Here is a 113237-nt window from a genome sequence, read left to right on the forward strand (position 1 = left end):
TCCGAACAGAGCAGTTAAGCCCGGGCGCGCCGATGGTACTGGGGTCACACCCGGGAGAGTAGGTGGCCGCCAACCCCAACAAGAAGGGCCCCTTCCCACGCGGAAAGGGGCCCTTTCTTTTTTACACCCTTTAGCGCGCATCTTTTGGAGCAGGCACGGATCTGCGTTACATCCAGGTACTGCTAGGCCATCGGTCCAGCAAGACCATGGAGATCTACACCCACATCACCTCCCACGTATTGGATAAAATCGTCAGCCTGTTGAATAATATATAGCAATCACCTATATTAGCTTAAATATATAAACACCTGCGCACTTCAATCCCAGGAACCAAGTCCAGGCTGCAAAGAAGAGCGAAAGCACGCCGCAGCAACTACGACCATAGTGCAGATAAACGTATGTTGTCTTATATACTATAGTTGGGGTAAACTTAAAGTATGGAAATCGCTTCAATAATTGCAGTGTTAATAATGGCTGTTTGCCTTTTACTCACTGTTGTCTTTTTAGTGGGCTATTTGATAAAAAGAAGAAAAGCACGATTAAGAAATGCAGCTATCTCTTTTGCTACAGCAGTCTTATCATTAGGCTTACTGTTAGTAGTTGAAGAACTATTCTTCTCTTACAATTTTAGAAATAAAGAAGAAGTTTTAGTTGCTTCCAGAGAAGCGCCAATCGGTGGAATCCTATTGAAGCTTTATGAAGACAATACTTTTGAAATAGGTGGATTCAGAGAAGTGAAATCATCTGGTACTTACGAACTGAAATCAGATACTCTCTTTATAATTGCCACCGACAGTCCAAAGCAGAGTGGATACATAACCCAAACCTCTTTCATTATCAGAAAAGGGTATTTGGAAGAAGTGGAAGATACTGGCATTGGGTTTTTAGAAGTTCACGTGAATAAACTAAAATAAGAAAAGCTCTCCCCAACACGGCACATAAGGTATACTTCGGCTGGTGCCTCTGTCGGCTCCCCAGCTTTAGAACCGTTTGGAAGTTGAGTTTTCAACAAAATGAGCCCCTCCCAATTTTAGGACAGCGCTAAAGTAGAGGATTCGGGTTTCTCTATATTCTCTTTTATCCACTCTTCCGGCGTTTTGTCACCCAATGAACTGTGGGGGCGGAAACAGTTATACTCCTGCCGCCAAGCCTCGATTTTCCCCCTTGCGTCTTCCAGTGAGAGGAACCAGTTCACGTTCAGGCACTCATCCCGAAAGCTGCCATTGAAGGACTCGATAAAGGCGTTATCCGTCGGTTTGCCGGGCCTGGAGAAGTCCAAAGTTACTTTGTTGTCATAAGCCCACCGGTCCAGTGCCTTGGAGATAAACTCGCTGCCGTTATCCACTTTGATACGCTCCGGCACCCTGCCGTGTTGTTGCTTCAGCCGCTCCATCACGGCCACCACCTGCTCCCCTTTGATGCCCTGGTCCACCTCGATGGCCAGGCATTGGCGGCTATAATTATCGACTACAGTTAAGCCGCGGAATTTGCGGCCGTCGAAGAGCTGGTCAGCCACGAAGTCCATGCTCCAGCAGGCAGATTCGTGGCGGGGACTTGTTCCAACCGGTGGGCAGCGGCCCGGCAGCGTCGGGGCCGCAGGCTTCTCAGGTTTAGCCCTTCCAGCTTATAGAGCCGGTGGACGCGCTTGTGGTTGTCCGGCCAGCCTTCCCGGCGCAGCAGCGTGTAAATCCGCCACATGCCGTAGCGCACCCTCGTCTGGGCGATCTGGCGCATGCGCGCCCGCAACACCAAGTCCCTTTCTTTCCCTTGTGCCTTATAGTACCAGCCTGAGCGGTGGAACATCACCACACGGCAAGCCCGGTGGATGGAAACCCGGTAATCAGTCAGCAACGTCACGGCCAGCGCCTTGAGCTGGGCTGGCCTCAGAACTCATATCTTAGAATCATTCAGAAAGAATACAAGTAAAACAGGTAAGGAACCACAGGCAGGATGGCAAAAATACCTCAGAGCAAGTACACCATGGGTGATACTGAAAAAAAGGGAGTTCCACCTGCCTGCTGCTTCCCTGAAGCTGAACAGTACTTACAGACATCTCGCCTCAAGGGATGATCTTGCATAAGACCATGAGAAAAGTTTTGGGAAGAGCATCGGTTTCAAGTCTTTTTTACATCTCTTAACATCACAGGCCATGAAGATCATCAAGCAATCAGTAAGCGCCGACATCGCCAAAGACAAGTTTGACGCCTGCTTCTCGGTGCTCACCTCCGAGCACCGGGTGGTGGTGAAAGCCACTCGCAAGTTCGCTAACACCTCAAAAGGCTTTGCTGAGTTTGGCAGGTGGGTGAGCAAGTGGGAGAATCTCCAAGTGGAGTTGGCCGTGGTCATGGAGGCTACCGGGGTATACTATGAGAACCTGGCTTGGAGTCTGTATCAGGCGGGCCGGAAAGTGGTGGTAGTGCTGCCAAACAGAGCCAAGCAGTATACCCAGAGCCTGGGCCACAAGTCCAAGAACGATAAGCTAGACGCCAGAGCCCTGGCCCATATGGGCGCTGAAAGACAACTGGAGCCCTGGCAGCCCATGAGCCGGCAGCTCTTTTTGTTGCGTAAGCTCACGCGGGAACATGAGCAGGTCCAGCAGATGCGCACCGAGGCTAACAACCGCCTCCATGCCGAGTCGCATTCCATGCTGGAGAGCAAGAGTACCGTAAAAAGGCTCCGGAAGACACTCCAGCTGTATGAGGCACAGCTACAGGTTATCCAGCAGGAAATAAGGGCCACCATTGAGAGTGATGCTTTGCTCAAGGCCAAAGTAGGGAAGGTCACCACCATCAAGGGAGTGGGGCTGCTGACGGCGGCCACCGTCATCGCCGAGACCAATGGCTTTGCCCTCTTCACCAGCCAGAAGCAGCTCACCAGCTACGCCGGATATGACGTGGTGGAGAACCAGTCGGGGAAACGGAGCGGCAAGACCAAGATCTCCAAGCAGGGCAACAGCCATATCAGGAGGATACTGCACATGCCCGCCTTCAATGCGGTGAGCCGAAACGTGCCGGTTTGCCGTGCGCTTTATGAGCGCCTGACGGGGAAGGGGAAAAAGAAGATGGTGGCTTACGTGGCCGTGCAGAAAAAGCTGTTGGCTCTCATCTATACTTTGTGGAAGAGAGATGAGGCTTGGCAGGAGGACAGATACCAGCAGCAAACAGAAGAGGGCATCCAAAGCCTGGAGGCCGGAGCCTCTCTTTCAGGTGTCAGCGCAGCTGACAGAAGCACAGTAGCCCCGGCAGTGGCCAGGGCTACACAAGATAAGCATCCAGTACCTGTCGGCCCGGGAGCTCTCTTTCAGGTAAGGGAAAGATAAGAAAAAATCAACTAAAATGCTTGACTTTTAAGACAGTACCTTTTTTTTCAGTACGTCCTGCAGCATTTGCTTGTCCAGGCTCAGGTCTGCCACCAGCTGCTTTAGGTGCCGGTTTTCCTCCTCCAGTTGCCGCAGTTTCCTGAGCTCTGACACTCCTAAACCACCGTATTTCTTCTTCCAGTTGTAGAAGGTGGCCTCTGATACGCCCATCTTGCGGCACACTTCTGCGACAGAAACACCTGTCTCTGACTGCTTGATGGCGAAGATGATCTGCGCCTCCGTAAATTTTGATCTTTTCATGGCAATTCGTTTTGTTTTAATACGACAAATTGCCCGTTTTCTCTACTTTATAACGGTTCGGTTTTCCGGGGGGAGGTCAAAAATGAAAATCACTTCTACTACCACCACTACTCCTCTTCTTCCGGCAGCCATTTGACCTATACCTGGAGGTCAGGCCCGGGAGCGAGCTCCTATCGTTTCCTTACCTTACCAACAATTGACAGTGCTGGCTGAGCAACAGCCCGCCCTAGAAACCCTGCTGCGGTGGCTGGTACTCCAATATTGCGCCTTTTTCATAAGGACCTGTTCACGCGCTCAGCCTGGGAGCGCTACCTGGACCTGCTGCAGACACATCCGCGCATTGAACAGAAAGTATCCAAGGAGGTGATCGCCTCGTGCCTGGGCGTGACGCCCCAGTCGCTGAGCAGGCTCCTCCGCTAAAATGGTCACCCATAAGCTGCTGCAAGGCACATCCTAGGTTCAGTCTTTTCCTATCCTTTCATCATTCATTTCCTAACATAAGGTAAAGTATTTAGCCCACCTTACCCGCTACCTTTATATAAAGCTTTCAACTAGTCGGCGTTGTAGCAAGGGATGCACCAATGCTGCTATAGCGCCTTGGGAGCTGTCAAAAAAAAACTCTTAGCAGGTAACTTATGAAGCGAACGAAATCTTACCTGAGGTGGATCAGGCTGGCTTTGCTGCTGCTGTGGGTATACGCGGCCGTGAGCAAGCTGCAGGAAGTAGAGGTGTTCTACATGCAGTTACTACGCCAGCCTCTGCCTGTCTGGCTCGCACCCTACCTGGTATGGGCACTACCCGCCATGGAACTTATTGCTGCGGGCCTGCTGGTTTTCCGGCCATCGCAGGCAGCAGGCCTTTGGCTTTCGCTGGGGCTGCTGCTTCTGTTTTCGTGCTATGTGGGCCTGGCCGTGCTGGGCGTATGGCAGGAGCTGCCTTGCGCCTGCGGGGGAGTGCTCAGCCAGCTGGGGTGGGGAGAGCACCTGGTGTTCAACCTGCTGTTCACCGCGTTGGCGGTTTGTGGACTGTACCTGTGCAAGAAGCAAAGAAGAAGGGGGGGGATCGGGAGAGCTGCCTCTTCAGGTGCGGCGGCCTACCAAAGTGGCGGCCAATAAATTAATTTCTCAATTTTAATTTTTCGCATTATGAAAAAGCTAAAAGTAAATTTCCTGGCGCTGGCCGCTGTCTTGATGGCCGCCGGCACAATGGCCTTCAGTGCACCAGCCACGCTTCAGTCCGGATGGTACCTGGTAGAAGGGGACGCCATTGGCAGCCCGACTTCAGGCCCTGGCGGGGATTGCAGCACGCTCTACACCAACAGGCTGTGCATGGTGCAGCTGCAGCTGGATGAAAATGAGCCAATCCCGCAGACGGTCTCCGAGGCAGAGGCCAATGATCAGGTGATAGCCAAAGCCCATCGACAGTTCTAAGGGCTAAACCGGTCAACAGGCAGGTACTTTGGGCAGTAGACGCTACTCTCTGGAGTACCTGTTTTGCTTTGGAGACAAAGCTTATCAGAAGCGTGGGCATGGAAAAGGCGCCCCGGCAAAACCAGGACGCCTTAACAACCAAACTCACCTTAAACTTTCTTACAGGGCTGGTGAAGGGGAAAGCAGGGAGGCCAGTACCAGACCAGCCTCCGCAGCCAACACAAACACCAACACATTTTTATTTCATGGGAACAGGGCAGCGGGCGCCGGTTCCTCATCATGTTGTTGCAGGCTGGTCTCAGCGGCCTGCCTGTCCAGGGCGGACAAGCCGCAGCGCAGCCAGTCGGCATACGCATCCTCCTCAGGGGTATACCCGATAGGCTGGTTGAGCAGCTGCATGTCCGGGCTTAGAAGCACGTAGAGGGGCTGGGTCACCTGCCCGAAATTAATAGCCTGGAAGGTAGCCCACTTGTCTCCCACGGTGCGAATTTCCTTCGTGCTCCCATCGGGGCCTGTATAGGGGAAGCGCTCCGTGAGCGGCAGTGACTGGCGGTCGTCTACATAGAGGGACACAAGGATCACCTCCTCCCGGAGCAGCCGTGCTACGGCGGGCGCTGTCCACACCTGCTCCTCCATCTTGCGGCAGTTCACGCAGGCATAGCCGGTGAAGTCGAGCAGCAGCGGCTTGTGCTGCTCCCTGGCCAATTGGAGGGCCCCGTAGAGGTCGTTCACTACCTGCGTTTGAACAGTCCCATGCATGTTCGCCTGGAAACCTCCACGACTATAGAGGCTGTAACTCCAGGGCGGGAGAAACCCACTCAGCAGGTGCAGGCTGCCTTGGGGTATATTGCCCAGGCCCGGGGCCAGGTAGAGCGCGAAGAGCAGGGCCAGCACTCCGACGAACCGTCGCATCCGCTCAATCCCCTGCCCGCGCGGCTCACCGGGAATGCGCAGGATTCCTAGCAGGTAAAGACCAAGTCCCACCGCCAGCAGAAGCCATAGCCCGAGAAAAACTTCGCGCTTAAGCAGTCCCCATTGGGCTACCAGGTCTGCATTGCTCAGGAACTTGAGTGCCAGGGCTAGCTCCACAAAGGCCAGCGATTTCTTCATTGTGCTGAGCCAACCCCCGCTGCGGGGCAGGCGCTGCAGCCATCCGGGAAAGAGGGCCAGCAAGGCAAAGGGCAAAGCGAGCGCCAGCCCGAATCCGGCCATGCCCGCGGTCAGCTGCCAGGCGCCACTGTCCGAGGAAAGGGAGCCTACCAGCAGGGTGCCCAGGATCGGTCCGGTGCAGGAGAAGGAGACCATCACGAGGGTGAGCGCCAGGAAAAAGATGCCGCCCAGGCTGCCCAGACCTGCTTGGGCGTCTGCCCTGTTTGTCAGCCTGCCTGGAAGCGTGAGCTCAAATGCGCCGAAAAACGACAGGGCAAATCCCACAAAGACGGCAAAGAAAAGCAGGTTCACCCACACATTGGTCGAGAGGCTGTTGAGGATGCCCGGCTCCACGCTATTAAGCACGTGAAAGGGGAGGCTGCAGGCCAGGTAGATCACCAGGATGCAGAGGCCAAAGAGCATACCGTGACGGAGTGCCTGCCGGCTGCCTTCGGAACGGCTGGTAAAGAAAGTCACGGTCAGCGGCACCATGGGAAAGACACAAGGTGTGAGCAGGGCCAGCAGTCCTCCCAGGAAGCCTAGCAAAAAAACGGTAGGGACTGAGCCGTCGCTGCTAGCCGTTTCCCCGCAGGCCGAAGCCCGCGACAGGTCCAGGGAAGCCAGCTGCAGACTGCCCGAGAGGACTGCGCTATGCTCCTGCCCATCCGGAAGTGTCACGCGCAGCTCCTCCCGCAGCGGCAGGAAGCTACCCTTCGTGGCAGCAAAGCCGATGAGGGTCAGGGAAAGGGAAGTCGGTACGGGCCCCTGTATGCAAAGGCGCTGCTCCAGCGCCAAGGTATCGCGGTACACCTTCACCCATTTGTTTTCCAGGAGCGGGTCCTGCAGGCGCACGGGCGGCACCAAGGAGATCGGGGTTTCCAGAGTAAGAAGCGGGTCCTCAGTCGTGAGGCGCGGGCCCTCCAGGCCCAGAGCTGCATCCCTTTCAGCGTACAGATGCCAGCCCGGCTGGATCGTGCCGCGCAGGGTCAGGAGGTAACTATTGTCTGGCTGCTTTGCTGCTGATACCTGCCACTGCACCGGGCTTTGGGCCGAGGCAGTCACCAGGCTGAGGCTAAAGAGCAGGAGGAGCAGTCCCTTTTTCCGGAAGAGGGGGAGCATTGGTTTAGAGATCCAGGTCAGCATCTTAGTCCAGTGGTATGGTGAACGCTATGGTTTGGGGCGGAAGGCAGCGCGTCGTATCACATGCCATAAATTCCACCGTGCCCGAAAGGGCTGTCGTGACAGGGCTGCGTAGCCGGACTTTTTGCTCGAACGTGACCGTGTGGCGGTAGTAGTGTACCTCCACGCCGAAGGTCTTGTCCTGCTTCAGTTGGCCCATTCCCTTTTCCACAGCGCTGCCCAGCGGCAGCACCATGGGGTTGGGATGAAACGTGATGGTGGTAGGCAGGAGGCCTCCCTTCGCGGTATACTGTGAGTAGATCGCCCAGGGGCTGTCCATCGTTGCTGTGAGCAGGACCTGATAAGTTTGGGGCGCTACGCGTTCAGCCTGAAATGTCCACTGCACCGGCTGGAGGCCTTGCGCCTGGATGCTTCCGGAAAGAAGCAGCCAGCACAGAAGGGGAAAAACAATTTTTAAAGTAGGCATAGGCTAAAAGTGAAAGGTTAACGGGGGTTCTGAGGCAGACCGCTGGCCTGCACGACATTGTCCGGGATGGGCCACACATAGCGCGGGTCGTTGGGCGGCAATTCATAACGCTTGCCGTCTATGTGACGCACCAGGGTTTTGGCAAAGCGGGGGTCTTTGTTGAGGCGGCGCAGGTCCTGCCAGCGCACTCCCCGGAAAAGCAGCTCTTTCCTGCGCTCCTCCAGGATGCGGCCCAGCACGTCCGGGGTGTTATCCGTAGTGAGAGGCTCGAAAGCACCCGCCTCATAGCGGCGTGCAAGCAGCTGGTTGAGCGTATGCAGGGCCTCTTCGGGCTGGCCGAGCCGGGCCAGGCACTCAGCTTTGGTCAGATACAGTTCCCCGGTGGTAAGGGCCGTGGATAAACTATAAAAGCCCTCATAGGATCCCTTGAAGGTGAGTTTATCCCCTTCGTAGTAGAAGAAAGCCTGCCGGCGCAGGTCCAGCGTGTCGTAGGATTGGTACAGCACCGAGTCTACCTGCACGCGTCCGGCAAAGAGGATCTCTAGCGCATACTGGTTGCTGTAAAAGACAATCTCCGGATTCCCAACTCCCTGAGTGGGGAAGGGGAAGGCGGCGCTGGTGTCCAGGGTGTTGTAATCGAGCAGGGTGCTGCTTAGCTGTAGGGCACCTTCCGTGGAGGTCAGCGCCTGCTGGTAATCTCCCAGCTGCAGGTAGGTGCGGGCAAGCACCTGGCGGGCGGCTGCCTTGCCCGGGCGCTGTGGCACGATGGCGTGTTCCGGCAGCAGGGCCTCGGCTGCTTGCAGGTCCTCCAGGATCTGGCGGTAGGTCTCGGCCACAGACTGACGTGTCGGCACGGCTCCTACGTCGGCAGAGAGACGGAGCGGGATGCCCGGATCCTGCGCTGCGGTAGCTGCATCGTAGGGTTTGGCAAAGAGCTGCGCCAGCTGGAAAAATGCCCAGCCACGGTGGAAGAGGGCCATGCCTTTCGCCTGACTCCAGGCCGCCTGCTGCGCGGGCGAGGGCTGGAGCTTCTCCAATCCCTCCAGCACGGTGTTGGCGTAGAGAATGCGGCGGTAGGCATAGTCCCAGTCATTCACCGGCTGGCCTTCATATACCTCCTTAGCCCAGATGTAACCGTTCTTCTCCTCGGGCCGGGGCAGCAGCTGCCAGGTAGCCGTAGAGACGTAGTAGTCATCGGAGCCGAACTCAGCGAGCGCATGCGAGGTGCCGGTGTTCATCACAGCGCCGTGGTCCAGCAAGGCCTGCAGGTCTTCCAGGGTGGTAGGCACCACCAGGGTCTTATCGGGCTTGAGCTCGAGGAACTCCTTTTCGCAGGAGGGTAGTGCAGCCAAGGTCAGCAGGCATAAGACCCAGGTACATAAATTTCTATTTTTCATTTTTTTGATCTAAAAGGTTAACTGTAGGCCGGCAGACAGGCTGCGTGCCGGCGGATAGGTAGTATTCACATAATCCGGGTCCAGGCCATAGCCGTTGGCCCGCCAGAGGATGCCCAGGTCCCGGGCATAGAGAAACAGTTTCAGCTGCTGGAAGGGCAGGGCTTTTTGCTGCCGTGCAGCAAAGGTGTAGGCGAGGTTCACGTCCTGCAGCCGCACATGGTCTCCCTTCTCCACGAGCATCTCGCTGTAGGTATGGTAGCTCTCCCGGCTATAGTTAAGGGAGACTGGCAGGGAGGGTACCTGAGTGCGGGCCTCGTCCCCGAGCTGCTGCCAGCGATCCCGATAGTCCACATGGGCTACTCCACTATTAATCAGCTGGCTGTAGTCGATGCTGCTGCGGCGGAAAAAATAACCTGCCTTCCATGTCAGGTTGGCGCTCAGCGAGAAGCCTTTCCAGGTAAAGGTGTTGCGCAGGCTGCCAAACCAGGTAGGCATAGCGCTGCCATGGTAGACAAGGTCCCCTGGCGTCAGGCTCTGCTGGTAGGCGCTGTAATTGGTGCCCAGCTGCCCGTCAACAGGTACAAGGGGGTCGCCTGACTCGGGGGAAAGACCATGCCAGGGGTAGCTGTATACGGCTGCAATAGGTTTGCCCACGATAGGGGGCGGGCTGGCAAAGAAATAGGTGTTGGTGCTGACGGCAGGGAGCTGTCTTTCCTCATAGCCGGTGACTTGGCTCTGCACGTGGCTTGCCAGCACGTGCGTTTGCCAGCCGAAGGCACCGCTGAGGTTGTCGGAGCGGAGCGCCAGGTCCCAGCCGGTGGTTAGCACGTCGGCATAATTGATCCGGTTCCGCACAAAGCCGTTAGGCCCGGAGATAATGCCTGAGGTCGGGTCGATAAACACGTCTCCGAGCAGGTCTGTGCCCTGCTTGCGGTAGTATTCCAGGCTGCCTGTAATGCGGTCGCGAAAGAACCCAAAGTCAATGCCCGTATTGAGCGTGGCGGTCTTCTCCCAGCGCAGCTGCGGGTTGCCCGCGCTGCGCAGGATGGCGAAAGGCAGGCGACTTAGCGGATCTGCCGATACGTAGGAAATCGTGGGATAGGCTGTCACGCTTTTATTGGTGTTGCCGGCCAGGCCGTAGGTGGCGCGCAGCTTGAGTTGGGAGAGCCAGTCCTGCTGCAGGAAGTTCTCTTCGCTCATGAGCCAGCTCAGGCCCGCTGACCACAGCGGCACGCCTTTCTGGTTGGTCTTCACCCCATAGAGGTTGGAAGCGTCCCAGCGGCTGCTGGCTGAAAGGGTATAGCGGTCACGGAAGACATAAGAGGCGTTGGCATAGTAGGAAAGAAAACGGTCGGTTAATTCCTTGCGCTGGGTACTGGGAGCGGGAATGCGGGCCCCGGAGCTGGGAAGGGTCTTATGAAAGGAGCGAAAGTCCAGCATGGTCTGCCCCTGCGCCACCTCCGGGTTATAGCCATAGAGGATAGCGCCCGGGTAGCTGATCTGGCGTGTCTGCCGTACTTCGGCGCCGCCCAAAGCGCTTAGGTAGCCCTGCCTGCCCACTTCATGCGTATAATCGAGCTGCAAGCGCCCGGAATGAGCTGCCTGACTGCCGGACCACTCGGAAAGAATGCCGCCTAGGGGAATGATGCGGGTACCATCGGGTTGCGTAAAACGGTTGATCAGGTTGCGGGCGTAATAGGTCTCGACAGTATTCAAATCAGTGGTGCTGTTGCTCTGGTGCTGGTATTGGTAGAGGGCGCGGGCTTTCAGGCCCGGTAATAGCGCATAGGCAAGGCTTCCGTTCAGGCGTGTTTCCGTCGCTGTATTGGTTTTGTCCCGCAGCCGGATCTCCTCCAGGGGGCGGAACTGCCAGTCCAACAGGCCTATTTCCGCTGCGCGGCTAATGTAGGCGTTGCGGTAGTCCCGCACAATGGGCAGGGCATTGCCTTCGGCGTCGGCCAGTTGGGCATAGGGGTAAATGTTGGTCCAGCCGGCGGTGCTCAGCCCGCTGATGCCCAATCCGTTCTCTTCTGCCTCACGGCCGGTGTAGGTCAGGCCGGCAGTCAGTTCCAGTCTGGGCAGGGGACGTATGGTGTTTTGGCTTGTGAGCGTCACACGGCGGTCTTCGTTGCCAATCAGGCTGGAGAGCCCGCGGTCATAGCCGGCGGAGAGGTAATAGCGATATGTGTCGCTTCCGCCGTTCAGGTTGAGGGCATACTGCTGGTGCAGGGCCGGACGGTAGAGGTGCTCGAGCGCCTCATCGCGTACGTCTACCTGGCGCATGGCGTTGATGCGGGCGCTGGCTTCCGCTGCCGAGAGCTGCCCATCCCGCTCCTGTATCCAGGTTTCAACAGCTGGAGAGAGCGTCTTGCGATCATTCTCCGGGTAGAAGCCCCGCTCAAAGAGTATGCGCTCAATGTCTATGAAGTCGGTGGCGGGCAGGAAGCTGCGGTTGTAGTGCAGGTCTGGCTTCTCCGTAAGTTGCACATTGGTTTGGAAGGATACCTGCGGCGTCTGGTGATAGCGTCCCCGTTTGGTGGTGATGACGATCACCCCGTTTCCGGCACGTGCCCCCCAGATAGAGGCGGCCGCGGCATCTTTTAAAATGGTCACACTTTCCACATCATTAGGGTTGATGTTGGCGATGTCCCCTTCGTAGGGGAAGTTGTCCACGACAAGCAGCGGCGCAGTATTGGCGTAGAGGGTGCTCAGGCCCCGCACGCGCAGCTCGGGCTTGCTGTCGGTGCGTTCGCTGTATAGGCCGCGGCGGTCAAAGGCCAGACTATTAGCCACCCCTTCGAGGCGGCTGATGACGTCCTGGCCGGTGCTTCGGGTGAGCAGCTCCCGATCCACCTGGGTAAAGGAGCCGGTGGCCCTTTCCTGCGGGATATCCTGGTAGCCGGTGGAGACCACGGTCACTTCCCGCAAGTTGGTGTTGCGCTCGGCGAGGGTCAGCTGTAGGGGCGAGGCCGGAAGCCGCTGCAGTGGCATCTCCCGCGGTTCAAATCCCAGGAGAGTTACCAGCAGCGTGTCGGGCAGGCTGGTGATAGGCAGCGAGAAATTGCCGCCCACATCCGTGGTGGTACCGGCACGCCCGCTTTTAAGCAGGACGGTGACTCCTTCGAGAGGGATGCCGTCTTTGTCTGCGCGCACCGTGCCCTCCAGGCGCTGCTGCGCATACAGGCAGGCTGGCGCCAGCAGCAACAATGGTAAACTTCGTTTCATCAGATTTTATAGTTTATAAAGGTTAGAAATGGTATTGCTTCATTCAGCCATCGACCTAGCCTGGCCTTAGGGTAAGGCTATTTTGAATGGAACTTCTGTTCCACCTCCGAGATCACCAGCATGTCGAGCTTGCGACGCGCCGGGCGAAGGTCCAGGCCATAGTCTTGCAGGGCCTCCCGTACCTGGTCCAGGTCGCTGAGGGGCTGGGGCAGGCGGATGTCGATGTTGCCGGTGTAGCCGGTCTCGTCCACGATAGGCAGGGGCTGCAGCTTGTTCTCGTACTGCAGGGCGCTCACCAGGTGGCGGAAGGGTTTGTTTAATAGCTCAAACTTTTGCGCATCAACGCTACGCTGTTCGCTGCCTCCTTTGCTGGCGAGAAAGTCTTTGCGGGAAGTGCGCACGAGCACCAGGCAGTCCACCTTGCGGCGCTGCAGGGAGCCCCGGATGCCCAGGTACTGGCTGAACAGGCGGTTAAGGTCCTCCAGCATGATGGCGTTAAGCGTTTCCCGTGGCTGTTCCTGCGGAAGGACCAGGCTATAGCAGTACATGTTCTCATCCATCCAGTTCAAGAAAGGGGCATCGGTAGCATAATCCCCTGTTAAGGTAGGGGAGCCCTCCCATACGATGCGCTGGCGGATGGAGTCGGATACTTCCAGCAGCAGGCGGTTGTGTTGGTCGTGAAAGCGGAAGACCTCGCTGAAGGCTTCGAAGTACAGGTCCGGCAGCGCAACGTTGTAAGCCAAAATGCGGTCCTTTCGGCGGGAGGTGCCGCCAATGTCAGCCGGCAGGCGGGAAGAGAGGGCCGATTGGTAGAGAAGTTGCTCGCCCGGGCCACCGTTGCCGTTGACAAAAAGCGGCTTGTCCTTCTCCAGCCGGACTTCCTGTTTTGTTTTGAACTGAAAGCCGGTGCCGGCAAGGGCAGCGCGGATGTTCCCGGCTGTGGCATATTCTCCTCCCGTAATCGCCAGTACGCGGCCGTCCCGGATCCATACCTGGTGGGGGATGGCCTGGTGTGGAAAGAGGCGGCGCAGCACGGTATCTGAGGTAACGGTGGGCAGGCGCCAACCACGCTTCTGCCAGAAGGGAGCGACTTTGCTCAGCGGCTCGTCCGTGACAGGTAACACCACCAGGTCCTCCCCAAATTGCTGCTGCAGGGAGTCAAGCTTATGGAGAGACTTGACGCAGGGGGCGCACCAGGTAGCCCAGAAATCTAATAGGAGCAGCTTTCCTTTATAATCTGAAAGGCTGGCCTCTGTGAAGGAGGCGTTGTGGATGTTCGTTAGGCTCACATCCGGCACCGGATCGCCTACGGCAAGTCCGGAAGGGGTGGGAAGAGCCTGGGCAATGGCCTTGCCCGGCTCGAGGAAAAGCTGCACGAGCCAGAGCAGGGACAGGCAAAGTATGGTCTTTGGAGGATGGAATGATCCTACGGAATGTTTCATGATCAGTGGTTTAAAAGTGAGTGATGGAATTGATGTGTAAGCGTCATGAGTCTGGATATGGCTTATTCAGGAGGCGCCACGAGCAGCGTCCAGTTGGGCGTCAGGTATAGGCTCAGCTCCTCGAGTGCCAGGGCCAGGGAGGGAGGCGTGGCGGTATCATCTTCCAGCCGGTACAGCGCTGAGATTACGGTACGTAGCTGCTCGTAGAACGAGATGAGCCTAGTGGTGCGGACGGTGGAGAGGCCGTCGTAGTTTGCCTTCAGGGCCAGGATAAACCAGCGCCTGATCTCCAGCTGCACCTCCTCTTCCGGGTGGCGGGCGCAGAAGGCCTGTAGGATGTCCAAAGGTGCCAGCGTGTTGGGGCTTTCAAATGCGTTTGCCATAGGTAATCTGAGTTTTAGTTGAGCAATAGGGTTCCTGTCAACCCTTGGTAGGGGCTGAGGGAAGGTCAGGGAGTCAAAGCGGTTGCCCGCCTGAAATACTTCGTATAGCTGGTGTTAGGGCGACACGTGGAGAAGGGGTGAGGCTTACTCCGGAGGGGAGATGAGGAGCATCCAGGATCGGCAAAGTACCAGGGTACTATGGGTGGTTAGGGCCTGTTCCGATAGTGGGAGCGGCTGCTTCTTTCTGGGTAGGTCAGGTAGCGTGTGTAGAGCCGGAAGAGCTTTTGAAGCGTTTTCATAGAGGGTAAGCGGTTTAGTGGTTCGGAAATAAAAGATGTCATAGAGGGCGAGGAGTAGGGCAGCAGCACCTTTTTTCCTTCCTTTGCGGATCAGACGCTGCGCATCAGGCACATAAGTATTCCCTGACCTTCTGGTCCATGCCGGGCGTACTGGCCAGGAAGAATGCGATGTGATTGCGTCCATTTTTTTAAGTTCCGCCTCCTGGGAGGCTGGTTTCAGGTTTGGCTTTTTTTCTGTACTCTGTTAGCTGCGCGAGCAGGAGAAATGCAACAGGTGTAAATATTCAGAAAGTATTATGTGTGAAAGCTGTATATTAGCATCGGGTACAGCCTTACTCTAGCACGAAGATGCAGGAATGGGCACTTGTATGAAATGTGGTACGCTTGTATTAAACAACTGGCAACGTGTGAAATACAAGTAAATAAAAATTGGATTTATTAAATATTATTCCTAACTTATTTCTATGGAAACAGCAGCCAGAAGACGACCACTTCACCTGGGCGACCACGTGAGAAGAATGCGGACCGCTTTGGGAGTGAAGCAATCCGCCTTAGCCAGCGAACTGGGCACTACCCAGCAGAACATCTCCCGCATCGAGCAGGAAGAGGAGGTGGATGATGTGACCTTGGAAAAGATTGGTAAGGCTCTTGGTGTCTCTGCTGAGGCAATTAAAAATTTTGATGAGGAAGCTGCTATTAATATTGTTTCTACTACTTTTAATAGTCATGACAATTCTACCTCTGTAGCTTTTAAGTCTACATTTAACTTTAATCCTATTGATAGCTTGATGGAAGCAATTGAAGAGAATAAGAAATTATATGAACGCCTTTTACAAATCGAGCGGGAGAAAGTGGAGCTACTGGAAAGGCTGCTAAAGGAACAGAAATAATTAAGTTAGTTTAGTATGTGTAAGAGAGCCACTGAGCATAGTTCAGCGGCTCTTTTTGATTTTGGACGCGTCAGCTTCATGAACACTAGATTCCAGTCACCTTAGATCCCGGGGATGGGGCAACAGGCAAAATGGCCTAAAAATTTACTTATGAACGGCGCCGCAGCACAGTTGATAAAAAAACGGCTTATTCATCACAAACTTTAGGCGCTTCATCACTTTTTTTGGGCATCGATAAGGCTTTCTGTTATCATTGATCCATGAATGACCTGGCAATAAAAAACATCGTGGCCGAACCTATCCAACGGAACAAGGTAGAGTTCTGGGCCGCTTCCACTATTTTCGTGTTTGCGCTGTTTTCACTTTCCATCGACTACAGCCCGAACGAGTTCTATTTCAGGAATGCGAACGTGGTTTACCACTACTATGAGCATTTCTTCTGGCCGCAGTTGGTGCGCTTCACGATCATTTACCTGGCCTTCCTGCTTCTTAACTTTAAGGTGGCGCCCAGGCTGATGCGGAAAGAAGCCATCTGGCAGGACATTCTGCTCATGATAGCCGTCTTTGTAGCTGTCGGAGTGGTCACTGGTATCGCAGACACGTACTTCAAAGCTTACCTGCAGACCCGGTTCGACACCTTGCAAGGCTTCTGGAATTACACCTTCCAAAGAAGCTTCCAGGATACCCTGCGGCTGTTGCTCCTGTTCGGTTTCTACACGTTTATCAAATATTTGGGCCTTTACCTGCTCTCCAACTCCTCTGCCATTCAGTCCAAGTACCGTATGGTGACACAGGACGTGATCACCGTCTTTATGGCATGGCTGGTGAGCGTGTTCATCCTGGCTGTATTTGATGTCGGAGAGGAATTAACCGCGATCTGGACTATTGTCTCGCTCAGTGCGATCCTACTATACTTCTTTTCCTTTTACGCGCTCATCCCTAAATCGCTAGCTGCACGGCGCCCTTTCCTGTATTATGAGGTAAGGGTCCTGTTGGTGCTTGCGCTTTCCTTTTTGCCGGTAGCCTTACTGTTACTGCCCATGCTGCATGATGGGGACACGGCGTTTGGGATCAGCTTCTTCAATGCCTTGTTTCAGCTGGTTGTTACAGCGCCAGCTACCTGGGTGTTGCATAGGCGCCAGCAAAAAGGAAGGGAGGAAGTGTACGTGCTGCAGAGAGAGCTGGGCAATTCTGCCGCTAACCTGGATTTCCTGCGCTCGCAGATCAACCCTCACTTTCTCTTCAACGCCCTGAACACGCTGTACGGCACGGCCCTGCAAGAGAACAGCGAGCGTACAGCTCAAGGTATCCAGATGCTGGGCGATATGATGCGCTTTATGCTTCATGAGAACCTGCAGCAAAAAATCTTGCTCTCACGCGAAACAGAATACCTTGAAAACTACGTGAAGCTGCAGATGCTCCGTACCTCTGCCTCACCGGGCATCCTGATTGAAACAAACATTGAGGAGGTCCTGGACCAGAAGTATATAGCGCCCATGCTGCTGATACCCTTTGTGGAGAATGCCTTCAAGCATGGCATCAGCCTGCAGCATAAGTCCTGGGTCAGGATATCCCTACACTGCGACGCGCACAGGCTGTACTTCGATGTATACAACAGCACCCATAAAAAGCAGGAGCAGGACCCGGAGAAGCATGCATCCGGCATCGGGTTACAGAACGTGAAACAGCGCTTGGAGCTGCTCTATCCGCAAAGGCACGAGCTGATCACCCGACAGACGCCTGAGGAGTTCTTTGTCCACCTTACGCTGGAGCTGTAAGTAAAATGTGCGTATATTCATGGGTAAAGTAGAGAATCAAATATGAAGGCTATAGCGATTGATGACGAACCGATGGCGCTGGAGGTGGTACGGTCTCATGCTGCCAAAGTGCCTTTTCTGGAACTGGTCAGCTGCTATACCGATGCCTTCAAAGCGCTGGAGCACCTGCAGGAGGAGCCTATAGACCTGCTGTTTTTGGACATCAAAATGCCCGATATCTCGGGCCTTGATTTCTTTGCAAGCTTGCAGGTAAAGCCCATGGTCATTTTCACTACAGCTTATTCTGAGCACGCTGTGACCAGTTTTGAACTTGACGCCATAGACTACCTGCTGAAGCCCTTTTCACTGCCCCGGTTCATGAAAGCCTGCAACAAAGCACAGGAACTGCTGCAGCTTCGTAGCGCTGCGCCGGCACCTGTCAAAGACTATGTGTTCCTGAAAACGGGCTATGAGCAGGTAAGGGTTTACTATGAAGAGATTCTGTTCCTGGAGGCAGCGGGCAACTACGTGACCTTTGTGCTGGAGGAAAAAAAACTGCTCACCCGCATGACCATCAGCGAAGCCACCGACAGCTTGCCAGCCGATAAGTTTGTACGCGTACACCGCTCTTACATTGTGGCCAAGGACAAGGTAGAGAAGATCGAGCGCCACCAGCTAACGATCAGAGGCAATGAGGTACCTGTGGGGAGCTCATATATGCAGCAACTACAGTTGGTTTGATTGTTAGAAGAATAGGGCTGTTAAAAAAACAATCTTGGCAAAGCCGCTTGCAAAGCTAAATCATGAAAAGCGCACCTGCAGCCCACCTTGCTCCAGGGAGATGTCCATACTTTCCAGCACAGAGCGGTAGTTCGGTTGGGAGGGAGCCGCCAGGTGATGCTCCAGGTCACCGATAGAAGTAGCGCCCGTGTCGCCCTCGAAGAAGCGAAGCCAACGCTCTCCCTCTCCGGCAGCCTCCTCCAACTGCCGGAGCCCGTCGATTAGCTCCTGCGCCTCGTGCGTCTGCTGAAACTCCTGAAGTAGGGCCGTTACGGCCTCCTTGTATGCAGTAGCTCTTGCCATGCCCTATGATGGCTTATTTCTATCTTTATGTGAATCTACTCCAGTGGGAAACTTGAAGCCAGAGCTAAACCCGCGTTCAGACTTGCAGCAGGGGCTTGGTTTTTCTATCTTTTGAACCTTTAAGAAATCTATTTTATGCTATTCTTAGGGAATATGCTTATTGACAGCATTCGGGAGAGGTTCATGAGGATGGGAAACCTAGAGGGTGGAGCATTAAAGACTATTTAATACGAAGACACATGATAGAAAAATTGCAGGAAGAAGACGCGTCAAACAGGCCAGAGAAACTCCAGGCAGCTTATGAGAAGCTGCGGTCCCTGCTTAGTGAGCTCAGCGCCAGGAATATCCCAGCCGACACAGAAGCTGGCGTAAATGCGTTAGTCCGTGAGGTAAATACCAGTGCTGAAAGTGGGGATGCGCTGGCTAAGCAAGTAGAGGAAGCCTATAAAGGGGTTCTGAAACTTGTGGAAAAGGAGCTGCAGCTGGTACCCCGCAATTATCACCGCAATCTATGGATGGCCTTGGGCATGGCAGCTTTCGGTTTGCCGCTGGGGATGCTGTTTGCTACAGCGCTTGGGAATTATGGCCTCATGGGTATAGGGCTGCCCATTGGGCTGGCTATGGGCCTTGGGGTAGGCACAAGCCTGGACAAGAAGGCTGCCGCTGAAGGAAGGCAGCTGTCGGTGGAATAAACAAGGGTTTGTCACAAAAGACCAACAACTAAACCTATTGTTTGGGCTGGGTCCCAGCCCCCAGTCCCATCTACATGCTCTGAGCGTAGATGGCTAAACTTTTAAGTAAAAAGTTATTATGGTATGACCCAGGAGGAATTCTTGATCCAGCACCTGATCGAAGATAAAAGCTATCCTCTCCTTCTACAGGAAAACAGGGAATTGAGTCTTTCTATACTACAGGCATGGTGGGCTACCGGTACTGAATTCAGAACAAAGATCAGAAGGGCAAATACACTGTATACAAGCAGGAAGGGTAACCCGGCGTTTGCTGCCTTTGAACGCGCAGGCAAAAGGGCTTTTTTTGAATGGTACCAAAGACAGCCAAGAATCTGTGCCTGCTGCAACATCGAGGAATATAAGTTGGAGGAGTTGTTTGATACGGGCGCGCTCGAAACGAAAAGGGGGCGGGGCAGGTCATTGGAATTGGAGCGAAGAGACACGCGCTTAAACTTATATACAGAAGATAATTGCGTGCTGGCCTGCTACTTCTGCAACAACCATAAAGGCGACACCATTTCAGAGAAAGACCATCTGCATTACTTTTCGGTTCCCACCAGGCAATACCTGGAAGATAAATACAGCCAGTTTAAAGGGAAAAGACGCCGCATCAAAGTTACGACGGACCATTAGCGCGGTCTTATACTTGATGAAAGGTCCGATAGCTTGAAAACCAGCATCTACTTTGATTGAAAAGGTAACCCCCATTGGTGTCTATTCAAGTTGATGAAAAGGTGGGCGAGGTGCATGCGTACTACATGAGTTATTTTGAAGTCTTTGCTGCTCCTGGGGAAGAAGCTGGACATACTGTCTCACTTTACCACACTAAAGGAAAGTTTCTAATTCGGATTAAAGTAAATGGGCACCTTCTTGGTTTGGTTGGTTGTCTCATCCTTAAGGCTGTAGGTGAGGTGGTTTTCCTTTAGCTCAATGGAGATGTCATTCTTATTCCGGCGGAACACCATGGAAATGGTCTATATAGAAGGTTAGTAAAGCCTCAGTATGATATTCAAAACCCGCAGATAATCCAAAAAAAATCACCATGATAAGATTCAAAAGTTGAATCCGCAAGAATGAATATGGCATAGTGCATCTTCAGCATGGCGCTTGAGTGCTTCCGGTTGATTCTTATAGGACGAGGTGCGACTGGCCTTTTTATTTAATGGGGCGGTGTTAATCAGGTCCAAGAGGGCTGGGAGGTTAAGGTTTACTAGTTGTTTTCCTCACTCAATGATAGCCCGGAAGTAACCGGCTGCGTAACGGTCACCCTTCAGCCTTGTGAACAGCTCTCCCGCAACAGTGTCACCTTGCTCGTAGGTGCCTTTGCTCAGCGTCAGCCTGCTGTACTCCTCAGCGACAGTTGCCCCGTAAGGGGCAATGTCAGACCATTCGTAGTAGTGAGAGCTTGCCTTGTCGCCTACCACGGTGACGGCTATGCCCCAGCCCCCGAATGTCTCCGAGAGCGAGGAGGCGGGTTTGATGTAGAGGAAGAGGGTGTCCCCGCCAAGCCGTGCCTCGGCAAACCGAAGTTCATCGGTGGATAAGCTTGTGTCCCCGACCACGGCATAAGTGACCTTGGAGCCAGCGTAAGCGGCACGCGCAACCTCCGGCCCGGAGAAGCCAGCGTTCAACAGCATCTCATAGGTGACGGAGTCCAAGGTTGGATTATCGGTCACCAGCTCCCGGTGCAGCTCAGGGACTATCCGAACCGTAGCCGGTGTCCGCTCCTGGTTATCAGCTGAGATAGCTTTCCGGTCCCGGCACGACGGGGGCATTAGGGGTAGCAGAAGGAGAGAAGGGAGCAAGATTTTGTTCATCATCCGTACTGAGTAAGGAGTCTGGTAGGTCCCATGTACGCTCTGGCACTGGGAATGTTGGCTTATACTTGCATCACTCAATCCACGTGGAGAGCATCTTGTATTCCCAGCCGCCCCTCCCTTTCCTGATGAGGTACTCGGTGCCACCTAGACCGAATGAGACACGAAGCCGGTAGGTGTCCGGCATGCCATCTACCTTGAACAGGGGGCTGAGGTAGTATTGTTTTAGGGTACTTGGGTAGGTTGCCCTGTGCTGCTTATACGCTTTATCTGTCAGGATAATAACTCTTTCGTCTGATAAGGTAATGCTCTGCACATGCCTGCTGTCACTGACAATGAGCCTAGTAGCCTTGGGCTCTATGAGGAGCATCTTGTAGTTGGCCATATAAGGCACCCTGCTGTACCCATTTGTAGGAGGAATATAGGTATCGGATAGTAAGGCCTGGTATATGACTGAGAAATCTGTTCTAGGCAGGTTAAACCTTGGGTTGGGGTCAAGGCTGTCGATGATACCGTCTCGGTCCGTATCCCTTAGGGAAGGGTCAAGCCCCAGTTTCGCCTCTGTGACATCCGAGAGCCCGTCCCCGTCAGTGTCAGCGATGATAGCTTTTAAGTCAATTTCAACCGTTACACCGTCCTTTACCGCATCGTGGATTGGAAAAAAGTGCTTGGGTGAATAAAACTCCCGCAGGAAAGCCGCCTCGATCTGCAGGCGGCCGCTGTCCTTTAGTAATGGGAGTCTAGAGTCCCACTTGAGGAAGAGTGGCTTACCCTGGGCCAGTCCAGTATAGTAGCACTTCCACTGTTTCGACTCATCATAGAGAGCCACCCATATGCCTTCTCGGGATTCATCGAACCTATCATCTGTAAACAAAATAGCTTGCCCGCCATTCAGGCTGCCTTTCTTGATGATATGTAGTTTGCTTACTCCACTCGTACCCTCCTGCGGCAGGATGCCGTTCTGGACCATGTTTGGAACTTGCTGAGCTTCATAAAACTCTTTGAGTTCCTGCTTTTGCTCCGGACTCATGCTGTAGATATCCTTAAAGGGGGTAAAAGACCTTAACTCCTTTATGTGTATGTGCGGCAGGCGAAACGATAGTATCTCCTCCCTGCTGGCAGGCTCCAGAGACGGGTGATGCAGCGAGTCGTAGTAGGCCTCCTGCTCGCTGCTGAAGTACTTGTCCTCTTCATGGCTCTGGGCGTGCAGGGGCTGAGTGGCCAATATAGCGATACTTAGTAAAGCCACGGCTCTTATGTATAGGAAGGTCTTTAATATCGTCATAGCATACTTAGTATGGCACCCGTGCGTGAGTGTAGTCGCTCTGGTTGAAAGTTATACTGACTGGTCCAGCGCGAGGCCTGAACATTGCGGATATTACATAGCTGCATCAGGTCAGCTGCAAGGAGCATCACTGGCTGCGCCAAAGCTTCTGCCACCATTTCTGCTTGGTCCTGGGAGAGGTGCTGCCCCACACCTGACTGACCAGCTCGTTATCATAGATGTAGTGTATGGTCGTTTCCCCTCCCTCTATGATAAGCCCCTGCTCATTGCCAAGGATGGTCGCCAGCACCCTGTCCTGCTTTGCGCTCAGCAGGAACCTCTCCTCATCGAGTTCAAGCTCCGCTTCGTCTTCTGCCCCGGTGGCTGGATAAACCGCTACGGCTCGTTTTGCCCTCAACTCCCGCAGGAATGCAAAGGACTGGCCGATGACGGTGCGGGGGCTGAGGATGGAGAACCGGAGGAAGAGGCGAGGCACTTCCCGCTCACCCGGAGCCAAGTCGGCACGCAGCTCAGTCAAGCCAAGCTCACTCCTAATTTCAAAGCGATAGCTTCCCCAACCTGTACTTGAGCTAGGGCTAGGACCGCCAGCCATGTATGTGGCTCCGCAGCTCTCCAGCATGCTGATTAGCTCCGCTTGTGGGATGGGGTGCTTAAACTTCACTTCCATCAGGTATGATTCTGCTCCCATTGTCTTAGGTTTCTTTTTACATCTTTTCATACGAGGTGTAGTCCATAAAACATAGGAAGGAAAAGACTACTCTTTTTCAAGCCACGCTCTCCAATCCGCGGCCACCATGTCCCAGCCGAAGTCATCATAGTTCACCTCGTCGTTACGGCCCATGCCGAAGAAGTTGTGCTCTCGGCCCACGTAGGGGGTGAAGGTGAAGTTATCCTTTTTCTCGCGCATAACCTCCAGGCGCAGGTAGTCGAAGAAGGGCGCAGCGGTGTCCTCGGTGCCGTAGGCCACCAGCACAGGTATGCTCAGCTTCAGCAGAGAGGCCATGGGCGGCTGTGAGAAGCTGTAGATGGATTTGTAGGTGACCTCGCCCTTCACTTCGTTGTTCCCGTGGTCGCGCACCAACTCTTCCCAAAACCGGAACTGCTCCTCTGCTGCCGTCCCCAGCGAGTCGTCCTGTTGCCTTATCTGGGAGAGGGTGGTGGCCATCCTGCCCAGCGGATTGGTACTGGAAAATATCAGGTGCGTCACGTCTTTGGACACCTCTGCAAGCTTGGCGGCCACGGCAGCCCCCTCGGAGTGACCGGCAACGACCACTTTATCCCCAACCCAATCCTGCCGCTTCAGGTACTTTACCGCAGCCTTGTTTCTATGGGCGTAGTAGCTTAGGTTGTCCCGCTGTATGTACTCCTGTGGGAAAGTGCCCGTCTGCGGGTCTAGGTAGGCCATGTCCCTGCGCAGCGTGCTGGCCGCGCGGATGAGCGGCACGTATGGCTTGCCGATGATGGCAAGATGGTAGTCTTCCAGCAGGATGTCCGCATTAAAGGGGAAAACCATGTATGGCTTCCCGTTCTCATTGATAAGGATAAGGGGCTTGGGCAGCGAGCCTTGTATAAAAAGGAACAGCGGCTTTTTTACCTTTTCCTCCCCTTGCCTGGAGAGCACCAGAATGTCGACGGTGTCCTTTTGGAAGCGCGTCTGCAGGTGCCTGAAACCGAAGTCCTCCGGCTGGCGGGCCTGTGGCCTGGCCTGAAACATAACTAGCCAAGAAAGGTGGAAGAGTATAAGGGCCTTTCTCATCCTTTTAGCTTTTGGGTAAAGTGCATCAGGGCTTTGACATACAAGTCCCCGAAACTTTTCTTGGTCAGGGTCATGAAGCCCTCGGTGTGGTTGCCGCTGTGCCTGAGGACCTCCCTGTTGCCCCGTTGCCGGGCGATCTGCTCGCTGTCCGCGACCGTGGTGAACTTGTCCTGCTCGCCAGCCACCAGCAGCATGGGGCACTTTAGCTTCCTGAGCTTGGAGGCATAGGTGTCGGCACCCGCAGGCAGGGCAATGTCCCGGCCCTTGATTTCCTTTATCCTTGCCACGTAGGCGCTGGGGGCGTGCACGAAACCTTCGCCAATCAGGAAGTCCGCTTTCTCCAGCTGCAGGGCGATCGTGGCCACGATGGTGCCCATAGAGAAGGCCAGCACGCCTGTTCTGTTCCCCCGCGCGTTCTGCTTCGTCCACCTGAGCACGGTGGCAAGGTCGGTGGCGAACTCGTTGTAGTAGAGGTGGAGCGGGTCAATCTCAAACTCTGAGCTTTTTCCGAAGCCCCGGTAGTCGAAGGCCACTACGGTGTACCCGGCTTCGGACAGCGCCTTGATGTGGTGGAGCCAGTAGGACATGTTGCCACTGTCTGCATAAGAAAGCACCAGCGTGGTCTTTTTGTCCTTCTCCGGGGAGGGCTGGATGAGCCATGTGTTCAGTCCATAACCATCGGGGGTACTCAGCACCTGCTGTTCATAGCGCATCCCTAAGCTGTCGGGCGTGGCCACGTACTCCTGCGCAGGCTTTATCGCATAACAGTCGAAGGAAAGGGCCAGGAAAAGTAGGAGGAGAGTACTTTTGATTAAAGCTCGTTTCATACCCATGTTCGTATTAACACTGCTTCCGGACAGGCCGCTGCTTATCACTCTCCTGCCAGGGCCAGCTCCACCGGGTCAGGTGCGGGGTGGCGCGTTGCTTTAGGGTCTGGTCTTTTCCCGCCTCCTGTACCGCCCATACCAGGCCCAGGTTCTGGAAAAGCCGGATCATGTACCAGCTGAAGTCAATCTCATACCATTTCAGGCCAAAGCGGGCACTGGACGGATGGGCATGGTGGTTGTTGTGAAAACCCTCGCCGAAGCTTATCAGGCCCAGAAACCAGGTGTTCTTACCGCTCACGTCTGCCTGCGCAATGCTGTACTGGCTGTAGCCGTAGGTGTGGGTAACAAAACCCACAAACCAGTGGCCCAGCATGGTGAGGCTGATGCGCAGCGCCATGGTCACGACCAGGGCCTGCCAACCAAAGAGCAGCCAGACAAGTCCGCAGGCCCCGAGCACATGCAGGTACCAGGTCTTATCCAGCCAGATGAGCCAGGGATCTTCCAGGTCATCGGCAGGAATGGCGTAGCGTTCCAAATTGCCGGGCAGGTAGCTCACGTGCAGGTACCACCAGTAGTCTTTCCAGAGCGAGTGGTGGTACTGAAAGTAGCGGGGCGTGTCCTTCCGGTTCTGCCAGTAGTCCCGGATGTAATGGAGCTTTAGCCAGGAGAGGGGGCTACCCAGGCCTGTTAGCACAAACAGGTAAGCCGTCAGGTTACGGAAAGCCCGGCTGCACTGGTAGCTGCGGTGAATAATGCCGCGATGCAGGCCGACCGAATGGCCGATGCCCACGATAAAGAAGGTGAGGAGAGCTGAAGCCAGGCTAAGCGTCCAGGAGGCTGCCTCCCAGGTGAAGGCGATGCTGGGAAACAGGAACAGGTACAGCCAGGCGGTTTTCTGCCAGTTGAACAGCACCCGGTCGCCGGGATGCGCCACCGGGTGCTGCCGCACCGCGGTAAGAAGGGGCTTGGTCATTGTCGTTTGTTTTCTTGCTCGGGTGGATGAGGCGCTTTGCCTTTGGCACGGGGCACGGCCGAAAAGCGCACTTCACACCCTTTTGCTGGATGAATTATCGAATATAGAATATATTTGGTATACTCGCAACCTGGTCTTGTGAACGGTGACAACAGCCAACGGGCACCGATACTGTGCCTGGCTTGAAAGAAATCCCCTTTGAGAACGCACTACAAAGAAAACAAACTGGCGCTCCGCTGCGCCCTGGGTACCTGGCTGATGCTGGTGCTGTGCCTATGGGGGCTGCCGGTTGCCTTCAGCGGCTACCTGGAAAGTGACCTGGACACGGTTTTCTGGTACGCTGTCTCTGAGTCAGGAGGCGTGTATGGCACGGCGGCACTGGCCGTGACGCTTTGCCTGGCGGCAGCCTGGCAGCAGGCGCGCAGCCGTCACCGGGCAAGAGCCTTTGCTGTTGGCTTCGGCTTTCTGCTACTCCTGCTGGGGAGTACCGCCGCCCTGAACGAGTACGGCGTAAAGCCGCTCCTGCACCAGGCCCGGCCCAGTCACGTGTTTCTCCTGGGAGAGGCGCAGAGCCCGCTTTTAGCTGAGTTTTACCGCAAGCCGGTGCCCGAGCGACAGGCATACCTGGAGCATTACCTCCAGGAGAATGCCGGTCAGTATGCCGGTATCTCCCCGCTGGTACTGGCGCACTGGGTGGCTGAGAGCGGCTACTCCTTTCCCTCCGGCCACTCTCAAAACGCTTTTTTACTGGCCACTATGCTGGCCTTCTGGCTGTGCGGGCAGTTGCCGGCCCGTAGGCGGGGCTGGTGCCTGCTGCCCCTGGGCTGGGCCCTGCTCGTGTGCCTGTCGCGCGTGGCGCTGGGCGTGCATTCGGAACTGGACGTGAGCCTGGGCGCCGCTGCCGGCCTGGTGCTGGCCTACCTGCTCTCGCTCACGGGTCTGCTGCCCCGGGTATTTGCCTTAACCAAACCTGAAACTAATTGATCATGAAGATACTTTACGGAGTGCCCGGAGAGGGCATGGGCCATGCTACGCGCAGCAAGGTCATCATTACCCACCTGCTCGAGCAGGGACACCAGGTCGAGGTGGTCTCCAGTGCCAGGGCATATCAGTTTTTAAACCAGGCCTTCCCGGGCCTGGTGCACGAGATCAAGGGCTTTCACCTGGCTTACCGCCAGGCGGCGGTCTCCAAGCTGGGAACGGCCCTGCTGACACTTAAATCAGCCCCCGAGAACCTGCACCGCAACTATGAGCGCTACCGCCAGCTGCTTGCCAGCTTTTCCCCGGAGGCGGTGATCTCGGACTTTGAGTCCTTTACCTATTTCTTTGCCAAGCAACACGGCCTGCCTTTGATCAGCATCGACAACATGCAGGTGATGAGCCGGTGCACGCTCGACATCCCAGTGCCGAGGCAGGAGCGTGGCAGCTACGCCATCGCCAGAAATATCGTGCGCTCCAAGGTGCCGCGCTCGGACTATTACCTCATCTCCTCGTTCTTTGACGCGCCGGTCTGCAAGGAGCGCACGAGCCTAGTGCCGCCCATCATCCGGCGCGAGATCCTGCAGGCGGTCCCTTCCGTGGGGAGACACGTGCTGGTGTACCAGACGAGCACCAGCCAGGCCAACCTGGTGGAGACACTGCGACAGCTGCCGACAGAGGAGTTCCGCGTCTATGGCTTTAACAAGGAGGAAACGCACGGCAACGTGCAACTCAAGGCCTTTAGCGAGGCGGGCTTCATCCGGGACCTGGCCTCGGCCAGGGCGGTGGTAGCCAACGGCGGCTTTTCCCTGCTCAGCGAGGCCGTGTACCTGCGAAAGCCGATCTGCTCGGTACCAATCGCCGGGCAGTTTGAGCAGTTTGTCAATGCCGCCTATGTGGAGAAGATGGGCTACGGCCGCCACTTTGACTGCTTCAGTGCCGACGGGCTCAAAGCCTTCCTCTATGACGTGGAGCGATTCCGCGACCGGCTGCAGGCATACAGGCAGGAAGGCAACACGGTCTTGTTTGCCGAGGTTGACCGGCAACTAGCTGCCCTGGTACCGGCATAAGCAGGCCCGGGTGCCCGGGCATTCAAGGGTTTTTACGGCCCGCAGGTTCTCCCGGAAAAAGGGGGGCTGCCAGAGGACACTTAGGTGAGAAGCCGGCCGAAGTAGTGAACGTTGTGATTGTATTCTTTACTTAACGCTTGAACATGAAGTGAGCTGCCTTTTATTACGCTTTCTTAATGCCGGCCATCTTGCTGGGTGTGTACCTGGTTTATGTGCTGGCAACCTTTTCCAAAGCGGACAGCTACGAAACAGGCGTTCGACAGGTAAATACGGTCATCGGGATCCTTTACCTCACCCCGGTTGTACAGGTGCTTCTTTTCCTTATCTATAGGAAGTGCCGGAAAGGCACGGCGCGCGGAATCCTGTATGGTTCGTGCTTCTGGATTTTGGTAGCCCTGCTGCATTTTTGGTTTTTTCAAGGGTTTGTTCGCTAGCTGCTGTCTGTTGAAAAGGGCAGCGCGCTGTGCTGTGATCACGATTAGTAGCGGGGCGACAGCTTGCTCGGAGGCATGGGCATAGGAGCGCGAAGCCCTATCCTGGCGCCAAGCCCGCACCGGCGCCTTTAAACGGCTACTCCCAAAAAAATAGAAAATACAACATCGCTCTCTACAGCACGCGCCTGGAGTTGCGGCAGAAGAATGGAGGCCTGCTCAGCTGTGACCTTGTCAATAATGCCATTGGGTAGGCGCAGGGGGCACCGTGTAGCTTCAATCGCTGAACGCCGGCAATTCACAAAAAAAACCTGGTATGAGCGCAGCAATACAGCGGGGGGCGCGTTAGCTATGAAGCGTACAGAAGAAGCTTAACCTGGTGCTGCTACTATTTGGCCTGTTGCTGCCCTGGCTCGGAGCATCAAAGAGCGCTGGCACCGCCTGTGCTTACCAGATCGACTTCTTCCCCGTACGGTGTGCGACAACCTCCATATCACACGCGCACCTGCCCCAGTCAGAATCCTATCGAAGCAAGCGTTGCTTCTTCTATGGCTTCCCTGGTCCCTTCCACCTCGAAAAGGAGTAGGCAGTGCTATCTCCATGCCAGCTATCAGGCTTGCACAGGTCATGGTGCAAGACAGTTTCCAGCGCCTTTCACGCTAAGTGGAAGCGGGCAGGAAACGATAAGGGGGACGGCATTTTCTCGGCCTGCGCTATGAGGTGATAGCCGGCGTGCCTATCTTTGTGCTTAATTCAGCCAGGCTTGCTGCATGTTAACCGCGAACAAAGCCGTTTTGGTGAGGAGGCTGCTTACAAGGTGCTGCACCTGCTGGATAAAGTGGGCCTGGCGGGCAAGTACAGACCCTACGTAGACAGGGTAGTGGCGCAGGCCATGGTCAACGCCGGGATTGCCGCACAACCGGGTGTGCATACTTATACCTTGGGAAAGGTATTTGAACTGGCGGGAAGAAAGCGTTAGCAGGAGGCGCTCTTTGCGGCTTTGGTACTATGTGTTGCGGCTGTGCCTGCGTTGTTGAGGGTGTAACTGCTGATCGCCCTTATCCCCGTGTTGCTTCCTATTGAATGGGTTTAAAACCATCGTTAACGGCCTGCTCAGCGGAGCAGGCCGTTAAGCCAACAAACAAATTCTTTTAGCTTCCATGAGCAGGTAGTCGCTGGATATACACCTTTAGGTCACGGCCCCAATGTTCCATGGTTTTATCTGTAGGCACTACTAAACGTATTTGGTTTGTGCTCAGAGAGCTATGACGCCTATATAAGGGTGTTGATCCTCAATAATTTAAAAGTCTAAGAGCTTGTGTTGGTAAATAAAATACTAAATTAATTAGTATAAACATGGTGTAACTAATTAATTTAGTGGCCAGTTTCAAAATTGCAGCAGCCCATCGTGCTGTGTTTTTCCTATGCCCACAGTAGCACCAAACAACTTCTTTAGCCAGCGGCGCAGCATTACAGAAATCAAACAGGAGCTGCTACTGCCTTTTTTTGATGTCTGGTGCTGTATGCAGGTAAACAGGATCAAAGAGCAGACCATTCAAGGCATCTTTTATGCGGACCTACATGCCGAAAGCAAGCAGGACGCTGTTCCTGATACCAACACCACTTTACTTAAGAGTATCCTGTCGAGACCGGAGCTAAACCAACAGGCTCATTCGTTTTATTACAGCCAATACAAAGAGGTGCTGGAACAGGTTCAACAACAGCTGTCAGGCTGTGCTTACTGTGCAGAACTGCAGAACCCGCCCAAAAGCCTTGCTGCACCTGAAATTAAAGTCCTGCCAGGAGAATTGGCTGGAGCAGGTCATGCCTCCCTGGTCTTTGCGGATCCGTTTGCGAGCGTTCTCGCACACAAGGTAGCCAAAAAAGCCCTGTTAGAATGGCGTTCGGACCTTTTTATGCTCATAAGCCCTGACAACCTTACCAAAACCATGGCAGGTAAGAAACAGCCGGAGATACTGGCCCGGTTGTTTGCCGAGCAGCTGCCACAGGTACAGCGCTTCTGCCGACTGGAGAAGGATAAGGGAAAGCGCCAGCAGTTTATCCTGGAGCAGTTTGAATGCGTGTTGCAGAGCAAAGGATATGCTTCCCTGCTTTACAAAATCAATCTGCCAAAATGTGAGCAGGCTGCATTTTACCTGCTTTTTGCGTCGCCTGATCTAAAGGTCTACAGGGGCTTGAAAGAGTACATGATGGCATACAGCGTTTCGCGAGAGGACGGTGTTCCCGAATGGGCAGCGCATAAATTTGTGCAGGCACAATTCTCCTTGTTTGGACAGGAGCCAGCCTTCACAATCGTGAACCTGATAAAAAGGTTAACAGATAAAGCAGGACAGTACAAGTACAAGTCGGTTGAAAAGATTTATGAGCTCGATAACCCGGGCACTGCCTACTGCCTTGCCAATTACCTGGCGGCCTTTGAGCAGATGCAGCGAGAAGGGCTGGTAGAGTTCTTAAATGCCAGTACGCGGCAAACCACGAAGCGTCCCACTGACACCTCCCTTGTGAAATTCAAATCGTAGCTTGGCTATTGCAGGAGGGAAGAGCCATAGGAGAAAAGTATCCGTTTGCCTCTATCGGAAGCCTGGTGAGGGTGAAGCAGAACAAGGAAAGCAGGTTATTGCTATGGGTGTAAGAAGCACTGTCACCCCATCCCTGATTTTCTTTCGGAGCGGGGAACCTGCCTACATCACCAGGCGCTTTGATGTGAAGCCTGACGGGATGAGGCATGGGCAGGAGGATATGGCTTCGCTTGCCGGCCGCACCAGGCACACGGCCGGCAGTGACTTCAAATATGAGGGGAGCTATGAGGAGATCGCCCGTATCATTGAATCCACAGTGCCTGCCTACCGGGTGGAACTGGAAAAGCTGTTTTCCCTGATCGTGTTTAACTACCTCTTCTCGAACGGCGATGCGCACCTGAAGAATTTCTCCCTCATTGACACAGCCTACGGCGATTACGTACTGAGCCCGGCATATGATCTGATCTGCACCTGCTTGCACGTGGAGGATTCGTACTTCGCCCTGAAAGGCGCGCTCTTCTCGGGTGACTATGAAACAGAGAGCTTACTGGCTAAGGGTTTTTACGCCTATGACGATATCTATGAGTTTGGGCTCTGGATTGGTCTGCAGGAAAAGCGTTTGGCCGGAATACTACATATTTTCCGGCAGGACCACGCCACCGTCCATAAGCTAATTAAGCACTCCTTCCTGCGGGAGAATATGAAGGATGTGTACAGGAACTACTACCTGGAGCGGCTGGAGATGCTCAATTGTTCAATGGCTGAAAGAAACCGGGCATAAAGAGCGTGCTGCCTGTTGTGTACTCCAGTCCATTATGCACCTTCTCATACACCTACTCAACATAGCCTGATCGGGCCTCCGCCACTACAACTTGATCAGCTGCAGTTCTGCTGTTCAAAGCAGTTATGAAGCGCTATCCACTGACTTTGCAAGCCTCCTCTAAAACAGAGAACCACCAACACCGTCGGGTGATCTTGTAAAAGGGGATCGGGTGCTTCCCAAAACGCTGCCGGTGAATCCTGATCCGGTTCTAGCATCTTTCTTTAATTATTACCGGACAAAACGTGGCTTCCATCAAAGGTCTATCAACTCCACAACCGCTTAGACGGCTACAACCCCATGGCTTTCTTTAGCTTTCCGATGGCAGCCAACATTGAGATGATTTCGCCTCGTCCAATACTATTGGTAGCCGGTGAATACGCCCACTCACGCTATTATTCTGAAGATGTTTATAAGATGGCCTCTGAGCCGAAGGAACCGGTGATTGTACCCAATACAGACCATGTGGATCTGTACGATCAGACTGATATTATTCCTTTTGAAAAGTTGGAGTCGTTCTTTGAAGGAAATTTATAACAGTAGCGAATTAAAACAGTAAAATATAACTCGTAACTGACTTAAGACAGTATTTAAATATGGAAAGAGTAAAAGCAACAGCAGATGGAGCAATCCCCGTGAAAGCAAAAGAAGTGAAAGCGTTCGGCACCGAAGCAGCCGATGCAGCTTTGGAGCAATTGAACATCCAAAGAAGAAACCCCACACCACATGATGTGGAGATTGAGATATTGTACTGCGGCGTTTGCCATTCCGACCTTCATACAGCCCGAAACGAGTGGCACAGCACGGTTTATCCGTGTGTTCCCGGCCATTTTTCCCAGAGTCGGGCATGGTCACTGTAAAGCTGCCAACCCATGAGCAGGTAAACCAGGCCCAGCAACAGGCTGAAATAAGGATTCTTTAGCGGGAACAGGAGGTTTCGGAAAGTAAACCCCCGGAATACCCGCCTGGGAGGAAAGCATTCCTCCAGCACAAACCGCTCGTTTTTGCCGCTGTGCTTGTCGGGCCACGTCAAAGCCTCCTTCAGATGGTGGGTCGGGTGTAGGAAGGTGCCGCCTCCCCCGGCCGTCAGGTAGGGCGTATCCGGACTGCCTTCAGTCACATGGTTATGGCGGGCGTAATGGTGTAGGTCCCCCGCCAGCGCCAGCACAAGCTCAAGGGACCTGCGCCTTGTCTCCAGGCAGGCGCCCTCCCGCTTGACACTGTAAGTGATGCTTTCTAAGCAGTGCTTCCTGAAGAAGGCCAGTTTCTCGTACCGCTCCTGGCGTGTGGTCCAGCCGCCGATACTACGTTCCTGGCAGAACTGCTTTAGGACACTGCTGAGCCCGTCATACCAGTCGTGGTTGCCGGAGATGGTAATCAGGTGGGGTTCCAGCCGTCCCCGACATCGGCGATGTAGTTCAGCCACAGCTCCTCACGGCCGCTGTAGTCGTAGGAAGGCGCTTTGCGGGTAGTGGCAAACGACTCCCGCTTGTCGGCATAGGTGCTGAACACAAAGGAGACCATCACCCGGACCGCCGTATCCAGCAGCTGCAGCGGGTTGAACCAGCGCACCATGGGCTTTCGCCTGAAAACCACTTTCCCGATGTTCACGCTGGACTTATCGCGATGCATGGTATGGGGTAGAAGGAGTAGAGCGCATAAGCAGTCAACTAGTAGATGAATAGCAATCCTAAGACAGGAGTATGCGCTACTGTTACAAGCTCTCTGGTGGCCCATCAGGAGCCCGGGCAGTCCGCTCCATCCGCATTGTAGCATGCTGGATTGGTGTTGGGAAATGCACCTTAGGCTTCGGCAGGGAATCCCTGACATATTTTACCGACCACACCTTTCGCGTCTCATCATTTAACAAAGGCTAAGCTTTTGTAAGTATATTTTCTCCAACAGGGGATAGTTGCCTAATCCTGCTGATCGTTTTACTCAGGCTAGGTGCATGCTGCCATGCCTCCAGCTTCGGCGTGAGATCTTTCTCTGCCGCCGACTTGTTCAGGGCAAGGACCTCCATGTAAATTTCCAGCAGTTTTTTCAGGTTTTTGATCGGTTCATCTGGTAGCTGCTGTAGAAGAGCGGTAAGCATTTCTTCCAACTGCACGTTATGCCTGCCTGAAACCTGAAGCATGTTGCTGATGATCAGATCCGTCAGCCGTTTCAGCGGGGCAAACTCAACCTGTTCCTGCAGACCAATGATTTCACCGACTAAACCGCTTTTGATGGAGTCACTGCTTACTCCCCTGATCCATATCTCGGCGGCGAAGGCACGGATGGTTTTATCGCTGCTCAACATACAGGTGGCTACAAACAGATGGGCGGTTGCACCAAAGTCCTTCCATATTTCCTGTAACGTGCGGATCGTGGCTGTCACCATTTTCCTGTCGGCCTCACTCCAGAAGGTTGGATAGGTGAGGCACTGGCCGATTACCTGGGCCAGGAGAAGCTCCGGGTTATTGGGGACAAGCATGAGCAAACGCTGAATATCGTTAGGCTCTGCATCGAGGTACTTCGTCTTCAGGGTCAGGTACTCATATAGCAGCGTCACCCCTTTTTTCTGGAGCGGGAGCAGTTTTCTTAGATTATTTTTGATGCCGGATAGCGGATTTGCTATGCCTTGCTTCTTTATCCGCACGCGTAGTATCTTTCTGGTATCATGCACCTTAAGCTCTTGCCGTTTCTGATAGTCATACTTCTTATAGGTGTATGCCTCCAGCAGCGCCTGCCATTCAAACTGTCCTGTCAGGTAATGATGGGGTAACATGGTGCCGGAAAAAGGGGAGAATTCCGGGTAAACCTGCTTGGGTGTCTTGGCTAATGCTGCGGCCATCCAGGCTGCTGGTGTGGTGAAAGGAGGCCTTGGGGAGGCATCGGGCTGCAGTAAAAAACAAACCAGGTGACCGTACTCCCCGGGCAACTCCTTCGCTGCAGCAAGGGCTTCTTCGGGTGCTTCCAGTGCACAACGGGACATAGCGATCTGCAGGTCCATGCTATCGGGCTTCACACCGGAGGCTGTGTATTGCGACAAGCGCTTCACCAGAATGGCCGGGTCAATCCAGCCCGGGGCGTGTGTTGGTGTGGACAGCAAAGGTAACCTGTCTTCTTGCCTTAGTTTTTCCTTTACCGTCAGCAGGATTTGCTTGTAAGGTTCATAGGCTGGATTCTCTGTATGCGTTTTCCAGCTCTCCAGGCTGCCTATCCTCAGGTTGTAAAAAGACCAGCGCTTCTTATTTTCCCGATCCTGCTGCACGTATCTGTTGTGAATATCGGTTATGGACGCTGTAGCTTTCGGGAACTTTTCGTGCAACAGGTAAGCATAGCTCACAAAGAAGGTGGCAAGCAGGTGGTCCAGGTATCCCATCGTGCTCTGCCAGTCATTGAGCAGGAGCTTATAGGCTCTCTGAAAGGCTGGCTCCAGCTTCGGGATGTTCTCTCCCTGGGTTTCCTGCTGCAGGTCTATCAGTGCCGCGGCAAGAAGATCAAAGTGGTAGGGTTGGTTGTTGTCAAATGCTTGGCTTGCCAGGTACACCAGTTCATCGAACGTACCGACCGGCTCTATCTTGTTTTCCAGTTGCAGGGTTGGCTCTTCAGAAAAGCTCCCTGGAAGCTCCTGCAGGGATGCTCCTATGCGCTCAGGTGTGGCGACAAAATCCTGAAGCAGGTTGCGGGTATGGACGAAAAGCGAGTCGTGGTACGTTGTTACCGCTTCCCGCAAGGCGGGGTCAGCGGCCTTCCCGTACTTCACCACCAGTTTGGCAACCCGGGTTTGCAGGGAGTCATCGGGATGGAGCAAAGCCTGGCACGCCAGCTGGGTGATAGCGCCCGCCTTGTCCTTGTGCTTCCTGGCTAGTGTGTCCAGCACCATCAGCGTGGATGTAACCACGGCCTTTGTCTCAGAGGCCAGCAACAAAGGCCCGTTTTCCAGAAAATCCTCCAGGTAAAAACCTTTCTCTGCCGCCAGTGCCTTGATGTATTTCAGGGCCATGTTCACTACCTTGCTGTGGGGAGAACTGACCACCTGCAACAACTCCTTTTGCAGCATCAGCAGCTCCTCCTTTGTGGGTTGCAGGCTGGTGAAGAGGTTGGCAAACCAGCCGGACAATATTTTGTTGAAGTTCCGGTTCGTGGCAGCCAGCGCTTCTTTCAGAAGTCGGACCCTATTGATCTTTCCTTCATCTGAGAGCGTGGTGAAGGCCGCTATCCAGCCGGTTTGCTGGGAAGCAGAGGCTTTGGTAAATTGTAAGTACCTGTCGCTCCAGTTAATCCCGGTCTCCTTTTCAAAGACGTACCAGATGTGCTCCCGGAGCGTTATTTCCCGCTGCAGCAGTTTTTCAGGCCTGAAGTTCCACTCGCTGCCGGTTCGCTCATAGATAAGCTCAGGCAAAAGCTTAGCGAGTAAATGTTCCCCAGGTGTCAGGTAGCCCTGCTCAGTCAGCTCCATGACCCACTCATAGCTGATAAACAACGGGACATACTCGGCATTTCCGTACTTGTTTATGAAATCACTAAACCAGGTTGGGCAGTACCAGTGAATGACCCGGGCCAGTACCCCTCTTTCCAGTACCTGTGCAGCGGCCAGCGACTTATCAAAATCGGAGAGGTTGAAGAGTACAAAGGAGGCGATTCCGAGCATCTGCCGTTGAACGGGTGTGGCCTTGCTTGTAAAGGTGGTGGAGCCGCCTTTCGTAACGGGTTTGTACTCCAAGTACTCCTTGTTCAGTTTTTTGACGTGAGGTACAAGGCTTTTCTTTTGCTTCGCGTCCAGTGACCGCAGGAACAGAAGCAGGGCTTCTTCTTTTTGTTTTGCAATGATGCCGGTAAGCTGCTCTTGGATAGTCATATGCACGTAGGTTAACCGATCAGTTTCTTTTTGACAGCCAGTATGTGTTTGCAGGCCCCTCTTTCTCCCTGGTGCCTGCTGTACCAGGTACAGGTACAGCGTTCCTTGTCGCCTTCGAGCATGACCACATGGCGCACACCGCTGCCTTCCACCCGTGCTTCGACTTTCGTGTCCGTCTGAACCACCAACTCCACCTTTCCGGCCTCCAGCAGCTTTTCTGCCTCCTTCATGCGCGGGTTCAGGCTCAGGATCCGGTTTAACTTGAAAGGCAGGCTTCTGTAAAAGAAGTGGTTCTCATCCAGGTCAAAGCCCAGCAGGCCCATGGCCGAGAGCCTCCCTGTAATATTATCTACTTTCTTCAGGTCAAGTCCTTCCTGTATGGCTAACAGTGTCGGGTTAAACTCCTGGTTGGCATAGCTGTACTTGTCCACCAGGTCGATCCATTCTTCCGGCACATCCTCCAGCAATGCCTCCAATGCGGCTCCCTCGCCTGAGAAACCACGCCACGCGTCGCGGGAAAGGGAAAGGCTGAAGCGCACGTTGCCGAAGTATAGCTGCCAGGTGGTGGACTGCATGGCAGGGTGTGGGAAGACCCGTAGTTCGTCTGCCAAAGGCAAGAGCGGCTCCAGGAGGCGCAAGCGGTGTATACCTCCGACACAGATGGCAGCGGAGGACTTTACCGGTGAGAAAGCTGCCTTATTGCCACGAACAGTCAGGTAGTAATCAGTTTTAGGTTTGCCGTTCGGAATACTGCGAAAGAGCTGCAGCGCCTGCATGCGGTTGAACGTAAACGTCTTTTCAGCCTGGGCCAGGAACAGCTGCACTGTGGTGAGGCCCTTGATCCATTTGGTGGGCAGGGGCACCTTTCGTTCCACTATTTTGGCCTCTTCTTTCTGAAGGGTGACTTCTTGTTTCCCTACCGAAAGCATCACCTTATCGCTTTTGCCGATGCCGCTAAGTGCTGCGAGCATGGGCTGGTTAAAGTCCACGTTGGTTGTGCCATTTGCCAGGAACTCTCCATCATGGCCATCCGGCAACACATCCACACGCGCATAAACACCGGCGCAGTGGGAAAAGCCCTCAAACCGGATCTTGTTGTTACCCGCCGTCACGATAGGATCTTTGAGTAAGGCTAACTGGAAAGGGGAGAGGTTAAAGCTGGACTGTACAACGTTAGAAAGTGTGACCAGGCACCGCGCCGTGATATAGGGGTTGGTGAGCCTTCCCCAAAAGAAGCAGGCGGTGTCTTTCTTCTGAACTTCACTGTATTGGGCCAGGAACAGTTCATCAAGGCCATGTGCTTTATTGAGCAGCGATGGTTGCTTGTACTGGTAAACAAGTGTGTCGGACATATAAGAAACTAGTAACAGCAGAACTCCTGGGAAAGCATCATCTAAAAGAGAGCAGGTTCAGGTAAATTTTCCCAGGTTTACCAGCTTTAAAGATAGCAGAAAGCTGGTAAGTCTTTAAGCCTTCTCAAAAAAAAGAGCTTTAGGCCTTCCGGGTCTTTACTACCCTGAGGAGGGCAGCCGGCAAGTAAAGGGAGATACAGCGTTATAAAACCCATCCATTGCAACAAGAAAGTAGAGAGTTGCAATGGATGGCGATTCATGTTTACACAGAGTTTCTCTACAGCCTCGGGTCCACCGCCTCGCTCTCCAGCGCCAGTACATCAAGAGTTGAGCGATCGACATAGTTACTAGTTCGGCGACTAATTATATGGTTAGTTATCTGAGTGTCTACATATTTTACAGTAAAAGAAGGTGTGTTTTAATTGTTTTACAGTCAATCTAATCTTTTTAATGAAGCCTATCTGAAGTAAGAGGTATCTCAGAACATCCAAGTTAGTGGGTGCTTTTCTGTGAGTGACGCTTCTCGGTGCTCCTTAGCCAGAAGGCTAAAGGTATAGCTTGAAGCTTTGAAAGTTCAAGCGGCGTGGAGAAGCATCATTCTGTCATCTTCTAAGGGGCTTTACGCAGTTGCGGTAGGAGAGCTTTGTTTCGGATCGGCTTCAACGACGGAACGCCCTATCCGGTAGTACAGAAATAGTAGCTGCATGCGCAGGCTAAAAGTCATTCGTCCTGCCATTTTAGAGAGCTATGACTAAAGGAGGGGGAAGTCCTTTTTCAGGAAAGCCGCTTCAGCCAAGCAACCACACTATGATATCTGGTTTTATAACCTATAAACCTGGCATTGCGTGCACTACCCGCCCCTGCTATTAGTGTCATGGTCAATAACACAATTCTCTTTTTTTAAATTCAGCGTTGTAAGTAAAGTGTTTTGGGCTTGTGCGGAGATTACGTTTGCTAATCTCCGCACATTTACGGAGATTAGCAAACGTAATCTCCGCAGTTTATCACCATCATGAGTTTCTACATATACCAGCAACCGGCGTGGCCGCAGTTTACTTGGGATGAGCATTCACTCTCCAGGCTCTTAGGGGAAGTGCGTTATGTGCAAGGGCGATCGGCAGGGCGTATGGAAGGACTCGGATTTTCCGTCAGAGAAGAGACCATGCTGCAGACTCTGACGCAGGACGTGTTAAAGTCTACCGAAATTGAAGGCGAGTTACTGGAGCCTGATCAGGTGCGGTCATCCATCGCCAGGAGACTGGGTATGGATATTGCCGGGCTCATTCCATCGGATAGGGATGTGGAAGGGGTGGTGGAGATGATGCTGGATGCCACGCAGAACTATCAGGAGCCCTTAACAAAAGAGCGCTTGTGCAATTGGCAGTCCTCTCTGTTTCCGACAGGTAGAAGCGGCATGTACAAGATCATCATCGGGGCCTGGCGGGACAATGAAAAAGGGCCCATGCAGGTAATATCAGGTCCACTTGGAAGGGAGAGGGTGCACTTTGAGGCTCCTGACGCGCCCCGGCTGGAGCGTGAGATGGAAAAGTTCCTGGACTGGTTCAACGGAGAGTCGGTGCTGGACCCGGTGTTGAAGGCTGGCGTTGCCCATCTCTGGTTTGTTACCTTGCATCCGTTTGATGATGGGAACGGCCGTGTGGCGCGCGCGATCACGGACATGCAGCTGGCGCGCGCTGAGAAAGGCGGACAGCGGTATTACAGTATGTCCGCCCAGATACGGCAGGAGCGAAACGCCTACTATCATATCTTGGAGAAAACGCAGAAGGGCACGCTTGATATAACCCCGTGGCTGGAGTGGTTTCTTTTCTGTCTGATCAGTGCGCTGCATGCGGCAGAGGAGAAACTGGAGGCGGTATTACAGAAAGCCCGTTTCTGGGATTTGCACGCGGAGACACCGCTAAACGAACGGCAGCGCCTACTGATACGGAAGCTGCAGGACGGGTTCGTCGGAAAACTCACTTCTTCAAAGTGGGCAAAGATCGCCAAATGCTCCCAGGATACGGCGGGCCGTGATATACAGGATTTAATTGGCAAAGGTATTCTCCGGAAGGATGCTGCCGGGGGAAGGAGCACGAGCTACAGTCTTGTTAACGACGAACAGGCATTTTAAAAGTAATAAAGGGGCTGCCTGATTTCCAGGCAGCCCCTTTGGGTTCTTTAAGCGGCCGCTTTTACTTGGGGCGGAACTTCTTGCTGCTCTTTGGTCTTCAGGCCCAGGATAAAGCTGGCTGCCTTGAAGGCCCTGGCGGCTGCGTAGAGAAGCATCGTTTTGTCGTCTTTGAACTTGCTGACCCAGCCCTGCAGGTAGGCCACCGAGTTGGGGAAGACCTGCTCCCGGATGCCGGTAAAGGCGCAGAGGAAGCTGGCGCCCATCTCGGCCACAAGCTCCTCTTTGCTGTAGCTTTCATCCCCGAAGCGGGCCTTCTCCTCTTCTGAGAAGCGGGTAAGGCGCATGGGGTGACCGGTGGCGTGGATGAGCTCGTGAAAGAGCGTGGCGTGGTAGGCCTCAGCGGTGACGAAGCGCTTGGGCTCGGGTACCTGCACGATGTCGGGCGCCGGGGCATACAGGCGTCTGCCCCGTGCCTGATCCTGGGGCGGGGGGATGGGAAACCTTCCACTACTTGCTGGCAGCTCTCGATGACCTGCTGCCCGCTTCGCACCCGCACTTCCGGCAGGTGGAAGTCCACACCCTCCACCTGGTCGATGTTGAACACGGTCCAAAGAAATGGGATGCATCTTCTGCTCTTGTCATTTTCCATTACATCCTGCTGCTCCTCTGCCTTTCCGTTCTCTTTGCCTTTATACACTTTCCAGTAGACGATACGGGTACCTTTCTGGCCCCTGCGGACGCGGCCGCCCAGCTCGCGGGCCTGCCGGAAGGTGAGGAAGTAGGGCGCCTTGTAGTTGTTCTTCTCTGAGATGTAATGCAGGTAGAAGGCGTTGAAGCCCTCGTAGGGGCGGGCGGATGCGTAGTTTCTGGGCAGGCCGTAGGAGCCCCAGGGCTTTTGCCAGAGGACCTTTCCTTTCTGGAGCTCAGCGATCACCTCATCTGTCACTTGCTGGGCAAGCTGGTTGAATTTCTGGTATGCATTCATAGTAGTAAAATTTAAGGTAGTTGAATAATCAATTGAAGGCGCTTTGCTTCTAAAAGGAGGAGAGGGGCTACAGGAGCCCCTCGTCTGCAAGTGAGTAGTAGCCCTCGCTGGTGAGGATGATATGGTCCAGGACGGCGATGTCGAGCAGCTCCCCGCCCTGCTTGAGCTTTTTGGTGAGCTGCAGGTCCGCCTGGCTGGGCTTGAGGTTGCCCGAGGGGTGGTTGTGGGAGAGGATGATGCCGGAGGCGCAGGCTTTGAGGGCGGCCACGAAGACGAGCTTTGGGTCTGCCACAGTGCCGGCCACGCCGCCGGTGGAGAGCTCGTAGACGCCCAGCACCCGGTTGGCGCGGTTTAAGAGCAGCACCTTGAACTGCTCGACAAACTCGAGTTTGCCCTGATCCCAGCCCTCTTTGAGGACGCGGTAAGAGTCGGTGGAGCTGGTGACCTGCGGCCTTTCGCTGGGCTTGACGCGGTTGCGGTAGGAGAGCTTGACTTCGGCTACTTTGTGGAAGGCGGATGTGTTGACAGTCTTTTCCATAATCATCTGATTTTTAGTTAGAGGAAATTGATTATGGTGCCCCCGCCGCCTTCGGCGACGGACTAAGGGCAAGGTGGAGGCGGAGAAAATGCGGAGGGTCCGCGGCCCGTGGATACCCATTTTGTCCGGACAACCTTGCTCCCGTGTCCGGCCCTGAAGGCTACCTTTGCCCCAAAATGAATGACGGTTGGACTTTTTTTATACAACGGATGTATACAGGCTTCAAGCAAGGCGTTGCCGAGTATAGAGCCTGTACATGGTTATGCCACCCGCTTCTTCTCTTCTTGCATATCACATAAGAAGTTGGGATAGATATCATATCCTTTAAGCCATTCAAGTCCACCTCCTGGCTCAATTGTTACTTTGCTAAAATGGTTATCTTCTTACAACTCTTTTGTGAACCCTTTACCAAATGTGATAATTGCTTAGGATTTCAAATTCAACTATTTCATTCATAGCTTTCTATTATCTTAACAGTTCAATTTTATCTAAGCTTGCAGGTACTTGAGCTTTCTCTCATTTTGCCAGTAACTCCTCTTTATGTAAAGACGCCCACTCCAGGACTAAAGCATGTGCTCTATTGGGTAACGTTCCTGCTATTCTATCTAACTCAAGTGCCTGTTGCACAACTCCTGAGTATGAAGCCCTTACCATCCCTTTCCCATGGCCAGTTCAAAGTCTGACCGAAAATAGAGATGAAAACCACCCACCTGCTTAGGCTTGGGCAGAGCCACGGTGGCTGTCTGGCCCCTTCTGGGGGTGTAGTGCAGCAGTTTCTGCAGGTTGTAGGCCGCGTCGGACATCAGCATTCCTTTGGGGCCAGCTTCAGGCCGCGGGTGTTGACCTTGCGCAGGCACATGTGGTTTAGCAGTGTACCCAGTACCGGCTCCACCGTGGCCTACCGGAGCCGTTTCATCCGCCGGCCCCAGCGGCTGCTAATCCGGGCGATAACCCGCTCATATTTGGCGAGGTAAGAGGTGATGGTCTTTTCGAGCTTCTTACCGCAGCTAGCGGCTTTCAGGGGGCAGTCCTGGTAGCTCTGGCGCGTGGTGCGGTAGAGCCGGGAGCAGCCTTTGCCGGCACCGTTTGAGTAATGCTTTCCGCTAGGGTTGATGCCGTAACCGAGGTGCCGGTAAGGTTACTTTTGTTAAGCACCGTGGAGGAGAAGCCGGAGGAAGTGAAGACCTGCACCTGATAGGTGTCTGCCCCCGAAACGGCGTTCCAGCTTAGGGTGGGGGAGAGGGCAAGATTGGTGGCCTGGTTAGTCGGCGAGTAGTGGGTGGTGTTGGAAGTGTAGAGGAGGCACTTGTTGTGCCCCCTGGAACGAAGGTCTGCTCCCAGCGCCATTTGCGGTGGCGGGCCTGGACCAGGCGCAGGTCCAGCCGCAGGCTGCGGTGCTCGATTAGGCGGTGGTCGGAGGCTATGTTCTCCAGGTGAGCTACCAGGCAGAGCTTGAAGAAGACGACCGGGTCGATCGAGTGCTGGCCGCAGCGCCCGTAGTAGAGTGCCGTCAGCTCATAGTGAAACTCCAGGTCCAGCCTGTCCTTGAGCCGCTGGTAGAAGTTGTGCGCCGGCACGTGCGCCGAGAGCGAGAAGCGCAGCTCCCGCTCGTCTTCGAAAGTTTTTCTGCCCTACATCCTATTATAGATTTGGCACTAGCTCTTTTTATAGTTTGATTCAATTTTCAACCAGTTGTGCAACAGGCACTAAAGTTGATAAATTTTTTCTTATACACCGCCTATCTACAATCAACCGTTGTTGCCAACCCTTACATTTTCTAGTTTGTTTTTAGATATATAAGACACATCTGAGCCTAGCAATAGGCTCATGTGCGCATCATCATATTTCTTTTAGAATCCACCTGCTTATTTTTTCAAGGACCTTCGGACTCATCGTTTGTTCGATCTTTGGGTATTCAGAAATTTGTCCTGTTGTGCTCTCCTGGAACAAGTGGTTTAAATCAGGCATCAACACAACTTCGTAATTTCCAGACTTACTTTTTTGTAAAGCTTCTTTGACTGGCTTCATGTTATATTTTGGAGGTACCTGCGTATCATTGCTTCCATACAAAGCCAAAGCCGGAATGTCTATTTTTGTGATTTCTTCCGCGGGGTTGTAATGGTAGAAATATCGGATCCATGGACCAGTTCTACTCTTAACCAGGTTATCAATAAATTCAGCTTTATTTATGGTTGGGGGGAGAATGGAAGTTAATACTTCAGAATTCTGATAGAAAGATCTCAATTCCTCTTTTACGATCGTCGTCTCCTTATCAGAAGCCGCGATAGCAATCGCTTTTTCTATATACGCTTTATATCTTTTCTCGTCCTCCACGGGAAAATTCCTGTAATCTAGCGCTTGCTGCAGAGAGACCTGTTTCCCCAAGACCCCGGTACCCGCTAACATAATTATGAATGACACATCCTTTGAGCTATTGGCCACTTTAGGAGCAATAATGGCGCCTTCGCTATGGCCTATCAAACCTATTTTATGCCCCCCGATATCAGTTCTGCTTTTTAAGAATGCTAGCACACTCAATACATCCTTCGAAAAGTCGGCGGTAGTTGCTTTTTCAAAATTTCCAGTCGATTCCCCTACCCCTCTATCATCATATCTCAAAACAGCGATTCCTTGTCGCGTTAGATAGTCTGACAGCACAAGAAAGGGCTTATGTCCCATATATGATTCATCTCTATCTTGTGGACCGCTACCGGAAATTAATACTACCACAGGGGTATTTCGGTTAAATGCCCTGGGTAAGGTAAGTGTTCCTGCCAGGCTAATGTCATCTTCAGAATTATATATTTTTACCTCTTCAACCAAATACGGATATGGTTTGGCAGGTTCCTGAGGTCTTTTGGGAGTCTCTACCCGCTTTATCAGCTCTTCTTTAGTAAGGATCAAGGGAACACTATTTAAGCCTTCCTGGAAGGTGCCGTTGATTTTACCCGATTCTACATCCCACTTTCCATTGAATTTGAATCCCAGGTTTGATGCGTCGATGCTTAGCTTATTTTCGATGAATGTGGTCGAGGCTGGCTGAAGTTCCGTTAACCCCTGGCTGGGGATAGCTAACTTGGCAATGAGGTCTTCTTTACTTTTAGATATTTCAAAGATAAACAGCATGGATTTCCCAGGCTGTACTTCCAGGTTTCCCTGCCAGGTTCCTTCAATATGCTGCGCAAACAGGTTATTGACATTGACACATAAGATTAACAGGAGCGTGATTGTAAATATTTTCATGATTATAATTAGTTTAGGGCATGACTATCCTTCTGCTGAATTTTCAGCTGATAGAAACAGGAATATTTATAAGGTTTTTTAGTTGTTGATTTCGGAGAGTAATTTCTCAGTGGCTTCTAACGACTTATGGTAGGATTTCAATACCCACAGCGCAAACCCTAAGAAAGCAATGACTGAAATAGGAAATGTTAAGGTCCAAAAATATTCGCTTTCACTAAGGTTAACACCCTTAATAGCTGAAAGCACGGGAATGGCTATTAAAATTAAGAATAGTCCCAGTGACACATTTAATTTTTGAAACCTTTGAAATTTGACCTTACGTTTTCCGAAATCATTTAAAGTATCTAAGTAGGGTTTAGATGAGATCGTTAATTTTTGCATTCCCTTCAAACTCCTTAAGGAAATTACCGGTAGCGTTAAGAGTAAACCGATAGCAATGACCGCAAAGATTTTTTCGGCTACAGGCTCAATTTTCATGTAATTCAGGATTAAATAGATAGCACCCGAATAACAGATAATTGCCCCTATCATTTCAGAGTATCTGATCTTATTCAATTTCGAATGGTACTTTTCTTCAGTCACCTTTTCGATGAGATCTTTCGTGAGCAGCTCTTGTTTTTCTACTTTGTTGCTCATTCCCTCCCATAAGTTTTTCATTTCATCCAATTCCATAATTTCTTAGTTCTTATTTATTTGGGATTTCAATTTTTTCTTGATCCTTGAAATCTTAGTCCCAACGTTACTTGTAGTTATTCCAATTATTTCTGCGATTTCATCATGACTCTTTCCTTCCAGATAAAGTAGAATAATACCCTTCTCTAGAAGATTTAATTTTTGAATTTGATCATGAAGCAATTTCAGCTTTTCGTCTTCTGAATGATCCTTGTGCTCGGCAATTCTTTCCACCATAGGATCGATCGTAGTAGTTCCTACTTTTCTATTATTCTTTTTCAAATTATAGATGGCGGTATTCATTGCCACACGGTACATCCAGGTGCTTAATTTTGAAAATTCATCAAAGCTGTCGTAAGATTTCCAAAGTTGAAAAACGATCTCCTGGTAAAGATCTTCTCTGTCCTGAAGGCTGTCTGTATATAGCAGGGTCACCTTGTAAATCAGGCCTTCATTCTCTTCAATGGCTCTTGTAAAATGCTCTTTTTTGTTCATTTAGAATTTAAACTTCCCCCTATTAGTGTATCAGGCTTTGAAAAAATCACACCTTGAAGGTTTTTTTAATGAAAGGCATTTTAATAATTACTGGCAACTTCTCTAGGAGCGAAAACATGAACGGAGTAAAAACCAGGTTTCCACGGTTTTAAATCTAACAAAATCAGCCTGATAAGGTATGCCCGGCTAAAGATGGCAAAGGCCTGTCGGGCACAGCGACAAGCGCCAGCACCCTGATCTTACCTCTACCAGGAAGCGGTCGTAGCGCGCTTTGCAGGCGGCATTTGATTTCTTAGCCGAGAAGCTGCACCTAAACAGCTCGCTCCTGATAAAGTCTCCTTTCCTCTCGGAGATCTTTACCCTGCCCCTGATACTGGTGCCGGAAGTGAACTCGAGGGGGCGACAGGCCTCCCATGAGTTGCCGGGACTTGTCCACCCTCCGAAACATGACTCATCCCAAACTTTTAATAAGCCTGTTTTGAGGCTAAAATGGAGCCCAATGAGGATTTAATGGCTGTTTTGAGGTTGTTGCCAGCGGCTCATCAGAGCATGTACTCAACCTCAAAGAGATCAAATATGCCGCTTTTATTCAGGCATGAAGCCATTTTGCCCTTCTGAGTAGCTGAAAAAAGAGGTGACAGCATGAAAAAGGCGCCCCGGTATACTCCAGAGACGCCTGTTTGCCTTTTTAGCCCCTTATCAAACTCCGGGATTACTTGCTAAAAAATTATTCCCTTATTTTATAGCTCGTCATGGCAAAATGTCATTCTATAGCCTGAATGTATTCTTTGTAACCACTATTTTCATAGAATTCAATGAGTGGTATCCTGTAAATATCCTTCCAAGAGCCTTCTCCGTGTTGTTTAACGTAACTCTCTATGATGCGGAAGCCTAAAAAATAACATAATTCATCTTCTATGTTTTCTGGAATATTTTGGAGGATGGGTTCACATTCACCACTTCTTCCACAATGCCTGTATATGGGGCAACCTTCTTCTTCTGTTTTAAGCAAGTACGGCTCTAGCGCATTGAATATCTCTTTTTCCCTCTCAAACAACACCTTATTCTGCTCGCCATACAGCGCCTCGCTTACATCTTGGTGCAAGTATTTATAAGTATAGTAAACGGCTAATCCTTCGTCCAGCGTGATACCTAAGCCGGTATGCCCATGTTGGTCATCCTGAAGTGTTGGTTCAAAGACAAGATGCTCGATTTCATGGGCAAATAGCCCATTGATCGCTGTTGTACTCCAGGCATCGCCAAACATATCCAACACCATTGTGCTTTTATCACAGCCGCCGGAAATCTGGAAATCTTTCGGACCAAAGTAAATCATCCATTTCCCTTTTCCCTTTTGCCCTGTAATTTCCTGAACAGCAGTTAAATGGTTCCGAAAAAGCTGATTTACGTCTACTGAATCCAGAACAGCTAATTTCGATTCTATCATCGCTTTATTGTCACGGATTAATTTCCTGTTCCATTCGTATAACCCCTTTGGCCTGAACTTTATGGCATTTTCATCACCAAATATCATCCCAAGACAGTTATCGAAAGTGTTTTTATTCGGGAGGTAAACTTTGTTTAAGATAGTCAGGCTATCGAATCCAGAATCCTTATGAGCCAGGATCTGGTGCTTAAAAGTATTGTGGATAACCATGTCGCCGACAACTACACTGTCTGATACAGCGCTGACACTTTCGAAAATCGCTTTTTCCTTGGTTTCTTTCGACCCATTCTGACAACTCTGAACCATAAGTATTAAAATCAGGGGTAAAATTACTTTTCTCATATTACTTTAAAAAAAGCTGTTTAGAATGGAAGGAACCTCTAAAGAATTAAGCTGGTAAAAGTGTTTGAAAAGACATTTTTACCCTTATTCCATGCAAGTCCTAAGCGAAGATAGCATAAACCGCTGGATGGTAGCGCATCTGAGCGTGAGCACAAGAGCCCAAAAGCCTCAGAAGCTGTTTTAAAATGTATTGTAGGGGAATAAAAGTAGGGCCCACTTTGGGTAAGATAGTTGAACGACCAACTAACCAAAACCTCGGTGAGCACCCTTCAAAAGAAGCAAAAAAGGAATAGTTATCCAAGTGATATGAGCCAAAATGGCTGGAAGCAGCTAAAGCAGGCGCTGCCGGTTGTCCCTTCTTGCAATAAGCGCTGTGTGAACTTGCTACCTTTGACTGGGGGCTTCTTGATGGGCAGCTTCTCTGAAATATTTACATTTGATGAATATGGAAAAAAGAGCGTATGACGCCTCCTTCAAGCGGATGGCCATTGACCTGTCCTACGCTAGGGGGTCGGTAAAAGAAGTGGCTCTGGAACTGGGTATAGATCCCGGTAGACTGAGCAAGTGGCGGTGAGAAGGAAGGTACCCCCATACGCTTTGCCGAAGGATTGACAGAGGAGCAAAAGGAGATCAAACGGCTGCAGAAGGAACTCAGGGAGGCGCAGCTGGAGCGTGATACCTTAAAAAAGGCCGTAAGCATCTCCCGAAACGAGTTCGGGATCCCCGATTCTCCAGGGGAGACGGGCGGTAAACGTGGGCTTCCTAAAAGAGCACCGGAACCAATATCCTGCAGAGAAGATGTGCCGGGTGCTGAAGGTGAGCACCGGCGGATTCTACTACTGGCTCCAGCACCCCCAGAGCCAGCGAGCGCGCAAAGAGGCGCAACTGGTAACCAAGATCAGGCAGGTCCACTAGCAGAGCAAGGGCCGCTACGGCAGCCCCCGCATCAGCTTTGAGCTAAAGGAGCAGGGCATCCGGGCCTCCCGCCCCCGCATCGCCCGGCTGATGCGAAAGTATCAGATACAGAGCATTGTCCGGAAAAATACCGGGTCCAGACCACTGACTCCAACCATGGCCTCACGGTGGCAGAGAATCACCTGAACCGGGACTTCACAGCAACAAAACCGGCCCAGAAGTGGGTGTCGGATCTGACCTATATCTGTACGGCAGAAGGCTGGCTCTACCCGGGCGGCTGTGCTGGACCTGGCCGACCGGAAGGCAGCGGCCTCACGCCAGTATCGACTCTATGCCGCCCGAGCAGGCCCTCCGGCGGCAGGGGGACGATCCCCAAAAGGAGGAAGCGCTACAAAAGAAGCACAAAGGCCGTAGCAGTCGAAGACCGGGCCTAGTAAGGCTGTGGAAATATGAAAAACTCCCCCTGAGTTTTTCATATTTCCACAGCCCCGATAGTGGTAGCGGTTATGATTGATTTTATTGATGTACTTGCAGGACAAGCCGTCTGTAAAGTTTATGCAGGACAAACAGCGAAAGACCCTAAATCACAAACAGGACGAACTCTCAAACCTGTAGTTTTTTTTGGACGCCCTCCACTTTCGGCTGATGCTCTGGTAGGCCAAAGGAAGGAATTATTGAACTATTTCTTCAGGTAATTAGTAGCTGTGTTTGATTACTTAGGACGAGAGAAGGAGTAGTATTTAGCTTACATTATCAGCAACAAGTGCTCTACCTGATAACCTATTTTAAGTACTTTATGACAACGCTACTCTGAAACCAAGTTTGGAAAACCAATTTCCCCTGGCAGTGTTCAAACAAGTGGATGGCACATGTCTTTTCAGTGCTTTCTATTTTTACTGAAGAAACGCCACATGATCTCATTGATGTCTATGTCCCTGGTTGTATAACCCAAAGGGTAGCCGATGTTATAGGCAACACCACCCGGCCAGGTATGGCCACCGTTCTCGACAGTAATGAGCGATACTGCAATGTTTCCATCCGATACTTCCTGAATCGTAACAGAGGTGTCATCCTTTTTATCAGCATTAACAACTTTCATACTTTCTTTCCGGCCTGCTAGCCCATTGCGTATTGCCCAGTAACTATAGGTATCTGAAGCCGACGCATAAGCATTTGTTTTTCCATCATACTTTACCACCTCATCGGCCGTGCCGTGCACCTGCATCACGCTCACTTTTTTATCACCTTGGTGATAATATTTTACCGAGTCAGGCAAAGGCCCGCCAATGGAAGCAATGGCGGCAAAGTCATCCGGCATTTCAGCAGCCAGTCGATGACAGAAAAAACCGCCTCGTGATAAGCCTGTTGCAAAGATGGCCTTTTCATCTATACGGTACGTTTGCTTCAGGCTGTCGAGTATGGCTTTGACAAACCCAACATCATTGGTGCCTTTTTGGTAAGACATTTCAAAGCCTACGTTCCAATCCTGCTTTATTCCGGAGGGGTATACCACTATAAAATTGTGTTTATCAGCAGCCTCATTCATTCTGGTGTAGAGCATTTGTTCAGCTATGCTCATGCCTCCGCCATGGAAGTTAAATACTAAAGGATAGGAGTGGTTGGGGTTGGATTGATAGGAGGCAGGAAGGTACAAGAGGAACTTTCTCTTAACCCCCTCGAATTGGAAGGATTGTACCTGTGCAGAAACGGTGATGGCAGTAGCCAGTAATACTGCAGTGATGAGAAGTTTTAACATGATCATTTAGTTTAGTTTCGACACAAATGACGAGCTAGCAGGTGTCAGATTCTTCCAAAATGATCATTTGCCTATAGTAAATAATGATTTTATAGCCAGTTTTTACTTTCCGGCAGTTCTGGGGAAGGAATTCGCATGAAGATAGGAGTTAGCCGGCAGGGTATGGAGTCTCTACGCTTGTGTCATCTCTTTACGATACGCTGATGGAGTTTTCTGCGTTTGTTTTTTAAAGGCGGTATTAAAGCTTGTAAGGCTATTAAACCCGACCTCGTAAGCAATAGCTGCAATTGTAAGTTCATTGGATTTGCTCCCTTCCAATAAGGCCTGCGCATGCTTAATACGGTATTGATTAACAAAACCGTTAAAATTCGATCCAGACCTGCTATTGATTGCCAACGAAATCTTTTGTGGGCTCACTTTTAAGGCCTTGCTGAATGTGCTTAAGGCAAGGTCAGGGTCTTTGTATAGCTCCTCTTCTGTTAGGAGTTCCTTTACATGCTCGTAAATCTGGTTTATTTCAGTTTCTGATAATGGTGTCGTTTTATACTTTGCCACATCAAGCCTATTGATGTAGCCCTTTTTAATGGCAATCAGACTGACTCCATAAGCAATGAAAGAATAAAGAAGAGGTCCAAGAATGTAGGGAACTCTGTCCTCCAGTAAGTTTAACACATACACCACCCACAGCGCTGCCAACGCATAAAAAAGGAGTTGCAGCCACTGTACCGTGGCTGCAACTCCTTCCGAAGAGTCTTTGTGCTTTTGTATCTGCCGGTAACTGTAGAGTAGATAAACCAAGTAGTGGCCGTAATAGAGGCAGAAAAGAAAAACAAACACACTTACCGGAGTAGTTTTTACATTTTCCCTGTTAGTCCAAAGACTAAAGGCTATTCCCGCAAGAAAAGGAATAAAATGTAACAGTAAAGCAGTGGTGAATCGGAATGATTTTTCCAGAACTGATCTGGTGTAGAAGTGGAAGAGGGGACCAATTAGCAGAAGTGCGGCAAGACCCGCAAAAATCAACTGCAAGTAAAACTCATCCACAAACTCCAGAAAAACAGATTTCCCAATGCGGAAAGAGAGTATCAGCAATAGTATGCTCAGGATCTTATTGGAAGTACTCAGTCCCTTCGGGTGGACCCAAAGAAAAGCAGCTAAAAAGAACCCGTGAAGGACACCTAAACTGCTGAGCAGTATAAGAAGGACCTGGCTTGTTGACATGAGAGCAAATAAACAAATTATTACACTCTAAAGCATTCAACTTAAAAATATTAAAACCCATAATAAGAAGTTCCGAGATATATAGAATGTAGAGAAAAGCTAGAAACTGTTGCTCGTGTAGTTGATTGTTACCTAAAAAGTCCGATAATTCTCCCTTTCGGTTAAAGATACCGAACCCAAAAAGCCGCCCCATTTGACGTGGAGCGGCTTTCTTGATGTAGTAGACCATAGGAAGGAATTATCGAACCATATCCACAGGGATTTGCTAGCAGTACTTGAGTTAATGTAAGTACTTTATAACATTATAGCCCTGCGATACTGTATGCAAACCAATGCAAATCATTCTGCACTATTTCAAATAAGGATGGTTTTTATGAGATTCAGGTACAACAAGTGTAACTATTAACAAGGCCGGCTCCTGTTTATGGGAGCCGGCCTTATAAACCCACTTATGTCAAGCAAGTAGCTGAACTGGTATATTGTCTTATGTTTGAAGCAGCAGAGTAGGAGCTGCCGTTTCGAGACAGCTCCTGCGCTGTTGCCTACAAGCCCTGCTCGTCGGCACTTGGACCGTAGCTACCGGGAATAGGAATGTTCAGCAACCGCAGGTATAAGCCAAGCTGCGCCCTGTGATGGATTGTTTGCGCCAGCGCATGGCGGATAGTTTCATACTTCGAAAGGGTCATGTAAACAACAGTATCGTTGCGCAACGTCCAGGGCTCTTCCAGTTGCTCTTCTGTCGCCTGCTCCAAATCTGCTTTGGCCTTTGCCAGGTTTTTCTCGAACAGCGTTAAGAGCTCATCCGTGTTATTTACATTGCCAGGATTGTAAGGGCTGGCAGCAAAGTCGAGCTCATCGGTAGTAACAGCTAAGGTGATCCAGGTGGGCAAGTCAGCAATGTGCAGTGCGAGATCTTTAACAGGCATGCTTTTGGGGTGAGGCCGCCAATCGTATTTATCGTCTGGCACGATGCTTAGCATGTTGCGGGTTTTCTGCCCTTCTTCCTGGATTTCCTTCAGAAGCTTTTCGATTAGTTTCATAGATCTATGCTGTTGATGTAGATAAAGCAATAATACTAAATAAATTAGTGTTTGCCAATAAATTTAGTTTGAAGTATTGTTTTCATTCATTATTTCAGAAATTAAATCTTTAGAGAAGGCTTGTCAAGGGTTGACACTGGCAGAAAGCGCTGTGCAATAGAGCATGGTTCTGCAGCTTTCTGCTGCGGCAGCCTATTGAGGCTTGGGGCTGCCATGCCAATGCTTGCCAGAATAGCAGCATCAGGCGGTTTATAAGACCATCATTGCCTGCCAAGCATCAGTATATCCAAAATTCCTTGAGAGACTGGTAATGAGGGTAGTTCTTACCGGTGCCCACCATGGCCTTCCCACCGACAGCTGCTCCCACGGCGCCGAACGGCTTTGCTCCTGGGTAGTCTGCTATTCTACCCCACGTATTTGTTGAAGGGTCATACTCCCACACGTCATTCAGGCTGACAGTTATCCAGGTGTTGGGGGATGTCGCCTCCCACCCTTCCCCACATGCTATGAATCCTTTCCCGTCCAGTGAATAGCCCACGGCGAATCTTCTTCCCACTCCCCCGAAGTCCGCTTTCTTAGCCCACCTGTCTGTTGCCGGGTCATACTCATAAAACGCTTTGCTGAAGCCTCCTCCGTCCAGCCCGCCAGCCAGCGCATAGCCTTTGTCTGCAATGGAAAATACTACCGGGAACTGTGAGGCAACAGGGAAAGGGGCCTTGGCGGTTAAGGCCATGGCTGCAGGGTCGAACTCCCACAGATCACGGCCTGAAAACAGGTACACCTTCTCATTCACGACAAAGGCTTTGGTGCTCATCGTCTGGTTTGGATTCAGCTCACTAAACGCGGCCACCATTCTCCATGAATCGTCCGAAGGGTCATACTCCCAAAAATCATTGCGTTCAAATGGTGGGCAACCGGCGGATTTGCAGTTCGTGGCGTAGCCCATTGCCACATACCCCTTTCCTTTGATGGTGAACCCTTGTGAAAAAGACCTCGGGCCTCCAGGGAACGCCTTCTTCTGCGTCCAAGTATTGCGCGCCAGGTCGTATTCATAAAAGTCATCCAGGCCCTGCTCTTTGTTATCTTTAGGGCCGCTGCCCAACCCAACATAGAGTTTGTCTCCGATGGCGAAGCAGGTAGCGTTTCTCCTGCCAGGGCCCGGGAAGGCGGCGGCCTGGCGCCACTCCTTTAGCTTGGACTGCTTGGCAGTAACCCGCACCGGTTTGGCCGCAGTTCCCTCGGCCGTCACCTCAATGGTGGCTGCGCGCTCAGCACCGCTGCTGTTAGCCTCTTTGATGATCACATACACTTTTTTATTGCCCTTCCCGCTGAGCGAGCTTGGCTCTAACCAGGAAGCGGAGGCGGGAACGACAGCAAGGGCCCAGTTTCCCTCGTACTGGACCTCAAAAGAGTCAATGCTGCCAATGCTACCGCCCAAGAGAAGGTCTGTTTTCTCGATTTTCACCTGCTCTTGCGTTGTAGGACTTGCCGGCTCCCCCTCCTCGGTACAGGACGAAGCAAGCCACAGGCCCAGCACCAGGACGAAGGCATATTTCACGGATGGTCTCACAAACTGCCATGTTCTTTCCATGGGGGGTAGGATTGTGTTGAAAGTGTTAAAGATATAACAATTAAAAAGCGAGATGGACTATAAAAGTATAATATACCGATATATATAACAAAGTTACATAAGAGTAGCTGTTTTAATTGTTGAACCCGGTGGGAGGTCATAGTGAATTTGTGCCTTTAGACAGCAGGCTTCTTTACCTAAAACAATGCTGCTGGAGTAGGGCGATAGTATGATTCATTGCTTTACAGCATCCCGTAAAGCGGCCTTTTGCTGGGGCAAATCATTCATTGGTCTGAATATGGCTTTAGGAGTTTCCAAACTTCTCATTTAGCCATCTCATAAACGAATTGGGGATTGGATTTATGTGATGTGTAGGAGAGATGGGGGATTAGCAACGCTTACAAGGAATTAGCTATTGGTAGTACTCATATATTGCAGGAGAAAAGCAACCTGCCACAAAGACTATTCAACAACTGCCTTATTTTATGGGAGCAGACCTGAAAGAGGCAGGCTGATAGAAGAGAATCAGAAAATTTTTGGTTGTTAAGTGTCCGATGAGCATACAAAAGCCGCTCCAGTTTTACCTGAAGCGGCTTTTGTAGCCCGTAGGGAAATCGAATAATATACACCTGCAACACTTTATATCCCATATACCCGCTTCCTTCGCCCATACGTTTGTGTTTCTTGTTGTATTTCAGAAACTGTTTTCTTGCGCCCGCCTTTGATCCACTTCTCTAGCTCAGACTTATAAAAGTAGAGGCGATTGCCTTTTTTGTTAACAGGAATTTCCCTGTTGCTTACTTTCAGGTACACTGTACCCACGGAAAGCTTGAGAAACGCTGCCGCCTGCGCGACGGTGAACATTTCCTCCTCCTTCTCCGCAACCTGCCTTTCTAGAAGAAGTTGCTCAATGCGGCTTACCTTGTCATGCAGTTCGCTCACAGCTTGTGGAAGCTTTTCAAACGTTAAATTTTCCATAACTAAATTTTTTAGAAGTGATGAATAAAGCACATTATAGAATGGTGTTAGACAATTAGTCTCCTATCTACCTGCAGGTCTACTCAAGCTTTAGTTTGATGCGGTTAGCCGCTTCCCGCTTGGAACTATCTATAACCTTGACATAGAGCTGCGTTGTTTTTAGTTCACGGTGTCCTAACAGCTTTGAGACGGTGTATGTCCGTTCCGTGTGAAAGCTGCAGTGTGGCATAAGTGTGCCTGAAACAGTGGAACGTGATGTGTTTAGTGATGCCTGCTGCCTTTACCCAGTCCCGTAATAGATTGTTGTTTTGGGAAGAGTACGCTAAATCTGCAAAGACAAGGTCTTGAGGCGTTCCCCTATCGCCTAAAAGAAGCAGGGCCTGTTCCGAGATAGGCAGCACCTCCACTCCCTGTGTTTTCTGCTGCGTGAACCGCAGGTAAAATCCTTCGGCCTGGCTTTGCTGCACTTCGCTCCATAGAAGCTTTTTAATGTCTGAAAAGCGGAGGCCGGTAAGGGCAGAGAAAAGAGCAGCCCGCTTCAGTACGGGCAAGGGACAATCCGTGCTGTATAAGGCTTGCAGCTCTTCCTGTGTGAGGAACTCGCGCTTTGTCTCCGCTGCTTTGATGGAGGAAATTTTAGCGTTCAGGTCTGTTTTCAGGAGGTCCTCTTTATAGGCTTGTTTGAGTATCGCCCTAAATTTATTGAAATAGGAGAGGGCGGTATTGCGGGATATTTTTACCTTTCTTTTGCTCCGCCGGCCATTGGCGTGGAGTAGGAAGTCTTTGTACTCGTTGCAGGCAGTAACAGTCAGATCGTAGAGCTTTACCCCTTCAGAGAAGAAGCCCTGCAGGTAAAGCAGAGAACTCTGCCAGATTTGTCTGTTAGAACCATGGCGCCTGGCTACTTCTTTCTTATAAAAGTCGAGCAGTGTCGTGTTTTGTTTTATTCTGGAGAGGAAGCCGAACCGTAGGTTCTGGATGTCCAGCTGCCGCTGTGCCCGGATATTTTCAGCCAAAGCGAGTGTTTCCTTGTTGTGGTGCCTGTCCAGCTGCGATTTTGGTTTTTCAAACAGATAAAGGCCCAGAAACTCCCGACGCGTCAGCTTCCCGGTATCGGGGTGGGGGATGGGGGGATAAAAGTCCAAGTAAAGGGTCAGTCTTTCCTTGGAGATGGGTTTATGGCGTAAGGTTACTTTTGTCATAACTCGGGGCGTTTTTCTTATCTCACAAAATGGGGCCTAATAGGACGTCAATTTCTTTTTTGGGAACAAAGACGTGAATGCCTCGCCTGTACTGGGGGATGCTTTGGCGTCTGATAAGCTCATAAAGTGCCTTTTCCGAAATCCTGTACCGTTGCTGCACCTGCTTCAGGGTATAGCAAGCCTCCTGGTCAAACGGGGGAGGGGTAGGCTGTTCAGGTATTGGCGTTGTAGGGGTAAGCTGAAACAGTTTATCTATGTCAGAGCGTTTGACGATGGTTTTGCGGTCGGACAACTGAACGGCAGGCAGGACATTGCTTTTGATGAGGTTATATACTGTCTGTCTGCTGCAGTTGATGAGGAGGGCGGTATCTCGGATAGTCAGGAACTCTTTTGCCTTGATCTCCTCCACGGGTTTGTTCCGCATACGGTCGGTCTCCCGGTTACTGGCTTCCACCTTCGATGCCTTTTTTCTGGCTTTGTAAGCCCGCTTGGCGCAATTGTCGCCGCAGTACTGGGTGACGGTGGTCCGGGCAGTGAACTCTTGCCCGCATTGCTGGCATATACGCTGGATTCTGATGTTTGAACTCATTGCTTTTAAGTGCAGATAGAGTTAATTAAGTATCGTTAGAGTTAAATAAGTCAAATAATCTCCCCCGTTTTCAGTACTGAGGTACAAATACTGATATTTAGGTACAGTCGAGGTACAACAATAATATGAATTTAAGAATAATGCTTTTGATTGTCAAAAAGATGTGGATACAAAAAAGCCTGATTATCAGGAATAATCAGGCTTTTGGTCTAATGTGTTATTGACTTATTTTGTGACTCTATTTGCCGATGCAGAACTTCGTAAAAATATTATCCAGCAAGTCATCTGTGGTGATCTCCCCTGTGATCTCGCCCAGGCTGTAAAGTGCCCTGCGGATATCGGCCGCTACCAGGTCACCGCTCATACCCAAGCCTATGCCGTTAAGCACATCATCCAGGGCCGAGTAGGTTTTGTTCAGGCTGTCTACGTGGCGCAGGTTGGTGACGATGGTTTGGCTTTGCGTATTCAGTTTCCCCAGGTTAACCTTCTCTACCAAAGCCTGTTTCAAGGCATCCAGGTTGGCACCCTCAGCCGCTGAAATCTGCACCAGCCCATCTATACTTGCAAAAGCATCTAACTTCGCAGCGGATGCCTGGTCTATCTTGTTGGCAACGGCTACCAGCGGCAATTTCTGGGGGTTCAGCCTGTCCAGTTCTGCCTGCACCTCCGCGGCGGTTACCTCCGTAATGTCAAACAGGTAAATGATAAGCGAGGACTGGCTGAGCTTCTGCATGGTGCGCTCCACGCCAATGGCCTCTACCTTGTCTGTCGTTTCGCGGAGACCCGCCGTGTCGATAAAGCGGAAGGTGATGCCTTCCATGTTAATCTCATCCTCTATAAAGTCGCGCGTGGTGCCCGGAACGTCCGAAACAATGGCTTTCTCTTCGTTCAGCAGCTTGTTTAGCAAAGTGGATTTACCTGCATTGGGTTTGCCCACAATCACAGTCGGTACGCCGTTCTTGATCACGTTGCCCAGCTCAAACGACTTCAGCAGTTCGCGGATTATACTTTGGATGTTGCCTATGAGTGTGCGCAGCTGGTCCCGGTCAGCAAACTCCACATCCTCTTCGCCAAAATCCAGTTCCAGTTCTATCATAGAGGCAAAGTGCACCAGCTCGGCGCGCAGGCGCTTTATCTCCTGCGAAAAGCCGCCGCGCATCTGCTTCATGGCCACCTCATGCGAGAGGGCAGAGTCGGAAGAGATAAGATCTGCAACGGCCTCGGCCTGCGCCAGGTCGAACTGCCCGTTCAGGAAAGCGCGCTTTGTAAACTCTCCCGCGTTGGCCAAGCGAGCACCCTTTTGGAGGAGCAGCTTCACGATCTGCTGTACAATAAAATCGGAGCCGTGGCACGAAATCTCCACCACGTTTTCCTTGGTGTAGGAGTGCGGCGCCACAAACAGTGACACCAACACTTCGTCCAGCACCTTGCCTTCGTCGCGTATGGTGCCGAAGTGGATCGTGTGGCTGGCCTGGCTGGCAAGGTCTTTACCTTTAAACACACTGTTAGTGATGTTAATGGCCTCCGGACCGGAAAGCCTGATCACGGCAATGGCACCCACGCCGGGGGCAGTGGCTACTGCTACAATTGTGTCGTTCGTATGGAAATGGTTCGTCAAAGCAGGTAATAGTTAATGGCACTGCAAAGGTAGGGGTTTATTCAGTATAAGCATCCTTGCTTATACCTTGGGAGGTGGCTACAGGCTTTTTTCATACTCCTGAAAGCTCATCTGCTTGTGGTGGTTCTCCCCGAAATAACGCAGAATCTTAGAGAAGTTATCTGCATCCAGGTAGCCGGGAACAGGAGCCAGCATGTTCATCTGCTCGTCCAGGTATACGGTGGTCGGAAAGCTCAACTGCCCCTGCAGCAGGGCCACCGCCAGCTCATGCGAGCGGTACTCGTCTTTATAGGTAAATGTCTGGCCTTTCAGCGTGATGGGTTCTTTTCCTTCGGCATTAAGCTTTACAGCGTAAAAGTGCTCCTTCACAAGCTCCCTTACCTTCGGGTCCGTAAAGGTTTCCTTGTCCATTTTCTTGCACCAGCCGCACCAGTCTGTATACACGTCTATGACCACCTTGCGGGGCTCTTGCTCCATGCGTGCCGCGGCTTCCTCTATCGTCAGCCATTCAATTCTATCAGCCTCTTTAGCTGGTGCCGGAGTATTTGCTGCAGTGGGCGCCTGGGCTACAGCGGCTGTCTCAGTGGTGCTGTTGGAAGCGGCAGGTGCGGTGCTTTTGTTGCAGCCGGCCAGCAAAAAGGCAAGACCAAGTATGGCTAGGTATGTTTTTCCAGGGTTTTTCATGCTATAGTATACTTTTAGCCAAAACGCGCTAGTGTGCCCGTATAGTTCAGTGCTATACGATCAGCATCGGGATCTTGACGGCGTGGCGCACAGCATTGATGGTGGTGCCCAGGATAAGGTCCTTCATGATCCGGTGCCCATGGGAGCCCATTACCAGCAGGTCTGCCTCAAAAGTATGCACAATTTTAGGGATGTGCTGTTTCGGGCTGCCAAAGCCCAGTTGGGCCGTTACGTTATAGCCGCGGCTGCGCAAGTCGTTGGCGTAGCGCTGCAGGTTGTCCCAGTCCGAGGTGGTTTCCATGTCCTTTATCTCCTGGCCCAGTACCAGCGCGCCAGCTGTTTCCACGATGTGGATGAGCAGGTACTCGGCAGCAGGGGTGCCGATGGCAATGGCGCTGTCGAGCACGCGCTTATCTGTGTCAGAGAAATCCACGGTGATGGCAATCTTTTTGTAAACGGGCTTTTGCGCGGGCTCATAGGCAACAGGCTTATGGTGCCCGGTAGCTGTAAGAGAGCGGGTCGAAGAGCCGGCAATCAGTGGCTGAAACGTGATGTAAAGCAGCAGCAAACCGCAGGCCACCGCCACAGGCACCACCAACAGCCAGATCAGCACAGGGTTTTCGCTTACCTGTAGCCACTCTGCGATCTGGTCCACCACCAGTTTGGCGTTCAGCACCACAATGGTAGAGGCGATAAGCCAGGCAGCGGTTTTAAGCCAGGGGCCGATAGCAAACTCGCCCATGCGCGCTTTGTTGCTCACAAAGTGAATCAGGGGAATCACGGCAAAGCCCAGTTGTAAGCTCAGCACCACCTGGCTCAGCACCAGCAGCTCACCTGTCTCATCTTCCCCAAAGTATAAAATAACGAACAGGGCAGGGCCCACGGCCAGCAGGCGCGTGATCATGCGGCGAAGCCAGGGCTGAATGCGCAGGTTCAGGTAGCCTTCCATCACGATCTGCCCAGCCAGCGTGCCGGTAAGCGTGGAGCTTTGGCCGGCGGCAATCAGGGCGACGGCAAACAGGATAGGGGCCCACTGCGTGCCCAGCAGCGGAGCGAGAAACTTATGCGCGTCCTGTATCTCGGTGACGGTATGGATGCCGTTGCGGTAAAAGGCCGCGGCGGCAAGTATAAGTATGGCCGCGTTAACGAACAAAGCCAGGTTCAGGGCCACGGCCGAGTCCACGAAGTTATACTTGATGGCGCGCCAGATGCCCTGTGGCGTGCGCTCTATCTTCCGCGACTGCACCAGGGAAGAGTGCAGGTACAGGTTGTGCGGCATTACGGTGGCCCCGATGATACCGATGGCAATGTAAAGGGCATCGTTGTTCGGGATGGAAGGGACAAAGCCGGCCACCAACTCGCCCACGTCCGGTTTGGCAAACACCATCTCCAGCACAAAGGCCACACCAATAATCGACACCAGCGCCAGCACAAAAGCCTCCATTTTGCGCATCCCTTTGTTGATCAGGAAAAGCAGCAGGAAGGTGTCCAGCACGGTGAGGCTGACGCCCCAAACCAGCGGCATGCCAAAAAGCAGCTGCAGGCCAATGGCCATACCCAACACTTCAGCCAGGTCGCAGGCGGCAATGGCAATCTCGGCCAGCACATACAGCGGAATGTTGATAAATGCCGGATAACTCTCGCGGGAGGCCTGGGCCAGGTCTTTGCCGCGCACCACGCCCAAGCGGGCGCTCAGGCTTTGCAGCAGGATAGCCATCAGGTTCGACATGAGCAGCACCCACACCAGCTTATAGCCAAACTGGCTGCCGCCGGCAATGTCGGTGGCCCAGTTGCCGGGATCCATGTAGCCCACGCTCACCATGTAGGCCGGGCCCAGGAATGCGAACAGCCGTCTCCAGAAGCTGGTGGATTTGGTGGTGTCGATAGAGGCGTGTACCTCTTCGAGGGATTTGCCGGAGTACGTTTCCTGTAGCATAGTCGGATGCAGTATAAAGGTGGTAAGAGTTAGGCGGAAAGGTAGATGTTGCGGCATACCTCACTGGACAGGAGCAGCTGCTTTTCGCCGTTCAGCTCTACTTCCAGCGAGTTATCGTAGGGGATTTTATCTTTTACCCGAATATGAGCGCCCAGGCCGATGCCCAGTTTATCGAGGTACTGCAGAAAGAGCGGCTGCGAGTCGCTCACGCCCACCACCTTGCCTTCGCTGCCTGTTTCCAGCTCGCCTAGCAGCTGCTGCTTTTTCAGCTTCATTTCCCCGTCTTCCGTTGGAATCGGGTCGCCGTGCGGGTCAAACCTGGGGTAGCCCAGGTACTCATCCAGGCGGTTGGTGAGCAGGCTGGAGGAGATGTGCTCCAACTCCTCGGCCACCTCGTGCACCTCATCCCAGTTAAATTTTAGCTTTTCTACGAGAAAGGTTTCCCAAAGGCGGTGCTTGCGGATGATCTGCAGCGCCACGCGCTCGCCCTGGGGTGTCAGCGAAACGCCTTTATACTTTACATAGTTAACAATGTCCTTTGAGCTCAGCTTCCGGAGCATATCGGTCACCGAGGCCGCTTTGGTCTCCAGCACTTCGGCGATGGCATTGGTGCTAACTTCCTGCGTGCCGTTGGCCGAAAGCTTGAAAATAGCTTTAATGTAGTTCTCCTCTGTGTAGCTGTGTGACACTTTGTTTTAATTTTGAATGAGCGAATGAGTGAATGTGTGAGTAATGTAATTCGCTCATGCACACATTCACTCACTCAAAACTGTATTTACCAGCGGATAAGCGCCGAGGCCCAGGTAAAGCCGCTGCCAAAGGCTGCCAGGCACACCAGGTCGCCTTCTTTAATACGGCCTTCCTCATAGGCTTCGCTCAGGGCGATGGGCACGGAGGCTGCCGTCGTGTTGCCATACTTCTGGATGTTGCTCATCACCTTCTCTGCCGGCAAGCCCATCTTCTGCTGGATAAAGGAGGTAATGCGCAGGTTAGCCTGGTGCGGCACCAGCAGGTCGATGTCCTGCGGGGTATAGCCGTTCTTGCGCAGGGCCTCCTCAATCACCTCCGGGAAACGGGTAACGGCATGCTTGAACACCATGTTTCCGTTCATGTATGGATAAACGCTGCCATCATCGATCATTTCGTGCGTCAGGCGCTCTTTTTTGTTGCTGTTAGGGGCCGTTACGGCCAGTTCTTCGGCAAACTCGCCGTCGGCATGCAGGTGCGTAGACAGGATGCCTTTGTCATTGCTTTCAGAAGGGGTCAGTACCACGGCACCGGCGCCGTCACCAAAAATAACCGATACGCCGCGGCCGCGGGTTGTAAAGTCCAGGCCGGTAGAGTGGATCTCAGACCCTACCACCAGCACGTTGTTATACATGCCTGTCTTGATGAACTGGTCACCCACAGAGAGGGCATAGATAAAGCCGGAGCACTGGTTGCGCACGTCCAGCGCCGGAATCTCCTTCAGGCCCAGCTCCCGCTGCAACAGCACGCCCGAGCCAGGGAAAACATAGTCAGGGCTTAGGGTGGCAAATACAATAAAATCGATGTCCTTGGGCTCCAGGCCAGCCATCTGGATGGCTTTGCGGGCAGCGGCGGCTCCCATATTGGCCGTGGTGTCTACGCCTTCCTGAAAATAGCGGCGCTCCACAATGCCTGTCCGTTCCCGAATCCACTCGTCCGAAGTGTCCATCAGCTTTTCCAGGTCCTTGTTCGTTACCACGTTTTCCGGCACGTAGTGGCCTACACCTGCAATTTTAGAGTTACGCATACTATTCGTGTTGTATTTAGTGACAAATATAATGACTAATTTTTAATTTAGGGTTATCTAAAAATATATTTAAATGTTCTTAATGGCTGTCGATGATCTTGCTGATCACTCCTAAAAGCTTTTTTTCCTCTGTTTCCCAGTACACGTCCTGCGGCACGCCTGAAGTATAAAATAGCCCCTGCTGTATACGTGCCAGCAGTTCTAAGGGGCTAACCTGCCGGAAATCTATCGCCAGACCTGCCCCGGCAGCTACGACCACGTTCTGCCACAGCGGGTTTTCGGGCACCAGCACGGGCAGGGCGTAGGCCATGTACTCGTATAGTTTGGTGGGCATGCAGCGCTCGGTGCTGGGGTTGGGGCGGTACGGCAGCAGGCCCAGGTTACAGGCTTGTATGTGCTGCAGTATCTGTTGGTGCGGCACCAGCCTGTCGCCGCCGATGAGCGTGATGTAGCTTTTACCCTGCAGGCGCTGCTGCAGCTTTTGCAGGGTCTGGCGGTGCGCGCAGTAGCCAATGATGGTGAGCGTAGTAGACGGTGCCAGGTCATGCAGGGCCTCCGCCAGGTCCACCGCCTCAAACACCCCGTACAGCTCGGCGATGGTGCCGGAGTAGAGCAGGCGCAGCGGCGCATTGCCTAAGCCTACCGGGGTAGCGGGCAAGGTATAGTTTGCCGCAGGTTTATACTTGTTGCCGATCACGGTGAAGCACCCTGGCCTCAGAAACGGCAGCTCCTGCGCATAACTTTCCTCGGCCAGCAGAAAATGTGCTACAGCCGGCGATGCCCTTTGCTCTGTGCTCCCTACCCAGCGGGCCAGCAGCTGCCGGAGCAGGGGCGGGTAGTGCCGCTGCGAGGTCAGGTTCAACGTATAATTTTCCTGTACATCGTACACCAGCTTTGCGCCATACTGGCGGCAATAGCGCAGGCTGGCTTGCAGCAGCTCGTGCGTGCAGGCAATGACCAGGTCCGGCTTTAGCGTGTGCAGCAGGCGCTCATACTTCTGCTGTGCCAAAAACCGGCCGGCGCTCAGGCGGCTGAAGCGAAAGATGGGGTGAAAGTGCAGGTTAGCGGGACTTGCCTCAGGCAGCGGCGCTTGAAAACCAGCCAGGTGAACCTGGGTTTCTGGCAGCTTGCACAACGACAGGCCCAGCTTTTCATACATACGGGTGTCGTTCAAGGGCTTTAGCAGCGAGGCAAGCAGGATTCTGGTTTCAGACATCCATCAAAAATACTTACTTTTACGAAATAATAGGTACAAAGCATTTTTTGATAATGGAACTAAGAGAAACGATAGAACAGGCCTGGGACAACCGCGAACTCCTGAAAGAGTCGGCAACGGTGGAGGCGATACGTTCTGTGATAGACGACCTGGACCGTGGCTTGATTCGTGTGGCGGAGCCTGGGGATGGGGAGTGGACCGTGAACGAATGGGTAAAGAAGGCGGTGCTGCTGTACTTCCCGATACAGCAGATGAAGACGATTGAGGTAGGCCCCTTTGAGTTTCATGATAAGATCACGCTGAAGCGCAACTATGCCCAGCTGGGGGTGCGCGTGGTGCCGCATGCGGTGGCCCGTTACGGCTCGTTCCTGGCAAAGGGCGTTGTGATGATGCCCTCTTACGTGAACATCGGCGCTTACGTGGATTCCGGAACCATGGTAGACACCTGGGCTACGGTGGGTAGCTGCGCGCAGGTGGGCAAATACGTGCACCTGAGCGGTGGCGTGGGCCTGGGCGGCGTGCTGGAGCCGGTGCAGGCGGCCCCTGTCATTGTAGAAGACGGTGCCTTTATCGGGTCCAGAAGTATACTGGTGGAAGGCTGCCGCATTGGCAAAGAGGCCGTGATCGGGGCCGGTGTCACGATTACGGGCAGCTCAAAAATCATCGACGTGACGGGAAGCGAGCCGAAAGAGTATAAAGGCTACGTGCCGCCACGCTCTGTCGTGATTCCGGGCTCTTACACGAAGAAGTTTCCGGCCGGGGAGTACCAGGTGCCATGCGCCCTCATCATCGGGCAGCGCAAGGAAAGCACGGACCTCAAAACCTCTCTGAACGACGTGCTGCGCGACCATGCGGTAGCAGTATAATGCGATCCATACGCAATTACGAAAAGCCGCGCCCCCGCCAGATCAATCAGGCGGGGGCGCGGCTTTTTATAGTTTCCTGTGGATGCGCTTAACGCGAGAGCACTACTTTCATACTTTCGGTCACGTCATCGGTTTGCACCCGGATCAGGTACATGCCTGTTGCCAGGTTCGCCCCGTCAATCGGGATGCTGTTCCATTCGCCAGCCGCTGTGGTGCCTTGTTTTAAGGAAGTGATTTTGGCCCCACGGGTATCGTATAGCACCGCCGCATACCTGCCCCCATGCGGTAGGCTAAAGTATAGTTTGGTGGTGGTGGAGAATGGGTTAGGATACAGTTTCCAGTGAATGGCCGCGGTGCAGCTTTCCGGCTGTGGCCCATCAGTGGCCAGCACACCTGCTGCGTAATTGGCATCGGAAGCCAGCACCACCACGCTGGAGCTGAAGTTGGCCTTGGAGCTGGTTACATCATTAAACTTGCCTTTCAGCAACTGGAGCTCATCTGAAAAAGCAATGTTCCGGGTGCTGGTCTCCTTGTATACGATGTCACTGCCTACGTCCTTTCTGGTATAAATTATCCTTAGCTTCTCCTCTTCTTCGTTAAGCACTACTACCGGGCGGGTGCCTTTTTCAGCAACACCGTAGAGGTCGTCCCAGGTGCCGCTTGGGCGCCGGATCAGCAAGGCTATTTTCGGCAAGCCGGGCGTGTCATACTCTGTTTTTACGGCACAATAGAGCGTGCCGTCGCTGCCCAGGGCCAGGTTCAGGTGGTCGTCGGCCATACCCAGGTAAATATCCAGTGCCGATTGAGAGGCAGGCACCTCATCTGCCGACCACTCAGTTGGCGGGGCACCGTCTACGTGGGTTCTAAACCCGAATCGCTGCGTCAGGAGGTTTGTCCACATCACCCCGATTTTGCCCGGCATGGCTATCACGGCGCCCATGTCCGTTGAGTCGATGCCAGTGGCCAGTGTAATAGGTTCGCTCCAGTCTGTGTAGGGGCTGTCGCTCCAGCGCACGGTAATGCTGGTGCTGTCGTCCGAGGCAAGCCACATGCGGCCGGTACTGTCAATGTCAATGGTGCCTTCTTCGGCGTGGCGGGAGAGCGCTACTTTGGAGGGGGTTGGGCGGCTTGTCCAGGGAACATAGCTGTTGGTGGCGGCATCAAACTCCAGCGAGGTCAGCAGGCTTTTTCCCTTGTTCGTGAACAGCAGCACATGCACCAGGTTGCCGTCTACTTTGCAATCGGCAAGGTAGGCGTTCTGGGAGAGGTTCAGCATTTTTTTCCACTTATTGCTATCCAGGCGCCACAGGTGCGTTCCTTCGCGGTCTGGTAAAACGGCCCATTGTGTGCAGGCAAACTCCCATACTTTAGACTGAGATTTCCCTTCGGTGCTCTTGGTGATAGGGATGGGAGTAAGCTCTGTAACAGAAGAAAAACCAGCCTTGTCCTGAGCCATCAGCTGGATGGCTGTAAAGCAAGCCAGGAGAGTGAGGGTAAATTTTTTAATCATACCATTGTCATAAAATTTTAGGGTGACGCACCTTGCCATCTCAAATCACCTATCAGAGCAAATCCTGTTTTCCATTTCAAGAACAATGTGCTATAGGTACACGGGGAGGTATAAATATCATTTATAGATAACCATCTATAAAGATACCTATGTTGCTTATATGCTTAATTTTATATTTTGTTGTGGGTTTTGTTCAAAATTTTTTAAAAATATTACTGAAAGGCTCTAGAGGTGGTTGCTGACCTATACGCGTGTGCCTGCACCGTTGCATGCCATTGCTGGTGAGTAGGGGTTTAGGCAGTTATAAAAGAAAGTTGTGCCACGCGGCATGGCTTCAGGATCAGCCCCTGAAGTAGGCTTCTACTTTGTATGAAGCACCCGGACGGCAAAGCTGCCCTGCTCTGTCTGGACGATGACAAAGTATAAACCCGGCATTAGCCCTGTCGCTTTCAGTGTTATGTGCTGGTTTTCCCCTTTCAGGGCCGTTCCGCTCCGGAGGTTGCCAACCCGTTTGCCGCTGCTGTCCGCCAGCCAAAGTTCGTAAGCGGTGCTTTCCTTCGTCTTAAAATTTACCGTGATGTTCTGAGAAAATGGGTTGGGGTAGGCTTCCAGCTTGTCAAATGCCGCTGATGTTGCACTTAAGCCAAAGCCTAGCAAAGTAGAGTCGCTGTTTAGGGTATCGCCTATGCCCGGGGTTGCAGTATAGCCCAGGAGCTGCAAATCAAAAGCAATATCGGAGCTCGAGGGGCTGGCCTGGTGTATCTCCACGGCCAGGGTGTTGCTGCCGCTGACAAAAGCATTTGGCGGCACCGAGAAGGGAACGGCCGTGGCCCCGTCGTCTCCGCCGGAGGTGCCGGCGGCGCGGGTGGTGTAGGTCACCGATCCCGAAGGCATATTATCCCGGTATACTTCCTGGCCGTTCAGGTACACAATTACGCCATCGTCGCGCTTTACCTGCCCCTGAAAAGAGTCTATGGCTGCTGCATCCGGTAGCTCAAAGGTTTTACGGAAGTAGGTGGTGATATACTTCTTGCTTTTGTTCTTTCCATAGGTTAGCTGCGAGTTGGCATCCGGGATGCCGTAGCCAAACTTGCCCGCGCCACTGCTCCAGCCCGTGTCGTCAAAGGCAGGCTGCCGCCAGGCAGTGTCCTGATCCGAGCCGTTGTCCAGGTACTTCCACGTCGCGTTGAAGGGGATGATTTCCTGGGCTGTAAAGGCGGTGTCCTGCGGTGGCTGCGCATCGCCCCAGATGTCTTGCCAGCGGTAAAAGTGGTAAGTTTCTTCCTCTGACATCGCCACCACGGCCCCCTGCAGAAAGTCCGGTGGCAGCGCTATGCTGGTGGCTTCCAGGCCGTCGGTGGCGTTAGCGGCTATCGGAATTTCCCTTAGCAAGGGGTGCTCGTGTGGGTTAGAGGATGTGCCTTCCCGGGGGTAAACGTGCAACTGGTTAGCCTGCTGGTCTGATACAAGTATAAACCCTGTGGAGTCCGTAGCCTTGTACAGCGCGATGCCCTCCTGATCGCCGGCAAAGCTAGAGGTGCCAAACAAGGCCAATTCGTCGGAAGAGCTGTCGGGGTCTGCATAGTATTTCCTGACACCGACGCGCTCGTCTGAATAGTATACATAGCCAAGCTCGTTGTCTACGGCCACGGCCTCTATTTCCTGCTTGCCGCTGTAGTTGCCAAACTTCCGGACAAGCGTGCCCTGCACGTTGCCTTGCCCGTCGTCCTGCAGCAGGTATTGCCAGAGGTACGTGCCGTCGGTAGGCCCGCTCTTGCGGCTCACAATGGCGTAAATACTGCTATCCGACGAACTGGTGTACAGGGCAATGCCCATCGGCTCGTTTTCAGGTTCTTCTCCTGCAAAAACCTCTATACCGCCATTATCGATGGGCTCCATCTCCGGCAGGGCGTAAATCCTAAGTTTATGCGCAAATCGCTCGGTAAGGACGGCAATATCGCGTTTGGTGCCCTGCAGTTCCAGGCCATAGGCTACATCCACGTTGTTTGGGCGCGCCAGCCCGCGCACTACCTTATCCTCTATGATCTCGCCGCGCAGGTTAAAGACATACAAGGCCCCGTCGGCTTCTTTGTCGGTACCAAGTAGGAGGCTTTCTTCGGGGTTTGCCTGGTTTATCCAGATGGCCGCATCCTCAGAGTCGTATTGCACGCGCTCTGTAACGTACAGCGGCTCTACCGGGGCCGGCTCCTCCAGCGCTGTTTTCTGAGGTTGCAGGAGAGAGGCGAGTAAGCTCACCAGAAATGCGAGGGGGAGGGAGATGGTGTATGGCATGTGTTGCGTGTTCTTTTGTGGCTTGCTGTTCCAATGTCAGTGCGGTCGAATGCCTGCTTTCCGTGTTGTGCCTGCAAAAGCAGGTCAGGTGCCGTCCTGCCGGACCCATGCTGGCAGGGCGGGTCAGAAGATCAATTATTTATCCAGCAGAAGCTTTTGAGAGAAACTCTTACTGGCTGTCTGCAGCCGTACAAAGTATAAGCCTCTGGCTAAATTGGCTCCGTCCACCTCGGCTGTCTTACGCTCTTCAAGTATGGCGTTGCCGCGCTGCAGTATGTTCACAAGCGCTCCCTTGCTGTCATATAACGTTAATGTATACGGCCCGCTCTCCGGAATGGCAAAGGTGATGGTGGCGGAAGCGGAGAAAGGGTTAGGGTATACTTGCAGGGGCTGGTGTTCAAGGTCAGAAACAGTTTTTACTTCGGAGGCGGCAGAAGCAGCAAGGGAGGCGCTACCACTGGCGAGTTGGTTTATCTCCGAGGCGTTTAGGGCTTTGTTGTAAATCCTGACCTCGTCGAGGGCGCCGTTAAACTTATAGATGCCGTTATCCTGTGCCCCCAGGTGTAGCGGCAGGTTGTTGGTAGCGATGGCTGGTGCACCGCTAAAGGTTTTAGAGGCGTTCTCCTGCCCGTTTATGTAGATCTTGACAGTGCTGCCGTCATAGGTGGCGGCCACATGCATCCAGGTGTTTCCGTCGCTGGGGTACGTAGCGCTGGCGTTAACGCGGTAGGTGTCTCTGGAGGAAGCCTGGTTCATGCGGAAGAACGCGTTGCCGCCGCTGGCAAGGCCCAGCTCATAGCCGTTCGTCTCGTTGTTCAGGGCCTTCTTGATGATATACTGTGTGGTCTGTCGCGACGGCTTAATCCAGGCAGCAAGGGTGATGGCGTTGGTCAGGTCTAAGGAGGCATTGTCGGGGGCGGTGGCGTACTGGCTGCTGCCGTTCAGGAGAAGGGCCGTGCCGCTTTTGCCGCTAACCCAGCCCGGGTTGCCCACGGTTTGGGCATGGTTGCCCTTGCCTGATGCGTCGGATAAGCTCGTGCCGCTTCCCTCGTCCATCTGCCAGTGTGCCACCAGGTCTCCGCTGGTTGGGGGTGGGGTTTCTGTATTGCTGCTGCCGGTTGTAAAGCTCCACACCGACGACCAACTGCCTGTGCCGGCACCGTTTGTTGCCCGTGCTCTCCAATAATAAGTAGTGCTCTCCGCTAGGTTTGATGCCGTAACCGAGGTGCCGGTAAGGTTGCTTTTGTTGAGCACCGTAGAGGAAAAGCCGGAGGAAGTGGAAACCTGCACCTGGTACGAATCTGCACCCGAAACGGCGTTCCAGCTTAGGGTGGGGGAGAGGGCAAGGTTGGTGGCCTGGTTAGCCGGCGAGGCAAGCGTAGGCGCGGCCGGAACAGAAGGCATTCCGGTAGTGGCGTCCGTAGCCAGTACCCCCACTGCCTCCGAGCTACTGGAGGCAAGTATCACAATGTCATCGGTAAAGTTATCCTTGGTGCTGGTGGTGTTGTTGTAGGAGCCACCGCTCATCAGGGTAAGCTGGGAGCCGAACTTAATAGGAGAGAAAGCGGACTCGCGGTAAAGTATGTTTCCGCCGCTATCGCCTGAAGTATAAACTACCCGAATTTTGTTTTCTGCCTCGTTCAGGATCACCACAGGCCTGGTGCCCACGGGAGCAACATCATACGCATTATCCCAACTGCCGGACGACCGACGAACGAGAAGGACCACTTCAGGATAATTCTTGGTGTCATAGCTGGTTTTAGCGGCACAATAGAGCGTGCCGTCGCTGCCCAAAGCCAGGTTCAGGTGGTCGTCGGCCATACCGCCGCCCACGTTTAGCGCCGACTGCGAGGCTGGCACCTCGTTATTTGACCAGGAGGAAGGCGAATCACCGTCTGCGTGTGTCTTAAAGCCAAAGCGTTTCGCCACCTGGTCAGACCACAGCACGCCAATTTTTCCTTTCATGGCAATTACAGCGCAGATATCGTCAGAGGAAACACCCGAGGCAATCGTAATCGGGCTGCTCCAGTTTTTGTAGGGAGAATCGCTCCACCGCACGTTAATGGTGTTGCTGCCATCAGAGGCCAGCCACATCCGGCCATTGCCGTCTATGTCGATGGTGGCGGTCTCTACGCCGCTGTCAAACGACAGGCCCACGGTTGAGGTACGCTTAGACCATAGCTCGTAGGTGCCTTGGGCGGCGTTGTACTCGACGGAGACTATTTGGGAGGACCTGCCCTGGTAAAGAAGTATGTGCGCAATGTTGCCCACCATTCTGCAATCGGCCTTCGAGGTGGTTTTGGTAGACAGCTTCAGCACGTTTGTCCAGGAGGTGCCGTCGAGGCGCCAGAGGAACGTGCCGGATGCGTTAGGTAGCACGGCCCAATGCTTGCCATCATACTTCCATACTTTAGACTGCGGTTTCTCTCCAGTGTTAGTAGAGATGGACACAGGGCTAAGCTTCGTGATTTCTCGGAAACCCTCTGATACCAACTCCGGCTCGGGAACGGCCTCCGCTTCAATAATATACGTTTGCCCTGAAGCATACCCTCCCTGTATGGCGTTCCCCGCAGTGTCATTTATGGCTGTTCCTGAGCCTTTCAGGTCGAGACGCAAGGTGCCGGTGCCGCTGATGCCGCTTACGGCTACGTCAAACGCAGTACCCTGGCTGCCCACAGATGTTAAGGCGCCGGAGGCAATGCTACCGCTAACGTTCCCTGATACTGTAGTGGTCATAAAGTCTGAGGCATCCACGCCGGTGACGGGCTCTGAAAAAGTGGTGCGGAAGGTAACGCTGGTGGCGGTTGTGCTTTGGCCGGAAGGGGACTGGCGGTTGATGCTTGCCACTGTCGGCGGGTTAGAATCCTGCGGAGGCTCCTGGCTTGGGGCTGTTACTGTAACGGCAACAGGCTCCGATGTGGCAGTGGAGCCTGCAGCGTCTGTGGCAGTGGCGGTTAAAGTATAATTTCCTTCAGATGCCGGGGTCCAGGAGAGGGAGTAGGGGCTCGTGGCATCTTGGCCAACGGAAGCGCCGTTTACCAGAAACTCCACCTTCTCCAGAGCTCCCTCCGGATCGGAGGCCGAAGCGCTGATGCTGACAGCCTGGCCCAACGTATGGCTTGAGTTAGCCGTAGGGCTGGTGATGCTTACTGTGGGGGCCTGGTTCTCGGTAGGCGGCGGCGTTTGGGTTGCCTGGCCAGTCAGCTGCAGATCAAAGGCGATGTCGGAGCTGGAAGGGCTGGCTTGGTGTATCTCCACGGCCAACGTATTGCTGCCGCTGGCAAGGGCGCTCACAGGCACGGAAAAGGGAATGGGCGTGGCCCCATCGTCTCCGCCGGAGGTGCCGGAGGCGCGGGTGGTGTAGGTCACCGTTCCGGTGGGCATGTTGTTGCGGTATACTTCCTGCCCGTTCAGGTACACGATCACGCCGTCATCGCGCTTTACCTGCCCCTGCAGCTCCGAAAATGCCGCAGCGTCTGTGACGGAGAAAGTCTTTCGGAAGTAGGTCGTTATGTACTTGCTCGAAGAACTAGAGCCATAGCTGACCACAGTGGCGGCATCCGGGATACCGTAGCCGAGTTTGGCATCGCCGCTTTTCCAGCCTGTGTCGTCGAAGGCGGGCTGCCGCCAGGCTGTGCCTTGGTCAGAGCCGTTGTCCAGGTACTTCCACGCGGCGTTAAACGGTACGATAACCTGCTGCGCTACAGCTGTGGTAGCCAAGAAAACAAAAAAAATGAGTGTAGTTGTAATGTGTTTCATAGCTGGTTTGGGATTATGAGTTTGGAACAGGGGGCGGTTTCCCGCTTAAGAATAGAAAGTATAAAATAAGTGGTCCAACAGCGCTAGCATGCATCCCTCCCGGGGTTGAGAAGGTTAGGGTAATGACTCAATTGTAACTTGATAATATGCTATTCTGTAATTAAAGTTGTATGAATAGAACCAAAACAAGTCGAATGAGAGCAATTTCTTAGTCAGGTCATCTTTGGCGAGAGTGAACAGATAAAGGCCTCCTGACGAGAAAATCAGACAGGTATCAGGACTATGAAGGAAGGGTGGCTGTCTGATTTCGGCTGGTTCCGTTATAGGGGAAACTCTATCCCGGCTTTTTTCAAAAACCTGCTGGCGGAGGGCTTTTCATTTGCCTTAAGGAGCCGCTGTTCGAGCTGTAGGACGGTGCCAAAGTTACGGTACATCACCCTGTGGCCTCTGAAGGCAAGGATTTTATACGTGAGCGACGTGAGCTTTAGGCTAAGGCGTTTGCTCTCGTCAGAACGCTTAGGCGTATGGAGCCTCCTTAAGTAAAGCCCAAGGGCTTTGGCCGTGTACGATAAAAGGATATAAAACACGCCCAGATAGAAGGTAAGGTGGGTGTGGGCACCCCTGCTTATACGGATCCGGTAGGGCATGATGACCTCATAGCACTGGGGCCCTTCCTTAATAAACTGCTGCAGGTAGGCCCATTTTGTGCGCACAGCTGGCATAAAGTGCTGGAAGGTAAGGCGGCTATCGTACCACATGTCGTAACCGGCCAGGGCAAAGGCATAGCACAGCTCATAGTCACCGCCCGAACTGAGTCTGCCGCCTGCCCTGTCGGTAAGCATGGGCCTGAAACCGCAATGCATAAGTTTGTTATAGGCCGACCTTCTGGCAACGCAGCCTGCCCCATATACATAATAGGAGGGCACTTTGCCAGATGCTGGCGCCTGTGCCCCGTTTGCATAAAAGCCATGCCCTAAGGCCCAGGCCGGCGGCTGTTCTTCAAAAATGAGGGTGCCGTGGCCGCCAAGTATACCTATGTTTGGGTGCTGCGCCATGATATGGTAGGCAGTGGCTATGTATGCTGGGTGCAGCCAGTTGTCGTCGTCGCAGAAGAGCACAAACTCATACTTAGACTTTTTGAAGGCCAGTTCGCGGGCGTGCGTTAATCCTTGTTTCGGCTCAAAAAATACATGAAGCGGGGTCGTAGTGCCATACGTTGCCCACTCTGCCAGGGCTACTTCGGAGGTGGCGTCGGTAGAGGCATTGTCTATCACAACTACTTCCCAGTCTATCCCCGGCTGCACCTGCTGTTGTGCCACATGGCGTAGCGTGTCGGGCAGCAGGGCGGCGCCGTTATAAGAGCAGATGACAACTGATATTCCTAGCCTCATGCGTTGACAGCTATTCTGGTTACTGAAATGTATTGGCCTGCCCCATAAATACAAGCTTTTGGCTGTAGCAAATTTAGGCAGGCATCACAAGCGCAGAGTACCTGCTGGTCAGCTTTTCCTGCTGCTTCCTATGGTTTCAATCAGCGGCTCCAGCGTATGTTGCTTCCGCTCATTAGCTTGTGGCTAATGCAGAAGTATAAGCAGTGTTAAAAGCTGATGTTTTCTCTGTTTAAAGTACGTTTAAAATTGATTTTAAAGTACGCTCCTAGGGCCTTTCTAAGCTATTTGTTTACGCAGCTCTTTTTCCCTTTGATCAGGCAACGCCTGATTTTGTCATCATTAGTTGCGGGCGAGGTATGTTGCAGGGAGCCTTTTCGGCTTTCTCTTCTCGTGCCCTGCCTCTTCATTATCCGTGCAATCTGTTAGCATACTCCTTTTATTGATAAAAGTTTTTTAGGATATAAGTGTTTGTTTTACAATGTATTATGGCTATATGTGTATAGGTTTTTAAACCGCGCGTAATAATTGATTTTCCCTCCCGTTATTAATTCTGAAAAGTGCAACTACGGCAAAGTGACGTGCCGGTTTTAGGTTTTATGATAATTTATATTTAAATAATATGAATATCTTAAATTTTCTCTAAATTGAGATTTGCACTTTTGTTCCGCCGCCTCTCATAGTTTACAATCAGCGTTATCACAGTTATTCTTAGAGTGTATGCTTAAAAAAGTTACATTCATGGGATTGTACTGCTGTTTTTGTATATATAAAGTTGTGTATAAAACAAGCCTATTTTTGTGTTAATAAAAGTTATTTATTGCTTTTATTAAAGAACTTTTCAAAAATTTGGGTGAATGGCTTTCAAATGTAAAAACAGGTGCTTTACCTTTGTCACAGACATTAAGATAAAATGTACAATAAATAACGAACCTGTAAGGTTGGTTAAGTCTTTAAGTTTTATGTTTAACTGTTATATTATTTCGGTGCGTATGATTAGACTTTTAGGTGGTAGTAAATAAGTATAACTAAGAACCGTAAATCACTTAAACTTTAAAATTACAACTTGTTTTTAGTAGAACATCCTATTTGTTCTGACAAAAATCAAATTAATTAAGCCAATTTTCAATTTTATTAGCCAAAACAAAATGAATTCAAGATTCAAATATATCCTTATGCCCCTACTGGTGGGCGCCGTTACATTTTCTTGCGAGCAAAAAGACCTTGATGAGGTGACACCAAACGGCGGTTTCAACGCCGAAACAACAGCAAACGCTACGTCAGCTAACTACATTTTCCAGGAGACATTCGAAGGATCTTCTGCTTTCAGTGGCCGTCACACGCAGTTCGGTTCTTCTTACTCTTTCCAGATGGTGGACAACCCTGTGTACAGCGGTTCTAAGTCTGGCCGTTTTGAGCTGCGCAGCTCAGACCAGGAAGTAGCCAACGGCACAAGAGCGGAGGTGATTGTAGCTGACCCGGCAACAAACAAAAACAGATGGTATAGCTTTGCTGTATACTTCCCGTCTAAAGACTATGCTTATGACTCTGGAAGCGAAGTGATTAGCCAGTGGTGGCAAACTTCAGGCAGCACGCAGGCCACTTCACTGCGCGTACGCAAAGACAGGCTGATCCTGAGAACTGGTAACAACTCCAGCTCACTGAAGGAAATCGACCTGGGCCAGATCTCTAAAGACAACTGGCAGGAGTATGTGTTCCACTTTGTGCACTCTAACGGTAGCGACGGTCTGATCGAGGTCTGGAGAAACGGCACTAAGATTCTGGAGCACACAGGTGGCAACATGTACAATGACAAGATGCCTAACTGGAAAATTGGTGTGTACAAGGCCAGCTGGAACAACGGCGAGACCGAGACTTCTAAGCGCGTGCTTTACTACGACAACATTCGTGTAGGAAACGAGAATGCCAGCCTTGCTGACATGACAACCTCTACTTCTGACGCCCCAGCCCCGTCTGAGCCAGTAGTTGAGGAGCCGGCAACAGAAGCCCCGGTAGTTGAAGAGCCAGCTACAGAAGAGCCGGCAACAGAAGCCCCAGTGGTAGAAGAGCCAGCAACCGAGGAGCCAGCAGTAGAAGAACCTGCAACAGAGGAGCCTGTAGTTGAGGAGCCAGCGACTGAAGAGCCTGCGCCATCTGAGCCAGTGGTAGAGGAGCCGGTAAGAGAAACTACTCCTTCTGGTAACCACGAGAGAAGAGACAGAAGAGAATACAGACAGAGCAGAGGCGATTACAGCCATTCTTCCTGGAAGTCTTCTAGCAGACGTTAATCTCAAGCCTTACTTGCTAGTATTTGCAAAGCTAGTATAACCAGACAACCCGTCTGAGATACCTGAAAAAGCAGCTAAATTAATTTTAGCTGCTTTTTTTATTGCCAATGCGTTGACTGTCAGTTTGGTATGGTGGTATTTGCCTGTCGGCCTTGTCAACCTCATGCTTTAATGTGTCTTGTGTTATATTGCACCCGTGCCTTAACCTCTTCTCCGCAAATAAGCTTTTAGTTGCATCTTAAAACCATAGTGTATTCCTAATACTTCAGGGCTGTAATCACTTAACACGCATAATCAATACACTCATCCTGCTTTTAAAGCCTTTCACCCCTCTTATTATTATTTTACCTAATTTAAGTCCAAAATTGAATCTAATATGAACAATTTAAGTATAATGTTTATGAATATTTCATAAAAAACTATAAACAAAATAGCGCATTACCCAATGTCTCCAGGAACAAGCACTAGCCTTAAAAAACCGGCCAGGACTACCATTGCTGTTCGTTAGGAGCAAAGCGTGCAGACGCAGCAGGTGCGTCGCAGTTTGTGGGCCCGACAGGGTTAAGAGGACTAAGTATAACATAGGGTATAAGTTTTGGCGCAGCGCCATAAAGTATAGCAGGCATCAGGTTGCGTAGCCGAAGGATTGAATGAGGAGGAGAACAGTGAGAAAGCAGAATTGAGGGAAAACGATTAGCACACCAATTAAGGGGTATAGTATGAATAACCATCGACACATAGAGCCTTCCTACTACCTTGGAGGAGACTTGTTCACGTTAACCATAGCTTTTTTTATCTCCATCTATTTTTTTAACGACAGCACCTTTAAGGAACTGGACTGGGGACTATTTTCAGGTGTCATACTTCTGTGGTTCCTTATCGTGCACTGGAGAAACCTCTACGCCATCAACCTCAACGATTTAAGCACCAGGGTCCTGCACTTTGTAAAAGCCTATGCTATACTCATAGCTATTTGTTTTCTGTTCTACACCATCTCGCCGGTTCCTATTACAAACCTGCCCACCATGGTGGCCTTTGCCATTGCTTTTCCGGTGCTGGGTATAGCCGTTAACATGCTGGTACTGAACTACGTGAACTACCTGAAGGCGCAGAACCGCAACCAGCACTTTACACTGGTTGCCGGCATAGGGGGCACAGCGGAGGCGGTTGAGAAACAGCTGCTTGCCTACAGCGAGCCAGGGCGTGTGGTGAAAGGGTTTATAAACTGCAGAAGAAGGCGAGACTGCCTGGTGCCGCAAGAAAAGATTGTGAGCGACCTGGACCACATCCAGGACTACCTGAAGTATAACCAGGTGGATGAAATCGTGATAGCCCTGCCTGCCAAAAAAACGAAGAAGATCAGAAGCATTGTGGCGGCAGCCGATTACTACGGCGTGCGCGTAAAGTACATCCCCGATTACCAGGACTTGTTCGGGAACAACTACAAGGTGATCCGGTACGGCGGGCTGGATGTGGTGAACGTGCGGCAAATGCCGCTGGACGAGACCTTCTCCTTCTTTATGAAGAACACCTTCGATAAGGTCTTCTCCAGCGCTGCCCTCGTGTTTCTGTTCCCGTTGTTTGTGTTGCTGGCCGTGCTGATAAAGCTGGACTCGCCGGGGCCTGTGTTTTACTACCCAACGCGCATCGGAAAAGGAGGCAAGCCCTTTAAAGTGATCAAGTTCAGGAGTATGCGGGTAAACGACAACCCCGACGCAGGCATCCTCTCCACCAGAAAGGACGATGACAGGATTACCCGGCTGGGCAAAGTGCTTAGGAAGTATAGCCTGGATGAGCTGCCGCAGTTTGTGAATGTGCTTTTGGGCGACATGAGCGTGGTGGGGCCACGCCCGCACCGCAGTTTCCTGAACCAGCAGCTGCAAGCCTCCGAAGACAAGTATATGATCAGGCACTACTTTAAGCCCGGTATAACCGGCTGGGCCCAGGTAAACGGCTGGCGAGGGCCTACAGAAACCAAAGAGCAGAAAAGCCAGCGCACCCTGCACGACCTGTGGTACATGGAGAACTGGTCGCTGTGGCTCGATCTCAAAATCATTTACCGAACCATCTTTGGGAAAGATACCCATAAAAGTGCCTTTTAAGTATGGCCGCAGAAACAGCGATTTACAGGTATCACCAGGAGCCAGGGGAGTGAAGTATGGGCAGGGGCGATTTTAGCAGATTACTTACCCTTGTTCTTCTTTTGCTGGCCTTAGCCGCTGTACCCGAAAAAGACCTTCCAGGGTGTTCTGTTTTGGAGCCATTGCTTGCCAAGGCCTCCGCGCATTTCGCCCCCATGCAGGCTGGCTACAACCAGCAGGAGGTGCCTGATGAAATAACTTTTGAGGAGGAACCTCCTTTTAGCGACGAGCAGCTACAGGTTGCCACGCCCTATGCCTTTAGGCTGGAGACCGACACTGTTTTTAGCGGCGATAAGTCCGGCAGGTTTGAGTTAAGGTATGGAGACCCGCAAGTGCAGCACGGCACCCGCGCCGAGCTGATTGTGCACGGCAGGCCGTCAGGAGACGAAAGGTGGTATCGCTTTGCCTTGTACGCACCCGCCACCGGCTATGCCCCCGACACGGCCAGCGACGTCATCAGCCAGTGGTGGCAAACTTCACGTAGCACGCAGGCTACCTCGCTTAGGGTGCTGAACGACCGGCTTATACTTCGGACAGGGGCGCACCCCGACTCACTGGAAGAAGTGGACATAGGACGACTGCAAAAGAACACATGGCAGGTCTTTGTCTTTCACTTCATCCACTCGGCGGGGCCGGAGGGCTTGCTGGAAGTATGGTGTAACGGCAAAAAGCTGCTGCAACGTCGCGGAGGCAACATGTATGCCATGAGGCTGCCTTACTGGAAGGTCGGAATTTACAAAGCCAGCTGGAACAACGGCAAAACCGCAGCGGCAAAACGTGTGCTTTTCTTTGATAACATCCTGATAAGCGATACGGCTATTTATACAGCAAAAGCAGATCAAGATCATAAAGTGCCTTCCCTAAAATAGTTTAGCTTTTTATTTATTTAATCAAAAATTTGGCAGCTATTTAATGTAAATATGCGTAGATAAAATATGTTTTTAATAAAATGGTTCACCTTGCTTTTCAGGTATCCTCTATAACCATACCTAACCTTATATCTGTTAAACAGCCTGCAACTTAAACTTTATGGACTGGAACGTTAGAAACTTATTAACATGTGCTTTTGCTTATATCCTCATCCTGTTAGGCTTCGTGAAACGTGCCAAGAAAAAAGCGCTAAGCGGCGACCGCATGATCGTTTTATACTTTCATAACCCCACCAGAAATGAGTTTAAGAGTTGTGTGAAGTGGCTGAAAAAGAACGGCTTTGTGTTCCTGAGTATGGCTGACCTGGACGAGATAAGGCTACAGGACCTGCCCCTGCCAAAGGGGGGCGTGCTGCTTACCCTCGACGATGGCTGGCAGACCAACGAGGCGAACGTGATAGAGCTGGCCGAGGAATACCAGGTGCCGATCACTATTTTTGTTTCTTCGGAGCCGGTAGAGCAGGGCGTGTATTGGTGGAGTTACCTGGACAGGGCGGAAGAGCTAAACCTTAAGCTGCCGCTAAAGGCATCCCTTAAAAAAGTGGCGAATGCCGAGCGCATGGAAATGCTCAAAAGCATCCGTGAGCAAGTGCCCCTTCCCCGGGAAGCCATGACTATTCAGCAGGTAAGCAAAGTGGCCAACTCTAAATACGTCACCATCGGCGGCCACACGCATACCCATCCCATACTGGTAAACTGTACTACATCAGAGTTGTTTTCGGAGTTGAAGACTTCCAAGGAAAAGCTGGAAACCTGGACGGGAAAGCGCGTAAAATATTTTGCCTATCCCAACGGAGACTACGGCAAACGCGAGATTGGGGTGCTGTCGGACTTGCGCTACAAGATGGCCTTTACCTGCGAGCCCCGGTTCCTGACCAAGGAATGCCTGGCCAACAACTATGCCCTGCCGCGCTTCGGTTTAGTAGAGGGAGCCTCTATGGCAGAGAATATCTGCCGGATGGTCGGGCTTTGGAAGCCCCTGATGCTTAGTCTCAAGCGCCCCAGCAGGAGGAAACCGGCCAGGAAATCAGCGGCATCGCCAGACGGCTATAGTATAGACAAGCCCGAGCCAGAGGCTGTCGCTACCATTTAGTTTCTCCCTATGTTTGTTCACCCTGATTTCATAGATTATTATGCAGCAGACCTATACCTTATCACCACAAACGCTAGCCAAAACAGAGGTTTATGTTGGCGCTAAAGCACTGGCGCTTTTTGCAGACGAGGATTTTATCACAGCCTGGAATGAGCTATACGAGCAATGCGACTGGGCCACGGTTTTCCAGAGCAGCGCCTTCGTTGAAACCTGGTACAACAGCTTCGGCAATTTGTACGAGCCGGTCATCGTGAAGCGAGAGGAGAATGGGCAGTTAACTGGTCTGCTGACCCTTGCCCGCGGCGTGGAAAAGCTTGGGATAACGGCTGCCGGGGGCTGGGATGCCTATTACCATACCTGGCTCGTCACCGAGAACGATCAAGACCGCTTTATACGGAGTGCCCTGGCAGCGGTGCGGAAGCGTTTCCCGGGGCAAAAGGTCATGTTTAAGTATATTCCCCCGAACACGCCGCTTTCCTGGCTACATACCGATGCGTTCTGGCGCCGCCGCTATGTCATCCGGCCTTTTAAAAGACCCGTGATGGAGTTCACGAACCCGGAGGTGCAGCAGCTGTTCCGCAAAAAGCAGTTCCGGGAGTGCCGCAACCGCCTGGCCCGGCTGGGGGAACTGCGCTACGAACAGGTAAAGGACTTAGAAACGTTTATCGCTGTAATTGATGAGTTGGCCGTGCAGTATGATTTCAGGAAAGGAGCCACCTTAAACAAACTGCCTTTCAGAAGCTGCCCGGCCAAGAAAGATTTCCTATTGGGGCTGTTTAAGCAGAACCTGCTGCATGTAACGCTTCTTAAAATTGACGAAAAGATTATAGCTTCGCTGGTTGCCACCGAGGGCAAAGGGCAATGGCTGCATGGGGCCGGCATCAACACACACTCCCCGGAGTTTGGCAGGCACTCACCGGGCTATGTGATCATGACCATGCTGGGGCAGCAGCTGCACGGCGAAGGTTATTTCGCTTTCGATCTCACGCCGGGGGGGCACGCCTATAAAGACCGCCTTGCCACCGGGCACGACCAGTTGTATGAGCTCACCATCACCGATTGGCAAAAGGCCTTTGCGGGCAGGCTTTTCTACGATTACCTCAAAAAGGCCAGCATGTACGGCTTATCGCGGGCGGGCATCAACCCCAAAGCGTTGCGCGGGCAGTTCGAGAGAAACATCAGCCTGGCAAAGGAGAAGGTGAAACTGGCAAAGCTCAACGGGCTTGAGGTGATCAGGGAAGGCGGCGCAAAAGAAACGGTTAGCCATACGTTTGTGCTAGGGGCACTGCGCGTGCAGCCGGAGCCTTGGTTAAGCCTGAAGCAGAACAACCTGGCCGACCTGTTAAACTACCATGTGGCAGGCGGGAAACAAACGCGCTGGGAGTTTCTGGAGGATGCGATGAGGCGACTGGAGAATGGCGAGCGTGCCTTTACCTGGGAGGAAAATGGGCAACTGAAGGCCTGCGCCTGGGTGAGAAGCCAACCTGAGGCGGGCAAAGCCAAACAGGTGCTTGATGCAACTATACCTGCGTTGGCGTCCGTGCTTTGCAGCTCCTACTTTCATCCGGATAGTAAGGCCGGCTTTCCTGGTTTTCTAGCAGCGGTATGCAAAGAAGTCCTGCCCCAGGCTGGAGACGCAGGCCTCTACGCCACGGTGAGCGACAGCGATAAGCCCTTGCAGCATACCTTGCAGGAAATAGGCTTTCAAAAGGTAAGCTAAGTATGGCTCAGGGCAACAGCTATACTTTTGGCTGTAAATCGAGGGCGCTCTTATACGATCACTTCCGTGAAATTTCTCTCTGACCGTGCCTGGCAGTCCGCCATGAGCGTGGGCTGCAGGTAAGGGCCGCTGCCGTCTAACACCGCTGCTATTTGTTCTGTGGTCTTCCTGATATCTTGGGTGCCATCTCCTAAGCGGTAGGCTTCGTGGTAGCCGACGCTATCCAGAAAATCTTTGCACTTGCGGTGGTACTCAACCAGGAAGAACGGCACCCCGGCAAAGCAGGCAAAAATGGAGGCATGCAACCGAACAGACAACACCACGTCGCAGGACACCAACTGCCTGTACATGCAGCTGGTGTTGGGGTTGTAAGGCACAAACTCCACGTTTTCTACTCCCTGGCTCCTCAGGTGCGAGATCACAGACAGCGTCAGCTGGGTGTCGCCTTTGGAAGCGTTCCCGTTGAACTCGATGAACCGTAGCGTTACGTTCAGATTTTTGGCAAGCGAATGCAGGAGCCGCAGCAGGTACTGCGTTCTTCTATCCTCGTTGCTTAGTTTGGTGATATCCCGGTAGCGCTCAAAATAACAGACGCTGATGCCGATAACCTTCTGCTGGCCCTGCTGTACAGGCGGTATACTACCGTTGTAGATACGAGGCAACAGGGCGGCCAGGTCAAACGCGTTGATGGGCTTGTAAGGCAAGTGATAGCTCAACGCCAGCTCATAAGAGTATACATCCCGCAGGGCCAAAAAATCCAGACGCTTGAGGTACTCTACGATAGACTTTTCGTGTGCTATACTTTTGTAGGGCCCCAACGACACTCCAATGGCCCCTAACTTAAATCCCGAGGAGTACCTTTTCTTGAGGGCGGACACTGAGCGGAAGTGCGACCTGTTCTGTATTTTCTCGAACGTAGAGCCCCCCGCCGAGACCACGGCGTCGGCGCTGCTTAGCCGGTACATACTTTCCAGCTTGTGCTGCCCCGGAAAAACCTGGTTTCTCAGGCCGGCGGCCTCGTGCACTGTTTCGGGCAGGTGCTGGCCCACAAAGAAATTGTTGCTGCATTGCCAGTATTTGGCAGCGCCCCAGGCAGCTACTTCTACAAAAGCGTCATCGCCCGTGTTTTTGTAACCATAGTATCCCTCAAAGATTATTTTTTTCATGGTGTCTAAGATGTCGTCCGTTCAAGAAGGCAATGGCTTAGCTGCTGGTAAGCAGCCTCACCCTGGAAAGCAGCTTTTTGGCAGGCCAGGCAAGCAGGTCTTTTTCATACTTGTTCAGGCCTTTCCACCACATCAGCATGGTGTATACCAAAAAATACAGGGCTACTTTGGTTAACAGGAAGTAAAGCGATGCGCTGGGGTAGAGCAGGTCGATGAGGTAACCCACGGCAGCGGCAGCCGCAGCCGGAAGCGCCATCCGCAGGATCTCTTTCCAGAACCTGGGGATGTTGATCCTGATCTTCCGGTGGTAATAAATATTCATGACGACGATGTTGCCGACAATAAGGGAGAGGGAAGTGCCCACGGCGCAGCCCAGCCCCCCATACACTCTGGCCAGCGGAATGCTGATCGCCAGGCTCGAAAGAGCCACTATAATGTAGACGATGGACCTGAACTTGTGCTGGTTGCGGGCCTGCAGGATAGTGATGCCCAGCGTCTGGATGAGCGGCACGGTGAGCGGCACCATCAGCAGCACCGCGATCAGGTAGGCATCGGCATAGTCGGTGCCGGCCCAGAACGTGATAAAGGACTTGCCGAAAAGCAGAAAAGCGGAGAGCACAAAAGCCATCACCATAAACTGCACACGCCCGGTTTTAATGAACAGGTCTGAGAGCGCCTGGTCGGCGGTGTTGCGGGTAACCATGGCAGTTACCTTAGGAAGAAAAACTCCAGATAAAGCCGTAGAAAGCGTCATGTAATACATTTGGAGCTGAATGGCGATGGCATATACAGCCACCACCGCAGTGCCGGCCACGATGCCAAGTATAAACTGGCCGGAGCTCCAGTATACTTTATCCACGATCACGCCCAGAAAAATAAAGAACGAGTAACCTGACACCTCTTTTAAAAGGCCCCACTCAAACCCCCTGAACCGGATCTTTACCTTTAGCCTGGCAAGGCAGAACCAGCAGTTGATAAGCAGGCTGAGGATGTTCAGCGTCGTGATGATGGTGACCATGCCCACTGCCTTGTAGCCCATCAGCAGCAGCGGTATAATCAGGCAGGGAGTAAGGATGATGCGGCCTAGGTTCACCAGTTTCAGAAACACGTACCGCTCGTAGGCCGAGATGATGGAGCCGAAAATGCTAAGCGGAAAGGTAAGCGATAGGTTCAGGATCAGCAGCACGATCATGGTGCGGGCACGGGCCATTTCGGGGGGCGCAAGAGCGCTGCCGAAGAGTACCTCCACGTGATGGTAAAGGTAAACACCCGCGCCCAGCACGAGCAAACTGATGGCGCTGTACAGCGCAAAGAACATCCCGAATAGCGCGTACTGCTCCTCCGCCAGCTCCTGGGTGCGGTAGCGGGCGGTATAGCGCACAACCGCATTGCCCAGCCCAAAGTCGAGCACCGTAAGGTAGGCCACCACCGAGGCAATGAGCGCGTAAAGCCCAAACTCCGCCTTGCCCAGCATGCGCAGCATAAATGGGGTGTAGAGCAGCCCGATGATGTTGCTCATGCCGATGGAGGCGTAAGACAAAAGCGCCCCCGCCTTTAGCTGGTTAATGGCCACAGCGGCTGCAGGTAGAAAGGTTAGTATACATTTTCGGCTACGGCGGCTTCTTCAGCAGGCTTTTCGGCTTTGTCAATAAAGGTCCTGAACCACAGCTCCAGGTGCACCCACTTCCATATTTCCTTCGCAATGTTGGCTTCACCGGAGAGGTGCTGTTCATACTTTTGAAGCGCGATTTCCGGGTCTATCAGCTTACGGCTCTTAAAGGATCTACTCTTGAGAATGCCTTTTACCAGGGCCTGCCAGCGCGGCTCCCGGAACCACTCGTCCTGCGGGGTGCCAAAGCCGATCTTGTCCATGCGGAGTCTGATCTTTTCGGGCAGCACGCCTTTCATGGCCTCCCGCAGAATATACTTGGTGATCCCTTTTCTGATGGCCCAGGTGTCTGCGCTGGCCAGTGTGCGCTCCACCAGCCGGTAATCCAGGAAGGGCACGCGCGCCTCCAGCGAGAAGTGCATCGAGTTCATGTCTTCCCACTTGAGCAGGTGCTCGAGCTTGTTTTCAAAATGGTCCAGCAGGGCGTCTTTCAAGGTGTTGGAGCCGTAGAGCTTGCCGGCTATGGCGTTGGTGGTGCTGTACTGGGCTACAAAAGGGGCCATCAGGTAGCCTTTCTCACCCACCCGGAGCGAGGTCTTCAGCTGTTCGGGCAGCAAAAAGTAGGCAAAGGACTTCACCCCGTACAGGCTGCGGTGATTGTTCAGGTACTGAAGCATTTCACCTCCCAGCTTTCCGAGCCGCGCCGACCGCAGCAAATCTTTAAAGAAGAAACCGAAGAAGTAGTGGTAGCCCGCCAGCTCCTCGTCGGCCCCCTGTCCATCCAGCGTCACCACCACTTTGTCCTTGGCCAGCTCCATGACCTTGTACTGCGCGTAGGGCGAGGTGGAGGGGATGGGCTCGGCATGCGCTTTAATAAACTCCAGCAGGTCGTTTTCCAGGGTGTCGGCATCGGGGTGGGTATAGTGCATGTGCTGCAGGTAAGGGCTGAACTCGGCTATATACTCCTTCTCATCGCCCGTCTGCCCCTGTTTGTACACGGCCGAAAAGGTGTTGAGGTCGGTTTTGTTGAAATCCTTCAGCAGCGTCGCCACAATAGTGGACGAGTCGAGGCCGCCGCTCAGGCACACGCCCACCGGCACGTCGCTGCGCAGCCGCAGCCCAATAGCCGAGGTGAGCAGCTCCTTGTACTCCCGCGGACTTGTAAAGGGCTTTGCCTGCGCCACCCGCTCCCGCAGGTCATACCACTTGCTGATGCGCACCGTGCCGTCCTTGATCGAAAGCTGATGGCCGTGCGGCAGTTTTTTCACTTCCTGAAAGAACGTGCTGTCGGTCTGGTCGGTGCGGTTAAAGGCCAGGTAGTCGAAGATACTTTGATAATTGGCGGCAGGCTTTTCGGGCAGCAGGCCCAGCAGGGGTGGTATCTCGGAGCAGAACCCAAAAAACTCAGCTTGGTGGGTATAATAAAACGGCTTGATGCCGAAGCGGTCGCGGCAGGCGAAAAGGCTTTTCTCCTGCCGGTCGTAAATGGCAAAGGCCCACATGCCGTTAAAGCGGTGCATGCACGCCTGGCCCCAGTGCAGGTAGGCCTGCAGCAGCACCTCGGTGTCGGTTTTGGTCCTGAACGTGATGCCTTGCTGCTGTAGCTCCTCGCGCAGCTCCACATAGTTAAATATCTCCCCGTTAAAGACCATCGCATAGCGCCCATCAGCTGACAGCATGGGCTGGTGCCCATCCGGAGACAGGTCTATAATGCTGAGGCGCACGAAGCCCAGGCCGGCGGCGTCTTCTATAAACACGCCCTCATCGTCGGGGCCACGGTGCTTCATCTGCTGCATCATGGTGCGCAGCGTTCTTTCTTGGGGTGAGCTTTCGTCATACCGGATAATACCTGCAATTCCACACATAGTCGTACTGTTTTAGGGTTAGGGAAGGTGTTGTTATACTTGTCGCAGTTTACTGGCCCCAAGCTGTAAAAGGGCTTTCTCCTGTTGTCTGTTCTGGCTGATAAAAAGGCACGCCTGCGATGGGCTGTCTTTGCCCGCCTCCGCTGCCACGGCGCGTATAAAATCAGATAGCGCGGCGGCAGCAGAAGATGGCACCTGCACACTGTGAAGCGCCACACCGTTTTCCAGAATGGCTGCCCCCGGTATGCCTTCTGCCTGCAGGGCCTTCGCGTCGGCCAGCCAGGCCCAGCCGAGCAAGCGGTCATTAGCGGTCCAGGTATAGCAGTGCTGCCCCAGTTCAAAGCGCTTCATGGCTTCCATCAGGAACTCCCACCTGCAGGTCAGCGAGTTGCCGGGGGTATACCGCAACAGGTCGGCCAGGCTGTCTCGCTGCAGTTCGACAGGTGACGCAGCGGCTGCTGGTGGCAGGGGCAGGGCGTAGTGTTTATACTTGTAAGGAGCCTGTATACTTTGCCTGGCTAATTGCAGGAGCGGGGCAGCCCCGGTTTTTTGCAGGATAAGCGCTTTTTCTTTCAGCATCTGTGCCTGCTGCTTGTAGCCGCCGATGGTATGCTTCTCCAGGCCAATTTTCGGCAGCTGCTGCTTTAGGATCGTATTCACTTTATACTTTAGCTTTGCCTTGCGAAGGCGCTTTTCACTGTAAATGGTGAGCGTAGTGGCTTCGGTATAATCCGTGGCCAGTAAATCTTTGTAGGGGTTAGCGCCGGGCGTCAGGTCAAACACCGCCATGCCTTCCTCGGCCAGCATGCTGCTGAGCATCAAAAAGTGCAGGATGCCGGGGGAGTGCTTTGCAAAGAAAGGGGAGTGGGTGTTGAGGCCCTGCAGGTGCAACCAGTTATTTCCAATCACGCCCACGTTGGAGGCAACAATGTGCTGGTCTACTTTCAGCAGGGTGGCATGCAGCAGGCCCTGCCGGAAGAGGTCCTGCAGAAAGGTTTTGCGGTTCGGGTCTTCCTGAAAAACGCATTTATTATACATGGCTCCCTTGCGGAAGTCACTTTGCACGGCCAGCTCATCCAGCACGTTTCGGAACGTATGGCCTGTGGTGATTTTCTCAAAGCTCAGGTTGCCGGCTCTTTTCAGGCGGTTAATTTTTTCGCGCCGGTTCTTCTTTTTAAGCTCTTTGGCTATTTTTTCCTGGTCCAGGCGCATGAGCGGCTGCCTGGCCGTTTTGCTGATGCAATAGGCGCCCCAGCCGTTTGGGTCCTGCGCCCAGGCAAGGGGGGTGCCTGCGGGCACATACTCCAGGTGGATGTCCTGGTGCGGAAAGGCCTGCCGCAGGGTTGTGAGGGCTTCGTTGATAAAGCTTTCTGCATGTTCTTCCGAAGAAAGCCATACCTGGTACTCTGCCTGGCTTGCCCCGGCTGCCACCAGGTTTCCCCGTTTGTCTTGCGCCAGCGCCAGCAGGCCTGTCAACTGTTCATCCTGTGTGGCCAGGACCAGGATAGGCTGGTAGGCAGTGTGGTAGTGCCTGTACCAGGTGCAAGCAAAGGCCGGGCTTTGAAATACAGTGGCCCAGGGGCAGTGCTGGTAGAGGTGCTCCCAATGGTTCAAAAATTCGGCATCGGCGCAAAGCTGCAGCACTTGCAGGCCCTGCAGTAGCTGCACAGGCTTTGTTTGCTGGTGCAAGTCAGGCGGCAGCGGTTCGGGTATAGGTAGCGATGTGATCATATAGCAAGCATTAAAGATTTTGGGTAAGGGCTGTAAAACCGGTTTTGTGCAGCGCATGCGTTATCGTTGCGCGCGCGCTCGGGCATAAGGCTATCAGTTTTTTGTCGGGATCTTCCTGTAGTACGGCATCGGCAACGGCGGCTAGAAAGGCGGCCAGTTCTGCTTTGGCCTCCGGGTGCACATAGATAGTATGAACAGCGATAGCCTGCTCTGCCTCCCCGTCTGGCAACTCACCTCCCACCCAGGCACATGCCAACAGTTTTTGGTGGGCAGTCCAGGTATAAGCGTGCGCGCCGTTTTCATAAAGCCTCATGGCCTTTTCCGTAAATTCCCAGCGGCTGAGGTTACCTTTAGTTGCCTGGTAAAGGAGAAGGTCGCTCAGGCTATCCTGTTTAACAGCAACAGCAGGTACCGGGGTAGCAGAAGGCCCGGTTTTGAGAAAAAGTGCCTCTGGCTTTGGTGGCTTCAGGCGTTGCAGCTGCTGTCGGGCCATATTTTTCAGCCCGGCCTGTAGCGTATGCTTTAGCTGGTATTTCTTTTTTTGGAGGGCAAGCTCCACCGACATAGGGCGCTTGCCTTTTTCCAGTAACCACGTATGAAAGATCTTCTTTAGCTTCTTTTTAAGCAGAAATGCAGGGTTATGGGATATCACCAAGGTATGGACCTGGTCGTGGACGTTGGCAAAACGCTCTTTATAACTGTCATCACCGGGCGTCAGGTCAAAAACGGCTTTGCCTTCCCGGTGCAGGTAGTTTCCCAGGCTCAGAAAATGCAGCATTCCGGGAGAGTACTTGGCAAAGAAGGGGGAGTGGGAGTTTAAACCCTGCAGGTGCACCCAGCCCCTGTCTGCCACGGCCACCAGAGAGGCCAGGTAATGCTCGTCCAGTTTGAGCACGGTCACGTGCAGCATGCCTTGGCGGAACAGCTCCACCATCAGCTCGAACTTGAGCGGCTTGTTGCGGAACGGGTTTTTGTTGTACAGGGCACCCAACCGAAAATCATACTGCACGCTTAGCTCCTGCAGCGCCGCTTTAAACGCCTCCTCGGTTGTGATCTTGTGGAACTGAACCTCGCCCAGGCGCTGCAGCCGGTTATACTTTGTTTTGTATTGATGTCGCAGCTTGATGGTATGTTCTACGCCAGGTGCCTTTAAATTTAGCAAGGGCCGGTGGTAGGGCTGCAACACATATTTTTTGTGCCACTCAGGCTGTTGCCGGAGCCAGGCTAGCGGCGCCCCGGCAGGTATAAACCGGAACTGGATCCTGGCTTTGGGCAGGCGCGAGAGTATCTGGCGCAAGGCGGCTGTGATGAACTTCTCCCCGTTCTCTGGCCCAGCGAGCCAGCAGTGGTATTCTGCCTCAAACTCCCCGGCTCCCATCACTTGCACGCTTCCGTTCTCTAAGTTGCTTCTACTATTGCCCGGATAAGGTATGGCCATGGTCAGCAGCCCCGTCAGCCGATCGCCTTCATAAGCCCTTACCACAAGAGGCAGATGGCTATCGCGAAACACCCGGTACCAGGCGCACACAAAGCCCCGGCTCTGGAAGGCGGTGGCCCAGGGGCAGTTATGGTAAAGCGTGTCCCAGCCCTGCTTAAAACGATCATCAGCAAGTATGTCAAATACTTCTTCTCCGATCAGGAAATCCATTCTTTCGGATATTCTGAGCGTATGAATCTCTTTTTGGGTAATAGCTGATACCATCGTCGAATGTGCTTTAGCTGTTAACAGGCATTACTGGATCAGGATGGGCAGTACTAAACTGCAGGGCCTGGTTTACCATAAACTGTGTGGTGTCTATGCAGTCGGCCAGGAGCGTTTCGCGCAGGTGCTTATACTTCTGCGGAGCGTCTTTGTCTGAGAGTATGGCTTCGGCCTTGTCGATGGCCCGGAGCTGATCGGCGTTGCTTTCCGTAAAGTTGAACACCAGGCCATACTTGCGCTCCTCCTCATCAGTATAGCCTCTGCCGTCGTTGTCGATAAAAATGGCCGGTGTGCCAAGCACCGCAGCCTCTGAGGCCATGGTGGCACTCTCCCCGAAAACCAAGCTACTGTAGTAGATGGCATCGTGCATCTTGTCTACCGGTATGCTGATTCTATACTTTTCGAGGGCCGTTGGCAGCGCTCCCTCCGAGGTGATGAAGACCTTGGCGTGCCCAGCAAGCGTTTGCACGGCCTTCAGCTTGTTTGCGGCCGACATGCCGGTGTGGTCAAAATCATGCGCCGCCGCCCAGGACACAAACCGCACGATGGCATACTTCTCGCCAGGCTGCACCCCCAGCACATCCAATATGGCCGGGTTAGGGGTAAAGTAGTTGGGGTGCAGGTAGGATAGCTCCATAAAGCTGTTGAACCGCACGTGCTTTTGCCCCAGGTCCAGCTTATAGCAGGCTGGCGTGTATACTTTGGTGGCAAAGGGCACGGTAAGCTTGTGGTGCAGGCTGGCATGCTCGGTGTCGCTGAAAACCAGGGAGGGCTTGCCCAGCAGAGCCGCCACCTGCGAGGGGTAGGGGTGCAGAAAGTTTAGGTACAGGTCGGGGTTAAAGGCCGCCGATATCTTGAAGAGCTGGTAATCAGCGTAGATCAGGTACATCAGCTTGCCCAGCCGGGAATCCCGGCCCTTGCCCCGGTCCATGTAAGGGATGTTATAGAGGGCCAGCAGCCGCTGCGCCATCTCCTTGTTTCTGGATACGAACAGGGTTTCGTGGCCATAGGACTGCATGATGCGCGCAAAGTGGCGGAAGTAGTGTACGTGTGCCGGGTGGTTGATATCTATGAGGATCTTCATCTCGATCGGGCATTTTGATGAAACAAGACTAATTGGAAGTATAGTTGCTGCGCTTATGCCTCCTGCAACTGGGGCGTGTGGCCGTACTGCGGCCTATGCCAGGGAGAGGAAGTGCACTGCTGGTAAACCTGCAGCACCTGTTGCGCCACCGACTCGGCGTCCAGGCCCAGCTGTCTTATGCGCCGCTCTCCGTCGGTTCTGCCGCGCTGCGATGCAAAGGCCAGCGCCTGCTGTAGTTTAGCGGAAAAGTCTTCAGGGCTGTGCGAGGCCAGGTAGCAGCCTTCGGTATTTCCTATCACCCAGCTGATGTCGCCTACATTGGTGGCTACAATCGGGCAGTTGCAGGCCATGGCTTCTTTTACCACATTAGGGGAGCCCTCCATAAACGAAGGCACTACCAGCACCGAGGCGGCGTTTAAGTATTTGGGTATGTCCTGGTGCGCAACCGGGAAGGGGTTGATCAACTCCACATCTGCTGCCTGCAGGCTGGCCACGGCTTGCGCGGCCAGCGGGTAGTTCTTACCTATCCGTTCCCTGCTGCCCAAAAACAGCACATACTGCTTATCCGGGTGCAGCCCCAGTTCCTGCCGGTGGTCTTCCTCCGAAGGTTTGAACGTATGCAGGTCCACGCCGTTGGGGATCACATAGGATTTGTGCTTGAGGTACACGAAGCGCTCCAGGTTTGGCGCTTTCGAGATCACGGCTTTTACGAAAGGCTGTATGAGCAGCGAAGAGAGCATAAAGAAGCGGCTGCTAAACCGGATCTTGTTCACGCCAATGTAATCGCCCTGGGCATCGTCCCCCATCAGCGACAGGATAACTGGCGTGTTGCCGCCCGCAGCGCCTAGCACGGCCGCCCATCCCGATAAAGAGAAATGTGCATGTATTAAATCGTAGGCGTTATGCTTCAGGTGGTGTCGGAGACGGAGGCCGGCCTTTAGATAGCCGCTGATTCCTTTTCCGTGAACGGGAAAATACGCTACTGTCACGCCAAGCGCTTCCAGGGAGTCGCCTTGGGCTTTGATAAAAGGGGCTACCTTGAAGTTTGTGGAGTTTCCACTACACACAAATAGTACTTTCATATAGTTGTTCGTTTCGGTAAGTATGAATTATAGTAAGCTTGTTCGTTGGAAGGGGTGGGTTCGGGCTCCGGCTCCGGCAGTTCCTCTTCGGCGGTGTGGTATTTGGCTGATGAGAGCAGGAGCATGAGCAGCGGGGCAAACGTCAGGGTACCGATAAAGCGGCCGGGCAGCAGCACGATCAGGAACATGAGCAGCAGCGGGTAGTATAGCTTTTTGTCTTCGGGCGGTATGCCGCCGATGCCCGCGACAAAGTACCGGAAGAACACCGCCGCAAAAAGCAGCAGCCCCACCACGCCCGTGCTGTAGAGGATCATGTTGATATCGCTGTGGATGGCGCGGTCGTAGCCAAAGTACCAGTTGCCGAAGCGCAGCGTGTCAAAAGGCCTGTCGCCGAAGAGCACTTGGGTGGTGCGAGCCCTGTTTTCTAGAAAATCCATCAGGAAAAGAGTTTCCAGGTAGCGGCCCTCTTCCTCGTAGGTGTCGATGTTCTGTATGCGCTCGCGCTGCTCCAGCTGCGCGTTCAGCCGCTGCTCATACAGTGGGTAACTGAAGACCAGCGCCGCGCCCAGTATCACGAGCATCAGTGCCATCCTGAAGAAAAGCTGCCTGTTAAAGAGCGTGTACACCGCCAACGAAACCGCCAGCATGCCCATAGAGGTGCGCCGGGTCACAATGATGATCAGGCAGATATTGATAAGTATAAACGCCATGTCTACCAGCTTTAGCAGCAGGCTATTCTCCTTGTTGGTGATCACATAGTGCACCGCTAGAAAGATGACAATCGGCGCCAGGTACATCCTGGAAGTGATGAGGAAACCCGTAGAGAAATCATCCGAGTAAGACTCCCCGAAGTGGAAGACGTTGGCGCTGATAACATAGACCGGAATGGCGATGAGCAGAAAACGGTTAAACCTCTCAAAGGCTTTGGCAAAGTCTATCTCTGCGCCAAGCTGCCTGCCAATGGGTATCATCAGCAGCGTCAGTATAATGGACGTCGTGATTTTGGCCGACAGCACCAGGTCGCCGGGGGTGTAGATCAATAGGATGAGGAGGTACACAAAGAGCAGCAGCAGCAGCTGGTCCCGGCTCCGGAGCACGTTGTAGCGGAAAATGTACACCACCGTGAGCGAAAGGGGCACAGCATACCGGATAGCCGCAAAGACCTTCTCGTCCTTGTAAAACCCGTCGAACATATCAAACAGCGCAAAGAACAGCATCAGCGCAAAGATGAAGTAGCGCTGGTAGAACATAAAGACAAGTATCAGTAGAAAGCTAAGTGCAAAAAGTATCATAAGCAGGGTATGGCAGGGGCCTTATTTATACTTGTAAGAGTAAATGGTGACAAGCCTTTTGTACACCAGCAGAAACCTGACGGCAATGCGGGGCAGGCGGTTAAGGTAGTAAAGCTGCTTCAGGCGCTTTTGCAGATTCTTGTCATTGAATTTTCGGGCGAACCAGAACTGCTGCTCAATAAGGCGGCTTCTTTTCCGGTGGCCTCCCCAAGCGTGGCGCAGGCCGTTCTCGATGGCTTTGGAGGCTATAAACTGGTTGCGGTACTGCTCCCCCTCGCTGTACAGGTCGTACCACGACTCCTGGCAATGGTCGGGGGCGGCCACCCGGAAGTGGGTTTGGCTCATGCTCAGGTTATAGGTGGCCAGTATTTTATTGGAGAAGGCTACCGGGTAGTGGATGGCCGTTTTGCACCACATATAGGAGTCCTCGCCGCTCACCATGCCCACCGGAAACATACCGGCCTTCTCAAAAGCCTCTTTGCGGATGACGGTGGCCGATGTCCAGGAGATTTTGCTGTTGATAAGTATGGCCTTGAAATAGTCGTCCAGCTTTCCCTCCGGGATATTGGGGCGCTCGATCAGCACCTTGTCCTGCTTGATGCACTTGTAGGCGCAGCTATACATGCCGCAGTCCGGGTATTTCTGGATGAGCCTGTTCATCTCCTCGAGGTAGTTCGGTTCCCAGAGGTCGTCTGCGTCCAGAAAGGCAATGTACTCGTGCTGCGCCCGTTCGATGCCATAGTTGCGCGCATGCGATACCCCCCCGTTGGGCTTGGACAGCACCCGGATCCGGGGATCGGAAAAGGAGGCGACCACGGAAAGGCTGCTGTCCGTAGAGCCATCGTTTACCACGAGCACCTCAAAGTGCGGGAACGTCTGGCCGAGCACCGTGCGCAGGGTGGCACCTATGCTTGCTTCCTTGTTATATAAGGGTATGATAATGCTAAACATTGTTGGTCGTTCTTCTTGATGAGCTTGTCCAGCACCATGTTATATTTCTGTATCTGCATCGCAGGAACCAGGTGGGGCTTCTGCTGTTGCCATACTTCGCCGTAGATGCGGCTGATGGCATAGGCCAGCCTGAGCAGGTTTACCTTGACATGGAGCAGTTGGGACAGCCTGAGCAGATAGCCGCACTCTCCCTGTATGGCCACAGTCCAGCTTTGTTTTTGCTGCACGGCCACCTGGTAGTTGTAGTAGTGGATATAGTCGGTGATGAAGCTGCCCTTGCTGTTGTACATGGCCCAATCAATGAGCCTGATTTGCTCGTGCAGCAGCACCATGTTGCCGATGTGCAGATCGCCGTGGGCACTGGTGGCCGGCAACTTTGTATCCGATAAAAGCGCGACAGCCTGCATGATCAGGTGCTTGCGCAGGCCATAACGCTCCAGCTGCTGCAGCCTGCACAGGTCAAAAAAGGAGTTAACGGGCCGCCGGGGGTACGCAAGGCACCGCTGCAGGCCATCATGCATAAACTGGTTGGCCAGGGCATGGTGCGCTTCCCCCAGGCCTTTGCCCTTGGGCATGCTCAGGCAGAAAGACCGGGGAGAAACTGGCACAACGCTGTCGCTCCAGAAGCCGGAGCTCAGCGCGCTTTGGTTCGCCTGCAACTCGGCCTGCCGCGATGTCTCTCCCCAGGGAGAGAACATTTTATACGTTTTCCCCCCAACGTGCATAATGTAGGTGTAGGATAAGAAAAAGCGAGAAGTTGCTTGTAGTAGTTGCACATTAACGTCGTTTTAGTAAGGTGGTGGCTTGTTTAAAGTCTTTTAGAAAGAAGCTGGCGTAAGCTGCCGAGCCAGCCGTGCCGGCCAGCAGAAGCGTGTGCAGCTCGGGCAAGCCAAGCAGCGTAGTCAGGTAAATGAGCGCCAGCATCACGGCCGAGGCCACAACAGGCTTTCGCAGCTCTCTTAGAATATCCTGGTCGGTGATGTGGATATACTTTTTCATGTAGTGGTGGAAGAGCAGCCGCGAGGTAGTATAATGCAGGCACACGGCATAGGCTACACCGGTTAAGCCAAAGTACTTTTGTCCAAGGTAGATCAGCGGTACGGCCACCAGCCCGGTGTTCAGCAGGCTGATGTAAAAACTGACCGCCGGTTTTCCGATGCCCTTCAATACTTCAGCCGGCGTGCCGGAGATGACCACGATCATGGTTGCTACCGAAAGGATGCGCAGCGGGGCTGCGGCGGCGGCCCAGGAGTGGCCAAAAAATGTGTTGATGAACTCGTCTGCCAAACCAAGAAAGAACACTGCGATCGGGAACGTGATAATGGCTGTAAACCGCATCACCGTGAGGTAGTATTTCCTGATCTGCGGCAAATCGTCCTGCATCGTGCTGTAGACCGGGAAGAGCACTTTGTTCAGGATAGAGTACAGCTGCGCCCGCAGCACTTCGCTGAGCGTAAAGGCCAGGGTATAGGCGCCCAGGGCCGTGGCGCCGGCCAGCTTGCCGATGAGCAGGTAGTCTACGTTGTTTCGAAAGAAGTATAGAATACCGCTAAGCTGGGAGAAGGTGCTATACCCAGACAGCTCTTTGAGCGTGCGGGCGCTAAAGCGAAAGTCGGGTCGCCACTTTACTCTTATCCAGAAAGAAAGGAACAAAATACCCGCGCCCACAATGGATTTGGCCACCAGGCTCCACACCCCGAAACCAGTCAGGGCCATGGCCACCGCAACAATGGAGCTTACCACCGTGCCAGTGTAGGTAGTCTGCACCAGCGCCTTAAAATTCAGCTCTTTTGTAAGTATGACGCGCGGCACAATGGTCAGGATGTTGAAGAACAGGTAGAGGCTTAGCGCGTTGAGCACGGGCACCAGCTGCGGCTCGTTGTAAAAGGCCGCGCCTGCCGGCGATACAAAAAGAAAGAAGGCCAACACAAAGGCACTGGCCAGGCTAAACAGGAACCAGAAAGCACTGGAGTAGCGCAGCTGTGTCTGTTCGTCCTCCTTCCGCTGCACCAGCGCGTTAAACAGCCCCATGTCAGACACTACCTCCAGAAAGCTGGTGATGATCATGGCCATGCCTACCAGGCCGAAGGCTTCGGGCAGCAGCAGCCGGGCAAGCAGCAGCTTCACGCCAAAGTCGGTGCCGCGGGTAGCCAGCACGCTCAGCGTGTTCCACTTTAACCCGGATAGGACTTTTGTTTTGATACTGGCAACGGCCATGGCTGTTTAGTTATAGCTTATGCTAAGCAGGTTGTGGTGTAGTTTTGGGTTTTTGTAGATCTCGGCCAGGATCTTGTCTCTCGCTTCGTCTACAGATATGCTGGTGGTGTCGATGCTGATATACTTGCCTCCGGACACGCGCTCGGCTACCTGGCGGAACTTTAACAGGTCGGCTTGGCTGCGCTCCAGGGTAAGCTCCTGCGGCTTTCGTTGCACCAGCACCTCGGGGGAGGCATGCAGAAAAAACACCAGGTCGGGCTTTGGAAGTATAGCCCGATACAAAAGGCGGCTCAAAGGCTTTTTCTCCACGAAAACCGTTCCCGGAAACCGGTCGATCAGCACAACATGAAACCGCGACCTGGATTTAACCGGCGCAATCCGTAGCAGGAACTCGGAGGGCAGCAGCACCAGGTGCTTCACCAGATTAAACGCCTTGTTCAGAAGGCCGGTGCCCGCCCGGTAATGGAAGAGCTTTTTGGTAATGGGGGTGGTCCAGCCGTTTTCGCCCATGCCCAGGTACAGGCACTTTGCCTTAAAGTTGATTTTCTCCTCTACCGCCTTTATCAAGGTCGTTTTCCCGGCGCCGTCTGTACCCAGGAAAAGTATTTTCAGCCCATAGCCATACTTGGGCAGCTTGTTTCGGCGCACCATCTGCCGATGGTGGCGCACAAAGTAAGGGGCTATGATCTGCTGTAGCTTTTCTGTACTGCTCGGAGAGCCATACGCTAGCCATTGTTCCAACGCTTCCTGTAAATTGCTTCCCGGGCCGGCGAGCTCGTGCCGGTACTGATGGAGGTATTGGCGCAGGTACGCCTGGTGTTTTGGCTCCAGTTTTCCTCTCTCTTTATAAGCCAGGTGCGCGGCGTAAAGCAGCATAGCATCTAATCCTGCCGGCCGGTACACACCGGCACTATTTAGCACGGCCCGCTCCAAGGCCTCCCGCTCCAAGGTATAGGTATAGCATGTGTCCGGGCCGGAGGCGAAGGACAGGCTATACTTGACATCCAGGTATACTTGCAGGTCCGGTGAGTAGTAAAAGTGGTGGTTGCGGTGATAGGTTGCTTCCTTTCTTTTATACCACCCAAAGTCTTTAAGCAAGGCCTCAAACTGTGCTTTGGAGTTATCCTGCACGAACAGGTCTATATCACCGGCAGCAAAATCTGCCTCAAAGTCGGTTAAGAGAAAATACCGGACTTTATACTTGTGCAAGTAGGACAACAGCGTTTGCAAGCACGCATTCATACTTGTAACCGGGTGAGGCTTTGTCATCATAGTAGGAGGCTTAACGGTGGGTATCCATAAGGCACGCTTGCAGCAGGCGGTGCAACTCACCGCTGGCGCGCACCTGTTTTACAATATTGTGGCCGCCACTTTCTATCGGAATAAGCGACACGTTGGCCAAACCCTGTAGCCGCTCGGCATGGCATCTGTCCAGCCTGTGTTTTGGGCTATAGAAAACCATCACATCCGTAGTATAGCTTCTTTTACTGAGCGCTTTTTTTAAGTCGAAGAACTGTGGCTGGCACTGCGGGCTTTGGTAAATGCCGGCAATCTGCTTTCTCCACCTGAAATCCAGGTGCTGTAGCCGCTGCCACCTGCCTATAAAAGTCTGGGGCGCAAAGCTGATGACCTTGTCCACGTTTAAGAGGGTGCCCAGCAGGATGGCGGCATACCCGCCCATCGAGTTGCCGATAAAACATACTTTCTGATAGTGATGCGCCTTTATGGTTTCCCCCAGAAGCCCGAGGAGTTGGCTTAGGTCTGATGTTTCCTGGTCCAGGCCCCTGTGGTACCATGCCTGCTGGAAGTCCCTGATGAACAGTTTATCGCAGGAAAGTGAGCTAAGGGAGTTGAAGAACTCAAAAACCGGCAACCCTAAGCCCTGATTAATGCCCCCAAAGGTTACCAGCAGCGTCTCCCGGCCTTCCATGTCTTTTAAAACAGGGCTTCGCGCATCTTTAATCGAGGACTGTGTCATTGTCGCCATGGCAGCGTAGGGTAAGGAGTAAAAAAAGCTAAGTTTACGTTGGTGCGGTCGTCAGTTGTTAATTACCTCCACATGCGTTTTTTCCAGTTCTGCATACAGGATATAGCCCAGCGTGGGCAGCGCCACCACAGCCGATTGGTTTTTAACGGCCACCACGGTTCCCGTCTGGTTCATCAAGGGTCCCGAGGTAATGTTTATCTGGTCATGCACCTTCACCCTGGCGCGCTCCAGCTTCACGTTGGTGTGATCTTTCAAGAACCTCCTGATAGCTTCGATTTCCTCATCCCTGATTACGGCCGGTTTCCCAAGCCACATGACAAGGTTGAGAATGCCGTTCACTTGCCGGAGTTGGGTGTGCTGCTTTTCCGTTACATGCACAAACACATAGGACGTGAAGAGAGGCTCCTGTACTATCTTTTTTCTGTCGCTCCACTGGCGGGTAACTTTGTTCAGGGGGCAGTAGTTCTCCAGCTGCTGCTGGCTAAGCGCCTGTGCCACCTTTTTCTCCCATCGGGGTTTTGTATAAACTGCATACCACTTTGCTTCCATCTCCATATCTCTTTTTAGGGTTTATTTCAGTTTAAGCTAAGGCTTCGCCTACCTCAGTCACAGGCAGTGGCCGGGAGTTATTTTCTAAGGCAATAGGATATATAACCTTAACTATGCTATACAATAGGTGCAGGCCTGTAGCGGCTGCTACTTGGTAGCAAGCCGTTTGGCCCTGTAGGTTTTGTCGGTATACTTGTTTTCATAGCCGTAGCCGTAGCCGTAGCCAAACTGGCCCTTCACAAAGCCTCTTGGCTTCACACCGTTAAATACGATGGCTACATTCTGGAGCGTGCTCAGCTTGTTGCTTTGGGCAAGGCGCTGCACCAGGCTCTTGGGCGTGTAGGCGTGTCGTATGACGAGCAATGTTATATCGCAGTACTCCGACAGCAGGTAAGCGTCCGAAACCAGGTCTATAGGGGGCGTGTCGATCACCACGTAGTCGAACATCTCGCCCAGGTATTCAAACAGCTTTTCCATTTTATCGCTCATCAGGAGGAGTTCTGTATGGTCTCCGATGGCAATGCCCGCCGGAACAAAGCTTAGGCTTTCCGTGTCTGTCGGCCTGATGATAGCCCCAGGTGCCAAGTCTCCGGAGAGGTACTCGATGATGCCTTCTTCCTCTGTGCGCTCAAACATAACCGAGGCGTTGGGGTTGCGCAGGTCAAAGTCGACCATCACCACCTTTTTGCCGGACGAGGCCAGGCTGAGCGCCAAGTTAGAGCTGACAAAGCTTTTTCCCTCCCCAGGTATGCTGGAGGTAACCACTATTTTGCGCCGGGTAAAGGTGCGGCCATACAAGCCCATGGTCACGCGGAGCTGCCGGAACTGCTCTATTTGCGCTACCTCGGCGGGCTCCTTCAAAGGGTTATCTCCCTGAAACTTCACGCTGGACAGTTCTGCCACGATAGGCGCATTCAGGCATTCCTCAATCTCGGACCGGAACAAAAGCTTGTTGTGCAGCATCTCTTTGCTGGTGACCAGGGCAATGCCTGCCCCAAAAGCCAGCACAATCGCCGAAATATAGATGTACAGCGGCTTTGGGCTGATCGGGTCTCGGGAGGAGTTGGCCATATCCACTATCCTGATCTCCTCTGCCGAAGGGGCATAGGAGAGCATGGTTTCCTCGCGTTTCTGCAGCAGGAAACTGTAGGTGTTGTTTTTAATGGTCTGCTCGCGGCTGATGTCCAGCAGCTCCCGCTCTTTCTCCGGAATGCTTTGCAGCACGTTGCTGTACATGCTGTTGGTGGAGTTAAGCTTAGACCGGCTGGCCAGCAGGTTGTCGCGCTGGTTGCGGATGTTCTCTAAAATGCCGGGGCGTATACTTTCGATCTCCTCCCGCAGCGAGAGCAGCAGCGGGTTGTTCTCGGCGGTTGTCTTGCGGAGCTGCTGGTACTGGATCTCAGCGTCATACAGCTTCTGCAGCAGCTGCGAGAGCACCGGGTCGTTCACACCGAGCGTGGCAGGCACAATGCCGGCAGTGTTGTTTTTGGCTTTTACATAGCTTTCCACATTGTCCAGCACGGCCAGTTGCAGGTTAATCTCGCCCAGCCTTCTGTCGTTCTCGCCCACGTTCTGCAAAAACATGCGTCCCTGCTCGTTCAGGTTCACGGCCCCTTTGGTGGACCTGAACTCTACGATCTTCTCCTCCAGGCCCTGGAGCTCCTTTTCCAGTAGCTGGATGCGGCTTTCCACAAATGCCAGGGTCTGGGCCACCGCCTGGTTCCGCTCGTTCAGGGCGGCCTGCTGGTAAGCCTTTATCAGGGAGTTCAGAATATCTTCCCCGCGCTCCGGGGTCTGGTCCTCTATATAAAGGTTCACCACACTGGAGAGTTTGCCGGGCGTTTCTATCTGGATGCTGCTAGCCAGCTGCCGGGCAGCCTTCCGGGGGTCTTTTATGGAGAAGAACAGGCGGCCCGTGGCGGCCCAGCTAAATTGCGGGTTCTCGATAAACTGCAGTTCGCCGTAAGGGGTCTTTGCCCAGGTGTTGAGGTTGTAGGGCTTGTTATCAATTATGACCTGCTTTTTAGCCTCGTCATAAGTAAAGTATACCGCCGGCTGCTCCTGTACTTTATCGAAGGACTTGAGGATAACTTTGATGGGGGATGAAGTATAAGCCGAAACGGTCCGGAACCTGCTTTCCTCAAAGATGGGCGCATACAGGTGCAGCTCACGCACCACCTGGCTCATCAGGGCATACGAGCGCAGCACGTTCAGTTCGTTTTCTACGGTCTTGTTTGCGTTAAAAGCGTCTATGGACTCTTCTATTTTAGAGGCGTTCACGCCTTTTTTCTCGTCCTTTACAATAAGAGAAGCTGACGTAGAATAGGTAGGCGTGGCCACGTAATGCAGGTAAGCCCAGGCACCGGCCAAGCATACTCCTATCAGCACCACAAACAAGGGCCAGAAAGGAAGAAACCTGAACACGATGGCTCCGAACAGGTTATCTTCTTTTGTAGACTTATTCTTATCCATAGCTCTAATCCTGTTATCTTGTTAAACGATCTATACTTACCACCACCAACGTCAGCGAGCTAAGGACCAATGGCAGCCATTGCCTGGCAGCACCAGCTGAGGCGATCTTCGTCTTGTTCGGCTCCACGTAGATAATGTCGTTAGACTTGAGGTAGTAGTAAGGTGAAGTGAAGATTTCATCTGATGTCAGGTCGAGGCGGACGAGTTTCTTTTTGCCTTCCTCTTCCCTGATCAGCAGCACGTTGTTGCGGTTGGCGTAGATGGTTAGATCCCCTGCCAGCCCAAGTGCCTCCAGCAGCGTCAGTTTCTCGTTGGGCACCGTGAGCACCGAGGGGCGCCCAACTTCCCCAAGTATGGATACCTTGTAGTTAAGGTAGCGGATGTCTACCAGGGGAGAGAGCAGCAGCTTCCTGTCGAGCAGCTCTTGCTCAATATGGTTTTTTAGTGCCTTCTTGCTAAGCCCGGCGGCTTTTACACGGCCTAGCATCGGGAACTGTATGTAACCGTCCTGGTCCACCAGGTAGCCTGTTGCCGGTGAAACCGTGTTGGAGGCGCTGACGCTGCGCACATTGCTCGTGTTAAAGGCGTTGAATATTTCTGATGCCTCGGGGTTAAGGCTGTTGACAGTAATGCTCAGCAGGTCATTCTTTTGAACAACAGGCTCCAGGCTTTCCATCGAACTGTTGTACTCCGTGCTTTTTGTATCGCTAAAGTATACTGCGTTTCTTGTGTTGGCACAGCCAGAAAACAGTACAGGTATGATCACGAGAAAACAAATTTTTAGTAAAGAACGCAGTTCCATTCATCAATAGTTAGGGTGATACAATTACTGTTATGGGCTTATAAAAATTTAGACTATCATTAGGTATAGTTTAATATTTAATCAGATAATTACAATACGCGAGAAGTTTTAACAGGTTGTTTTATATTAATTATATATTATCTGTTGTTTTAAGTGGTAAATTGGCCCATTATATTTTTGAAGTTGAACAGTAGAGTGGAGGCAAGCCGGCTAGAGGATAGGAGGGATATAGTGGAGAAAGGAAGTCTTATAACAGAGCAGCCCCTCCTGAACGCTCAGGAGGGGCTGCTCTGTTAAGCTGCACAGGCTTTAACAGAAAAGCCCATGTGGCATTTATTTATACATGTTACGCGTTTACCTGATAAAGCCAGGTTGTTTGCGGCTATTTCCTGAACCTATCGGCCACCACCAGTTCTTTGGTGCCGTGCGTCCAGGAATAAAAGCCCTGGCCTGACTTAACGCCTTTATGGCCGGCCTGCACCATGTTTACCAGTAGCGGGCAAGGGGCATACTTGGGGTTGCCGAAGCCATCGTGCAGCACGTTTAATATAGAGAGGCAAACATCCAGACCGATAAAATCGGCCAGCTGCAGCGGGCCCATCGGGTGCGCCATTCCCAGCCTCATAATCGTGTCAATTTCCTCCACGCCGGCCACGCCTTCGTACAGGCTGTAGATCGCCTCGTTGATCATCGGCATCAGGATGCGGTTGGCCACAAAGCCAGGATAATCGTTAGCCTCGGCGGGTACCTTGCCTAATTGCTTCGACAGCTCCATGATCTGCTGCGTTACCTCATCGGTGGTAGAGTAGCCACGGATCACTTCCACTAGCTTCATCACGGGCACCGGGTTCATAAAGTGCATCCCGATTACCTGCGTTGGGCGGTTAGTGATTGAGGCGATCTTAGTGATAGAGATAGAGGAGGTGTTGGAGGCAAGTATAGCCTCAGGCTTGGTAAAGCTGTCCAGGTCGCGGAAGATCTTCAGCTTCAGGTCTACGTTTTCGGTGGCGGCCTCCACTACCAGGTCGGCGTCGCTCACGCCTTCCTGCATGTTTGTAAAAGTAGTGATGTTACCCAGCGTCTGCTGCTTCTGCTCCTCGGAAAGGTTGCCTTTGGCGATGATGCGGTCCAGGTTTTTGGAGATGGTGCCCATGGCCTTCTGCAGCGCCTCTTCCGAAATATCTACCAGCGAAACCGCAAAACCGTTCTGAGCGAAAACGTGCGCGATGCCGTTGCCCATGGTGCCGGAGCCTATTACTGCTACTTTCTTCATAGGTATATAATCTGTATGTATCCGTTATTGATTCATACAAAACTAGCAAGATTATACTTATACTTAAGAATAGGGGTGGGTAATCTTTAAATACTTATACTGATGAAGGGGTGGTGCGACCTTGAATAAGCATGGGGTTGGTGAAATTAATATGCAAAAAGAAAGAAGCTCTTTCGTGAGTTTTATTAGCTTTTATGTGTTTAATAAACTGATATATACCTTGTTAAGAAGATGCGTGAAAATCTATATATAGAAGAAAATACCTTATTGAATAGAAAATTATCGTTAAATATAAATCCTTTGCTATAAAGGCCCGTAAAAGCTAAAAATTGAAAACACAAAACACATGGTTGGTGAGGGAGCCACTGGGGCTGCCGGCCATGCCATACGAGAACAATTACTAAACTATGGGAAATTTACTATATATCATCGCCGTTGTGCTGGTGATTTTCTGGCTGATCGGGTTCCTAGGGTTCCCGGATGCTGTTGGAGGAATAATTCATGTGCTGTTGGTGCTGGCTGTGATTGCAGTCGTGTTGCGCCTCATCAGGAGTGCCTAACCAACAGCGAGCATTTTCGTTAAGAAGAAAAAAATCAACTCAAACACTATAAACCGACTAAACTATGGGAAATTTATTGTATATAATAGCTGTCGTACTCGTGATCATCTGGCTCATCGGTTTCCTCGGATTCCCTGACGCAGTAGGTGGTCTGATACACATATTGCTTGTAATCGCCATCATCGTTGTTCTGCTACGCCTGATACGGGGCTGATAAGGTACAACTGAAAATAAAAAGGGCTGCCCCACTGGCAGCCCTTTTTTTATGCCTAAGCTATTACCGGCTGGTAAACGGAATGTTAAAGCCCGCCCTGATGACCGGGTTGTTGTAAGGGTTGTAAAAGTCGCTGTTGCCGTTGTAGAGCACCAGCAGGTCGAAAAAGCCTTTGGAAAAGCGCTGCCGGTAGCCCAGGCCAACCATCGGGATGGAGAGCGTTGTGCGGCCAAGGTCAGCCCTGGCTATATTGAGCGCCTCTACCTCGCCATGGGCAAGCACGGTGCCGTCGCCGATGTTAAACATCTCCAACTGCAAGAAGCCCCGGCCACCATAGTGGTGCAGACTGTGCCCGCCGCCGCCGCTCTGGAAGTGGTAAACACCACCCACGCCGGTATAAAACTTTGGCGTAACGGCATAGTTCAAGGTTGGCAGCAGCGATATGTTGGTAAAGGTGCCAAACTGCAAGCCAAAGTTTCCTCCAAAGTATAACTTATCTACAAACCGAAGCTGTTCCTCTAACTGCGCTTCTGGTGCTTCCTCTTTTGGTTCCGGCTGCTCCACAACGCGTGGCTGCGGGCGTGGGGCTGTGGGCTCCACGGGAGCCGGCGGCCCGGTGGGCAGTTCAGGCTTACGGTAGGTCGTGTCGGGTACTACCTGAGCGACCGCCACTGGGCCGGAAAGCAGCCATAGCAGCAGTACAAGAGGAGCAAGGAGGCGCAATGGCTTCAGCATAGGTAAGTCAGCGTTAAAGGTTATACTTAAACGACGGCCGTGGCATACATCTTTTTGCGCAGTTCCTTTATCGCCTCATCCGACAGGTACTCCTCATAGGTCATGCGCTTATCAATAATGCCGTTTGGCGTTAGCTCTATAATACGGTTGGCAATGGTATCCACAAACTGCAAGTCATGGGACGAGAACAGGATGGTGCCGTCAAAGTCGCGGAGCGAGTTGTTCAGCGCCTGAATCGACTCCAGGTCCAGGTGGTTCGTAGGCTCATCGAACACCAGTACGTTACCCGACTGCAGCATCATGCGGGAGAACATGCAGCGCACCTTCTCACCACCAGACAGCACGTTGGCCTTCTTCAGCGACTCCTCGCCGGAGAACAGCATGCGGCCCAGGAAGCCACGGATAAAACTCTCGTCTTTCTCTACAGAGAACTGGCGCAGCCAATCCACCAGGTTTAGGTCCGTATCGAAGAACTCCTGGTTGTCTTTCGGGAAGAAAGAGGAGGTGATGGTCGTGCCCCACTTAAACTCGCCGCTATCGGCCTGTTCCTCGTCAAACAGGATCTTGAAGAACGTAGAGGCAGCAATGTCGTTCCGTCCGATCACGGCAATCTTATCACCCTTATCCACCATAAAGCTGATATCGGTGAAGATCGGCTGGCCGTCCACATACTTGCTCAGGTTCTCCACGTTCAGGATCTGGTTGCCTGCCTCGCGCTCTGGCTTAAAGGCAATGTAAGGGTACTTGCGCGACGAAGGTTGAATATCCTCCACGGTAAGTTTCTCCAGCAACTTGGCACGCGAGGTCGCCTGCTTGGACTTCGAGGCGTTGGCGCTGAAGCGGCGGATAAACTCCTCCAGTTCCTTGCGCTTGTCTTCGGTTTTCTTGTTCGCGTCAGAGCGCTGCTTCAGGGCCAGCTGGCTTGACTCGTACCAGAAGCTGTAGTTACCGGCATACATCTTGATTTTTCCGAAGTCGATGTCGGCCACGTGCGTACACACGGCGTCCAGGAAGTGGCGGTCGTGCGATACCACAATTACGGTGTTGGCAAAGTTATCCAGGAAGTTCTCCAGCCACATGATCGACTCAGCGTCCAGGTGGTTGGTAGGCTCATCAAGCAGCAGGATATCGGGGTTACCGAACAGGGCCTGTGCCAGGAGCACGCGTACCTTCTCGCTGCCGCTCAAATCCTTCATCAGGGAGTGATGCAGGTCTTCGGTAATGCCCAGGCCGCTCAGGAGCTCTGCTGCCTCATACTCGGCGTTCCAGCCTTCCAGGTCGGCAAACTCGCCTTCCAGTTCGGCGGCGCGCAGGCCGTCTTCTTCGTTAAAGTCGGGCTTGGCATAAATGGCGTCTTTTTCCTCCATGATGCTCCAAAGGCGCTTGTGGCCCATGATCACGGTCTGCAGGGCCGGGTATTCGTCGTACTCGAAGTGGTTCTGCTTCAGTACGGCCAGGCGGGCATTGGCCGGTATCTCCACGGTGCCGGTATTGGGGTCTATATCACCGGAGAGGATTTTGAGGAAAGTGGACTTGCCTGCACCGTTTGCGCCGATAAGGCCGTAACAGTTGCCGGGCGTGAATTTGATGGTTACATCTTCAAATAATGTGCGCTTGCCATAAGACAGGCTGACATTGTTCGTACTAATCATAAAAGCTTAGGTATAAGTATGATGGTAGTTCTGCATGCAAAGCTACGAAAATTAAATGTGGTTTTGGGTGCCCCTACTGTAAGGGATTTAGGCCGTGTAGTAGCCGTGGTTTAGGTGCAAGTAGCTAAAAACCAGTTGATTTAGGCGCTAACGGCTAAAAAAACATGCGCAAACCACAACGTAGCGCTGCAAAGTTTAGTATATAATTTCAATAATATAAGGCACCGTTGCACTTTAGAAATTGCGCGATGGCCGGTGCAGGGCGCTGTTGTATAACCATAAACAGTGCCAATCTGTTCATTATGAAGACATTTGATTGTAAACACAACATAAACAACATTAACATGGCTCCTGCTAAAGTCTCCTTTCAAAATATTGCCATAAAGTATGGGCTGCTTGTTGGGGTGGCGCACATCCTTTACTTTTTGCTGATGCGCCTGCTCAACCTCACCCAAGTGATAGAGCTGTCGTATTTGAGCGGCATTTTCCTGATAATCGGAATTGTGGTGGCACTCTCCAAGTATAAGAGCCTAAACCGCCGGGCGCTAAGGTATTTCGATGGGCTGGGTATTGGTGTAATTACTGCCTTTGTGTCTTCGCTGATCCTGGCGGTGTTCCTGGTCATTTATGTCACTGTGTTTGACAGGACCTATCTGGAATCGCTGAGTGCCAGCGGTTTCTTCCCCGAAGGACTTTCGGTGCTTACCATGTTCTGGGTAACGATAGGCCACGGCACCTGGCCGGGCTTTATCATCGGCTTTATTGCCATGCAGTGGTTTAAGCAACCGGACCATACTATGCAGGAGAACGTATAAGGCGCGGCGCTGCAGACTCAAACTATAAAAAGGAACCAATATGATGGAAAAGATCGGCCTGAAATATGGGCTGCTTACGGCGGCGGGGCTTATTGCCTACTTCCTGCTGATGAAACTGCTGGGGCTGACGCACATAATCGAGCTGCGCTTCCTGAACGGCGTCATCATGGCGGTGGGGGTGGTGCTGGCCATTAAGGCTTACAAGGAACTGGTGCAGGGCAACATCTCTTACTTTAAAGGCCTCGTCACAGGCTTTATTACTGCCGTGGTGGGTACTGTTGTTTTCTCGGCTTTTATGCTGATTTACGTGAAAACCGGTGGAAAGGAACTGGTGGAGGCGCTATCGGCCGAGCGTTACTTTGGCGACAGGATTGAGGAAACGCCCGGCGTGGTTATTTTCTCGGTGCTGATGCTGGAGGGCGTGATCTCTGGCTTTATGACCTCGTTTATTGCCATGCAGTGGTTTAAGCAGCGGCAACACAAGGTGCCCGGCGCGCCCTGATTCACCAATCGACATAAGTTCTACACAAGCATAAAAGCGAAAGCGGCGGTTAACCTATAACCGCCGCTTTCGCTTTTATGCCGTAACAGTGCTTACTTTACGAAGCTGTCCGGTCGCTGGATGATCTGCACCACTACCTCGTGGCGGTCTCCTTCTTTGTCCTCTAACTTAAAGATAACCATGGGGTTATCGGTGTCGTGGATTGATTCTGTATTGATTACCCGCTCGCCATCGTCTAGCTTTGTTTCTAACTGCTGTGTCAGGTCATGTACGGCTCTTGCAAAACTTACCTCCAGTTTACTGGGGTTGTAAAACCTCGTCCTCATATTGATAAAGTTAAATTGGAGTGTCGGTATGTGACATTTCTCCAAGGTTATACTTGTAAAATATCCTATATAGGAAACTATGTTTATGGTATACCTTATTAGGTAGGTATAGTTGCAAAAGCACAGCATTATTTAGTTAATGCACGAAAGGAGTGTTCTTAATTTATATAATATTTACTATATATATTAATTAGTCTAATAAAATAGTAGAAAAGTTTAATATTTAAGAAGATTTCCAGAACCTCAGGATGAATGGTACGTTAAAGACAGCAATACCAAATAACACAAGTCTTTTTTACATACGCAGTATATTTACTTTTACAATACAATCATGAAAAAACATGTACTTCTGCTTGCCATGATGCTGCTTGGGGCCACCACCTTTGCCCAACGTACGCACAAGGCAGACGACGGGCTGGATGCGGTGGTGTTGTCGGTGGAGTTGGACGGGCCGGCTATGGCCAGTATGGAGATGAAGCGGGAGCTTAACCTGTCTGAGGAGCAGTATGTGGTGGTGGCGCAACTAAACGAGAGCCGCTACGCGCAGCTGCGTGAGGCCGAGCAAAGCTTTGCTGCCAACCCTGCCCAGCGCACCCAGGAATTCCGGCATATCCACCTTAAAACCGACGAAAACCTTAAAAACGTGCTGACGCCGGAGCAACTGCAAAACTACCAGGCCCTGGAGGGCCACACGCACCTGCACCTAATCACGGAAAAGGGCGAATAGATCGAATAAAATTTTTTAGGTAAATCCCGGGTAGCTTACTCGGGATTTGCTGTTTCTACGGGTTTGTAATAGGTGATTTCCGATACTTTACCCAAAGAGTTTATCCGTACCTGCACGCGGTTTGCCTCCGAGAGTTGCTTGCGGTTCTGGCACTGCGTTCCCGGCTCTATGTAGTAAAAGTAGATACGCTGGCTCCGCTCCATCAACTCCTCGCTATCGGGCTTGCCCAGCACATTGCGCACCACGTACTCCTTTTTGCCATACATTTCCTTCCGGATCTTCTCAAAATCGCTCACCAGTTCGGCGCGTTTGCTGTCGCAGCCGAAGCGGTCGTCTTTCCAGGTGTCGCTGTCAAAGTCTTTCAGGCTGTCGGGGGTGCAGGCGCCCAGGAGTAGCAGTCCGGCCACGGGGGCCAATATGTTCAGTTTTAGCATAACTCTTGTATCGATAACATAAAATTGCAGCAAGAACTTTTGTTACACAAGGCAAAGCGCCAAAAAGAATAAATTTATACTTTAAAGTATACTAAATGATCCCTGAAAAACGTGTGACTTAAGGAGCTGTAGCTGTTTGCTGCGCTGCAAAATTAGGCGGGTATGGCAAGGGGAGATGCGGCACCATTGGAACAATTAACGCCAAAACATGTGTTGCCTTACCGAACTCATTAACAGAAAGCTTAATCAAAACTTATGGTAAGAGTGTTTTTAACTGCCCTAACCCTCGGAATCCTTTCATTCACTATAGCTACTCCGGAAACAGCGCCTGCCACAGCAGCAAAGCCTGCCGCAGCGGCAACCGTTGTGGATGCAGCGGAAGTCGCGGCGCTAAAAGAAGCCGCCTTCGATAACCACGTGCAGCAGCTCTATACTGCCGCCGGCTTAAAGGCCAAAGGCTTGTCCTACGATGTCTTTGAGAAGGCTGTGATCGGTTTCCAGAACTTCCAGCGCCTGCACCTGGCCTCTTCCGATAAATCTATCCTCTCTATCGTGGATTTCACAAAATCCAGCTCCAAGAAGCGCCTCTGGGTGATCGATCTGAACGCTAAAAAAGTGCTCTTCAACTCGCTGGTAGCCCATGGCCGTAACACAGGACAGGACAAAGCCATGCAGTTCTCCAACTCGTCGGGCTCTTACATGAGCAGCCTGGGCTTTTACCTGACCGATGCCACCTATTACGGCAAGCACGGGCTGTCGCTGCGCCTAAACGGCATGGACGAGGGGTTTAACACGAATGCTATGGAGCGCGCCATTGTGGTGCACGGCGCCGACTATGTGAGTGATGCGTTTGTGAAGCAGTACGGCCGGCTTGGTCGTAGCCTGGGCTGCCCGTCGGTGCCAAAGGAGATATCCAAGGATGTGATTGAGGCAATAAAAGATAAAACCGTGCTCTATATTCACGGCAACGACCGCAAGTATACTTCCCGTTACCTGAACAATACCAAGGCCATAGAGTTTTATGCCGCCCAAGCCGGGGCAGACGCTGTTTCTATCTAGTCTGGCCTGAGCCTTACCATAAAAACGCCCCCTGCTTTAAGCAAAGCAGGGGGCGTTTTCTTTTTTATACTTGTGCAATTTAAGCTTGGTCTTTTGTGGTTTTAATCAGGTTGATGCCTGCAAAGAAAAAGATGAGGCCTACCACAAACGGAACGGCAGAGGTATACTTACCCACTACGCCGCCATCTCCTCCCATAACAAAGGCATAGGCACCCCAAATGATACCCGCTATACCCAGTACAGTCAGGATGGTGCCAAATGTTCTTTTCTGGTTCATAGTTCTTTAAGTTAGTTATACTTTGCCGGGGCTTGTGCCGCAGCAGGTGTTTTTACGGGAGCCGCGCAATAAAGTATAAATTTTCAGGAATATATCTTTTCCCAAGTGCCTGTGCCGCAAAGCCTGCGTGTAGGGCTGCGGCACAGGCACAACCAGCAAGGCTGCTTCCACGTTTCCCATGTACTGCGGCGCAACCTAAGCAGCAGGACCACAATAGCTTATTTTAACATGAGAGGAGTCATTAAATTTATCATAGCCCTGCTGGTGGCTGCTGTATCGCTGGTTACCTACTGGTGCAGCTCCGAAACCAACGACTTTACCGGGGAGGAGCAGCGCGTGGACATGACCGTGGAGCAGGAAATAGCCCTGGGGCTGCAGGCGGCGCCCCAAATGGCAGAACAGTACGGCGGCCTGCACCCCGACCAGCAGGCGGCCCAGGAGGTAAAGGCCATTGGGCAGCGGCTGGTGCAGCATACCCGCGTAAGCGACACACCCTATCAGTTCGACTTCCATTTACTGGCCGATGAGCAAACCGTAAACGCCTTTGCCCTGCCGGGCGGGCAAGTCTTTATTACCGCAGGCCTGTTGGGCAGGCTAGAGTCGGAGGGGCAGCTGGCGGGGGTGCTGGCGCATGAGATTGGACATGTGGTGGCGCGGCACTCGGCGCAGCAGCTGGCCAAGGCCAAGCTAACGCAAGGCCTTACCGGCGCGGCAGCCATCGCTACCTACGACCCCGATAACCCAGCCAGCCAGTCCGGGGCGGCGGTGGCGGCCATGATCGGACAGTTGGTAAACATGAACTATGGCCGCGAAGACGAGCTGGAGTCGGATAAGCTGGCGGTGCAGTTAACCGGGGCTGCTGGGTATGACCCCCGGTCCATGATCCGGGTGATGGAGATACTGGAAGAGGCCAGCGGAGGCAGCAGCCGCGGGCCAGACTTTCTGCAGACGCACCCCAACCCCGGCAACCGCATCGCTAAAATAGAGGCGGCTATAGAGCAAGAATACCCCAAAGGGCTGCCCGAGGGCTTAACCCATTAAAAGCTGGCTACCACCAAGGCACCGGCACATCATGACAAACGCAACAGTAAGAAAGTACATGGACCCGAACCGGCACAACAACCTGCTTTTTGTGTTAAACCCAATTGCAGGCGATATTGAGAAAGAAGATTTGAAAGAAGATATTGACGGTATCTGCTCGGAGCATACCATCAACTACGAGATTTTTACGACTACCGGAGAAAACGACAAGCAGGAACTGGAAAGGCGCCTCCGGCAAAAAAAGTACGATGCCGTGTACGCTATCGGTGGAGACGGCACGGTTAGCCTGGTGGCCTCAGTGCTGATCGGAACAGACACGCCGCTGGGCATTATCCCGCTAGGCTCCGGCAACGGGTTGTCAAAAGACCTGGACATCCCGCAGGACACTGAGGAGGCAATGCAGCTGATCGCCCACCACGTGGTCCGCAGCATCGATACCATTACCCTGAACGGCAAGCGCTCCATACACCTCAGCGACCTGGGATTCAATGCCTTGGTGGTAAAGCGCTTTAGCGAAGGCGATACCCGTGGCTCCGGCTCTTATGCCTGGATTGCCCTGCAGGAGTACCTGGGCTACGAGCCAAAACACTACCGCATTGAAACCGACGCCGACACCTTTGAGGGAAAAGCCTTTATGGTGACGGTGGCCAATGCCAATGCCTGGGGCTCCAACGCCAGCATCAACCCCGACGGCATCCTGAACGACGGCAGGTTTGAGATTTGCCTCATAGAGCCGTTCCCCAAAGCCGCCAGCCTGGGCATCCTTTACAAACTCTACACTGATAGCATCGATACCAGCGTGTATACTAAAATTCTGAAGTGCCGGAAAGCCACTATTTACAACCCGGACCGCGAGGTGATGCACATTGACGGCGAGCCGGTGGAGACGGCGGAGAAAATTGAAGTGGAAATGCACCCCAAGAGCCTCAAAGTCATACTTCCGGTGCCGGAAACAGATCATTGACACTCCCACGTCTAAAGACTGTGGGATTCTTGGGCTACCCGACCATTGCCGTTGTATTGGACACCATCGGTGTCTGACTCCCAAGCTGACAGCGTATGCCCTACG

The 113237-nt window shown here is 52.5% G+C and carries 102 protein-coding genes, 1 rRNA gene and 5 pseudogenes; 37 read left to right on the forward strand and 71 right to left on the reverse strand.

The window, feature by feature from the left end:
- Nucleotides 1-75 (forward strand): 5S ribosomal RNA (gene rrf, locus FJM65_RS21815); the annotation flags it as partial.
- 362 nt (nucleotides 76-437) lie between these two features.
- Nucleotides 438-914, forward strand: a complete 477-nt coding sequence (locus tag FJM65_RS17700; RefSeq protein WP_140623171.1) for a hypothetical protein — start codon at nucleotides 438-440, stop codon at nucleotides 912-914.
- A gap of 116 nt (nucleotides 915-1030) precedes the next feature.
- Here FJM65_RS17700 and FJM65_RS21570 read toward each other — a convergent pair.
- A pseudogene (locus FJM65_RS21570) lies at nucleotides 1031-1887 on the reverse strand (IS3 family transposase); the annotation flags it as partial.
- A gap of 262 nt (nucleotides 1888-2149) precedes the next feature.
- On the opposite strand from FJM65_RS21570, the gene FJM65_RS17715 reads away from it, so the two are divergent.
- Nucleotides 2150-3319 (forward strand): IS110 family RNA-guided transposase, encoded by a 1170-nt coding sequence (locus tag FJM65_RS17715; protein WP_140623178.1) that lies wholly within the window; start codon nucleotides 2150-2152, stop codon nucleotides 3317-3319.
- Between the two features lie 33 nt (nucleotides 3320-3352).
- Here the strand turns inward: FJM65_RS17715 and FJM65_RS17720 are convergent.
- Nucleotides 3353-3619: pseudogene (locus tag FJM65_RS17720) on the reverse strand (transposase); the annotation flags it as partial.
- 243 nt (nucleotides 3620-3862) lie between these two features.
- Between FJM65_RS17720 and FJM65_RS17725 the strand changes: the two are divergent.
- The 3 genes from FJM65_RS17725 to FJM65_RS17735 all read left to right on the forward strand — a co-directional run bounded on the left by FJM65_RS17725 (nucleotide 3863) and on the right by FJM65_RS17735 (nucleotide 5049).
- Nucleotides 3863-4039 (forward strand): winged helix-turn-helix domain-containing protein, encoded by a 177-nt coding sequence (locus tag FJM65_RS17725; protein ID WP_140623180.1) that lies wholly within the window; start codon nucleotides 3863-3865, stop codon nucleotides 4037-4039.
- A gap of 215 nt (nucleotides 4040-4254) precedes the next feature.
- Complete coding sequence (locus FJM65_RS17730) at nucleotides 4255-4734, forward strand: MauE/DoxX family redox-associated membrane protein (RefSeq protein WP_140623182.1); 480 nt, start codon at nucleotides 4255-4257, stop codon at nucleotides 4732-4734.
- Between the two features lie 30 nt (nucleotides 4735-4764).
- A complete protein-coding gene (locus FJM65_RS17735; RefSeq protein WP_140623184.1) occupies nucleotides 4765-5049 on the forward strand; it encodes a hypothetical protein in 285 nt (94 codons plus the stop codon).
- Between the two features lie 243 nt (nucleotides 5050-5292).
- On the opposite strand, the gene FJM65_RS17740 is transcribed toward FJM65_RS17735, so the two are convergent.
- The 6 genes from FJM65_RS17740 to FJM65_RS17765 all read right to left on the reverse strand — a co-directional run bounded on the left by FJM65_RS17740 (nucleotide 5293) and on the right by FJM65_RS17765 (nucleotide 14251).
- Nucleotides 5293-7341: a protein-disulfide reductase DsbD family protein gene (locus tag FJM65_RS17740; RefSeq protein WP_140623187.1), complete on the reverse strand. Its 2049-nt coding sequence runs from the start codon at nucleotides 7339-7341 to the stop codon at nucleotides 5293-5295.
- A 1-nt stretch (nucleotide 7342) separates the two neighbouring features.
- Nucleotides 7343-7804, reverse strand: a complete 462-nt coding sequence (locus tag FJM65_RS17745) for a protein-disulfide reductase DsbD domain-containing protein (RefSeq protein WP_140623189.1) — start codon at nucleotides 7802-7804, stop codon at nucleotides 7343-7345.
- Between the two features lie 17 nt (nucleotides 7805-7821).
- Nucleotides 7822-9156 (reverse strand): RagB/SusD family nutrient uptake outer membrane protein, encoded by a 1335-nt coding sequence (locus tag FJM65_RS17750; protein WP_181163772.1) that lies wholly within the window; start codon nucleotides 9154-9156, stop codon nucleotides 7822-7824.
- A 54-nt stretch (nucleotides 9157-9210) separates the two neighbouring features.
- Nucleotides 9211-12426 carry a SusC/RagA family TonB-linked outer membrane protein gene (locus tag FJM65_RS17755; protein ID WP_140623193.1) on the reverse strand — a complete coding sequence of 1072 codons (3216 nt, stop codon included), beginning with the start codon at nucleotides 12424-12426 and terminating at the stop codon, nucleotides 9211-9213.
- Between the two features lie 77 nt (nucleotides 12427-12503).
- The gene (locus FJM65_RS17760) at nucleotides 12504-13868 is read right to left on the reverse strand and encodes a TlpA disulfide reductase family protein (RefSeq protein WP_140623195.1); all 1365 of its coding nucleotides are present in this window, start codon (nucleotides 13866-13868) and stop codon (nucleotides 12504-12506) included.
- Nucleotides 13869-13930: 62 nt separating this feature from the next.
- Entirely contained in the window at nucleotides 13931-14251 is a 321-nt protein-coding gene (locus FJM65_RS17765; RefSeq protein WP_140623197.1) for a hypothetical protein, read from the reverse strand.
- Nucleotides 14252-15014: 763 nt separating this feature from the next.
- Here FJM65_RS17765 and FJM65_RS17770 point away from each other — a divergent pair.
- The 3 genes from FJM65_RS17770 to FJM65_RS17780 all read left to right on the forward strand — a co-directional run bounded on the left by FJM65_RS17770 (nucleotide 15015) and on the right by FJM65_RS17780 (nucleotide 17938).
- Nucleotides 15015-15440: a helix-turn-helix domain-containing protein gene (locus tag FJM65_RS17770; protein ID WP_140623199.1), complete on the forward strand. Its 426-nt coding sequence runs from the start codon at nucleotides 15015-15017 to the stop codon at nucleotides 15438-15440.
- 260 nt (nucleotides 15441-15700) lie between these two features.
- The gene (locus tag FJM65_RS17775) at nucleotides 15701-17218 is read left to right on the forward strand and encodes a sensor histidine kinase (protein ID WP_140623201.1); all 1518 of its coding nucleotides are present in this window, start codon (nucleotides 15701-15703) and stop codon (nucleotides 17216-17218) included.
- Nucleotides 17219-17260: 42 nt separating this feature from the next.
- The gene (locus FJM65_RS17780) at nucleotides 17261-17938 is read left to right on the forward strand and encodes a LytR/AlgR family response regulator transcription factor (RefSeq protein ID WP_140623203.1); all 678 of its coding nucleotides are present in this window, start codon (nucleotides 17261-17263) and stop codon (nucleotides 17936-17938) included.
- Nucleotides 17939-17998: 60 nt separating this feature from the next.
- On the opposite strand, the gene FJM65_RS17785 is transcribed toward FJM65_RS17780, so the two are convergent.
- A complete protein-coding gene (locus FJM65_RS17785; protein ID WP_140623205.1) occupies nucleotides 17999-18280 on the reverse strand; it encodes a hypothetical protein in 282 nt (93 codons plus the stop codon).
- Between the two features lie 239 nt (nucleotides 18281-18519).
- Here FJM65_RS17785 and FJM65_RS17790 point away from each other — a divergent pair, with 239 nt between their 5' ends.
- Entirely contained in the window at nucleotides 18520-18972 is a 453-nt protein-coding gene (locus tag FJM65_RS17790) for a hypothetical protein (protein WP_140623208.1), read from the forward strand.
- Nucleotides 18973-19095: 123 nt separating this feature from the next.
- On the forward strand, nucleotides 19096-19644 hold the full coding sequence (locus FJM65_RS17795; RefSeq protein ID WP_140623211.1) for a hypothetical protein: 549 nt from the start codon (nucleotides 19096-19098) through the stop codon (nucleotides 19642-19644).
- Nucleotides 19645-19850: 206 nt separating this feature from the next.
- Here FJM65_RS17795 and FJM65_RS21660 read toward each other — a convergent pair whose 3' ends face one another.
- The 7 genes from FJM65_RS21660 to FJM65_RS17825 form a co-directional block, all read right to left on the reverse strand.
- On the reverse strand, nucleotides 19851-19976 hold the full coding sequence (locus tag FJM65_RS21660) for a hypothetical protein (RefSeq protein WP_262710952.1): 126 nt from the start codon (nucleotides 19974-19976) through the stop codon (nucleotides 19851-19853).
- Nucleotides 19977-20234: 258 nt separating this feature from the next.
- A complete protein-coding gene (locus tag FJM65_RS17800; RefSeq protein WP_140623213.1) occupies nucleotides 20235-20831 on the reverse strand; it encodes a hypothetical protein in 597 nt (198 codons plus the stop codon).
- A 70-nt stretch (nucleotides 20832-20901) separates the two neighbouring features.
- Nucleotides 20902-22113, reverse strand: coding sequence for a thrombospondin type 3 repeat-containing protein (locus tag FJM65_RS17805; protein WP_140623215.1), 1212 nt, complete (start codon nucleotides 22111-22113; stop codon nucleotides 20902-20904).
- A 127-nt stretch (nucleotides 22114-22240) separates the two neighbouring features.
- The gene (locus FJM65_RS17810) at nucleotides 22241-22831 is read right to left on the reverse strand and encodes a hypothetical protein (protein ID WP_181163773.1); all 591 of its coding nucleotides are present in this window, start codon (nucleotides 22829-22831) and stop codon (nucleotides 22241-22243) included.
- 36 nt (nucleotides 22832-22867) lie between these two features.
- Entirely contained in the window at nucleotides 22868-23827 is a 960-nt protein-coding gene (locus tag FJM65_RS17815) for a dienelactone hydrolase family protein (RefSeq protein ID WP_181163774.1), read from the reverse strand.
- Between the two features lie 38 nt (nucleotides 23828-23865).
- Complete coding sequence (locus tag FJM65_RS17820; protein WP_181163775.1) at nucleotides 23866-24696, reverse strand: alpha/beta hydrolase; 831 nt, start codon at nucleotides 24694-24696, stop codon at nucleotides 23866-23868.
- Between the two features lie 13 nt (nucleotides 24697-24709).
- A complete protein-coding gene (locus FJM65_RS17825; protein ID WP_140623224.1) occupies nucleotides 24710-25669 on the reverse strand; it encodes an acyl-CoA desaturase in 960 nt (319 codons plus the stop codon).
- A 198-nt stretch (nucleotides 25670-25867) separates the two neighbouring features.
- On the opposite strand from FJM65_RS17825, the gene FJM65_RS17830 reads away from it, so the two are divergent.
- A complete protein-coding gene (locus FJM65_RS17830) occupies nucleotides 25868-26653 on the forward strand; it encodes a phosphatase PAP2 family protein (RefSeq protein ID WP_140623226.1) in 786 nt (261 codons plus the stop codon).
- 2 nt (nucleotides 26654-26655) lie between these two features.
- On the forward strand, nucleotides 26656-27717 hold the full coding sequence (locus tag FJM65_RS17835; protein WP_140623228.1) for an MJ1255/VC2487 family glycosyltransferase: 1062 nt from the start codon (nucleotides 26656-26658) through the stop codon (nucleotides 27715-27717).
- Nucleotides 27718-27890: 173 nt separating this feature from the next.
- On the opposite strand, the gene FJM65_RS17840 is transcribed toward FJM65_RS17835, so the two are convergent.
- On the reverse strand, nucleotides 27891-28136 hold the full coding sequence (locus FJM65_RS17840; protein ID WP_140623231.1) for a hypothetical protein: 246 nt from the start codon (nucleotides 28134-28136) through the stop codon (nucleotides 27891-27893).
- A 775-nt stretch (nucleotides 28137-28911) separates the two neighbouring features.
- Here FJM65_RS17840 and FJM65_RS17845 point away from each other — a divergent pair.
- The 5 genes from FJM65_RS17845 (at nucleotide 28912) to FJM65_RS17865 (ending at nucleotide 32368) form a co-directional block, all read left to right on the forward strand.
- Nucleotides 28912-29127 carry a Rossmann-fold NAD(P)-binding domain-containing protein gene (locus FJM65_RS17845; protein WP_239023005.1) on the forward strand — a complete coding sequence of 72 codons (216 nt, stop codon included), beginning with the start codon at nucleotides 28912-28914 and terminating at the stop codon, nucleotides 29125-29127.
- A 445-nt stretch (nucleotides 29128-29572) separates the two neighbouring features.
- Complete coding sequence (locus FJM65_RS17850) at nucleotides 29573-30688, forward strand: hypothetical protein (RefSeq protein ID WP_140623233.1); 1116 nt, start codon at nucleotides 29573-29575, stop codon at nucleotides 30686-30688.
- A 103-nt stretch (nucleotides 30689-30791) separates the two neighbouring features.
- Nucleotides 30792-31469, forward strand: coding sequence for a HipA domain-containing protein (locus FJM65_RS17855; protein WP_140623235.1), 678 nt, complete (start codon nucleotides 30792-30794; stop codon nucleotides 31467-31469).
- A 339-nt stretch (nucleotides 31470-31808) separates the two neighbouring features.
- Entirely contained in the window at nucleotides 31809-32045 is a 237-nt protein-coding gene (locus tag FJM65_RS21465) for an alpha/beta hydrolase (RefSeq protein WP_219856003.1), read from the forward strand.
- Between the two features lie 59 nt (nucleotides 32046-32104).
- Entirely contained in the window at nucleotides 32105-32368 is a 264-nt protein-coding gene (locus FJM65_RS17865) for an alcohol dehydrogenase catalytic domain-containing protein (RefSeq protein ID WP_317131346.1), read from the forward strand.
- Here the strand turns inward: FJM65_RS17865 and FJM65_RS17870 are convergent.
- The 4 genes from FJM65_RS17870 to FJM65_RS17885 form a co-directional block, all read right to left on the reverse strand.
- The gene (locus tag FJM65_RS17870; RefSeq protein ID WP_140623237.1) at nucleotides 32317-32934 is read right to left on the reverse strand and encodes a hypothetical protein; all 618 of its coding nucleotides are present in this window, start codon (nucleotides 32932-32934) and stop codon (nucleotides 32317-32319) included. The genes FJM65_RS17865 and FJM65_RS17870 overlap by 52 nt on opposite strands.
- Nucleotides 32886-33140, reverse strand: coding sequence for a hypothetical protein (locus FJM65_RS17875; protein WP_140623239.1), 255 nt, complete (start codon nucleotides 33138-33140; stop codon nucleotides 32886-32888). The genes FJM65_RS17870 and FJM65_RS17875 overlap by 49 nt, the downstream gene beginning before the upstream one ends.
- A 241-nt stretch (nucleotides 33141-33381) precedes the next feature.
- Complete coding sequence (locus FJM65_RS17880) at nucleotides 33382-36354, reverse strand: DUF6493 family protein (RefSeq protein ID WP_140623241.1); 2973 nt, start codon at nucleotides 36352-36354, stop codon at nucleotides 33382-33384.
- An 11-nt stretch (nucleotides 36355-36365) separates the two neighbouring features.
- The gene (locus FJM65_RS17885) at nucleotides 36366-37706 is read right to left on the reverse strand and encodes an SWIM zinc finger family protein (RefSeq protein WP_140623243.1); all 1341 of its coding nucleotides are present in this window, start codon (nucleotides 37704-37706) and stop codon (nucleotides 36366-36368) included.
- A 1012-nt stretch (nucleotides 37707-38718) separates the two neighbouring features.
- Between FJM65_RS17885 and FJM65_RS17890 the strand changes: the two genes are divergently transcribed.
- Nucleotides 38719-39837, forward strand: coding sequence for a Fic family protein (locus tag FJM65_RS17890; RefSeq protein ID WP_140623245.1), 1119 nt, complete (start codon nucleotides 38719-38721; stop codon nucleotides 39835-39837).
- Nucleotides 39838-39884: 47 nt separating this feature from the next.
- On the opposite strand, the gene FJM65_RS21360 is transcribed toward FJM65_RS17890, so the two are convergent.
- Nucleotides 39885-40463: a zincin-like metallopeptidase domain-containing protein gene (locus tag FJM65_RS21360; protein ID WP_262710953.1), complete on the reverse strand. Its 579-nt coding sequence runs from the start codon at nucleotides 40461-40463 to the stop codon at nucleotides 39885-39887.
- Between FJM65_RS21360 and FJM65_RS21575 the strand changes: the two genes are divergently transcribed.
- The gene (locus FJM65_RS21575; protein WP_239023006.1) at nucleotides 40349-40645 is read left to right on the forward strand and encodes a hypothetical protein; all 297 of its coding nucleotides are present in this window, start codon (nucleotides 40349-40351) and stop codon (nucleotides 40643-40645) included. The two genes, FJM65_RS21360 and FJM65_RS21575, sit on opposite strands and share 115 nt — an antisense overlap.
- On the opposite strand, the pseudogene FJM65_RS21760 reads toward FJM65_RS21575, so the two are convergent.
- From FJM65_RS21760 to FJM65_RS17930, 10 genes and pseudogenes are all read right to left on the reverse strand, one after another.
- A pseudogene (locus FJM65_RS21760) lies at nucleotides 40544-40822 on the reverse strand (ArdC-like ssDNA-binding domain-containing protein); the annotation flags it as partial. The gene FJM65_RS21575 and the pseudogene FJM65_RS21760 sit on opposite strands and share 102 nt — an antisense overlap.
- A 67-nt stretch (nucleotides 40823-40889) precedes the next feature.
- Nucleotides 40890-41360, reverse strand: a complete 471-nt coding sequence (locus FJM65_RS17900) for a JAB domain-containing protein (RefSeq protein ID WP_140623249.1) — start codon at nucleotides 41358-41360, stop codon at nucleotides 40890-40892.
- 516 nt (nucleotides 41361-41876) lie between these two features.
- Nucleotides 41877-42014 carry a DUF4160 domain-containing protein gene (locus tag FJM65_RS21705; RefSeq protein WP_317131347.1) on the reverse strand — a complete coding sequence of 46 codons (138 nt, stop codon included), beginning with the start codon at nucleotides 42012-42014 and terminating at the stop codon, nucleotides 41877-41879.
- Nucleotides 42008-42169 (reverse strand): hypothetical protein, encoded by a 162-nt coding sequence (locus tag FJM65_RS21370; RefSeq protein WP_181163777.1) that lies wholly within the window; start codon nucleotides 42167-42169, stop codon nucleotides 42008-42010. The genes FJM65_RS21705 and FJM65_RS21370 overlap by 7 nt, the downstream gene beginning before the upstream one ends.
- Nucleotides 42170-42377: 208 nt before the next feature.
- On the reverse strand, nucleotides 42378-42707 hold the full coding sequence (locus FJM65_RS21820; RefSeq protein WP_181163778.1) for a hypothetical protein: 330 nt from the start codon (nucleotides 42705-42707) through the stop codon (nucleotides 42378-42380).
- 26 nt (nucleotides 42708-42733) lie between these two features.
- Nucleotides 42734-42961 (reverse strand): annotated as a pseudogene (locus FJM65_RS21825) (IS1182 family transposase); the annotation flags it as partial.
- Nucleotides 42962-43199: 238 nt separating this feature from the next.
- On the reverse strand, nucleotides 43200-44603 hold the full coding sequence (locus FJM65_RS17915) for an alpha/beta hydrolase family protein (RefSeq protein WP_140623251.1): 1404 nt from the start codon (nucleotides 44601-44603) through the stop codon (nucleotides 43200-43202).
- A gap of 78 nt (nucleotides 44604-44681) precedes the next feature.
- The gene (locus FJM65_RS17920) at nucleotides 44682-45275 is read right to left on the reverse strand and encodes a hypothetical protein (RefSeq protein ID WP_140623253.1); all 594 of its coding nucleotides are present in this window, start codon (nucleotides 45273-45275) and stop codon (nucleotides 44682-44684) included.
- A gap of 6 nt (nucleotides 45276-45281) precedes the next feature.
- Complete coding sequence (locus FJM65_RS17925) at nucleotides 45282-45770, reverse strand: RNA polymerase sigma factor (protein ID WP_140623255.1); 489 nt, start codon at nucleotides 45768-45770, stop codon at nucleotides 45282-45284.
- A gap of 763 nt (nucleotides 45771-46533) precedes the next feature.
- Nucleotides 46534-47559 (reverse strand): hypothetical protein, encoded by a 1026-nt coding sequence (locus FJM65_RS17930; protein ID WP_140623257.1) that lies wholly within the window; start codon nucleotides 47557-47559, stop codon nucleotides 46534-46536.
- A gap of 445 nt (nucleotides 47560-48004) precedes the next feature.
- Here FJM65_RS17930 and FJM65_RS17935 point away from each other — a divergent pair, with 445 nt between their 5' ends.
- From FJM65_RS17935 to FJM65_RS21770, 3 genes and pseudogenes are all read left to right on the forward strand, one after another.
- Nucleotides 48005-48133 carry a transposase gene (locus FJM65_RS17935; protein WP_181163779.1) on the forward strand — a complete coding sequence of 43 codons (129 nt, stop codon included), beginning with the start codon at nucleotides 48005-48007 and terminating at the stop codon, nucleotides 48131-48133.
- A gap of 179 nt (nucleotides 48134-48312) precedes the next feature.
- Nucleotides 48313-48474, forward strand: coding sequence for a hypothetical protein (locus tag FJM65_RS21380; protein WP_181163780.1), 162 nt, complete (start codon nucleotides 48313-48315; stop codon nucleotides 48472-48474).
- A gap of 12 nt (nucleotides 48475-48486) precedes the next feature.
- Nucleotides 48487-48660: pseudogene (locus FJM65_RS21770) on the forward strand (IS3 family transposase); the annotation flags it as partial.
- A 691-nt stretch (nucleotides 48661-49351) separates the two neighbouring features.
- Here FJM65_RS21770 and FJM65_RS17945 read toward each other — a convergent pair.
- The 13 genes from FJM65_RS17945 to FJM65_RS18005 all read right to left on the reverse strand — a co-directional run bounded on the left by FJM65_RS17945 (nucleotide 49352) and on the right by FJM65_RS18005 (nucleotide 64058).
- On the reverse strand, nucleotides 49352-50230 hold the full coding sequence (locus tag FJM65_RS17945; protein ID WP_140623261.1) for an extracellular catalytic domain type 1 short-chain-length polyhydroxyalkanoate depolymerase: 879 nt from the start codon (nucleotides 50228-50230) through the stop codon (nucleotides 49352-49354).
- A 171-nt stretch (nucleotides 50231-50401) separates the two neighbouring features.
- A complete protein-coding gene (locus FJM65_RS17950) occupies nucleotides 50402-51451 on the reverse strand; it encodes a helix-turn-helix domain-containing protein (RefSeq protein ID WP_140623263.1) in 1050 nt (349 codons plus the stop codon).
- Nucleotides 51452-51993: 542 nt separating this feature from the next.
- A complete protein-coding gene (locus tag FJM65_RS17955) occupies nucleotides 51994-52491 on the reverse strand; it encodes a DinB family protein (RefSeq protein WP_140623265.1) in 498 nt (165 codons plus the stop codon).
- Between the two features lie 277 nt (nucleotides 52492-52768).
- Nucleotides 52769-54082 (reverse strand): kelch repeat-containing protein, encoded by a 1314-nt coding sequence (locus FJM65_RS17960; RefSeq protein WP_140623267.1) that lies wholly within the window; start codon nucleotides 54080-54082, stop codon nucleotides 52769-52771.
- Nucleotides 54083-54700: 618 nt separating this feature from the next.
- Nucleotides 54701-55039, reverse strand: a complete 339-nt coding sequence (locus tag FJM65_RS17965; protein WP_140623269.1) for a helix-turn-helix domain-containing protein — start codon at nucleotides 55037-55039, stop codon at nucleotides 54701-54703.
- A 164-nt stretch (nucleotides 55040-55203) separates the two neighbouring features.
- Nucleotides 55204-56241 carry a site-specific integrase gene (locus FJM65_RS17970; protein ID WP_239023007.1) on the reverse strand — a complete coding sequence of 346 codons (1038 nt, stop codon included), beginning with the start codon at nucleotides 56239-56241 and terminating at the stop codon, nucleotides 55204-55206.
- A 22-nt stretch (nucleotides 56242-56263) separates the two neighbouring features.
- Entirely contained in the window at nucleotides 56264-56830 is a 567-nt protein-coding gene (locus FJM65_RS17975; protein WP_140623271.1) for a helix-turn-helix domain-containing protein, read from the reverse strand.
- Between the two features lie 238 nt (nucleotides 56831-57068).
- Entirely contained in the window at nucleotides 57069-58448 is a 1380-nt protein-coding gene (gene mnmE, locus FJM65_RS17980) for a tRNA uridine-5-carboxymethylaminomethyl(34) synthesis GTPase MnmE (protein WP_140623273.1), read from the reverse strand.
- Nucleotides 58449-58526: 78 nt separating this feature from the next.
- The gene (locus FJM65_RS17985; protein ID WP_140623275.1) at nucleotides 58527-59132 is read right to left on the reverse strand and encodes a thioredoxin family protein; all 606 of its coding nucleotides are present in this window, start codon (nucleotides 59130-59132) and stop codon (nucleotides 58527-58529) included.
- Between the two features lie 52 nt (nucleotides 59133-59184).
- Nucleotides 59185-61068: an Nramp family divalent metal transporter gene (locus tag FJM65_RS17990; protein ID WP_140623277.1), complete on the reverse strand. Its 1884-nt coding sequence runs from the start codon at nucleotides 61066-61068 to the stop codon at nucleotides 59185-59187.
- 29 nt (nucleotides 61069-61097) lie between these two features.
- Nucleotides 61098-61757, reverse strand: coding sequence for a metal-dependent transcriptional regulator (locus FJM65_RS17995; protein ID WP_140623278.1), 660 nt, complete (start codon nucleotides 61755-61757; stop codon nucleotides 61098-61100).
- 86 nt (nucleotides 61758-61843) lie between these two features.
- Entirely contained in the window at nucleotides 61844-62842 is a 999-nt protein-coding gene (locus tag FJM65_RS18000; protein WP_140623280.1) for a 3-oxoacyl-ACP synthase III family protein, read from the reverse strand.
- 79 nt (nucleotides 62843-62921) lie between these two features.
- Entirely contained in the window at nucleotides 62922-64058 is a 1137-nt protein-coding gene (locus FJM65_RS18005) for a glycosyltransferase (RefSeq protein ID WP_140623282.1), read from the reverse strand.
- 53 nt (nucleotides 64059-64111) lie between these two features.
- Here FJM65_RS18005 and FJM65_RS18010 point away from each other — a divergent pair, with 53 nt between their 5' ends.
- Complete coding sequence (locus tag FJM65_RS18010; RefSeq protein WP_140623284.1) at nucleotides 64112-64924, forward strand: 2,3,4,5-tetrahydropyridine-2,6-dicarboxylate N-succinyltransferase; 813 nt, start codon at nucleotides 64112-64114, stop codon at nucleotides 64922-64924.
- 88 nt (nucleotides 64925-65012) lie between these two features.
- On the opposite strand, the gene FJM65_RS18015 is transcribed toward FJM65_RS18010, so the two are convergent.
- The 4 genes from FJM65_RS18015 to FJM65_RS18030 all read right to left on the reverse strand — a co-directional run bounded on the left by FJM65_RS18015 (nucleotide 65013) and on the right by FJM65_RS18030 (nucleotide 73876).
- Complete coding sequence (locus FJM65_RS18015) at nucleotides 65013-66434, reverse strand: T9SS type A sorting domain-containing protein (RefSeq protein WP_181163781.1); 1422 nt, start codon at nucleotides 66432-66434, stop codon at nucleotides 65013-65015.
- Nucleotides 66435-66794: 360 nt separating this feature from the next.
- Nucleotides 66795-68726, reverse strand: coding sequence for a phytase (locus tag FJM65_RS18020; RefSeq protein WP_140623288.1), 1932 nt, complete (start codon nucleotides 68724-68726; stop codon nucleotides 66795-66797).
- A 135-nt stretch (nucleotides 68727-68861) separates the two neighbouring features.
- Nucleotides 68862-72485, reverse strand: a complete 3624-nt coding sequence (locus FJM65_RS18025; RefSeq protein ID WP_140623291.1) for a LamG-like jellyroll fold domain-containing protein — start codon at nucleotides 72483-72485, stop codon at nucleotides 68862-68864.
- Between the two features lie 320 nt (nucleotides 72486-72805).
- Complete coding sequence (locus FJM65_RS18030; protein WP_140623293.1) at nucleotides 72806-73876, reverse strand: glycosyltransferase; 1071 nt, start codon at nucleotides 73874-73876, stop codon at nucleotides 72806-72808.
- 1145 nt (nucleotides 73877-75021) lie between these two features.
- On the opposite strand from FJM65_RS18030, the gene FJM65_RS18035 reads away from it, so the two are divergent.
- From FJM65_RS18035 to FJM65_RS18055, 5 genes are all read left to right on the forward strand, one after another.
- Nucleotides 75022-76161 carry a polysaccharide lyase gene (locus tag FJM65_RS18035; RefSeq protein ID WP_140623295.1) on the forward strand — a complete coding sequence of 380 codons (1140 nt, stop codon included), beginning with the start codon at nucleotides 75022-75024 and terminating at the stop codon, nucleotides 76159-76161.
- A 719-nt stretch (nucleotides 76162-76880) separates the two neighbouring features.
- A complete protein-coding gene (locus FJM65_RS18040) occupies nucleotides 76881-78263 on the forward strand; it encodes an exopolysaccharide biosynthesis polyprenyl glycosylphosphotransferase (protein ID WP_140623297.1) in 1383 nt (460 codons plus the stop codon).
- A 152-nt stretch (nucleotides 78264-78415) separates the two neighbouring features.
- Nucleotides 78416-79171, forward strand: coding sequence for a polysaccharide lyase (locus FJM65_RS18045; RefSeq protein ID WP_181163782.1), 756 nt, complete (start codon nucleotides 78416-78418; stop codon nucleotides 79169-79171).
- Between the two features lie 160 nt (nucleotides 79172-79331).
- On the forward strand, nucleotides 79332-80324 hold the full coding sequence (locus FJM65_RS18050; RefSeq protein ID WP_140623301.1) for a polysaccharide deacetylase family protein: 993 nt from the start codon (nucleotides 79332-79334) through the stop codon (nucleotides 80322-80324).
- Nucleotides 80325-80364: 40 nt separating this feature from the next.
- The gene (locus FJM65_RS18055; protein WP_140623303.1) at nucleotides 80365-82044 is read left to right on the forward strand and encodes a GNAT family N-acetyltransferase; all 1680 of its coding nucleotides are present in this window, start codon (nucleotides 80365-80367) and stop codon (nucleotides 82042-82044) included.
- A 50-nt stretch (nucleotides 82045-82094) separates the two neighbouring features.
- Here FJM65_RS18055 and FJM65_RS18060 read toward each other — a convergent pair whose 3' ends face one another.
- The 17 genes from FJM65_RS18060 to FJM65_RS18140 all read right to left on the reverse strand — a co-directional run bounded on the left by FJM65_RS18060 (nucleotide 82095) and on the right by FJM65_RS18140 (nucleotide 103826).
- A complete protein-coding gene (locus FJM65_RS18060; RefSeq protein ID WP_140623305.1) occupies nucleotides 82095-83210 on the reverse strand; it encodes a polysaccharide pyruvyl transferase family protein in 1116 nt (371 codons plus the stop codon).
- Nucleotides 83211-83247: 37 nt separating this feature from the next.
- Nucleotides 83248-84783: an oligosaccharide flippase family protein gene (locus tag FJM65_RS18065; protein ID WP_140623307.1), complete on the reverse strand. Its 1536-nt coding sequence runs from the start codon at nucleotides 84781-84783 to the stop codon at nucleotides 83248-83250.
- Between the two features lie 20 nt (nucleotides 84784-84803).
- Nucleotides 84804-86684 (reverse strand): asparagine synthase (glutamine-hydrolyzing), encoded by a 1881-nt coding sequence (asnB, locus tag FJM65_RS18070; RefSeq protein WP_140623309.1) that lies wholly within the window; start codon nucleotides 86682-86684, stop codon nucleotides 84804-84806.
- A gap of 33 nt (nucleotides 86685-86717) precedes the next feature.
- Nucleotides 86718-88415: a GNAT family N-acetyltransferase gene (locus tag FJM65_RS18075; protein WP_181163783.1), complete on the reverse strand. Its 1698-nt coding sequence runs from the start codon at nucleotides 88413-88415 to the stop codon at nucleotides 86718-86720.
- A gap of 10 nt (nucleotides 88416-88425) precedes the next feature.
- Nucleotides 88426-90117, reverse strand: a complete 1692-nt coding sequence (locus FJM65_RS18080) for a GNAT family N-acetyltransferase (RefSeq protein WP_140623313.1) — start codon at nucleotides 90115-90117, stop codon at nucleotides 88426-88428.
- Nucleotides 90118-90130: 13 nt separating this feature from the next.
- A complete protein-coding gene (locus FJM65_RS18085) occupies nucleotides 90131-91201 on the reverse strand; it encodes a DUF354 domain-containing protein (RefSeq protein ID WP_140623315.1) in 1071 nt (356 codons plus the stop codon).
- 53 nt (nucleotides 91202-91254) lie between these two features.
- A complete protein-coding gene (locus FJM65_RS18090; protein ID WP_140623317.1) occupies nucleotides 91255-92283 on the reverse strand; it encodes a glycosyltransferase in 1029 nt (342 codons plus the stop codon).
- On the reverse strand, nucleotides 92280-93575 hold the full coding sequence (locus FJM65_RS18095; protein WP_140623319.1) for a hypothetical protein: 1296 nt from the start codon (nucleotides 93573-93575) through the stop codon (nucleotides 92280-92282). Before FJM65_RS18095 ends, FJM65_RS18090 begins: the two co-directional genes overlap by 4 nt.
- Before the next feature lie 21 nt (nucleotides 93576-93596).
- A complete protein-coding gene (locus FJM65_RS18100; RefSeq protein ID WP_140623321.1) occupies nucleotides 93597-94526 on the reverse strand; it encodes a glycosyltransferase family 2 protein in 930 nt (309 codons plus the stop codon).
- Nucleotides 94481-95302, reverse strand: coding sequence for a hypothetical protein (locus tag FJM65_RS18105; protein WP_140623323.1), 822 nt, complete (start codon nucleotides 95300-95302; stop codon nucleotides 94481-94483). The genes FJM65_RS18100 and FJM65_RS18105 overlap by 46 nt, the downstream gene beginning before the upstream one ends.
- A 1-nt stretch (nucleotide 95303) precedes the next feature.
- Entirely contained in the window at nucleotides 95304-96743 is a 1440-nt protein-coding gene (locus FJM65_RS18110) for a lipopolysaccharide biosynthesis protein (protein ID WP_140623325.1), read from the reverse strand.
- Nucleotides 96744-96749: 6 nt separating this feature from the next.
- Nucleotides 96750-98015, reverse strand: a complete 1266-nt coding sequence (locus FJM65_RS18115) for a nucleoside/nucleotide kinase family protein (protein ID WP_140623327.1) — start codon at nucleotides 98013-98015, stop codon at nucleotides 96750-96752.
- Nucleotides 98016-98025: 10 nt separating this feature from the next.
- A complete protein-coding gene (locus FJM65_RS18120; protein WP_140623330.1) occupies nucleotides 98026-98730 on the reverse strand; it encodes a lipase family protein in 705 nt (234 codons plus the stop codon).
- A gap of 51 nt (nucleotides 98731-98781) precedes the next feature.
- A complete protein-coding gene (nusG, locus tag FJM65_RS18125) occupies nucleotides 98782-99285 on the reverse strand; it encodes a transcription termination/antitermination protein NusG (protein ID WP_140623332.1) in 504 nt (167 codons plus the stop codon).
- A gap of 141 nt (nucleotides 99286-99426) precedes the next feature.
- A complete protein-coding gene (locus FJM65_RS18130; RefSeq protein ID WP_140623334.1) occupies nucleotides 99427-101751 on the reverse strand; it encodes a GumC family protein in 2325 nt (774 codons plus the stop codon).
- A 13-nt stretch (nucleotides 101752-101764) separates the two neighbouring features.
- Complete coding sequence (locus FJM65_RS18135; RefSeq protein ID WP_239023008.1) at nucleotides 101765-102517, reverse strand: polysaccharide biosynthesis/export family protein; 753 nt, start codon at nucleotides 102515-102517, stop codon at nucleotides 101765-101767.
- Nucleotides 102518-102935: 418 nt separating this feature from the next.
- Nucleotides 102936-103826, reverse strand: a complete 891-nt coding sequence (locus FJM65_RS18140; protein ID WP_140623338.1) for a 3-hydroxyacyl-CoA dehydrogenase family protein — start codon at nucleotides 103824-103826, stop codon at nucleotides 102936-102938.
- Nucleotides 103827-104233: 407 nt separating this feature from the next.
- Between FJM65_RS18140 and FJM65_RS18145 the strand changes: the two genes are divergently transcribed.
- Nucleotides 104234-104386, forward strand: a complete 153-nt coding sequence (locus tag FJM65_RS18145) for a lmo0937 family membrane protein (RefSeq protein ID WP_140623340.1) — start codon at nucleotides 104234-104236, stop codon at nucleotides 104384-104386.
- 64 nt (nucleotides 104387-104450) lie between these two features.
- Complete coding sequence (locus tag FJM65_RS18150) at nucleotides 104451-104600, forward strand: lmo0937 family membrane protein (protein ID WP_115566706.1); 150 nt, start codon at nucleotides 104451-104453, stop codon at nucleotides 104598-104600.
- 63 nt (nucleotides 104601-104663) lie between these two features.
- Here the strand turns inward: FJM65_RS18150 and FJM65_RS18155 are convergent, their stop codons facing one another.
- Together FJM65_RS18155 and FJM65_RS18160 are read right to left on the reverse strand one after the other, a co-directional pair.
- Nucleotides 104664-105335, reverse strand: coding sequence for a hypothetical protein (locus FJM65_RS18155; RefSeq protein ID WP_239023009.1), 672 nt, complete (start codon nucleotides 105333-105335; stop codon nucleotides 104664-104666).
- Nucleotides 105336-105361: 26 nt separating this feature from the next.
- Nucleotides 105362-106987: an ABC-F family ATP-binding cassette domain-containing protein gene (locus tag FJM65_RS18160; protein ID WP_140623342.1), complete on the reverse strand. Its 1626-nt coding sequence runs from the start codon at nucleotides 106985-106987 to the stop codon at nucleotides 105362-105364.
- 344 nt (nucleotides 106988-107331) lie between these two features.
- On the opposite strand from FJM65_RS18160, the gene FJM65_RS18165 reads away from it, so the two are divergent.
- Complete coding sequence (locus FJM65_RS18165; protein ID WP_140623344.1) at nucleotides 107332-107802, forward strand: DUF4199 domain-containing protein; 471 nt, start codon at nucleotides 107332-107334, stop codon at nucleotides 107800-107802.
- Between the two features lie 40 nt (nucleotides 107803-107842).
- On the forward strand, nucleotides 107843-108304 hold the full coding sequence (locus tag FJM65_RS18170; protein WP_140623346.1) for a DUF4199 domain-containing protein: 462 nt from the start codon (nucleotides 107843-107845) through the stop codon (nucleotides 108302-108304).
- Between the two features lie 92 nt (nucleotides 108305-108396).
- Here the strand turns inward: FJM65_RS18170 and FJM65_RS18175 are convergent, their stop codons facing one another.
- Entirely contained in the window at nucleotides 108397-108630 is a 234-nt protein-coding gene (locus FJM65_RS18175; protein ID WP_140623348.1) for a hypothetical protein, read from the reverse strand.
- 331 nt (nucleotides 108631-108961) lie between these two features.
- On the opposite strand from FJM65_RS18175, the gene FJM65_RS18180 reads away from it, so the two are divergent.
- Nucleotides 108962-109357 carry a hypothetical protein gene (locus FJM65_RS18180; RefSeq protein ID WP_140623350.1) on the forward strand — a complete coding sequence of 132 codons (396 nt, stop codon included), beginning with the start codon at nucleotides 108962-108964 and terminating at the stop codon, nucleotides 109355-109357.
- Nucleotides 109358-109392: 35 nt separating this feature from the next.
- On the opposite strand, the gene FJM65_RS18185 is transcribed toward FJM65_RS18180, so the two are convergent.
- Entirely contained in the window at nucleotides 109393-109791 is a 399-nt protein-coding gene (locus tag FJM65_RS18185; RefSeq protein ID WP_140623352.1) for a hypothetical protein, read from the reverse strand.
- A 255-nt stretch (nucleotides 109792-110046) separates the two neighbouring features.
- Here FJM65_RS18185 and FJM65_RS18190 point away from each other — a divergent pair, with 255 nt between their 5' ends.
- The gene (locus tag FJM65_RS18190) at nucleotides 110047-110850 is read left to right on the forward strand and encodes a murein L,D-transpeptidase catalytic domain family protein (protein ID WP_140623354.1); all 804 of its coding nucleotides are present in this window, start codon (nucleotides 110047-110049) and stop codon (nucleotides 110848-110850) included.
- Between the two features lie 79 nt (nucleotides 110851-110929).
- Here the strand turns inward: FJM65_RS18190 and FJM65_RS18195 are convergent, their stop codons facing one another.
- Complete coding sequence (locus FJM65_RS18195; RefSeq protein WP_140623356.1) at nucleotides 110930-111127, reverse strand: hypothetical protein; 198 nt, start codon at nucleotides 111125-111127, stop codon at nucleotides 110930-110932.
- Between the two features lie 228 nt (nucleotides 111128-111355).
- Here FJM65_RS18195 and FJM65_RS18200 point away from each other — a divergent pair, with 228 nt between their 5' ends.
- Both FJM65_RS18200 and FJM65_RS18205 read left to right on the forward strand, forming a co-directional pair.
- Nucleotides 111356-112168, forward strand: a complete 813-nt coding sequence (locus tag FJM65_RS18200; protein ID WP_140623358.1) for a M48 family metalloprotease — start codon at nucleotides 111356-111358, stop codon at nucleotides 112166-112168.
- Between the two features lie 31 nt (nucleotides 112169-112199).
- Entirely contained in the window at nucleotides 112200-113132 is a 933-nt protein-coding gene (locus FJM65_RS18205; RefSeq protein ID WP_239023010.1) for a diacylglycerol/lipid kinase family protein, read from the forward strand.
- The last annotated feature ends 105 nt before the right edge of the window (nucleotides 113133-113237 follow it).

It is taken from the genome of Pontibacter mangrovi (assembly GCF_006385705.1).
Taxonomy (GTDB): domain Bacteria; phylum Bacteroidota; class Bacteroidia; order Cytophagales; family Hymenobacteraceae; genus Pontibacter; species Pontibacter mangrovi.

Bases quoted from the DNA above. Each gene is read 5' to 3' on its own strand.
- FJM65_RS18130 (WP_140623334.1), bottom strand. From the start codon at position 101,751: ATGGATAAGAATAAGTCTACAAAAGAAGATAACCTGTTCGGAGCCATC.
- FJM65_RS17810 (WP_181163773.1), bottom strand. From the start codon at position 22,831: ATGAAAAGATGTAAAAAGAAACCTAAGACAATGGGAGCAGAATCATAC.
- FJM65_RS18035 (WP_140623295.1), top strand. From the start codon at position 75,022: ATGAATTCAAGATTCAAATATATCCTTATGCCCCTACTGGTGGGCGCC.
- FJM65_RS17965 (WP_140623269.1), bottom strand. From the start codon at position 55,039: ATGGAAAATTTAACGTTTGAAAAGCTTCCACAAGCTGTGAGCGAACTG.
- FJM65_RS18150 (WP_115566706.1), top strand. From the start codon at position 104,451: ATGGGAAATTTATTGTATATAATAGCTGTCGTACTCGTGATCATCTGG.
- FJM65_RS18195 (WP_140623356.1), bottom strand. From the start codon at position 111,127: ATGAACCAGAAAAGAACATTTGGCACCATCCTGACTGTACTGGGTATA.
- FJM65_RS17760 (WP_140623195.1), bottom strand. From the start codon at position 13,868: ATGAAACATTCCGTAGGATCATTCCATCCTCCAAAGACCATACTTTGC.
- FJM65_RS18055 (WP_140623303.1), top strand. From the start codon at position 80,365: ATGCAGCAGACCTATACCTTATCACCACAAACGCTAGCCAAAACAGAG.
- FJM65_RS18040 (WP_140623297.1), top strand. From the start codon at position 76,881: ATGAATAACCATCGACACATAGAGCCTTCCTACTACCTTGGAGGAGAC.
- FJM65_RS17855 (WP_140623235.1), top strand. From the start codon at position 30,792: ATGGGTGTAAGAAGCACTGTCACCCCATCCCTGATTTTCTTTCGGAGC.
- FJM65_RS18000 (WP_140623280.1), bottom strand. From the start codon at position 62,842: ATGCGTAACTCTAAAATTGCAGGTGTAGGCCACTACGTGCCGGAAAAC.
- FJM65_RS18115 (WP_140623327.1), bottom strand. From the start codon at position 98,015: ATGATGACAAAGCCTCACCCGGTTACAAGTATGAATGCGTGCTTGCAA.
- FJM65_RS18030 (WP_140623293.1), bottom strand. From the start codon at position 73,876: ATGAGGCTAGGAATATCAGTTGTCATCTGCTCTTATAACGGCGCCGCC.
- FJM65_RS21660 (WP_262710952.1), bottom strand. From the start codon at position 19,976: ATGGTGTTCCGCCGGAATAAGAATGACATCTCCATTGAGCTAAAGGAA.
- FJM65_RS21370 (WP_181163777.1), bottom strand. From the start codon at position 42,169: ATGCTGATGTCCGACGCGGCCTACAACCTGCAGAAACTGCTGCACTAC.
- FJM65_RS17815 (WP_181163774.1), bottom strand. From the start codon at position 23,827: ATGTTTCAGGCCAGGCCACAGGCCCGCCAGCCGGAGGACTTCGGTTTC.
- FJM65_RS17780 (WP_140623203.1), top strand. From the start codon at position 17,261: ATGAAGGCTATAGCGATTGATGACGAACCGATGGCGCTGGAGGTGGTA.
- FJM65_RS18075 (WP_181163783.1), bottom strand. From the start codon at position 88,415: ATGATCACATCGCTACCTATACCCGAACCGCTGCCGCCTGACTTGCAC.
- FJM65_RS17735 (WP_140623184.1), top strand. From the start codon at position 4,765: ATGAAAAAGCTAAAAGTAAATTTCCTGGCGCTGGCCGCTGTCTTGATG.
- FJM65_RS18145 (WP_140623340.1), top strand. From the start codon at position 104,234: ATGGGAAATTTACTATATATCATCGCCGTTGTGCTGGTGATTTTCTGG.
- FJM65_RS18080 (WP_140623313.1), bottom strand. From the start codon at position 90,117: ATGGTATCAGCTATTACCCAAAAAGAGATTCATACGCTCAGAATATCC.
- FJM65_RS18010 (WP_140623284.1), top strand. From the start codon at position 64,112: ATGGAACTAAGAGAAACGATAGAACAGGCCTGGGACAACCGCGAACTC.
- FJM65_RS17875 (WP_140623239.1), bottom strand. From the start codon at position 33,140: ATGCATCGCGATAAGTCCAGCGTGAACATCGGGAAAGTGGTTTTCAGG.
- FJM65_RS18050 (WP_140623301.1), top strand. From the start codon at position 79,332: ATGGACTGGAACGTTAGAAACTTATTAACATGTGCTTTTGCTTATATC.
- FJM65_RS17885 (WP_140623243.1), bottom strand. From the start codon at position 37,706: ATGTCCGACACACTTGTTTACCAGTACAAGCAACCATCGCTGCTCAAT.
- FJM65_RS17850 (WP_140623233.1), top strand. From the start codon at position 29,573: ATGCCCACAGTAGCACCAAACAACTTCTTTAGCCAGCGGCGCAGCATT.
- FJM65_RS17730 (WP_140623182.1), top strand. From the start codon at position 4,255: ATGAAGCGAACGAAATCTTACCTGAGGTGGATCAGGCTGGCTTTGCTG.
- FJM65_RS17925 (WP_140623255.1), bottom strand. From the start codon at position 45,770: ATGAACAAAAAAGAGCATTTTACAAGAGCCATTGAAGAGAATGAAGGC.
- FJM65_RS18025 (WP_140623291.1), bottom strand. From the start codon at position 72,485: ATGAAACACATTACAACTACACTCATTTTTTTTGTTTTCTTGGCTACC.
- FJM65_RS17790 (WP_140623208.1), top strand. From the start codon at position 18,520: ATGATAGAAAAATTGCAGGAAGAAGACGCGTCAAACAGGCCAGAGAAA.
- FJM65_RS17915 (WP_140623251.1), bottom strand. From the start codon at position 44,603: ATGAAAATATTTACAATCACGCTCCTGTTAATCTTATGTGTCAATGTC.
- FJM65_RS21360 (WP_262710953.1), bottom strand. From the start codon at position 40,463: ATGCATCCCATTTCTTTGGACCGTGTTCAACATCGACCAGGTGGAGGG.
- FJM65_RS17755 (WP_140623193.1), bottom strand. From the start codon at position 12,426: ATGAAACGAAGTTTACCATTGTTGCTGCTGGCGCCAGCCTGCCTGTAT.
- FJM65_RS18185 (WP_140623352.1), bottom strand. From the start codon at position 109,791: ATGCTAAAACTGAACATATTGGCCCCCGTGGCCGGACTGCTACTCCTG.
- FJM65_RS18110 (WP_140623325.1), bottom strand. From the start codon at position 96,743: ATGGCCGTTGCCAGTATCAAAACAAAAGTCCTATCCGGGTTAAAGTGG.
- FJM65_RS17795 (WP_140623211.1), top strand. From the start codon at position 19,096: ATGACCCAGGAGGAATTCTTGATCCAGCACCTGATCGAAGATAAAAGC.
- FJM65_RS17775 (WP_140623201.1), top strand. From the start codon at position 15,701: ATGAATGACCTGGCAATAAAAAACATCGTGGCCGAACCTATCCAACGG.
- FJM65_RS17825 (WP_140623224.1), bottom strand. From the start codon at position 25,669: ATGACCAAGCCCCTTCTTACCGCGGTGCGGCAGCACCCGGTGGCGCAT.
- FJM65_RS18005 (WP_140623282.1), bottom strand. From the start codon at position 64,058: ATGTCTGAAACCAGAATCCTGCTTGCCTCGCTGCTAAAGCCCTTGAAC.
- FJM65_RS17700 (WP_140623171.1), top strand. From the start codon at position 438: ATGGAAATCGCTTCAATAATTGCAGTGTTAATAATGGCTGTTTGCCTT.
- FJM65_RS17955 (WP_140623265.1), bottom strand. From the start codon at position 52,491: ATGAAACTAATCGAAAAGCTTCTGAAGGAAATCCAGGAAGAAGGGCAG.
- asnB (WP_140623309.1), bottom strand. From the start codon at position 86,684: ATGTGTGGAATTGCAGGTATTATCCGGTATGACGAAAGCTCACCCCAA.
- FJM65_RS17975 (WP_140623271.1), bottom strand. From the start codon at position 56,830: ATGAGTTCAAACATCAGAATCCAGCGTATATGCCAGCAATGCGGGCAA.
- FJM65_RS17945 (WP_140623261.1), bottom strand. From the start codon at position 50,230: ATGTTAAAACTTCTCATCACTGCAGTATTACTGGCTACTGCCATCACC.
- FJM65_RS17715 (WP_140623178.1), top strand. From the start codon at position 2,150: ATGAAGATCATCAAGCAATCAGTAAGCGCCGACATCGCCAAAGACAAG.
- FJM65_RS18060 (WP_140623305.1), bottom strand. From the start codon at position 83,210: ATGAAAAAAATAATCTTTGAGGGATACTATGGTTACAAAAACACGGGC.
- FJM65_RS18190 (WP_140623354.1), top strand. From the start codon at position 110,047: ATGGTAAGAGTGTTTTTAACTGCCCTAACCCTCGGAATCCTTTCATTC.
- FJM65_RS17805 (WP_140623215.1), bottom strand. From the start codon at position 22,113: ATGACGATATTAAAGACCTTCCTATACATAAGAGCCGTGGCTTTACTA.
- FJM65_RS17800 (WP_140623213.1), bottom strand. From the start codon at position 20,831: ATGATGAACAAAATCTTGCTCCCTTCTCTCCTTCTGCTACCCCTAATG.
- FJM65_RS18090 (WP_140623317.1), bottom strand. From the start codon at position 92,283: ATGAAAGTACTATTTGTGTGTAGTGGAAACTCCACAAACTTCAAGGTA.
- nusG (WP_140623332.1), bottom strand. From the start codon at position 99,285: ATGGAGATGGAAGCAAAGTGGTATGCAGTTTATACAAAACCCCGATGG.
- FJM65_RS18015 (WP_181163781.1), bottom strand. From the start codon at position 66,434: ATGATTAAAAAATTTACCCTCACTCTCCTGGCTTGCTTTACAGCCATC.
- FJM65_RS17935 (WP_181163779.1), top strand. From the start codon at position 48,005: ATGGAAAAAAGAGCGTATGACGCCTCCTTCAAGCGGATGGCCATTGAC.
- FJM65_RS17920 (WP_140623253.1), bottom strand. From the start codon at position 45,275: ATGGAATTGGATGAAATGAAAAACTTATGGGAGGGAATGAGCAACAAA.
- FJM65_RS18100 (WP_140623321.1), bottom strand. From the start codon at position 94,526: ATGTTTAGCATTATCATACCCTTATATAACAAGGAAGCAAGCATAGGT.
- FJM65_RS17785 (WP_140623205.1), bottom strand. From the start codon at position 18,280: ATGGCAAGAGCTACTGCATACAAGGAGGCCGTAACGGCCCTACTTCAG.
- FJM65_RS17820 (WP_181163775.1), bottom strand. From the start codon at position 24,696: ATGAAACGAGCTTTAATCAAAAGTACTCTCCTCCTACTTTTCCTGGCC.
- FJM65_RS17900 (WP_140623249.1), bottom strand. From the start codon at position 41,360: ATGGAAAAGACTGTCAACACATCCGCCTTCCACAAAGTAGCCGAAGTC.
- FJM65_RS17930 (WP_140623257.1), bottom strand. From the start codon at position 47,559: ATGAGAAAAGTAATTTTACCCCTGATTTTAATACTTATGGTTCAGAGT.
- FJM65_RS18085 (WP_140623315.1), bottom strand. From the start codon at position 91,201: ATGAAGATCCTCATAGATATCAACCACCCGGCACACGTACACTACTTC.
- FJM65_RS21705 (WP_317131347.1), bottom strand. From the start codon at position 42,014: ATGGTAAGGGCTTCATACTCAGGAGTTGTGCAACAGGCACTTGAGTTA.
- FJM65_RS17985 (WP_140623275.1), bottom strand. From the start codon at position 59,132: ATGAAAAACCCTGGAAAAACATACCTAGCCATACTTGGTCTTGCCTTT.
- FJM65_RS17950 (WP_140623263.1), bottom strand. From the start codon at position 51,451: ATGTCAACAAGCCAGGTCCTTCTTATACTGCTCAGCAGTTTAGGTGTC.
- FJM65_RS18165 (WP_140623344.1), top strand. From the start codon at position 107,332: ATGGCTCCTGCTAAAGTCTCCTTTCAAAATATTGCCATAAAGTATGGG.
- FJM65_RS18120 (WP_140623330.1), bottom strand. From the start codon at position 98,730: ATGGCGACAATGACACAGTCCTCGATTAAAGATGCGCGAAGCCCTGTT.
- FJM65_RS18205 (WP_239023010.1), top strand. From the start codon at position 112,200: ATGACAAACGCAACAGTAAGAAAGTACATGGACCCGAACCGGCACAAC.
- FJM65_RS17890 (WP_140623245.1), top strand. From the start codon at position 38,719: ATGAGTTTCTACATATACCAGCAACCGGCGTGGCCGCAGTTTACTTGG.
- FJM65_RS17835 (WP_140623228.1), top strand. From the start codon at position 26,656: ATGAAGATACTTTACGGAGTGCCCGGAGAGGGCATGGGCCATGCTACG.
- FJM65_RS17745 (WP_140623189.1), bottom strand. From the start codon at position 7,804: ATGCCTACTTTAAAAATTGTTTTTCCCCTTCTGTGCTGGCTGCTTCTT.
- FJM65_RS18200 (WP_140623358.1), top strand. From the start codon at position 111,356: ATGAGAGGAGTCATTAAATTTATCATAGCCCTGCTGGTGGCTGCTGTA.
- FJM65_RS17765 (WP_140623197.1), bottom strand. From the start codon at position 14,251: ATGGCAAACGCATTTGAAAGCCCCAACACGCTGGCACCTTTGGACATC.
- FJM65_RS17770 (WP_140623199.1), top strand. From the start codon at position 15,015: ATGGAAACAGCAGCCAGAAGACGACCACTTCACCTGGGCGACCACGTG.
- FJM65_RS17880 (WP_140623241.1), bottom strand. From the start codon at position 36,354: ATGACTATCCAAGAGCAGCTTACCGGCATCATTGCAAAACAAAAAGAA.
- FJM65_RS17970 (WP_239023007.1), bottom strand. From the start codon at position 56,241: ATGACAAAAGTAACCTTACGCCATAAACCCATCTCCAAGGAAAGACTG.
- FJM65_RS18020 (WP_140623288.1), bottom strand. From the start codon at position 68,726: ATGCCATACACCATCTCCCTCCCCCTCGCATTTCTGGTGAGCTTACTC.
- FJM65_RS17990 (WP_140623277.1), bottom strand. From the start codon at position 61,068: ATGCTACAGGAAACGTACTCCGGCAAATCCCTCGAAGAGGTACACGCC.
- FJM65_RS21820 (WP_181163778.1), bottom strand. From the start codon at position 42,707: ATGGCGCTGGGAGCAGACCTTCGTTCCAGGGGGCACAACAAGTGCCTC.
- FJM65_RS18095 (WP_140623319.1), bottom strand. From the start codon at position 93,575: ATGATACTTTTTGCACTTAGCTTTCTACTGATACTTGTCTTTATGTTC.
- FJM65_RS21465 (WP_219856003.1), top strand. From the start codon at position 31,809: ATGGCTTTCTTTAGCTTTCCGATGGCAGCCAACATTGAGATGATTTCG.
- FJM65_RS18160 (WP_140623342.1), bottom strand. From the start codon at position 106,987: ATGATTAGTACGAACAATGTCAGCCTGTCTTATGGCAAGCGCACATTA.
- FJM65_RS17865 (WP_317131346.1), top strand. From the start codon at position 32,105: ATGGAAAGAGTAAAAGCAACAGCAGATGGAGCAATCCCCGTGAAAGCA.
- FJM65_RS18175 (WP_140623348.1), bottom strand. From the start codon at position 108,630: ATGAGGACGAGGTTTTACAACCCCAGTAAACTGGAGGTAAGTTTTGCA.
- FJM65_RS18180 (WP_140623350.1), top strand. From the start codon at position 108,962: ATGAAAAAACATGTACTTCTGCTTGCCATGATGCTGCTTGGGGCCACC.
- FJM65_RS18155 (WP_239023009.1), bottom strand. From the start codon at position 105,335: ATGCTGAAGCCATTGCGCCTCCTTGCTCCTCTTGTACTGCTGCTATGG.
- FJM65_RS17960 (WP_140623267.1), bottom strand. From the start codon at position 54,082: ATGGAAAGAACATGGCAGTTTGTGAGACCATCCGTGAAATATGCCTTC.
- FJM65_RS18170 (WP_140623346.1), top strand. From the start codon at position 107,843: ATGATGGAAAAGATCGGCCTGAAATATGGGCTGCTTACGGCGGCGGGG.
- FJM65_RS17740 (WP_140623187.1), bottom strand. From the start codon at position 7,341: ATGCTGACCTGGATCTCTAAACCAATGCTCCCCCTCTTCCGGAAAAAG.
- FJM65_RS18140 (WP_140623338.1), bottom strand. From the start codon at position 103,826: ATGAAGAAAGTAGCAGTAATAGGCTCCGGCACCATGGGCAACGGCATC.